The organism is Micromonospora musae, assembly GCF_003626545.1.
Lineage (GTDB): Bacteria > Actinomycetota > Actinomycetes > Mycobacteriales > Micromonosporaceae > Micromonospora > Micromonospora musae.
In genome coordinates this window covers 1-115343 of sequence record NZ_RAZS01000010.1, presented here as the reverse complement: position 1 = coordinate 115343, position 115343 = coordinate 1, and the positions used below count along the sequence as shown (strand labels likewise).

Genomic DNA, 115343 nt, shown 5'->3' with positions numbered 1-115343 from the left:
GCTCGGCGCCTGGCTGCTGCTCGCCCTGGTCGGCCCGGCCGCCGCCGGCGGCACCCGGGCGGAGCTGGAGGAGGTGCTCGGCGCCGACGCGGACCGCGCCGCCGCGACCGCCCGCGCGCTGCTGGACACGCCGCACCCGCTGGTCGCCTCGGCCAGCGCGCTTTGGGAGCGCGCGGCGATCGAGGCCCTGGCCCAGTGGCGGGCGGCGTTGCCGGAGAGCACCGAGACGGGTCCGCTGCCCGACCAGCCCGCGTTGGACGCGTGGGCGCGGGAACGCACCCTCGGCATGATCGAGAAGTTCCCGCTCACGGTCGGCCCGGAGACCCTCCTCGTCATGGCCACGGCCCTGGCCACCCGGGTCGCGTGGGCCACCCCGTTCCAGGTGTCGCCCGCCGACGCGCTCGGCCCGGCCAGCGCCTGGGCAAGCGAACTGCGGCAGGTGCTGCGGACGCCGTGGCACGGCCACACCTGTTGGATCGCCGGCACCGCCCGGGCCGGCGACGTCGCCGTGCACGCCGCTGAGGCGAGACCGGAGCGCGTCGACGGCCGGGAGTCCGGGCTCCTGGTCGTCTCGGTCGCCGCCACGCCGGACGTACCCGCACCGGACGTGCTCGCGGCCGCCCACGAGGTGGCGACGAACGCGACGACGTTCCCCGGGCGGGGGCGACGCTCCCTCTACGATCTGCCGCTGGGCGAGACGCCGCTCTGGACGATCCGTGAGGAGCACACCCGGTCCTTCGGGCGTGAGGAGCTGTTCAGCGCCCTGCTGCCGTGCTGGAAGGCGGAGAGCCGGCACGACCTGACGGCGAAGGGGCTCGGCTTCGACACGGCGGTGCGAGCCCTCGGCGAGCTGATGGGCGCTCCGGACCTCGCCTACGAGGCGACTCAGGCCGCGGTCGCCCGCTACGGCCGGTACGGCTTCGAGGCTGCCGCGGTGACCGCGCTCGCGGCGGTGGCCGGTCTGCCACCGGAGGCCGTCGTCCGCGCCGCCGAGCTGCGCTTCGGTCACCCGTACGCCGTCGTGGCCGTCGCCACCGACACCCGCGACGGCGTGCCCGCCGGCCCGTGGCACGGCCTGCCGGTCTACTCGGCGTGGGTGGCCCGGCCGGAGGAGCTGCCCGCTGCGGACCTGTCCGATCGGCCCGACCTGCCCTGACCTGCCGTCGCCGCCGCCCGTCGCCGACGATCGGCGGGGCTGCGGTGGGCCTCCGGCCACGGCCGGAGGCCCACCGCTCACGCGGCTACCGGAACCTTCTCCTCCTGCTCGGCGGCGCGGGCGGCGAGCCGCCGCTCCCGCTCCTGCGCGCCGATCAGGTCGTCCGGCAGCGAGTCCTCGACCTCGAGGTCGAACCGGCGCAGCAATCGGATGGCGAAGCCGCCGACGGTGATGAGCACCAGCATCGCGCCGAAGCAGACGTACGCGAAGGCGGTCCCCCGCCCCGGCCCGGTGCCGATCACCGCGCCCACCGAGTCGGCGAGCGCGCCACCGTCGGCGAACATCGGCTCGAAGAGGCCGGTGGCGGCCGGCGCGAGCAGCGCGAACCCGATCGGCAGGGTCGACCAGGAGATAGTCTGGTTCAGGCTGAACACCCGGCCGTGGAAGCGCTGCGGCACCTTGACCTGCACGATGGTGGCGTAGATGGACTGCGCCGTGGTCATCGCCATGGCCAGCCAGAACGCCCCCACGCAGATCATCGCGACCGAGGCGTCCAGACCGATCAGGATGCAGCCGATCGCGGTGCCGAGGTTGCCGACGAGCACACCGATCATCCGCCGACGCCGGGGCCCGCCCCAGAGCGACATCAGCACACCGCCGGCCACCGCGCCGAGCGCCTCGGCGAGCGCCACCTGCGCCACCTGGGTCGCGGTGCCGAACGACAGCACCAGCGGTGTGATGAGCACCAGCGCCGGGGCCAGGAAGATGTTCCCGAGCGCGAAGTAGCCGAGCATCAGCCGGAACCCGCGGTGCTGCCACGAATAGCGCAGCCCGTTGGCGATCGCCACCAGCAGCCGCTCCCGCGGCCGCCAGCCCAACGCGTTCGGGAAGCGGACCAGGGCCAGGGTGAGTACGGCCACGACGTAGCTGGCCACGTCGATCACCACGATGCCCTTCAGCTCGATGGCGGCGAGCAGACCGGCGGCGAAGACCGGCATGAGCAGCATGGCGAAGCCGTTGGAGAGCTGCGTGATGCCCATCGCGTGGCCGAGGTAGCGCTTCGGCACCAGCTGCGGCACGGCCGACTGGAACGCGATCCGCTGGAACGAGCCGGCCACCTGGCTCAACGCCACGAGACCGTAGATGTGCCACAACGCCAGGCTGTCCGTCCAGAGCAGGGCGGCGAGCACCACCTGCACGGAGCCGGCGCTGCTGCTGGCGATCATCATGATCTTCCGCCGGCTCACCCGGTCGGTGATCGCCCCGGCGATCGGCAGCATCAACACGCCGCAGATCAGGGCCAGCGCCCAGAGCATGCCCAGGTTCGCCACCGACCCGGTCTGGTTGAACAGCCAGATCGGCAGGGCGAAGGCGGTCAACGCCGACCCGGTGGTGGAGACGAGCTGCCCGGCGGTGACCGCGACGAAGCGGGCCATGCTCGGCTTGACTGTCTCCGCCCGCGGCTGCTCCTCCACGCCGACGCGCAACGTGTCGTGCACCGCCCAGCTGGCGTCCTCGCCCCGCGCCTCCCGGCTTAGTTCGGCGGTGGTCCCGTCACCGACGGCCCGGTGCGTACGGGTGACGATCTCCGCCAGCTCGTCCGCCCGGTACTTCAGGAAGAAGTGCCCGGCCTGGTCGAGCACGACCAGCGCCAGCGTGTCGCTGAGGAACCGCCACTCCGTGTACCGCTCGATGTAGTAGTCGGTGACCGGATCCTCGGAGCCGACCACCGAGACGATCGGGGCGCGCAGCTTCGTCGCCTGCCGGTCGAGCAGTCCGGTGAAGTACTCCTCCGAGGCGCGGGAGTCGGCCCGCATGTTGCTGATGATCCGGTCGGCCTGCTCCGGATCCAGCTCGTCGGTGTCGACCCCCATCGACTTCAGCCAGCTCGCGTAGTGCCGGTTGCTGCGCAGCGCCTCCAGCCGGGTGCGGATCGCCGCGAAGATCCCCTTCGGGCGGGCGAACGGGAACATCGCCCCGATGTAGAGCGCCTCCAGCTCACGGCCGGCGGCCTCCACCTTGCGCGCCACCTCGGTGACGATCGCGCTACCGACCCCGCAGTGGCCGTAGAGCACCAGCGGGCCCTCGACCCGTTCCAGGATCTCCTCGGCCACCCGGGTGGTCAGCTCGTCGAAGGGCAGCGCCTCCTCGGTGAGCCCGACGTCGTGCCCGGGAATGGCGAGCGACCAGAGCGCGTGCCCGGCCGGCAGGGCGTCGGCGAGGGGCTGGTAGACGATCGCGCTGCCGCCGCCGTACGGCACGCAGACGTACGAGACGACGCGCTGGTTCGTCGGAATCGGCTTGGTCAGCTCGTAGAGCAGCCGGCGGGGCCCCTCCTCACCGGTGGCGCCGGACATGAAGGCGGCCAGTTCCCGGATGGTGCGCTGCTGGAACAGGTCCATCACACCGACCGGCCGGCCGCCGTGCTCCGCCTTGCGGATCTTCGCGACCACCTGGGTGGCGAGCATCGAGTGCCCGCCGAGGTCGAAGAAGTCGTCGTCGATGCCGAGCGTCGGCACGCCGAGCACCTCCGACCAGATTCCGGCGAGCAGCCGCTCGGTGTCGTCGCGCGGCTCGACCAGCGCCACCGACGCCTCGCGGGTCACCACCGGCGCGGGCAGCGCCTTGCGGTCCAGCTTGCCGTTCGGGCTCAGCGGCAGCGCGTCGAGAGTCACGAACGCGGCCGGCACCATGTACTCCGGCAGCGTCTCCTTCAGCGCCGCCTTCACCTCGGTGTGCTCGGCCGCGCCCACCAGGTACGCGGTCAGCCGCTTGTCACCCGGGGTGTCCTCCCGGACGATCACGGCGGCCTCGGTCACCCCGGGCTGCTCCCGCAGCGCGCTCTCGATCTCGCCCAGCTCGATCCGCAGGCCGCGCAGCTTGACCTGGTGGTCGATGCGGCCGAGGAACTCGATCACGCCGCCGGTCGCGGTGGCGTCGCCCGCGGCGGGCGCGAGCCGCCAGCGGGCCAGGTCACCGGTGCGGTACAGCCGGGCGCCCGGCTCACCGGAGAACGGGTCGGGCACGAACCGTTCGGCGGTCAGCGCCGGCCGGCGATGATAGCCGCGGGCCAGCCCCACCCCACCGATGTGCAGTTCGCCGGCGACCCCGACCGGGCACTCGTTCCCGGCGGCGTCGAGCACGTGCAGCCGCAGGTTGGCGATCGGCGCGCCGATCGGCACGCTGCTCAGCCCGCCCAGCAGCGCCGGATCGCAGTGCCACGAGCTGACGTCGATGGCCGCCTCGGTGGGGCCGTACAGGTTGTGCAGCCCGCACCACGGCAGCCGGGCGGTGAAGTCGACGGCGGTCGCCACCGGCAGCTCCTCGCCGGAGCAGATCACCTGCCGCAACGCGGTCGCGGCCTCGACGCCGTCCTCACTCAGGAAGACCGTCAACATCGACGGGACGAAGTGGGTGGTGGTCACCGCCTCGGCGACCAGCAGGTCCCGCAGGTAGCCGGCGTCCTTGTGCCCACCCGGCTTCGCCAGCACCAGCCGGGCGCCCTCGCGCAACGGCCAGAAGAACTCCCACACCGACACGTCGAAGCTCGCCGGGGTCTTCTGGAGCACCGCGTCGGCGGAGCCGATCAGGTACCTCTTCTGCATCCAGTCGAGCCGGTTGACGATGCCCCGGTGGGTGTTCGGCACCCCCTTCGGGCGGCCGGTCGAGCCCGAGGTGTAGATGACGTACGCGAGGTGCTCGGGGCCCGCCACCGGGGCCGGATCGGTGGTCGGCTGATCCGCCCAGGCCCGCTCGTCGTCGAGCACCAGCACGGTCGCGCCGGTCTCCGGCAACACGTCGCGCAGGTGCTCCTGGACCAGCACCACGGGGGCGGCCGCGTCCGTGACCATGAACGCCAGCCGGTCGGCCGGGTACTCCGGGTCCAGCGGCAGGTACGCGCCGCCGGCCTTCAGCACCGCGAGCAGCGCCGCCACCAGCTCCACCGAGCGCTCCGCGCAGACCCCGACCAGGGTCTCCGGGCCGACACCGGCCGTACGCAGCCGGTGCGCGATCCGGTTCGCGGCGGCGTTCAGCTCGGCGTACGTCACCGAACGGCCCTCGAACCGCAGCGCGACCGCGTCCGGGGTGCGGGCGGCCCGCTCCTCGATCGGCGCGTGCAGCGTCTGCGTACGCGGGAAGTCGGCGGCGGTGTCGTTCCAGCCCGCCAGCAGCTCCCGTTCCGCCGGGGCGAGCAGCCCCAGCGCCGAGATCGGGGTGTCCGGGGCGGCCACCACGGCCCGCAGCAGCGCGCCGAGCCGGCCGGCCATCCGCGCGACGGTCTCCCGGGTGAACAGGTCGGTGTTGAAGACCAGCTTGCCCCAGAGCCCGTCGACGGTCTCCACCGCGTGCAGCTCGAAGTCGAACCGGGTGGCCCGCAGCTCCATCGGCGTCCAGTCGAACGCCACGTCGCTCTCCCCGGGCACCTCCGCGTACCGGCCCATGTCGTAGTTCTGCAGCACGAACATGGCCTGGAAGACCGGCGACCGGCTGACGTCGCGGGGCAGTCCCAGCTCGTGCACCACCTTCGCGAACGGCACCTCGCCGTGCTCCAACGCGTCCAGCACACTGCGCCGGGTGCGCTCGAGCAGCTCCGCGAAGGTCGGGTCGCCGGTCAGCTCGGCGCGCAGCGGCAGCATGTTGATGAACATGCCGACGACGTTCTCCAGCTCGGGCGCGGAGCGGCCGGCGACCGAGGCGCCGACCGCGAAGTCCTCCTGCCCGGCGTGCCGGGCGAGGAAGACCTGGTACGCCGCGAGCAGCGTCATGAACAGCGTCCCGCCGTAGCCGCGGGTGAGCGTGTTCAACCCGTCCGTGGTCGCCTTGTCGAGGGTGAACTCCACGAAGTCGCCGCGGTAGGTCTGGGTGGCCGGTCGCGGCAGGTCCAGCGGCAGCTCCAGCGGGGTGATCCCGGCGAGTCGCTGCTTCCACCACTCCAGGTGCCCCTGCGCGGCCGGACCGGCCAGCTCCTCGGCCTCCCAGACCGCGAAGTCGCCGTACTGGACCGGCAGCGCCGGTGGCTCGCCGCCGCGGTAGAGGGTGATCAGGTCACGCAGCAGCAGGTCCACCGACCAACCGTCACCGACGATGTGGTGCTTGCCGAGGAAGAGCACGTGCTCCTCCGGGGCCAGCCGGATCAGCAGGGCCCGCAGCAGCGGCCCGTGCGCCAGGTCGAACGGCTCGGCGGCGGCCGCCTCCACCAGCTCCTGCGCGGCCGTCTCGTCGGCGGCGTCCACGATGGTCAGCGGGACCTCGACGGTCTCGTCGACGACGACCGTCGGCCGGCCGTCGGCGTCGGCCGGGAAGCGGGTGCGCAGCGACTCGTGCCGCCGGGTCAGGCCGTCGAGCGCCGAGCGCAGCGTCGGCACGTCCAGCGGGCCGCGTACCCGCATCGGCACCGCGATGTGGTACGCCGCCTCCCCCGGGGCGAGCTGGTCCATGAACCAGACCCGTTCCTGGGCGTACGAGAGCGGCACCTCCGCGTCGGTGGGACGCACGGTGATCCGCGCCGCGGGAGCGGCGGCCTGCCGCCGCCGCAACCGCTGCGCGATGAGGGCCTGCCGGGCGGCATCCCGCGCGGGGTCCTTCAGGTCGGTCATGAGGGCTTGTCCTTCTCCGCCGCGAGCAGCGCGGCGACCTCGGTCTCGGAGAGCCCGTCGAGCTCGGCGGCGATCCGCTGCTCGATCTGGGCGGCCAGGTCGGCCACCACCGGGCTGGTGAACAGGGCCCGCATCGGGAGTTCCACCTCCACCTCGGCCCGGATACGGGCCATCGCCCGCATCCCGCGTAGCGAGTTGCCGCCGAGGGCGAAGAAGTCGTCGAGCGCGCCGACCTTGTCCACCTGCAGGATCTCGGCGTAGACCTCGGCGACCAGCGCCTCGGCCTCGGTGCGCGGGGCGACAAAACCGTCGGCGGTGGGGGTGCCGGCCTCCGCTGCGGGCAGCGCCGCGACGTCCAGCTTGCCGTTCGGGGTGAGCGGCAACGCGGGCACCGCCACGAAGGCGGCCGGCACCAGATGTGCGGGCAGCTCCCGGGCCAGGTCCGCGGCGAGCGTCGCCGGGTCGGCGGTGCCGACGAGGTAACCGACCAGCTCCGGCTCACCGGAGTCGGATCGGACCACCACCGCCGCCTCGCGCACGTCCGGCCGGGCCAGCAGCGCCGACTCGATCTCGCCGAGTTCGATGCGCATGCCCCGGATCTTCACCTGGTTGTCGCGCCGACCCAGGTACTCCAGCGTCCCGTCCGGCCGCCGGCGGGCCAGGTCCCCGGTGCGGTACATCCGCTGCCCCGGCGCCCCGTACGGGCAGGGCAGGAAGCGCTCCGCGGTGAGGCCGGGCCGGCGCAGGTAGCCGCGGGCCAGCTGGTCTCCGGCGATGTACAGCTCGCCGACGACACCCGGCGGAACCGGGTTGAGCCCGGCGTCGAGCAGGTACGCCTGCGTGTTCCAGGTGGGCCGGCCGATCGGCACCGGGCCGGCGGGCACCGGCTCCCCCGGCGCGATCCGGGCCGCGACGCAGCCGACGGTCGCCTCGGTCGGGCCATACTCGTTGATCACCGCGACGTCCTCGTGCCCGGCCCGCCAGCCGGCCAGATGCTCCCCGGTGAGCGCCTCGCCCCCGATCACCAGGTCGGTGGTGGGCGACAGCTCCGCCTCCAGCAGCGGCAGGTGGCTCGGGGTGACCTTGAGGAACGTCGGGCGGCCGCCGGTGCGGGCGGCGGGGTCGTCGAACGCGGCCAGCCGCACCGTGCCGCCGGCGGTGAGGGTGCCGAGCAGCCCGGTGACGGTCAGGTCGAACGAGACCGGCGAGTGCAGCAGCGCGGTGCCGGCCAGCCCTGGATAGGTGTGCCGGGCCCAGGCCAGGTACGCGGCCACCGCCCGGTGCTCGACCACCACACCCTTCGGTCGTCCGGTCGAGCCCGAGGTGTAGAGCACGTACGCCGGGTGCTCGGGACGCAGCGGGGCGCCCCGCTCGGCGTCGGTGAGGTCCCCGCCGGCCAACTCCGCACCGGTGCCGGCGTCGAGCACCAGCGCCCCGGACGGGACCAGACCGGCGGTGGCGGAGTTGGCCAGCACCAGCGCCGGTTCGGCGTCGTCGATCAGGTACGCGATCCGGCCGGCCGGATACCCGGTGTCCACCGGAACGTACGCGGCGCCGGACTTGAGCACCGCGACGATGGCCACCACCAGCTCCGCCGAGCGGGGCAGCGCGAGCGCCACCCGGGTCTCCGGTCCGGCGCCCCGCCCCACCAGGAGCCGCGCGAGCCGGTTGGCCCGAGCGTTCAGCTCGGCGTAGGAGAGCGCGACGCCGTCGTGGACCAGTGCGGTGGCGTCCGGCGTGGCCGCCGCCCGCCGCTGCAGCTCGTCCACCACAGTGGTCGCGGGCACCGCCTGCGCGGTGTCGTTCCAGGCGGTCAACGCCCGCTCCCGCTCGGCGTCGTCGAGCAGCGGCAACGCGGATACCGGCCGCCGCGGTTCGGTCACCGCGGCGTCGAGCAGCCGGACGTAGCGGGCGGTGAGCGACTCCGCGGTGCCCCGGTCGAAGAGCGCGGTGCGGTAGACGAGCCGGCTGGTCGTGGTGGTGATGTCGAAGGCCAGGTCGTCCTTCGTGGTGCCCAGCGCGACCGGGTCCAGGCCGGAGTCGGGGATGTAGTTCAGCGCCGTCTGGAAGATCGGCTGCACCGACGGGTCCCGCTGCGGGGCGACCGCCTCGACGAGCCGCTGGAAGGGTGTCTGCCCGTGCTCCATCGCGTCGACCAGCCCGTCGCGCACCCGGGTCACCAGCTCGGCGAAGGTGGGGTCGCCGGCCAGGTCGCAGCGGAGCGCCACCGGGTTGACGAACATGCCGATCAGCGGGGCCAGCTCCGGGTTGTCCCGACCGGCGGTGGAGACCCCGACGACCACGTCCTCGTCGCCGGAGATCCGGGACAGCAGCGCGGCGAACGCGGCCAGCAGCACCATGTACGGGGTGGCCGCCGCGCCCGTGGCGAGCGCGGTCACCCGGTCGAGGAGCCCCTCGGGAAGCTCGAAGTGGACCTCGTCGCCGGCGAAGCCGAGCTGGGCCGGGCGGGGTCGGTCCAGCGGCAGCCCGGTCGCGGCGGGCGCCCCGGCCAGCCGCTCCCGCCAGAAGGTGAGCTGCCGCTCCAGCTCCGCGCCGGTGAGCTGCTCGCGCTGCCAGACCGCGAAGTCGGCGTACTGGACGGGCAGCTCGGGCAGCTCGGCGGGCGCGCCGGTCAGCGCGGCGCGGCTGAACGCGGCCAGTTCGGCGGCGAGCAGCACCGCCGAGTGGCTGTCGAAGACCGCGTGGTGCACCACGAAGAGCAGCCCCACCTGCTCGTCGGTGAACCGGAGCAGCCGGGCCCGCCACAGCGGCGGGGCGTCCAGCGGGATCGGCGTGCGACCGAGCGCGGTCAGCTCGGCGTCGTAGCGCCGCGCCTGCTCGGCGCCGTCGAGGCCACGCAGGTCGACCTGCGGCAGCTCGAAGCGCTCCGCCGCGCGGACGACCTGCACCAGCGCGCCGTCGTCGACCCGCAGGTAGCTGCGGAGCGCCTCGTGCCGGGCCACCAGCCGGTTGACCACGTCCTCGGCCTGCTCCGGGGTGATGCCGACGGGGAACCGCCACGGGTTGGAGACGTTGTAGACCGGCGAGGCCGCGTCGAGCTGGTTCGCGATCCAGATCCGCTCCTGGGCGAACGACGCCGGGAAGGCCCACTCCTGGGTCATGACGCCGTCTCCCGTACGCTGCGCGGCCGCATGTCGGTCCAGACGGTGTCGACGTGTGCCAGGCACTCCTCGCGGCTGCCGGTGAACCCGGCGTCGTGCCAGCCCGCGGGCAGTTCCCGGTCGGTCGACCAGATCGAGTACTGCTCCTCGTCGTTGCGGACGACGAGGAATCGGGGTTCGGCCATCACTTCGCTCCGTTGCTCTCAGGGGTGTGCGGCTCGGCCATCGCGACGGCGATCTTGCGGGGGCCGGTGAACGGCTCACGGCCGTGGGCGGCGGTCATGTTGTCCACCACCAGCACGTCGTCGCGCTGGTAGTCGAAGCGGACGCTGGCGGCCCGGTACGCGGCCCGCAGGTGGTCCATCACGTCGGCGGGGATCTCCCCACCGTCGCCGTAGTAGGTGTTCGACGGCAGCTCCTCGGCGCCGAACATGGCGAGCAGCCCCTCCTGGTAGTCCTTCGGGAGGGTGCTGAGGTGGAAGAACGTCGCGTGGTTGAACCAGCGCGGGGTCTCCGAGCCGGGGCGCAGGTGCACGGCGTCGCGTACCGCCCGGGTGCGCAGCCCGTTCCTGCCGCGCCACTCCAGCTGGATCCGGTTCGCCGCCGCGTACGCCTCGACCTCGGCCCGGTCGTCGGTGTCGAAGACGTGCTGCCACGAGGTCCCGAAGTCCTCGTGGAAGTTGCGCACCAGCATCCAACCCCGCCGGACGAACTCCTCCCGCACCTGCGGGTCGATCTCCCGGTACACCTGCCGCACATCCGCCAGGGGCGTCGCGCCCTGCGTCTCGGGCGCGGTGACGCAGTAGAAGAACAACGTCAACGGCCAGCGGGCCTGGTACGAGTTCTCGTTGTGCAGGAAGATCTCCTCGTCCGGCGGGTAGTCGGTCGAGGTGTAGACCTTGCCCTTGATGGCGTGCCGGGGGGACGAGCGCTCGGTGTAGGTCAGCGGCTCCCCGGAGAGGGCGCGGACGACCTGGTCGAATCCGTCCACCCCACCCACGTCGAAGCCGCGGAACAGCAGCCCGCCGTGCTCGACCAGGGCGGCGCGCAGCTCCACCCGACGGTCGGCGATGAGTTCGGTGAGGGCGCGGCCGTCGTTCTCGACGACCACCGGCAGTGTGGCGATCGTGTCGCTCATGGGTTCTCCAACTCCTGTTCTCGTGGTCAGGCGCGCGGCAGTCGCGGGATGGCGGGGATGGCCGCGGGGGTCGGCGGCTCGTCGGTGGCGGGAGCGGCGGCGCGCAGCTCCTCGATCCGGGCGGCGAGGCCGCCCACGGTGGGCGTCTCGAAGAGGCTGCGCATCGGCAGCCGGACGCCCGTGGCCTTGCGCATCGCCGCGATCAGCTGCACCGCCACCAGCGAGTTGCCGCCGAGGGAGAAGAAGTCGTCGTCGACCCCCACCTCGGCCACCCCGAGGGCGTCGCGCCACACCTGGGCGATGGCGATCTCCAGCTCGCTGCTCGGGGCGGCGGAGCCCGCGCCGGACGCCACCGGCGCGGCGGCCGCCTCCGGCTCCACCTCGAGGCTCTCGGTGGTGACCCGGCCGGCCCGAGCGCGGATGTCGGCCACCGGCCGGGTGGCGATGACCACCTGCGCGCCGAGTCCGGCGGTGAGAGTTCGGCGGAACGCCTCCGCCCCGTCCACCGGACGGATGTCCTCGGCCGGGCCGGCCGGCGTCGCCTCGGCCGGTGTGGTCGCGGTCAGCCCACCGGTGACCGCGCCCCGGTCCACCCGCCGCAGCACGAAGTCGCTGATCGCGACCAGTTCGTGGCCGGTCTCGTCGCGCAGCGTCAGGTCAGCGGCGACCACCTCGTCGGTGGCGGCCGCCCGGTGCCGCAGGTGGCTGGTGAAGCGCGCCGGCAGCGGTCCGCGTACCACGATCCGGCCGTACGACAGCGGCAGGTAGGTGCCGGAGCCCTGGCCGCGGCCGAACGCCGTGGCCACGTCGAGCAGGGCCGGGTGCAGACCCCAGGCCGGCAGGTCGGCGGCCGCCTCTGCGGGTGCCTCGACGCGCGCCAACTCCTCCCCCGCACCCAGGTGGTGCTCCCGCAGCGACGTCCAGCGTGGACCGAACGTCAGCATGCTGGTGCGGCCCCGGCCGAACGACGCGTCGTCGTCTACCCGGCGGCCGTCGACGGTCACCTCCCGGGCGGGCGGGGCCGGTTCGGTGGTCCAGCCGGCGCTGCCGTGCACGTGGGTCCGTAGCTGCCCGCCGGCGAGGCTGCGCACCGTGAAGTCGACGCCGTCCTCCGTGGGGGTGAGCTCGACCCGGTACTGCGCCAGCGTGCCGTCCGGCACCGCGAACGGCTCGAGGAAGGCGACGTCGCGGAGCTCCACCACGGCGTCGGCGGCGGGGGCGGGCACGGCGGCGACCACCGCGGCGCGTACCGACTCCAGGTGCGCGGTGCCCGGCACCACCGGCACTCCGCCGATGCGGTGCTCGTCGAGCAGCCAGTGGGTGGCGGCGGAGACCAGCCCGTGCAGCACGGTGCCGTCCGGCCCGGTGACCCGGGTGGTGAGCACCGGGTGGTCGACGCTGCTGGTCACCGTCTCCCGACCGGCGGCCCGGAAGCCGGCCGGCACGTCGGTCTCGACGGCCATGCCGACCTCCGCCCAGCCGCCCCAGTTCTGGGAGAGCACCGGGGCCCGCCAGCCCTGGCCGGAGCGGGCGTGCGCGTCCAGGAAGGCGTTGGCGGCGCAGTAGTCGACCTGCCCGAACCCGCCGATCACCGAGGTGATCGACGAGCAGAGCACCACGAAGTCCAGCGGCAGGTCGCCGAAGACCTGCGCCAGCGCGAGCGTCCCGGCGATCTTCGGCGCGAGCACCCGCTCGGCCTCGGCCCGCTCCTTGACCTCGGCCATGCCACCGCCGGGCAGGCCGGCCGCGTGCACGATGCCGTCGATCCCGCCGTACGCCTCCTCCGCGGCGGCCCGCACCCGGCGCAGGTCGTCGGGGTCGGTGACGTCGGCCGCGAGCACCAGCACCTGGGCGCCGGCCGCCTCCATCCGGCGGATCGCCGCGATCGCCCGCCCGGACCGGTCGTCGCTGCCGTGCACCGCGAGGTGGTCGTCCCACTGCTCGCGCGGCGGCAGTCCGGAGCGGGCCAGCAGCACCAGCCGCGCCCGGGCCCGGCGGGCGAAGTCCTCGGCGAGGGTGATGCCGATGCCGCCCAGACCGCCGGTGATCACGTACCGGCCGCCGTCGCGCAGCGCGCCCGGCTCGCCCTCGGCATCCAACGTGACCTGCTCGTACTCGGCCACCCAGCGGCGACCGCCGCGCAGCGCCAGCTCGGCCCGCATCGGGTCGTGCGGGCGGCGCAGCTCGGCCACGAGGGCGCGTCCGCCGTCGTCGGTCGGGTCGGCGTCGAGCAGCCGGACGGCGAGCCCGGGGAGTTCGGCGGGGAGCACCCGGGCCAGCCCCGCGAGGGTGGCGTGCTCCGGCCGGACCAGGTCGTCGCCGCGTACGTCGCCGACACCGGCGGTGACCAGGTCCAGCGTGACGGTCTCCTCGGCGGCGGTGAGTCCGGCGCCGGCGAGCGCCTGCACCAGGTGCAGCGCGCTGAAGAAGCCCAGCTCCTGCGCGGCCCAGGTCGCCGTGAGGTCGGTGCCGGCCGGCTCACCGTCCAGGGTGAACGCGTGCACGATCCGGGTCGGTACGCCGTCGGCGGCCAGCGCGGTGACCAGCGCGTCGTGGTCCTCCCTCACTCCGGGGCGCAGCCGGTAGCCGGTCGGGGTCGCGGCGAACGCGTCGCCGGGGCGTACCTCCACCGGGTCGGCGCCGGCGGCCCGCAGCCCGGCCAGCAGCGCATCGCCGCGCGGACCGGCGACGAGGACCAGGCAGCGGCCCAGCGTCTCGGTACCCGGCTGCGGGGCGGCCTGCCGCCAGACCGGCACGGCGAACCACTCCGGCAGCGGCCGCGGCCCGGTCTCCACCGGCGTCGCCACCTGCTGCTCCGGGTCCGGGTCGATCCAGTAGCGGCGCCGCTCGAACGGGTAGGTGGGCAGCGGCACCCGACGCGCCTGCGGGTCGACGCCGAGCCGCACCGACGTGCCGGAGCACCAGAGCACGGCGGCGGCGCCGAGCAGGGTGGCCAGGTCGCCGGTGGTGTCGCCGGGGCCGGGGAGGCTGCCCAGCGGGGTGAGTCTGCGCTGCGCGGCCGACGCCTTGGCGACCTGCATGCGGGCCAGGTTGGCCAGCTGCTTGCCGGGGCCGCACTCGACGAGCTGCCAGGTTCCCTCGGCGAGCAGGGTGGCCACGCAATCACCGAAGCGCACCGGCCGGCGCAGGTGCGACGCCCAGTACGCCGGATCGGTGGCCTGCTCGTCGGTGATCCAGGTGCCGGTGACGTTGGAGAGGAACGGCACCACGGGCGGGCGCAGGGTCACCGACGCCATCAGCGCGGTGAACTCGTCCAGGATGGGCTCCATCATCGGCGAGTGGAAGGCGTGCGAGGTGCGCAGCAGCTTGCTCTTGCCCTTGAGCAGCTCGGCGAAGGCGGCGACGGCCTCGGTCTCGCCGGCCACCACGCAGGTGCCGGGGCCGTTGACCGTGGCGACGGCCAGCCCCTCGGGGAGCCGCTCGGCGATCGCCGACTCGTCCAGCGAGACGGCGAGCATCGAGCCGGCCGGGAGGGACTGCATGAGGCGGCCGCGGGCGGCCACCACCCGCAGCGCGTCGGGGAGGGTGAGCACACCGGCCACGGTCGCGGCGACGTACTCGCCGATGGAGTGCCCGATCATCGCCGCCGGCCGCGCCCCGGCCTCCTGCCAGAGCCGGGCCAGCGCGTACTCGATCGCGAAGAGCGCGGGCTGGGTGTAGCGGGTCTGCGTCAGCTTCTCGCCCGCCTCCGGCTCACGGCCCAGGATCAGGTCCCGGATGTCCAGCCCCAGCTCGGGGTGGAGCAGTTCGGCGCACTCGTCGACGGTCGCCGCGAAGCCGGGCTCCTCGGCGTAGAGCTGCGCGCCCATGCCGGCGTACTGGGAGCCCTGCCCGGAGAAGAGGAACGCCAGCCGGGGCGCGGACCCCTCGACCACTCCACGCTGCACGCGGCGCGGGTTGCCGAGCGCGGCCACCGCGTCGGTCAGGTCGGTGACGGCCACGGCCGCCCGGTGCGGGTACTCACGCCGGCCCACCCGCAGTGTGTGCGCGACGTCGGCGAGGTACTCCGGGCCGGCGTCGGCGGCCTCGCCGAGGCGTGCGGTGAGCCGCCGCACCAATTCGTCGAGCGCGTCGGCGGTCTGCGCCGAGACGTGCAGCAGCTGCGCCGGACGCACCCGCCGGGCGCTGCGGTACGCCGCCGGCGCCTGCTCCAGCACCACGTGGGCGTTCGTGCCGCCGATGCCGAACGAGCTGACCCCGGCCCGTCGCGGACCGTCCTCGGCGTCCCACTTGGTGAGCGTGTTCGCCACGTAGAACGGGGTGTCGTCGAAGTCGACGGCCGGGTTCGGCGTCTCGTAGTTGATCGTCGGCGGGATCAGGCCGTGCTCCATCGCGAGCACCGTCTTGATCACGCTGACGATGCCGGAGGGCTGGCTGAGGTGGCCGATGTTGGACTTCACCGAGCCGATGCCGCACCAGCCCCGGTCGTCGGTCTCCCTGCCGTACACCGCGGAGAGCGCGGTCACCTCGATCGGGTCGCCCATGGCGGTGCCGGTGCCGTGCGCCTCGACGTAGCTGATCGTGCGCGGGTCGATGCCGGCCATCGCGACGGCCTGGGCGATCGCCTCGGTCTGCCCGTCGATGCTCGGTGCGGTGAAGCCGACCTTGCCGGCGCCGTCGTTGTTGATCGCGTTGCCGAGCACGACCGCCCGGATCGGATCGCCGTCGGCGATGGCGTCGGAGAGGCGCTTGAGCAGGGTGACCCCGGCCCCGCTGCCCCACACGGTGCCGTTCGCGCCGGCGTCGAAGGGCCGGCACCGGCCGTCGGGCGAGGTGAAACCGTCCATGCCGAGGTAGCCGACGTGCGGCAGCTCGACGTTCACGCCGCCGGCGAGCGCCATGTCGCACTCGCCGTTGCGCAGCGCCTCGCAGGCCAGGTGGAACGCGACCAGCGAGGTCGAGCAGGCGGTGTGGACGGTGAGGCTCGGCCCGCGCAGGTCCAGCCGGTACGACACGTTGGTCGCCACGTAGTTCGGCGAGTTGCCGGTGGCGATGGAGACCGCGCTGTGCGGGCTGCCCCCGACCCGCTTGTTGCGCAGCACGTAGCGGTGCAGGTACGTGTTGCCGCCGGTGCCCGCGTACACGCCGACCGCGCCGTCGTAGCGGGACGGGTCGTAGCCGGCGTCCTCCAGCGCGGCGTGGCAGGACTCCAGGAAGAGGCGGTGCTGCGGGTCGGTCATCGCCGCTTCCCGCTCGGTCATCCCGAACAGCCCGGCGTCGAACTCGTCGTACCCGTCGATGAGCGGAGCCCGGTTGACCCAGCCGGGGTCGTCCACCTCCTCGACGGTGGCGCCTCGGGCCAGCTGCTCGTCGCGGGTGAGCTCGGTGACCGACTCCACCCCGTCGACCAGGTTGCGCCAGAACTCGTGCACGTCCGCCGCGCCGGGCAGGCGGGCGGCCAACCCGACGATCGCGATCGGCTCGATGCCGTCGCCGTCGCCGGACACTTCGGTTGCGGTCGAAACGTCCATCAGTTGTCCTTCAGTGCGTGGTGCCGCCGGGGCGGCGGGGTGGGTTACGACGGGTACGGCTGCGTCGGGCGGCGGCCCGCAGGGCGGCGCGGGCCAGCTCCGGCCGGTCGGCGGCGCCGTCAAGGCCGGCGGCGAGCGCCCGGATCGTGGGGTGGCGGAACAGGTCGAGCATCTTGATGGAGCGGCCGGTGGCGGCGGTCAGCCGGGCGTGCACCTCGGCCAGGGCGAGCGAGTGCCCGCCGATGTCGAAGAAGTTGTCGGTGACGGCAACCCGGTCGCGTTCCAGCACCTCCCGCCAGATGCCGGCGATGAGCTCCTCGGTCTCGGTGAGCCCCTCCGGGCCGGTCGGCAGCACGACCCGGGGCGACTCGGCGGCGGCCACGGTCATGGCGCCGAGCTGGGCCACCCGGACGGTGGGGCGGGGCAGCTCGGCGGCGACCTGGCGGGCCGGCGCGTCGGGGTTGGCGGCGAGCACGCCGACCAGGGCGGCGAGGTCGGCGAGGAGCGCGCCGATCCGCTCCCCGTCGAAGAGGTCCGGATTGTGCACCACCTCGACGCCGACCCGCCCGGCACGCTCGACCACGTAGACGGTTATGTCGAAGGGTGAGCCGGGCTTCGGCACCGGCGCCGGCTCGGCGGCGAGGCCGGTGAGCGCCAGCCGGGGCGGCGCGAAGTTGAGCACGTTGAAGAGCACCTGCACCAGCGGCGCACGGGAGGTGTCCCGGCCGACGCCGAGCGCCTCGACGATCCGCTCCAGCGGCGCGCCCGGGTGCGTGGTCACCTCGTGCAGCTCGGCGGCGCACCGGTCGACCAGCTCGGCGAAGCTCGCGCCGCCGGTGCGTACCCGGACCGGCACGGTGTCGATGAAGAAGCCGATCACGTCGTCGAAGGCGGCGAGCCGCCGGTCGGCGACGATCGCCCCGAGCACGTGGTCGTCCCCGCCGGTGAGCCGGGCGAGCAGCTCGCCGAAGCCGGCCAGCAGCACCGCGGCGACCGTGGTGCCCAACCGTTCGGCCAGGGTCCGCACCGCCCGATCAGTCGCCTCGGGCAACCGCACGGCGGCCTCAGCCCCGACATAGGTTTGCACGGCCGGGCGCGGGCGGTCCCGCGGCAGCTCCAGCACGGTCGGCGCGCCCTCGAGGTGACCCGTCCACCAGGCCAGATCCGCCTCTCCCCGGCGCCGGTCGCGCTCCGCCCGCCACACCGCGTAGTCCGCGTAGCCGGCGCCCAGCGCCGGCAGCCGCGGCGTGCGCCCCGCCACCGCCTGCTCGTACGCGGCCCCGAGGTCGTCGTAGAGGACCGCCTCGGACCAGCCGTCGAAGACCGCGTGGTGCAGGGTGATCGCCAGCACGTGCTCGGCCGGGCCGAGCCGGTAGACGGTGACCTGCCAGGGCGGCCCGGTGGCCAGGTCGAACGCGTGCCCGGCCCCGGCGGCGAGCATCTCCGCCAGCTCCCGCTCGCGGTCGGCGCCACCGGCCAGGTCGACCACCGGCACCGCCACGTCCGTCGGCTCCTCACGGACGGCGTACGGCACGCCACCGGTCTGCGGGATCCGCCAACGCAGCACGTCGTGCCGCTCCGCGACCGCGCGCAGCGCCACCCCGAGCGCGGTGACGTCGAGCGGGCCGTGCAGCCGGTGCGCCACCGCGATGTTGTACGGCGCGCTGGACGGGGCGAGCTGGTCGACGAACCAGAGCCGTCGTTGCGGCGGGGAGAGCGTCGGTGGGTTGCCGGTGGTGAGCCCGTCCCCGTCGGCCGCCGCGGCGGCGGCGACCAGTTCGAGCAGGCCGGCGAAGGTCCGACCGGTGAGGACGTCCCGGGTGTCGACGTGCCGGCCCAGCTCGGCCCGCAACGCGGCGACCAGCCGCATCGCCGCGATCGAGTTCCCACCGGCGGCGAGGAAGTCGGTCTCCGCAGTGGGGGCGGCACCGAGCAGCCGCGTCCAGATGCGCCGCACCGCCGCGTCGAGCGGTTCGTCCGGGTCGACCGGCGACCGCGCCGGATCGTCGGCCCGGTCGGCGGCGGCGCGCGCACGCAGCGCCGCGCGGTCCACCTTGCCGCTGATCGCGCTGATCGGCAGGTCGGCCAGGCGCAGCACCCGGGCCGGCAGCATCGCGGCGGTCAGCCGGGGCCCGGCGTGGCCCCGCAGCCGCTCGTCGTCGGGAGCGTCCGCCGGGGTGACGAACGCGACCAGCTCCGCGCCGGAAGGGCCCGGCACCGCCTCGACCACCACCCGGTCCACCCCGGGCAGCTCGGCCAGCACCGCCTCCACCTCGCCCAGCTCGATCCGCTGGCCACGGATCTTGACCTGCCGGTCGGCCCGCCCCAGGTAGACGATCCGGCCGTCCGCGGCCTGACGGACGAGGTCACCGGTGCGGTAGAGCCGCGCCCCCGGCTCGTCGGAGAACGGGTCCGGAACGAACCGCTCGGCGGTCAGCCCCGGGCGGTTGAGGTAGCCGTCGGCCAGGCCGGGGCCGCCGATCAGCAGCTCGCCGGTCTCCCCCGGCGGCACCGGACGCAGGTCGGCGTCGACCACGTAGGCGCGGTGGTTGGGCAGCGGCCGGCCGATCGGCACCGGATCGGTCACGTCCGCGGTCAGCGGTCCGCTCACCGCCAGCACCGTGGTCTCGGTCGGCCCGTATCCGTTGAGGAAGGTACGCCCCGGCGCCCAGCGGGCGGCCAGCTCGGCCGGCACCGCCTCGCCGCCGCAGAACACCACCTTCCAGTCGGGAAGCTCGGTCGGGTCCAGCATGGAGAGCACGGTGGGCGTGATGAAGCCCCAGTTGACCTGGTGCGCGGCGATGAACCGGGCGAGCCGGACCGGGTCGGCCCGGTCGTCCGCGCCGATCAGCTGCACCGAGCCGCCGAGCAGCAGCGGGACGAACAGGTCCATCGTGACCGAGTCGAAGCCCAGCGACGCGACGCCGAGGCTGCGCACCCCCGCGTCCGCACCGCTGATGGCGGCCACCCCGTGCACGAACTCGACCACGTTCCGGTGGGTGGTGAGCACCCCCTTCGGACGACCGGTCGAGCCCGAGGTGAAGAGCACGTACGCCGGGTCGCCGGGCCGCGCCGGGCAGGGTGCGAGGGGCGCCGGGCCGGGCAGCCCGAGCGCCGCGATCCCCGGCGCGTCGGCGAACTCGGTCTCGGCGGCGTCGCCGATCACCACGGTCACGCCCGCGTCCGCGGCGATCTCCCGCAGGCGGCGGCGCGGGCCACCCGGCTCCAACGGCACGTAACACGCCCCGGCGAGCAGCACGCCGAGCACGGTGGCGACCAGCTCCGGCCGGCGCTGTCCACAGACCCCGACGCGGCTCTGCCGGCCGACGCCGCGGGCCCGCAGCGCGGCCGCCACCCCGGCGGCCCGTTCCAGCAGCTCCCGGTAACTGAGCCGGTCGTCCCACTGGCGCACCGCCACCGCGTCGGGGGTACGGGCGGCCTGCGCGACGACCAGCTCGGCCAGCGTCGCGTCCGGCCAGGGCAGTGGTTCTCCCTGCACCGCGCTGATGGACAGGATGTCGGTCACCCGTTCTCTCCCCGGTAACTCATCGGATCGGTGATCTGCAGACGCAGCTCGCTCACGTGACCGCGCCCGTGCGCGTCGGTCACCCAGGTGTCGGCCGGCTCCGGGAGCAGTTCGCTCACCACCACGGAGACGTCCGGCCCGCTCTTCACCGCGGCGTCGACCATGGCGCAGAGCGACTGGGCGTACAGCGGGCCGGTGAAGTCGACGTAGCAGGGCTTGACCTCGGTGCCGATCTTCACGAAGACCCGATCCGGCAGGTCGAGCCGCTGCCGCCAGCGCCGTACGGCGAGGAACCGCTCGTCGTCGGCGGTGAGGCCGGCGAGCCCGCAATCCCCGACCGTCGAGCGCCAGGTGCGGCGCGCCACCACCAGCCGGTCGATGGTGATCCGGGGGGTGTGTGGGGCGGGCGCGACCAGCTTGAAGCTGTCCAGCAGCAACGCGCCGAGCAGGTGCCCGAAGATCTCCACCAGGGGCCAGCGGCCGCCGTCGGGCAGGACGGCGACCAGCTCCATCCCGTCGGGTTCGACCCGCACCTCGGTGGCGGCGACGAGCCGCTCGACGTCCGCGCCGCGCGCGGTGTCGATGCCGAGCTGCCGGTCGGCCGGCCCGACGGAGGCGTACGTGGTGCGGGTGGTGATCCGCGGAAAGCCCTCCGGGTAGAGCACCCGCACCCGGGCCGGCCCGAGGTCCGCGTCGAACCCGGCGCGCAGCGCCGCCGGATCGGGGTGGAACGGGGTGAAGACCGCGCTGTCGAACGGCGTGTACGCCGGGTGCAGCTCGCCGAGCACCAGCTGGAACTCACCCCGGTTGATCGCGTCCACGTCGGCGGCGGCGATCGTCACGTCGGGGCTGTGGATCCGGGCCGACGGCCAGCCGGGGCCGGACGCCGCGAAGATCCGCGCCGCCGGTCCGGCCAGGTCCGCGCTGCGCAACCGCACCTCCGCCCGGTCGGCGCTGAGCGCGTCGAGGCCGAACAGCTCCGCCCAGCGGGCGGTGAACTGGGTGCTGGCCTCGGCGAACGGGCCGTCCGGGGCGAGCAGCAGCCCCTGCGCCAACGACCAGACGTCGGCCAGCCGCACCGGTCCGTCGCCCCGCAGCTCGGCGTGCAGATCGTCGAGCAGCCGGCGCATCGCCACGCCGATCTCGGCGGTGAGCCAGCGCGCGGCCTGCAACACGATCGCCAACGGCTCGGCGAGCGCGTCCAGCACCGCCGCGCCGACGGTGAGTTCGAGATCCCGTTCGGTCTCCTCGTAGAGCACCGTGCGGCCCGCGTACATCTGCCCGCTCTGCCGGACGGCCGGCCGGCCGGTGACGGCGGTGAACTCGGCGTTCAGCGCGGTGAGCGCGGCGCGGAGCCGATCCGGGTCGCCGGCCGCGTCGGCCACCACGTCGCGCGCGGCGCAGAGCCGGTCGAATCCGGCGGTCACCTCGACGCGCACCGCCGGTTCACCGATGGCGGCCAGCCGGTCGCGCAGCACCCGCTCGGCCTGCGGACTGATCGGCAGTCCGGCGTCCCAGGTCAGCAGGGACCGTTCCACCAGCCGGTCCAGCAGCAGGAATCCGTCGGCCGCCGAGCGCAGCGGGCGCTCGGCGTCGTGCAGGGCCCGGTCGACCACCGTCGTCGCCGGGGTCCGCCCGTCGCAGTACGCCAGCAGCCGCGCCTCGGCGACGTTGAGCTCCACCGGCGGGTGCAGCGGCCGGCGCAGCTGCCGCCCGGAGACGCTCAGGTGCGGGGGGAGCGCCGGCGCCCACCACCGCCGCACCGCCAGGTCGTCGGCGAGCCGGTCGGCGTACGCGATCAGCGCCCACGCCTCGAAGTGCACCTCCCGCCGGGCGAGCGCGGCGGCGCCGGGGCGCACCCGGGTGGCCGGCTCCTCCGGGTCGAGGCGCCCCCAGCAGACCGGGCCGAAGAAGCCGATGGTCTCCGCCTTGCCGCAGTAGCGCTGCCAGTAGCGCAGCAGCGCCGACTCGCGCCTGCGCCGACGCCAGTTACGGGCCGCCGGGTCGGTGCGCAGCAGCCCGTCGAGCGCGATCAGCATCTCCGGGTTCTGCCAGGTCACCGCCTCGCGCAGCAGCGGATCCGCGGCGATCGCATCGGCCTGCGTGGACGCGTCGAGCTGGGCCCTCTGGAACTCCTTGTCGAACAGCTCGCGGGTGCCCGCTCCGGCCAGCAGCCCGTCGGCGGCGGCCGCGGCCTCGGGCGCGGCGAACGCGTCGAGCCCGGCGGCCGGGAAACCGGCGGTACGCAGCACGACGTCGCGCCACACCCACCAGCCGGTGTCACCGAGCGGGATCCGGTGGCTCACCTGGCCACCTCCACGGCGTCGTCCACGATGTGCAGCCGCAGCTCGCTGAAGTAGCGCCGGCCCTGCCCGTCGGGCACCCAGGCGTCGTCCGGGTTCGGCAGCATCTCGCTGACCACCAGGGACACGTCGTCACCGCCGTCGCCGCGGGCGGCCCGCACCATCGCGCAGAACATGTTGGCGAACGCCGGGCTGCTCAGGTCCACGAAGCAGGGCTTGGTCTCGGTGCCGAGCTTCACGTACACCTGCTCGGGCAGGCCGAGCCGCCGACGCCAGGCGCGGACGGCCAGGAACCGGCCCCGCTCGCCGGTGACCGCGCCCAGCCCGCTCTCGCCGACAGTGGTCCGCCAGGTCTGCCGGGCCACCACGAGCCGGTCCAGCGTGATCCGTGGCGTGTACGGCGCGGCGGCGACCAGCTTGAACCCGTCGACGGCGTGCGCGGCGAGCAGGCCGGAGAAGATCTCGGTCAGCGGCCAGCGCGCTCCGTCCGGCGCCGTCGCGACCAGCCGACCCGCCTCCTCGGCGACGGTCACCGCCACCGTGGGCAGCACCCGCTCGGGCTCGGCGCCGGGCGCCGGGAGGAACGCCAGTTGCCGGTCGGTCGGGCCGATCAGCGCCTCGGCGACCCGGCTGGTGCGCCGGGGCCAGTCGGTGGGGAAGAGCAGCCGGATCCGCTGCTCGCCCAGGTCCTCGGCGAGCGCCGCGCGCAGCCGCTCCACGTCCGGGTGGGCCGGGGTGAACACCTGGCAGTCGAACGACGGCCAGGCGGCGTGCAGCTCACCGAGGACCACCGTGAAGTCACCGCGGCCGAGCGCCTCCGCGTCGGCCGCGCAGATCTGCAGGTCGGGGCTGTGCAACCGGGCGTTGCTCCACTCCGGCCGGACGGTCGGGAACGCCTCGGCCACCCGCGCGGCGAGGTCCGCCACGCGCAGCCGGACCTCTGTCGTCCCCGGAGCGAGGGCGTCCAACCCGAACAGTCCCGCCCACCGGCCGGCGAACTCGGCGGCGACCTTGTCGACCGGACGCTCCCCCTCGCCCCAGAACATTCCCTGCGCGAGGAACCACAGGTCGGACAGGGCCACCGGCCCGCCGCCCGCCTCGGTGCGCAGCTCCTCGTGAAGCTCGCGGAACACCGCCCCGTACGCCTCTTCCAGCGCGGCGGCGAGCCACCGCGCGGCCGGGAGCAGCACCCCGAGCGGCCCGGCGATCAGGTCGAGCAGCGGTCCGCCGAAGACGACGTCGAGCTCGCGGCTGGTGTCCTCGTAGCAGAGCGTCCGCCCGGCGTACATCTGGCCGTCGCGTCGGTGCGCCGGCAGGCCGGTGAGCGCGGTGAACGTCTCGTCGAGCGTGTCCAGCGCGACGCGCAGCCGCTCCGGGTCGCCGGCCGTGGCGGCGACCTCGTCCCGAGCGGCGCAGAGCCGGTCGAAGCCGGCACGGGCCCGCTCCCGGGCCTCGACGTCACCGACGCGTTCGATCCGTTCCCGGAGCACGCTCTCGGCGGCGGGGCTGACCGGCAGCCCGGCGTCCCAGGTGATCAGTTCCCGCTCCACGAGGCGGTCGAGCAGCGCGTAACCGTCCTCGGGGCGGCGCAGCCCGATCGCCGGATCCGTGACCAGGTCCCGCGCCGGGCGGTGGCCGTCGGCGGCGGCGAGCAGCGCCGCCTCGACCGGGGTGACCGGCACCGGCGGGCGGCCGGGCCGCTGCACCGCGCGGTCGACCAGGCGCAGGTGCGGGGCGAGAATCGGCGGCCACCAGGCACGCACGGCGAGGTCCGCACCGATCCGATCGGCGTACGCGGCCAGCGCCCACGCCTCGAACAGCACCCAGCGGCGGCGGGTGAGCGTCGGGCCGGGGCGCACCTCGGCGGTCACCGGAAGGGTCGGGTCCAGGGTGGCCCAGCAACTCGGGCCGAAGAAGCCGACTGTCTCGTTCTTGCCGCAGTAGCGCTGCCAGTACTTGAGCAGGGCCCGTTCCCGGTCCCGCCGGCGTACGTTGCGGGGCGCGTCCGGGCCGGCCCGGTGCAGCCCGTCGAGGGCGAGCAGCACGTTGCGGTTCTGCCAGGTGACCGCCTCGCGCAGCAGCAGGTCGCCGGCCAGCTCGGTGATCTGCCGGGCGCCGGCCGTCACCGCCTCGGCGAACTCCTTGTCGAACCGGTCTTCCCCGGCGCCGGTGGACAGCAGCTCGTCGGCGGCGGCCGCGGCCTGCGGGGCGGAGAGCATGGTGAGCCCGTCAGCCGGGAAGCCGGTGGTCCGCAGGATGGCGTCCCGCCAGACCGACCAGCCGGTGTCACCGAGCGGCACCCGGTGCCCACCGGTCACCGGGGAGGTCACACCGGCGGTGGCGGTTGCGGCCGGCGCGCCGTGCGCCCGGTCCCGCGTGACCGGCTCCGTCGGCGCGCCCGGCACGGCAGCGATCGCGGCGAGCGCGGCGTCCAGGTCGGCGCGGATCACCGCGAGCAGTTCGTCGAGGGCGTCGTGCAGGAAGAAGTGCCCGCCGGAGATCTCGTGCAGCGTGCAGCCCGTCGCGCTGTGCCGGGCCCACGCCTCGCTCTGCTCCCGCGTCACCGCCCGGTCGTGCCGGCCGCTGAACACGACGATCGGCACCGGCAGCGGATCTTCCGCCACGTACCGGTAGCTGTCGACCCGGCCGAAGTCGGCGCGCAGCAGCGGCAGCAGCAGCTCCACCAGCTCGGGGTGGTCGAGGACCTCGGCGGGCAGGCCGCCGCCGCCGCCGAGGCGACGCAGCAACTCGTCGTCGTCCACGGTGGAGAGCCCGTCGAAGAGGCTGGGCGCGCTGACGTGCGGGGCGCGGGCGCCGCCGACGTAGAGCCGCAGCGGCAGCGGCAGCCCCTCGCGGCGCAGCTCGCGGAGCACCTCGAAGCCGAGCCGCCCGCCCATCGAGTGGCCGTAGAGGGCGTAGGGGCCGCTGACCCGCCCGGCGATGGCCCGCGCGACGTCCGCCACCTGGAACCGGGGATCCTCGGTGATCCGGTTCTCCCGGCCCGGCAGCTGCACCGGCAGCACCTCGACGCCGGGGCCGAGACCGGCCGACCAGTGCCGGAACGCGCTGGCCCCGGCGCCGGCGTAGGGCAGGCAGAAGAGCTGCACCGGGGCCACGCCACGGCCACCGGCGGAGACGAACCAGTTCACCGCATGCCTCTCTGAGGGGGATCGATCCAGTACCGCTGCCGCTGGAAGGGGTAGGTGGGCAGGCCGGTGCGGCGTACCGCGCCTTCGGGGTGCAGCGCCGCCCAGTCCGTCTCCTGCCCCGCCACCCAGGCGGCGGCCAGCTCACGCAGCTCTCCGGGCTCGCCCGCGACCCGGACGCCGCTCTCCAGCAGGTCGTCGAGGGCGGCGACCGCGCCCGCCAGGTCGGTGACCACGACCGCCGCCCGGTACGCGAACACCCGCCGGCCGAGCGCCAGCGTGGCGGCCACCTCGGCCAGCGCCGGTGCGGCGCCGGAGAGGTGCGCCCGCAGCCGGATGAGTGCGTCCCGCAGCGCGGCCGGTGTACGCGCGGAGACCGGCAGCAGGTGCGCCGTGGGGTACGGCTGCTCGTCGACGGGTTCGACAGGCGGCGGCTGCTCGACCACGACGTGCGCGTTGGTGCCGCCCAGCCCGAACGAGCTGACCCCGGCGACGCGGCGCGACGCCTCCGGCCAGTCCCGCACCTTCGTCGGTACGTAGAACGGGCCGGCGGCCAGGTCGATCTCCGGGTGCGGGCGCGTGTAGTGCAGGTTCGGCGGGATGGTCCCGTGCTGGACGGCGAGCACCGTCTTGATCAGGCCGGCTATCCCGGCACCCGCGTCGAGGTGCCCGATGTTGGTCTTCACCGAGCCCAGCGCGCAGCTCTCGGCCGGACCGCCCGCGTAGACCTCGTGCAGCGCGGCCACCTCGATGGCGTCGCCGAGCGGGGTGCCGCTGCCGTGCGCCTCGACGAACCGGACCTCGCCGGGCGCCACCTCGGCGGCGGCGAGCGCGTTCGCCACGGCGGCCGCCTGCCCGGCCGGGCCGGGCACCGCGTAGCCGGCGCGGTCCGGGCCGTCGTTGGTGACCGCCCAGCCGGGCAGGATCGCGTAGATCCGGTCGCCGTCGGCCTGGGCGTCGGCGAGCCGGCGCAGCGCGACCACCCCGACTCCCGAGCCGAATCCGGAGCCGCCGGCGGCCTCGTCGAAGGCGCGGCACCGTCCGTCGGGTGAGGCGAGCCCGCCGGGGGTGTGCCGGTAGCGGGGACCGGTGACGTTGACCCCACCGGCGAGCGCGATGTCGCACTGGTAGTCGGCGAGGCTCTGCGCGGCGAGGCAGACCGCGACCAGGGAGCTGGAGCAGGCGCTCTGCACGGCCACGGCCGGCCCGGTCAGCCCCAGCCGGTACGCCACCTGCCCGGGAAGGTGGTCGGTGAACTGCCGGCCGAGCAGCCGGGCCTCCCAGTCGTCCGGGTCGACGTCGCCGACCACCGCCGGGTTGTCCATGAGGTGGAACAGGAAGTAGCGGTTGGCGGAGGTGGCCGAGAAGACGCCGACCAGGCCGGGGAAGCGGGCCGCGTCGTGCCCGGCGTCCTCCAGCGCCTCCCAGGCGGTCTCGAGGAAGAGCCGGTGCTGCGGGTCGGTCCGGGCCGCCTCCTGCTCGCCGAAGGAGAAGAACTCCGCGTCGAAGTCGGCGACGCCGTCGAGCCGGCCGGCGGCCCGTACGTGCCGGGGGTCGGCTCGCAGCGTCGGTCCGATGCCGAGCGCGGCCAGCTCGGCGTCGCTGTGGTCGTGGATCGAGTCGACGCCGGCGCAGAGGTTCCACCAGAAGGTGGCCACGTCGGGCGCGCCGGGGAAGCGGCCGGCGAGGCCCACCACGGCGATCTCGTCGCCGGTGTACTCACGGGCGGCCACCGGAGGCGCGGGCGGTGTGGCCAGCGCGGGGGCCGGTGCCCGGTCGGCGGGCGGGTCGTCGAGAAGCCGGGCCTGCGCGGCCACGGTGGGGTGCTCGAAGAGCCGCAGCATGGGCAGCCGCACCCCGAACCGTTCGGCGATGCGCTGCTGCACCTGACCGAGGAGCAGCGACTGGCCGCCGACGTCGAAGAAGTTGTCGGTCCGGCCGACGGCCGCGCGCCCGAGCACCACCCGCCAGATGTCGTGCACGGCCTGCTCGGTGGGCGTGGTCGGGCCCGCGCCGGGCGCCACGGTGTGCTCCGGGTCCGGCAGCGCCCGCTCGTCGACCTTGCCGCTGACGGTGAGCGGGAACTCGTCGACCGGCACCACGGCGCGGGGCAGCGCGTACTCGGGCAGTTGACGGGCGAGCGCGGCGCGCAGGGCGGCCGGGTCGAGCGGGCCGGCGGCCGGCCGGACGTACGCCAGCAGCGCGCCGTCGCGGGCGACGGCCCGTACGCCCGCGACGCCCGGTTCGGCGGCGAGCAGCGCCTCGATCTCGGTCAGCTCGATCCGGAAGCCGCGCACCTTGACCTGCCGGTCCAGCCGGCCGAGGCAGCGCAGTTCGCCGGTGGGCAGCCGCTCACCGAGGTCCCCCGTCCGGTACGCCGGCACCCCGTCCGCGTCGGTGAAGAACCGGTCGCTGTCCTGGTCGAGGTAGCCGGGGGCGAGGTGGGCGCTGCGTACCACGATCTCGCCGTCCTCGGTGAGGCGCAGCTGGTAGCCGGGGAGCGCGGCGCCGATCGGCAGCGGCCCGGTGCCGCTCGGGTCCGCCTCGGCCAACGGCAGCGCGTACCGGGCGGCGAAGGTCAGCTCGGTGGCGCCGTAGCCGTTGACCAGCAGGCATCCGGGGGCGAACCGCCCCTGCCCGCGGGCGGCGTCGGCGTGGGTGGCCTGTTCCCCGCCGAGCAGCACCACCCGTACCCGGTCGAGCCGCTCGACGCCGGGGGTGTCGAGCAGGAACCGGTAGACCGTGGGCGTCGAGTGGTAGACGGTGACGTCGTGCCGGGCGAGCTGCTCGACGGCGTGCGCGAGCCCGTGGCGGCGCAGGTCGACCGGGATGACCGCGGCGCCGGTGAGCAGCGCCGGGTAGAGGTCGGGGATGGCCGCGTCGAAGCTGAACGAGGCGAGCAGGCTGAGTCGGTCGTCCGGCCCGATGTGGAGGGTGTCGATCTGGTTGCGCACCACGTGCAGCAGGTTGCGGTGGGTCTGCCCGACCGCCTTGGGCACGCCGGTCGAGCCGGAGGTGAAGAGCACGTAGGCCAGCGCGTCGGGGTCGACCCGCACCGGGCGCAGCGGGGCGGGGCGCGGGTCCGCCTGCACGAGGACGCGGGTGGCGGGCCGGTCGGCGACGAGCGCCCGCGCGAGCTCCTCGTGCTCGGGCGCGCAGAGGACGGTCGTCACCGCGGCGCCGCTGAGCATGTGGCGCAACCGGCGGTGCGGGAAGCCCGGGTCGAGCGGCACGTACGCGCAGCCGGCGGCGAGCGTGCCGAGGATGGCGGCGATGGTGGGTGTCCCGTGCGTGGTCAGCAGGGCGACGCGGTCGCCCGGCTCGGCCCCGGCCGCGAGCAGCGCCTCGGCGTACCCGCCGGCGAGGCCGGCGAGCTGGGCGTAGCTGAGCTGCCCGGTCTCGGCGAGGACGGCGGGGCGGTCGGGACAGGCGGTTGCGACCTCGCCGAAGCCAGCTATCAGCGTTTCGTTCGTCATCTCGGGATGTCGAGCTTCATCCACAATGGACGGACGCGCAGCAGTAATCGACAGTGATCATGATCCCCCCCAGGACTTCACATTGACAGCAGCATAAGTCTCAATACCTGGGAGAAAAGTTCATCGATGAGAGTCCGCCCGAAGAGCCGATCGGGGCCTCAGACGAGGGGTCGGGGAAACAGACCGATCATCCCTCTGGCACCTAGAGTAGTTGTCGCATAGAGCGCGACGGGCGGTCAATCTTCCGGCTAACCCGGCCGACCACCGGCAAATTTCCGGAACTTCGGCGAATGTCGGACCTTGGACAGGAGCGCGCGGCTGGTCCGGGCTCAGCCATCGTACGTCGGCGGGAGCGGCTGCACAGCGCCGTCGGCGCGCGTCGGCAGCCGGGCCACCATTTCCTGGAACTCGGCGACGGTGACCGCCTCCCGCAGGGTCGCGAAGACCGCTCCGGTGCCCCGCCGTGCCGTCGCCTCGTCCACCCCGGCCCGCTCCCCCACCCGGCGCAGGAACTCCGCGGGGCCGGCGGGCCCCGACGCCGCGTCCGTCCCCGCCCCCGCCCCCGACAGGTAGCCGTCCAGGTCGTCCGGCAGTCGCCCGGCCAGATCGTCCGTCGGACGACCCGTCACCCGCTCCGCCATCGTCTGCAGCACCGCACGGGCGACGTCGGCCGCCTGCTCCGGCGGAAGCCCGGAGCGCCGGGAGACCGCGTCGATGAAGCGGGGAAACCGCACGCGCGCCTCCTTCGTCGCCGGTCCGGCGCATACCCCGGCCCGACGCCGACAAACCGGCCCCGGATCAGCGCAGCAGCGCCTCGGCGCGCAGCTGGTCGACAAGCCGGTGAGACGCGCTCGCGGTCGGCGTATCCGAGCCAGGCGGCTTCGGCGACCTCACTGGCCGGATGGATCGAGGCGACCTCGTCGATCCCGGTGAGGTCGTCTCTCCGTCGAACGGATACCACCGGGGTCGTTCCTGGGAGCAGTCCCCCGGGCCGGGTCCACGATCGGTCGGCCGCCGCCGTTCACGGACGAGACCGTCCCCAACCAGCGGCCCGCTCGGCACTGTCACGAATGGACGTCCTGGCGGATGGCGGGAAAACCCTCCCCGTTCTCGACCGCGCGAGGGACAACACCCCGACCCGCTCTGGCGCAGAGTGACGGTACCCGTACGCAACGAGAAGGGGAGACGCATGGGGCGCGCAGACCGGATCCGGGGCAGGCTCATCCGTCTGGCGATCGCGGCAGCTCTCGTCGCCGGTCTCGGCACGTTCGGAGCCGGGACGGCGTCGGCCTCACCACCGGCCGACGAGCCACCGGCCGGCAAGCCACCGGCCGGCCCGCCGGCGACCGTAACCTGGCGGGATCTCGGCACCCTCGGCGGCAGTTGGAGCACCCCCACCGACGTGAACGACGCCGGCCAGGTGGTCGGCACCAGCGCGACCGCCGACGGCAGGTCCCGCGCCTTCCGCTGGCAGCGAGGCGTCCTCACCGACCTCGGCGCACTCGGCGAGAACAGCGCGGCGACGGCCGTCAACGAACGCGGCGAGGTCGTCGGCAGCAGCGACGGCCGGCCGGTGCGGTGGCGCAACGGCAGCCCGATCGACCTCGCCGCCGTACAGGGCCCGGCTCAGGCGCTCGACGTCAACGATCGTGGCGAGGTGATCGGCGTCCGGTACACCGAGACCAGCGGCATGTACGGCCAGGGATTCCTCTGGCGGGACGGACGCAGCGTCGACCTGCCGGGCCTGGGCGGTGACAGCTACCCGGTGACGATCAACAACCGGGGCGAGGCGGTCGGGTTCGTCACCACCGCGACGACGAGCGAGGCGGCGCTCTGGCGCAACGGCCGACTGATCCGGCTGGGCCCGCCCGACGCGCTGGCCAGCATGGCGCACGACATCAACGATCGCGGTCAGGTGCTCGGCAGCATGCGCCTCGACGGCGACCCGAACTGGCACAACTTCCTGTGGCACGACGGGGTCCGCACCGACCTCGGCGCCATCACGACCGTCGGGATCAACAGCCGGGGTGAGTTCGCCGGAAACCCCGACGGGCCGCTCGGCACCCGCCCGGTGCGCTGGCACCGGGGCACCAGCACCGAACTCGCTCCCCTCGGCGGCGACTTCGCCCAGGCCTCGGCCATCAACAGCGCCGGCAGCGTGGCCGGGCAGTCGAGCACCGCGGACCAGCAGACCCACGGGGTGGTCTGGACCCGCAACCGGGTCATCGACCTCGGTCCGCTCCAGCACGGTGCCTCCATCGGCGGAGTCCAGTCCATCAACGACCGGGGGCTCGTCGTCGGAGTCCTCAACCCGACCGGGGAGGGTTACCGGGCGGTGGTCTGGGACACCGCCCGCCGGTAGTCTCCCGCGACCGACCTCCCGGGGTCGACGCCGGCCGGCTCCGGGTGTCCTGTGTGCGCCATGACGCAGACCGGTCACCGTCGACCGCCCGACCCGAACGGTCACCTGCTCGATGCTCCGTTGCGTACCACCGCGACCGACCCCGGACCGTCGTCCGGGAACTCGCCAGCGGTGGCACCCACCGGGCGGGCACGGGCGCTGGGGGCTCGCGCCCGCCCGGTGTCCCGTCCGACCGTCAGCCGTCCGCCCTGATCACCTCGTAGAGAGCGGTCCAGTTCCTCGTGCCGTGCCCGGCGGCGATCGCCCGCTCGTAGTGGGACCTGACCGCCTCCGGCAACCGGACGTCGACGCCGGCCCTCGCACTGGTCCGCACGATGTGATCCGCCGTGGCGCCCATCATCAGGGTGGTGCTGAGGTCCCCGGGGTGCTCGCCGGCCTCCAGTTGCCGGGCCAGCTGCGACCCGTCGCCGATCATCTCCGGAATGTCGGTGAGGGTGGCGAGCGCGCCCGGCAGGAAGTCGGCCGCCGGCACGCCGGCCGCGGTGACGAGGGCCGTGGCGTGCAGGAGGCTCGACAGCGCGGTGAGGAAGACGTCGAGGTGGGCCTGGTAGAAGAGCTGAGCGAGCCCGGGATCCGCGCCGAGGTACTTCGGCTGCCCGACGACGCTCAGCGCCGGTTCGTGCACCTCGAAAACGTCCTCGGGCCCGCTGTAGAAGACGTACGACCCGGGGTGGCCGATCGCGGGAGCCGGCACCATCACCCCGCCGGTGAGGAAGCTCGCGCCACGGTCGGCGGCCCACGCGGCCGCCTCCCGGGACGCGTCGGGCGTGTCGGAGCTGAGGTTGGCGAGGGTCCGGCCGGCCAGCACGCCGGGCCGCCGCCGGTCGTCCGCCACCGGGCCGAGAATGTCGTACATCGCCTGGTAGTCGGTGAGGCTGAGGATGGTCAGACCGCTCGCGGCGACGGCGTCCGCGGGGCTGGGCGCCCGCCTGGCCCCGGCGGCGACGAGGTCGTCGGCGCGACCGGGCGTACGGTTCCACACGGTCACGGCGTGCCCGGCCCGCAACAGGGCACCGGCCATCGCCCGGCCCATCGGGCCGAGACCGATCACGGTGACGGCGGTCGGCGTGCCGGGGCGGCTCATCGGGTGCTCCTCAGTTCCTCGAAGATCCGGGCGGTGCCGTCTTCGCCGTGGCCGGCGGCGATCTGCCGTCGGACGACGTCGTGCACCGGCTCGAGCACCACCGGGTCGACACCCTGCTCGTCGGTGGCTCTCAGCAGCGTGGCCAGGGCGGTTTCGGTGAACCGCAGGCTCTGCTGGCCGTCGCCGGTGTAGTCCTTCGCGTCGATCGTCGCGGCGAGGCCGGCCAGCTGACCGACCATGGCGGCGAGGAACGGTGCCTGCCGCTGGGCGAACTCGGCCGCCGGGACACCCGCCGCGCCGACCATCGCCGCGCCGTGCAGGAAGCCGGCGAACATCGTGTACATGCCGGCGAGCATCGCCATGTCGTGGAGGGAGGCCATGCCGGCGTCCGTTCCGAGGAAGCTGCTGGTGCCCCAGAGGTCACGCAGCGCCCGGTGCTGCGCGAAGGCGGTGGGCGAGCCGCTGTAGAGGATCGCCGAGCCGGGACTGCCGATCATCTCTGGAACGGCCATGATCGCGCCGTCGAGGAGGGTGACGCCGCGCTCGGCGGCCCAGGTGGCGAAGTCGCGCGACTCGTTCGGCGTCGTGGTGGTCAGGTTGATCACGGTGCGTCCGGGAAGACCGGCGGCGACCGGGTCGAGTACGCCGTGCACCGACTCGTGGTCGAAGAGGCAGACGACGATGACGCCGTCGCCCGCGATCGCCTCCGCCACGGTCGCGGCCACGGTCGCGCCACGCCCGGCGAGCGCCTCTGCCCGGTGTGCGGTGCGGTTCCAGACGACGGTGGGTCGGCCGCCGGCGATCGCCGCCGTGGCCAGCGCGCTGCCCATCGCTCCCAGTCCCAGAAACGTTGTGCTGGTGGTCATTCGGAGATCCCTCTGCTCTGCTCGGTGAGTTGACGGGCGCGCCGATGACCATCGTTCGCGAGTACTCTCCGGTGGACAAGTACTCACTAAATTGTTCAATACTTACCTTCTGGTAAGTATTGGCGTGGCTCCTGGCCAGGGGAGGGTGCGGTGGCGTCGAGCAGCAGGCGCGGTCCCTACATCTGCGGCATCGACGCCGCGATGGACGTGGTCTCGGGAAAGTGGAAGTCGCTGATCCTCTGGGAGCTGGACACCTACGGCAGCCGCCGCTTCGGGGAACTCAGGCGAGGCCTCCCCGGTGTCAGCGAGAAGATGCTCATCCAGCACCTGCGCGAGATGGAGGAGGACGGGCTGATCCACCGCGAGGTCCACCGGGAGGTTCCGCCCAGAGTGGAGTACTCCCTCACCGAGCACGGCAGGTCCCTCAACCAGGCCCTCCGCCCGCTCGGCGAGTGGGGAACCCAGCGCGCCACCCGCCTCGCCGCGGAGAGCGCCGGTACGCCCGCGTGACGCCGGACCGCCCGCCGGCGGCTCAGATCACGGGGGCCGGCTCGCGCGTCTCGGCCAGCAGGTCGAGCAGGAGCGCCGCGGTCCAGCCGAAGGCCGGCGAGCCCAGCCCGGCCCCCGTGTCCGGATGGAAGTACTCGTGGCAGCCGGCGGTCGCCACCAGCCCCACCATCGAGCGCGCCAGCCCCTCGGCCAGGTCGGCGCGCGCGTGGCCGAGCAGTCCACAGCGGACCCACCAGTTGACGTTCATCCAGCTCGGGCCGCGCCAGTAACGCAGCGGCTCGAAGTCCGGCGCGGTGCGGTCGTGGCTGGGCAGCGGTCGGGCCATCCGGAGTGCCACGCCGAAGCGGGCCGAGCACGCCTCGGCGACGACCGTCCGGGCCTGCGGCGTCGGTAGGTCGGGCAGCATCAGCGGCGCCAGGCCGAGCACCGTCCGCGCCGGTATCAGCCGCCCGGTCCGCAGGTCCCGAGGCTGGAACGTCCCGGTGTTCGGGTCGTACAGCCGGCGCACGAGCGCCTCGGTGATGCGGGCCGCCCGGTCCCGGTGTGGAGCCGGGTCGGCGCCGACCAGCGGCGCGATCCGGGCCAGCGCGTGCTCCGCCGCGCCCGCCGCCGCGTTGAACAGCGGGCACTCCACCAGGAAGGGATGCCGGCCGGGCAGGTCCTCGTCCCGGTAGCCGCCTTCGCGGTAGGAGGCGACGATCGCCACGTACCGCGCGTAGTCCAGGTCGGTGGGGCGGTGCGCGGGGGCGGCGTGCGCGGTGTCGTGCCGGTGGTACGCCCGCATCACCGCCGCGTCGGCCGGCACCGCCGCCAGCGGCGCGTCCCAGGCGGGGCTGTTGTCCAGCCCCGACTCCCACGGGTGCACCACGCAGGCCAACCCGGCGCCGCCCACGTTCCGGCGGGTCGCCAGGTAGCGCTGCTGGGCCACGAGCCGGGGGTAGAGCCGGCGCATCGCCGCGCGGGCCGCGTCCGAGGGGGCCCGCCGGTACGCGAGCCAGGCCGCGAGGGCGTGCACCGGCGGCTGGACCAGCCCGGAGGTGGCGATGGTCGGCGCGCCCTCGACCCGCGCCGACGCCCAGAACTCGGGCCCGGGGAAGTACGCCCCGACCGGCAGCCGCGGATTGAACACGATGTGCGGCACTCGCCCGTCCGCCCACTGGGCGCGGAACAGGCTCTCCAGCTCCCGCCAGGCGCGCTCGGGACGGACGTGGGCCCACCCGATCGCGATGAACGCCGAGTCCCAGCTCCACTGGTGCGGGTAGAGCGTGCGCGAGGGCACCGTGTGGTCGTGTTCCCAGTTCGCCTCCAGGGTCGCCCCGGCGAGCCGGCGCAGCCGTTCGACGTCGTCGCCCGGCCCGCCGACGGCGCCGTCGTCACCCGGCCCGTTCGGCTCGTCGGTCGACTCGCCCCGATCGGGCCTGCCCGGCGCCGCGTCGAGCGCGCCCTCGGGCCGCAGGCCGCCGGTGTTCACGCCGCCGCCCGGCGCGGCTCGGCGTGCCGCAGCACCGTGGCAGCCTGCTGCAGCGCCCGCACCGGATCGCCGCGGAGCCGACACTCCAGCGCCAGCCAGCCCTGGTAGCCGAGTTCGAGCAGGGTGCGGACCAACGCCGGCCAGTCGAGGTGACCGGCGCCGGGCTGGTACCGGTTGGAGTCGCTGACCTGGACGTGCCCCAGGTACGGCGCGGCGGCGCGCAGCGCCCGGTGCACGTCGTCCTCCTCGATGTTCATGTGGAAGGTGTCGGCGACCACGCGCACCGAGGGCAGCCCGACCGCCGCGCAGAGCGTCATCGCCTCGTCGAGGCGGTTGACCATGTGGTCCTCGTACCGGTTCAGCGGCTCGAGGAAGAGCACGACCCCCTCGCGGCGGGCGTGCTCGCCGAGGAGGCCGAGCGCGTCCACGAGCACCTGCCGGTCGCCGGCCGGCGGCCGGGGCGGCTCGAACGGCGGCAGCCGCCGGGAGAACATCCCCCAGGCGGCGGGGGTCATCACGCCGACGCCGCCCAGCTCGGCGAGGACCGAGAGCTGCGAGCGCAGGTTGCGTACGGCGTCGGCGGAGCGCGCCGGGTCGAAGTCGCCGATGAAGTGGTCCATCTCGACGCAGACGGTGGGCATCACCACGCCGGCGGCGCGGGCCCGGCGCAGTTCGGGAAGCCGCTGGGCGAAGGCCAGGTCGCCGCGTCCGCGCAGCTCGATCCCGTCGTAGCCGAGGGAGACGGCGAGCGCGTACTTCTGGATCAGGTCGGTGCCGGGCAGGAGCTGCTCCTGGCAGGCGATCGGAATGGTCATGGGAACCTCAACACGACTTGGAGGACGTCACCGTCACCGCGGTCGAGCAACGCCAGCGCATCGGCCACCGCGCCGGCGTCGACGACGTGAGTCACCAGCGGCAGCGGGTCCACGTTCCCCTCGGTCACCAGCTCCATGAAGGTCTGGGCGACCCGGGTCCCGGTCCACCGGCCGGCCATGCCGGGCGCCGGGGTGGGCCCGGAGACCTGGGCCGCCACCAGCTGGATCCGGTTGTGGTGGAACTCCTCGCCGAGGCCGAGGCCGTCGGCCTGCCCCTGGTAGAAGCCGGCGGCCACGACGCGGCCGGCGTGGGTGGTGGCCCGGATCGCCTCGTGCAGCGCCGGGTACGCCCCGGCCAGCTCGAGGCAGACGTCGGCGCCCCGGCCACCGGTGGCGCCGCGCAGCACGGCCGCGGCCGATTCGACGCCCGCGTCGACGGTCGACCGGGCGCCGTAGCGGGCGGCGTGCACGAGCCGGCCGGCGACCCGGTCCACGGCCACGACGCGGGCGCCGGAGAGCACCGCGAGGCGGGTGGCGAGCAGACCGATCACGCCCTGGCCGAACACGCCGACCCAGTCCCCGAGGTGCAGGTCGCCGGCGAGTACGGCGGTGAGCGCGATGGCGCCGGGGCGGGCGAAGACGCCCGCCAGCGGGTCGAGCCCGGGGGCCAGTGGCGCGACGGCGTCGGCGGCGAGGACCGCCTCGGCCCGGTGGCCCCAGATGCCCCAGACGATCTGCCCCGGGTGCCGGTCGGTCACCTCGGGTGCCACCTCGACGATCTCGCCGACCTCTTCGTAGCCGAAGCCGACCAGCGGATAGGGCACCGGGGTCTGGCGCGGTACGAACATCCGGCTGATGTCGTCCCAGTCCTTGCTGAGCCGGGGGTTGCTGCCCCGGTAGAGGGTGAGCTCGGTGCCGGCGGAGATGCCGGAGTAGCAGGTGCGGACGCGGACCTGGCCCGGACCGAGTGGGTCCACGGGGCAGGGCTCCAGGCTGATCCGTCGGGGCCCGGCGAGAGAGACAACCCAATTGACCATGAGTCACATCCCGGTAGCGCCGGGCTCCATCGTAGAACAAAAAATCGGCATATGTCTTGTAATTGATCAATCGAAGGCGTTGAATCCCCGATGTACCCTTCGAGAGGAGTGCCGCCGATGTCATTCACTCCGATGCGGACGCTCGCCGCCACCCTGATCATGGCACTGGCCGGGACCACCCTGCTGGCCTGCGGCGCCGACGAGCCCGACAGCAACGACAAGAAGATCACCGTGTGGAGCCTGGAGGACGTCGCCGACCGGGTGACCGCCACCAGGGCGATCATCGCCGACTTCACCGCGTCGACCGGAATCCAGGTCGAGCTGGTCACCGTCAACGAGGACCAGTTCCCGGCCCTCATCGCGTCCAGCGCCGCCGCCGGGGAGCTACCCGACGTGGTCGGCTCCGTCTCGCTGGCCGGCGTCCGCACCCTCGCCGGCAACGAGCTGCTGCACCCCGACGCCAACGGCGAGATCGTCGAGAGGCTCGGCCGGCAGACGTTCTCCCCCCGAGCCCTGGAGTTGACCAGCGAGCAGGGCCGGCAACTCTCCGTCCCCAGCGACGGCTGGGGACAGCTGCTCGTCTACCGCAAGGACCTCTTCGACGCGGCCGGGCTCCCCGCGCCGGACACGTACGAGCGGATCGCCGCCGCGGCGGCCCGGCTGAACACCGGCGGGATCGCCGGCATCACGGCGTCGACCGCGCCCGGCGACGTCTTCACCCAGCAGACGTTCGAACACCTGGCACTCGCCAACGGCTGCCAACTCACCGACGACTCCGGCGCGGTGACGCTCGACTCGCCGCAGTGCGTCGAGGCGTTCCGGTTCTACGGCGACCTGATGCGTGACCACTCGGTCAAGGGCGCGCAGGACGTCGACACCACCCGCGCCACGTACTTCGCCGGCCGCGCCGCCATGGTGATCTGGTCGCCGTTCATCCTCGACGAGCTGGCCGGGCTGCGCAACGACGCCAAGCCGACCTGCCCGCAGTGCACGGCCGACAGCACCTTCCTGGCGAAGAACAGCGGGTTCGTCACCGCGATCAAGGGCCCGAACGGCGCCGCGCCCGCGCAGTACGGCGAGATCAGCTCCTGGGCGGTGCTCGACGGCGCGGCTGCCACCCCCGCGAAGACCTTCGTCGAGTACCTGCTCGACGACGCCTACCCACGCTGGTTCGGCATGTCCCCCGAGGGCCGGTTCCCCGCCCGCAAGGGCACCACCTCCGAGCCGGAGAAGTTCCTCACCGCCTGGAACAGCAGCCAGGCCGGCGTGGACACGAAGAAGCCGCTCACCGAGGTCTACGGCGACCAGGTCCTCGACGGCCTGCGGACCAGCCCGGACACCTTCCAGCGCTGGGGGCTGACCCAGGGGCAGGGCAAGCTCGTCGGCGCGATCCTCGGTGAGCTGCCGGTGCCGAAGGCGCTCAACGAGGTGATCACCGGCAAGTCAGACGCCGCGGCGGCCGCCGGCCGCGCGAAGAAGGACGTGGAGGCGATCAAGGCAGGCGTCAATTGACCACCACCGCGCCGGGCACCGGCCGCTCCCCCACCCGGGAGCGACCGGCCGGCCGGGCACGCCGCAGACCGTTGACCCTGCGCCGACGCGAGTCGCGGGCCGGGCTCGCCCTGGTCGCGCCCACCCTGCTCGTCGTGGTCGCCGTGATCGGCATCCCGATCGTCTGGACCGTGGTGCTCGCCTTCCAGCGGGTCCGGCTGGCGACGCTGCGCCGCACCGGGCTCTTCGGCGAGTTCACCCTGGACAACATCGACCGGGTGCTGCACACCCCCGGCTTCGCCGACACGCTGGTCACCACGCTGACCTACAGCGTCGGCAGCACCGCCGGGTCGATCGCGCTCGGCCTGGTGGCGGCGCTGGTCGTCCGCCGTCCGTTCCGGGGCCGCACCCTGGTACGGGCGTCGATGCTGCTGCCGTACGTGGCGCCGGTGGTCGCCATGACCTTCGTCTGGCAGGTGATGCTCGACCCACAGCTCGGCGTCGTCAACCACTGGGGTCAGCGGCTGCTCGGCTGGGACGCCCCCGTCCCGTTCCTGTCCCAGCAGTCCACCGCGCTCGCCACCGTGATCGCCTTCGAGACGTGGCGCTACTTCCCGTTCGCGTTCCTCTTCCTGCTGGCCCGCCTGCAGGCGGTGCCGGGTGAGCTGGAGGAGGCCGCCCGGGTCGACGGCGCCACCCCGACGCAGCGTTTCCGGCACATCCTGCTCCCGCAGCTGATGCCGGTGATCGCGCTGCTCGGCGTGCTGCGGTTCATCATGACGTTCAACAAGTTCGACGACGTCTACCTGCTGACCGGGGGCGCGGCCGGCACCGAGGTGGTCAGCGTCCGGGTCTACGAGTTCCTCACGGCGCGTACCGACATCGGCGCGGCCGCGGCGCAGGCTGTCGTGCTGGCCGTGGTGCTCGTCGTCTTCGTCCTGATCTACCTGCGCTTCTTCGGCCGGAGGGTGGAGTGATGGACCGCGACCGCGTCGAGACGGTGGGGCTGCGCTGGCTGCGGCGGCTGGTGATCGCCGCGTTCCTGCTGGTCACCGCCTTCCCCTTCTACTACATGCTTGTGCTCTCGGTGCGCCCCATCGAGCGGCTGCTGCTCGACCCCGGCGCGCTGGTGGTCGGCCTCGGCGAGCTGACCGTGAGCACGTACGCCGAGGTGCTCAAGGCCACCGAGGACGGCGGGCAGGGTTTCCTCGCCTTCATCGGCAACAGCGGCCTCGTCGCCGTCGCCGCCACAGTGCTCACGCTGATCGTGGCGATCCCCGGCGCGTACGCGGTGTCCCGGCTGCGCTTCTTCGGCCGCCGTCAGGTCGACTTCCTCTTCCTGGCCGTCTACCTCTTTCCGTCCATCGTGATCGCCATCCCGCTCTTCGTGGTCTTCACCCGGGCGGGGCTGCGCGGCTCGCTCTTCGGGCTGGTGCGGGTCTACATCTCGCAGACCCTGCCGGTCTCGGTCTACATGCTCAAGAACTACTTCGAGACCATCCCGGTCAGCCTGGAGGAGTCCGCCGCGATCGACGGCGCGGGTCGCATCGGCATCATCCGCCGGGTCAGCCTGCCCCTCGCCGCCCCGTCGATCATGGCGGTCGCCCTCTACGACTTCATGATCGCCTGGAACGAGTTCCTCTTCGCCCTGCTCTTCCTCGTCGACAAGCCACACCGGTGGACGGTGTCGCTGGGGCTCGCGCAGCTGGCCGACGGCGTGGAGGTGCCGAAGACGGTGCTGATGGCCGGCTCGGTGGTCCTCACCCTCCCGATCGTGCTGCTCTTCTTCGCCAGCGAACGCCTCCTCACCGAAGGCCTCACCGCCGGCGCCGAGAAGGGCTGACCCCGCTCCCGGCCCGCGCTTCCCCACTCCGCCCCGCACTTTCCCGGAAAGAGTGCCTATCCCGCGTGGAATGGCCACTCTTTCCGTGAAAGTGCGCCGAGAGCGCGTGCGGGGCCGGGCATGGGGCTGGTTACGGTGGGCGGATGCCAAACCCGACGCGCTGGGTGACCGACACCGGTCCCGAACACTCGCAGTGGTACATCGACCGGTTCCGCCGGCTCGCGGCGGAGGGGGCGGACCTCACCGGCGAAGCTCGGCTGGTCGACGCGCTGGTGACGCCCGGCTCCCGGATCCTCGACGCCGGCTCGGGCACCGGCCGGGTCGGCGCCGCACTGGCCGCGCGGGGGCACACCGTCGTCGGCGTCGACGCCGATCCGGCGCTGGTCGAGGCCGCCCAGGCCGATCATCCCGGCCCGCGCTGGCTCGTCGGTGACCTCGCCGAGCTGGACCTGCCCGCGCGCGGCGAGCCGGAGCCCTTCGACGCGGCGGTGCTGGTCGGGAACGTGCTGACCTTCGTCGCGCCGGGCACGGAGCGGGAAGTGCTGCGCCGCATCGCCGCGCACCTGCGCCCGGACGGCGTGCTGGCGGTCGGCTTCGGCACCGGCCGCGGCTACCCGCTGCCCGACTTCGACGGCGACGCGGTCGCCGCCGGCCTGCGACTGGAGCAGCGCTTTGCGACCTGGGACCTGCGTCCCTGGCGGGACGACGCGGACTTCGCCGTCACCCTGCTGCGCCGCCCCGCCGACTGAGCGGAGGTCAGCCCGACGCGGCGGCGGCCCGCGCCGCCGCCGGATCGAGCGTGGCGCCGGCCGGCACCAGGCTCACCACGCCGGCCGGCAGCCGGGCGGGCGGCATGTCCCGATAGCCGAGCATGGCCAGCACCCCACGGTCGGCCACCACGTGCCGCCGGCCGAGGTCGGTGACGACCGAGAGCGACCCGCCGGTGGCGCCGGGCGCCGCCACCGCCTCGACGACAGCGCCCCGGCCCGGTGCCACCACCACCTGGTCGGCGCGCGCTGCGCCACCCGCCCCGTCGGTTCGCGGCACGGCCGCCAGCTCCGGCAGGCGCGCCCCGACGCGTATCTCCGCCGCCCCCGCCTCGTCCCCCACCCGGGCGCAGAGCCCACCGCCGTCGACGCCGGCCAGCCGGGGCGGGGCCGCCGGCGGGGCGGCCGGGCCCGACGGGGTCAGGTCGGCCACCTCGGGCAGCGCGGCGAAGCGCCCCAGCGTCATCGGCTCGGGCGCGCCCTGACCGGTACGCGCCAGCAGCAGGCTCGCCTGCAGCTCGGTGATCCCGGCCAGCCCGTCGCGGACGGCGACCGCGAACTGCCTACCGCCACCGGAGTTGCGCACCAGGTAGACGTCGCCGATCTCCCCGCCCGGCACCCGGGTGGACCTCCGGCCCAGGTCGGGCAGCTCGGGCGGCGCGAGATCGACTCCGGCCGCAAGGGTGTTGAGCAGCGCCGGAGCGACCGGGACGGCCCGCGCCCGGGTGGTGGCCAGCGCGGCGAGCACCCGGGCGGGGTCGCGGATCAGGTAGCGCCGCTGATGCCACACCAGGTGCAGCCCGCCGTCGGGGTCGCGCAGCAGCAGCGCCTCGTCGCCGAGACGCCGCCCGCCGCCCGCGTCCTCGCCGATCAGCAGCACCGAGCGGGTGACGGCGCGGCCGGCCTCGACGGGGGTGACCGAGCAGACCGTCCAGGGGGTGGTGGCGAGCCGGGCCGGGGCTGGCAGCGAGTCCGGGGCGTCGGCGATGCCCAGCGGCAGACCGCGCGGCACGCCCTCGATGGAGCGGCGGGACACCAGCACCGTCCGGGGCCGCTCCGCCCCGACGATCAGCAGCGCCGAGGCGTAGTTGAGGACGGGGTGCAGCTTCTCCTCCCGGTAGACGTACCGGGCGCCGGACTCCTTCTCGACGATGACCGCGCCGCTGTCGCGCCAGTTGCTGCCCCCGCCGGCGAAGAGCCCGTACAGCGCGAAGCCCCCCAGGCCGATCGCGGCGACCAGGACGCCGGCCAGCGCCGCGCCGGCGAGCCGCCGCAACGGCGACTGCGCCGGGTCGGTGTCCCGCATGACCAGCGCGGCGACCGCCCGCTGGACGGTGAACTGGTACGAGTGCAGCTGGTCCTGCCGCGACGGCATGGGCGTCCTCTCCGGTGCTCGACCGGGCACAGGATATGCGCTGCGTCGATCCTCGGTGGACCCTCGGTAGTCGGGGGCCGCCGCAGCACCTCCCCGGCGTACCGTCACCGCCGTGCACCCCTCCGACGGCCGACGCCCATGGCAGCGACCCGACCGCGCCGATCCGGTGATCCCCGGGCCGGCGCCCGGCCCCGAGGCGCTGGCCCTGCTCTGCGCGGTCGTCGCCCCGCCGGGCTGGCTGGCGGTGGCCATCGGCGTCGCGGCGCTCCACGACCCGCAGCTGCCGCGGGCCGCGGGATACGTCTGGGTCGCCGCCCTGGCCGCGTTCGCCTCGGCGGTCACCGGCGTCCTGCTGGTCGTGCTGAAACGGCAGGCTCCGCTGCGTCGCCCGGTCGCCGTGGTCACGGTCACCGTGGCGGCCGTCGTGGTGACGTGCGCGCTCGCGTCGGGCTGACCCGGGCGCCGGGTAGCATCCGGCACGGAACCGACGAGATGAGGACCGGGTGGGCGCGCGCTTCGAGGAGTTGGCCTGGCGGCAGACGCCGATCGGCCTGATCAGCCTGCGCCGGCGACGCGACCCGGCACTTCACACCGAGGTGTACGAGGTCAAGCTCGACGACGAGTTCCTGATGTCCAGCCTCTTCCCGGTCGCGGAGATCGAGCTGGCCCGGCTCGGGCTGGCCGCGCTCGCCGACGCCGAACTGGACGTGGTCGTCGGTGGTCTCGGTCTCGGCTACACCGCGCGCACCGCGCTCGCCGACGACCGGGTGCGGTCGCTGCACGTCGTGGAGGCGATCGAGGACGTCATCGACTGGCACCGGCGCGGTCTGCTGCCGTTCGCGGCCGGCCTCGCCGACGACCCGCGGACCCGCCTCGTCGAGGCCGACTTCTTCGCGGCCGTCGACGGCGACGGGTTCGACCCCGACCGTCCCGGGCGCCGCTTCCACGCCGTGCTGCTCGACATCGACCACTCTCCGCGGCACGTGCTGCATCCGCGCAACGCGGCGTTCTACACGCCGGCCGGGCTGCGTCGGCTCGCCGGTCACCTGCACCCGGGCGGGGTCTTCGCGCTCTGGTCGGACGATCCGCCCGAGCCGGCGTTCGAGCAGACCCTCGCCGAGGTCTTCGCCACCGCGCGGGCGCACGTCGTGCCGTTCGCCAACCCGCTGACCGGCGGCGAGTCGGCGAACACGGTCTACGTGGCCCGCCACGCGGCCTGACCGGCGAGGGCCCGCCAGGGGGACCCGACCAGAACGAGGCCGGACCGACGAAGGCCCGGCAGGAGATCGGTCAGAACCAGGCGTCGTGCATCTCCAGCGTGCTCCGGTCCAGGCTCGCCAGCAGGTCGAACTGGGGGCCGGTACGGGGCAGCTCGTGCCGGAAGAACCAGCGCGCGGCGTGCCGCTTGCCGGCGTACAGGTCGGCGTCCGGGGCGGCGGCGCCGGCGGTCTCGACGACGAGCAGTTGCTCCAGCCACATCCAGGCGACCACCACGTGGCCGGCCGCCTCCAGGTAGACGGTGGCGTTGGCGAGCGCGAGCTGTGGGTCACCGGCGCTCCAGAGCCGGCGGGTGACGTCGGTGAGCCGCCGCACCGAGGCGGCGAGCCGCTCGGCCGGCTCGGTGCACTCCCCACCTGTCTTGCCGGCCCGCTCGACGGTCGCGCCGATCGCGTCGACCAGCGCGGCCAGTCCCGCCCCGTCGCGCATGGTGACCTTGCGGCCCAGCAGGTCCAGCGCCTGGATGCCGTGGGTGCCCTCGTGGATCGGGTTGAGCCGGTTGTCCCGCCAGTGCTGCTCGACGTCGTGGTCGCGGGTGTAGCCGGCGCCGCCGTGCACCTGGATGGCCAGGTCGTTCGCGGCGAGACACCACTGGGCGGGCCAGCTCTTCACGATCGGGGTGAGCACGTCGAGCAGCAGGTCGGCGCGGGCCCGGTCGGCCGGCTCCGGGGCGCTCCTCGCCTCGTCGAGCAGCCGCCCGCAGTAGAGCACCAGCGCCAGCGCGCCCTCCACGTAGCTCTTCTGCGCGAGGAGCATCCGCTTCACGTCGGGGTGGGCGACGATCGGCACCTGCGGCGTCGCCGGGTCCTTCGCGGCCAGCGGCCGCCCCTGCGGCCGCTGGCGGGCGTACTCCAGGGACTTCAGGTACCCGGTGTAGCCGAGGGCGGTCGCGGCGGCGCCCACCCCGATCCGCGCCTCGTTCATCATGTGGAACATCTGCGCCAACCCCTGGTGCGGCTCACCCACCAGGTAGCCGACCGCGCCGGCCCGGCCGCCCGGCCGGTGCGCACCCTCGCCGAAGCCGAGCAGGGTGTTGGTCGTCCCCCGGAAACCCATCTTGTGGTTCAGGCCGACCAGCACGACGTCGTTGCGGTCGCCGGGCGTGCCGTCCGGGCCGAGGAGCACCTTCGGCACGATGAAGAGCGAGATGCCCTTCACCCCGGGTGGGCCACCGGGCAGCCGGGCCAGCACCAGGTGGACGATGTTCTCGCCCAGCTCGTGCTCCCCGCCGGAGATCCACATCTTGGTTCCGTACAGCCGGTGGGTGCCGTCGGCCTGCGGCTCGGCACGGGTGGTGATGTCCGCCAGCGAGCTGCCGGCGTGCGGCTCGGAGAGGCACATGGTGCCGTGGAAGCGTCCCTCGATCATCGGGCGGGCCCAGGTGTCGATCTGCTCGGGGCTGCCGTGGGCGAGCAGCAGGTTGGTGTTGCCGAGGGTGAGCATCGGGTACGCCGAGGTGGCCACGTTCGCGGCCTGGCACCAGGCGAAGCAGGCGGCGGCCACGACGTGCGGCAGCTGCATGCCGCCGACCGACTCGTCCAGCGTGGACGCCAGCAGGCCGGTCTCGGCGAAGACGTCCAGCGCCGCCTTGACCTCGGGAATCATGCGTACCCGCCGGCCGTCGAAGGTGGGTTCGTCGAGGTCGGCGGCCCGGTTGTGCGGGGCGAAGTGCTCGGTGGCCACCCGCTCCGCCAGTTCGAGCACCGCGTCGAAGGTCTCCCGGGAGTGCTCCGCGTAGCGTGGCCGCTCGGTCAGCCGGGTCACGTCCAGCCAGTCGTGGAGCAGGAACCGCAGATCACGTCGGGACAGCAGGGTGGACGACACGGGTCTCCTCTCGCCGTCCGCCCCCGCGACGGCAGGGGGTCGGATGGTCGGTGGGGCGGCGCTTCGCCCTCCCGTCATCCTGTCCGATCGGCGCGCCGGGCGCAGCACCGCCTCCGGGCGAGGAGACGCCCACCGGCCGGATCCGCCGGACCCGGTACGGGGGTGGACGGCCGACGCCGGGCCCAACTGTTCGGGCCCGGCGCAGCCGCGGTGGCTCAGCGGCCGAACGTGCGGTCGAAGAGGTCGAACATGGCGGCCCAGTGCCGCTTCTCGGCCGCCTCGTCGTAGGCGGCCGTGTCGGACATGGTGAAGCCGTGGGTCGCGCCCTCGTACACCTCGGAGCGGTACCGGACCCCGGCGGCGTCCAGCGTCCGCTCCAGGGTGGCGATCTGCTCCGCGCTCATCGAGTGGTCCTGGTCGGCGTGGGCGAAGTAGAGCTCGCCGGTGACCGAGCCGACCCCGAGGTGCGGGCTGTCGGCGGCGTCGGTGACCACCCGTCCCGCGTGGAAGCTGCCGAGCGCGGCGATCCGGTCCGGGTACGCCTCGATGGCCCGCAGCGCGTTCATGCCGCCCATGCAGTAGCCGACGACGGCCACCGGCCCGTCCGCCACGTCGTCGGTCGCGGCCAGGAAGTCCAGGTACGCGCCGGTGTCGCGGGTGACGACCTCCGGGGTCAACGCGGCCATGTACGGCCCGATCTTCTCGAAGATGGCGCCCCGCTGCTCCGCGTCGGCGAGCATCGAGAGGTCGAACAGCGGCGACCGGCCGGCCCGGTAGAAGAGGTTCGGCATCAGCACCGCGTACCCCTGGCCGGCGATCCGCTCGGCCATCTCGACCATCCGGGGCCGCAGCCCGAACGCGTCCATGAAGACCAGTACGGCCGGGAAGGGGCCCTCCCCGTCCGGGCGTACGAGGTAGGCGTCCGCCACCCCGTCGCTGGTCTTGACGTCGACAGTCGTCGTCCGCACCGCAGCCTCCTCAGGCGCAACCGTGTCTTCGCCGCAGACGCTACCTCCCGGGTCGTTGCCTCTCGCAACGAATCCCGCTGTTGAGATGATCACCTGAACCGGCTGAACCGTGGCCCGGCGGCCGCCCCACGCCCCCACCGGCGGCGACCCGGTGCCGTACCCTGGCACGGGTACGCGTCCGGCCGCTCGCACCGCGGCCGGACGCGTACTTCTCACCTTCCGGGTTCGCCGGCGAGGTGCCGGTGGCGCCGCCGGACGACGAGCGAGCCGAGCACCGCCGCGACCTGGCCCGGATGGCGTGACGTGCGGCGGGACGGCGAGTCGCCAGCGACGCGGCGGAGAAGCCCGAGCAGACGCAGACTAGCCCCCGACTCGCCGCAGATGGCCCGATCAGGGCGCGAATAGTGACCCTGTTTACATCGATGAACCGACCCTTTTCGGGCTCTGCGACACCCACGTGACCCGAACCGGGGCCACTCCGGGGCGGCGGCGGACCGTTGACCGGACGCGCACGGGGGCGCAGTCGAAACGACTACGCCCCCGCCCGCCACGGCACCGACCGGTTCAGCGGTGCCACTTCTGGTTGGAGGTGCCACCGCAGGACCACAGCTGCAACCGCGTGCCGCTGCCGGTCTGCATGTCCGTGGCGTCGACGCACTTGTCCGCCCGCTTGTTCACCAGGTCGTGCGCGTTGTTCAAGGTGAACTTCTGCGAGGAGCTGCCGTTGCAGCCGCTCAACAGGATCCGCGCGCCGTTCGCGGTCGAGCCGCCCGCCACCGTCATGCACCGGCCGAACGCCCGGACGGTCCCGTCGCTGTAGATCGTCCACTGCTGGTTCGGGCCACCGTTGCACGTCCAGATCTGCAACTGCGGGTTGCTCTGGTACGCGCCGTCGGTCACGTCGATGCACCTGCCGCTGCCGTACCCGATGATCGCGCCGGCCCCGCCGACCGGCTTAGGCCCCGGATTCGCCGGCGGCGTGCTGGTCCGCGGCGGCGGGGGCACGGCCGACTTCGTCCCACCCGGCTGGGCCGGTGCGCCGCTGCTCGTACCGCCGCTGCTCGTGCCGCCGCCGTTCGTGCCACCGCCGTTCGTGTCGCCGCCGTTCGTGCCACCCTGGACCGGCCGGCTCGGCGTGGTGCCACCCGGCCCGGCGGGCGAACGCGACGGACCGCCCGCCGGCTTCGTCGGGCGCGGGCCCGGCAGCCGTGAGTCGCCCTGGTAGCGGGTGGTGTACGCCTCGGTCAGAGCGATCAGCCGGCGCACCGCCGGCGAGTCCGGAACGCCACCGGCACGCTGCACCGCCTCCGGTCCCCACTGGAACGCGGCGAGCGCCTTCTGGTACGCGTCGCCCTGCCCCGAACGGCCCACCTCGTCGACCAGCCGGCACATCACCGCACCGAGCGCCGCGATCGCCTGGTGCGGGTCCCACGGCGACGCGGCCGTGGCGTTCGGGGCGTACCGCGCCCACACCTCGGGGTTGAACTGGGCGATGCCCTGCGCGCCGGTCGAGCCGAGCAGGTTCGGGTTGAACGCCGAGGCCGCCATCAACTGGGCGGCGATCCGCGTCGACGGCACCGCCGAGCAGGCCTTCCCGGCGGCCACGATCGCCGGCAGGTACGCCTCCGGCACGGGCGTCACCGGCGTACCGCTGCTCGGCTCCACCCCGCCGACCGGCCCCGGGGAACGGCTCGGGCCGCTCTGGGTGAACTCCGGCTGACGCGCGTACCAGCTCGCGTAGCCGGTCACCACGCCGACGTACCCCTCGGCGTCGTCCGGCACCCGGCCGGCGTCGCGGACCGCGGGCAACCCGGAGTGGTACGCGGCCAACGCCAGCCGCCACCGGTCACCGTCCAGCTTCGTCTGCCGGACCTGCCCGGCCAGGTCGCACATGTAGTGCGCGAGCGCGACGATGTTCGCCTCCGCGTCCTCCCGCTGCGCGTCCGCGCCCGGCTTCCACTCGTCCCACACCGCGTCACGCAGACCGGCGACACCCGCGCCGCCGCCCTCCGTGCGGGCGGCGGGATCGAACCCCGACTCGGCCATCACCTGCCCGGCGAGGCGCGCCGGGGTGAGCGCCGGGCAGGCCAGCGCGGCGGCGGAGATGATCTGCACCTGGCTGGCCGGCACCGGAAGGCCCGTGTGCACATCCTCCGCGGTGGCGGCGCCGAACCCCGACACGGCCGCGACCCCGGCCGCCGCGGCCAGGGAGAAGACGGCGCCCGCCGCCACGCCCCGGCGCACCGGCGTGTCCAGCCGCGCCCACCCGCTGCGCAGCACCCGCGCGGCCGGGGGCGGCAGGCCGCGTCGGACCCGACGGGACACATCGGTGAGCAGGCCCCGAAGCTTCGACGAGCCACCGGTGCCGGGCGTGGGTCGCATCCTGTTGTTCCTCCCTGCGTACCGTCTCCGCAAGCACGACGGCGCGCCGGCCCGGCTGGTTCACCCGCCGCCCGATCTGTTTCGCCGCACGGAGGCGCCGCGACCCGGCCCGCCGCCTCCGCCGCGCCCGGGCGGCGGAGGGCGGACCGCGAGGGGGTCAGCCGTGCAGCTCGGCGGCGTCCACGGTCTGCGCCAACAGCGTCGCGATGGTCATCGGGCCCACCCCGCCCGGCACCGGCGTGATCAGGCCCGCCCGCTCGGCGGCGGCCGCGAACTCGACGTCGCCCACGTTGCCGGGGTTGTAGCCGGCGTCCACCACCACCGCCCCCGGCTTGATCCACTCTCCGCGTACCAGCTCCGGCACGCCCGCCGCGGCGACCACCACGTCGGCCTCCGCGACGTGCGCGGCCAGGTCGACGGTGCGGGAGTGGCAGTACGTCACCGTCGCGTCCCGCGCCAGCAGCAGCATCCCCACCGGCTTGCCGAGGATCGCGCTGCGCCCCACCACGACCGCGCGACGCCCGCGCAGCGGCACGTCGTACGCGTCCAGCAGGCGCATGATGCCGCCCGGCGTGCAGGACACGAACCCCCGCTCCCCGAACGCCGTCGCCGCGAACGACGCCCCGGTCACCCCGTCGACGTCCTTGTCCGCGGCGATCGCCTCGAACGCGGCGCGCTCGTCGATGTGCCCCGGCACCGGGTGCTGCAACAGGATGCCGTCGACCGTGCGGTCCGCCGACAGCTCCCGCAGCAGCGCCACGAGCTCGTCGGTGCTGGTCGAGGCCGGCAGGTCCACCCGCCGCGACTCGATCCCCACCGCCGCGGACCGGTTCACCTTCATCCGCACGTACGTGTGCGAGGCCGGATCGTCGCCGACGAGGACCGTCGCGAGGCAGGGCCGGCGCCCGTGCGTACGCGTGAACGCCGCGGCGCGCTCCGCGGTCTCGTCGAGCAGCGTCCGGGCCAGGGTCTGCCCGTCCATCAACGTCGCGGTCATGTGCGGCTCCTCACCTCGTGGTGAGGAGCACCCAGGCGGACGATGCTCCAGCAGACAGCGCTCCCCGGTGGTGGACCACCCTCGCCAGTCGCGCGTTCCCAGGCTACCCCGACCGTTTCGCCGCGTCCGGCCGCACCGCTGCGGCGACACGGCGGCGTCCCCGACGAGGCGCCGACCGCAGGCGTCGAGGTCGACCGGCTTGACCTTGACACTGGTGTCAGGCCCCTAGCGTTGCCGAGTTCCTGGCGATGATCTCGACAGTGGGAGAGGCGGAGATGCGGGTTTCACCGGAGTGGGACGGACGGGTCGTCGTGGTGACGGGCGGCAGCACCGGTATCGGTAGGGCGACGGCTCACCTCTTCGCCGCTCGCGGCGCGCAGGTCGTCGTCACGGGACGCCGGCCGGACCGGCTGGCCGAGGCGACCGAGGGACAACCGCGGTTGACGTCGATGGTGAGCGACGCCCGGGACCCCGAGGACGCCGAGCGGACCGTCGCGGCGATCACGTCGCGCTTCGGGCGGCTCGACGTACTGGTCAACAACGCCGGCATGTTCGCGGCGCTCCCGCTCGCCGAGGCCGACGCGACGACGGTGGCGGACCTCTTCGCGGTGAACGTGATCGGTCCCACGGTGCTGACCCGGTCCGCGTTGCCGCACCTGCGGGAGAGCCGCGGCTCGGTGGTGAACATCTCCAGCGCGTTCGGGACGCTGCCGGCGCCCGGCTTCGCCCACTACGGGGCGAGCAAGACCGCCATCGACGCGTTGACCCGCAGCTGGGCGCTGGAGTTGGCGACCGACGGGATCCGGGTGAACGCGGTCGCCCCCGGCCCGGTCTACAGCGACGCGCTGGCCGCCGCGGGACTCCCGGCCACCCTGATCGAGCAGATCCACCGCGACGAGGCGGCCCGCGTGCCGTTGGGGCGGCGCGGCCAGCCGGCGGAGATCGCCGATTGGGTCGTGGCCCTGGCCGACCCGCGGGCGGCCTGGGTGACAGGTCAGGTGATCGCGATCGACGGCGGGCTCACGCTGACGTAGTTCAGCTGCCCCAGTGGCGCAGCTGCGACGCCAGCCGCGTGTGCACCTGGTCGAGGTCGTCGCGGCGTCGCCGCACGGTCGCGAGCCGCCGCTGGTAGACCTCGACGGCGGGCGCGCAGACCGGCTCCCGTGCCAGTTCGCGGTCGAGGCAGGGCAGGAACGTCCGCACATCGTCGACGGTCAGTCCGTCGGCGAGGAGGCGGCGCACGTTGTCGACCCGGATGACCGCGTCCTCGCCGTAGTCGCGGTAGCCGGTGGCGGTGCGGCCCGCGTGCAGCAGCCCCCGCTGCTCGTAGTAGCGAAGTGAACGTTGGCTGGCACCCGTACGGGAGGACAGCTCGCCGATCCGCATCCGGGGCTCCTCGTTCGTCTCGCTCCCCCGCTGGTCGCCGCCCAGACTATCCGGAAATGCCGGAACCCTCCCACCAGCAGAGGTGACCGTCACTTCCGCCGGCGGGCCGGCCGAGCCCCCTACCGTCCGGGCGCCTCAGGCGTCAGGTCGGCGCGGGTGAGCAGCGCACGCAGCGCGATGCCCTCGACCGCCAGCGCCTCGGCGCCGCCCTCCTGGCGGTCGATCACGCAGACGGCGGCGTCGACGCGCGCGCCGAGCTGCCGCAGCTCCCTCGTCGAGGCCACCACCTGCCCGCCGGAGGTCACCACGTCCTCGACCACGAGCACCTGCCGACCGGTCACCTCCGCGCCCTCGGCCAGCCGCGCGGTGCCGTACGACTTCGCCGCCTTCCGGACGAACGCGCACGGCAGCCCGGTGTGCCGGCCGAGCGCCGTCACCACGGCGATCCCGCCCATCTCCAGGCCGGCGAGCACCTGCGTGCCGGCGGGCACCAGGGCGGCCAGCTGCTCGGCGAGGGCGTCCAGCAGCGCTGGGTCCGCCTCGAACTGGTACTTGTCGAAGTACTCGGTGGCCACCCGCCCGGAGCGCAGCACGAACTCACCGGTGAGCCGGGACCGGTCGTCGACCTGGCGGGCGAGATCATCGAGATTCACGGCAGGATCCTGGCACGGCACAGGCACGCCGACAAACCCGTGGCGGCCCCGGCCCCGCCGGGCCGATCGCACCGTCCACGCATCGACCCGGCGTCACCCCGGCAGGCGTACCGACGACCCGTCGGGGCGACGCCAGTCCGGTCAGGAGGAGCAGGTGCTCAGCATGCTCTGCAGCGCCGACTTCTCCGCGCTCTGCAGCTTCAGGTTCCAGGTGAACTTGGTGCGGATCCACATCTTCGCGTAGGTGCAGCGGTAGGCGGTCCGCGACGGCTTCCACGTCGACGGGTCCTGGTCGCCCTTGGCCTGGTTGACGTTGTCGGTGACCGCGATGAGCTGCGGACCGCTCAGGTCGTTGGCGAAGGACTGCCGGCGGGCCGTCGTCCACGAACTGGCTCCGGACCGCCACGCCTCCGCCAACGGCACCACGTGGTCGATGTCGACGTCCGCCGGGTTGCTCCACGTCGCACCGTCGTACGGGCTGTACCAGCTGCCCGACGTGGCCGCGCAGGCCCCGTCGACCTGCACGCCGCTACCGTCGCGCCGCAGTACCGTCTCGCGGGTGTTGCAGCTGCCCGAGATCGTGATCCAGTGCGGGAACGCCTCCCGGCTGTAGCCGCTCATACTGCCTTCGGCGGCGACGGTGAGGCTGTTCAGATTGCTCTGCGCGGTCGCCTTGCTCGGAATGCCGGGCGGGGCGGCGGCGGCCGGTCCGGCGATGAGGGTCGTCGTGGCCGCCGCAGCGGCGGCGGCGAGGGTTGCGGCGAGGAGCCGGGTACGGCGTCGCACAGGTGCCTCCCGAGGCGTTGGGTGCGGGACACTCAACGTCGTCGATCGGTGTGATCGCCCCGCAACGGGCAGGTGACCGGACCTCTACGCACACCCGAAGCTCCGGGGTCGGCGCCGGCACCTCGACCTCCCCCACCCGCGGCCGGTGCGGCGCTAGCCTGACGGGCATGGCCGTCGACCTGTTCGCCGGGATCCCCGTCACCGACTACCCCACGGCGCTGAGCTGGTACGAGACGCTGCTCGGCGCCCCGCCGGCGTTCATCCCGAACGACATCGAAGCCGTGTGGGAACTCGCCGAACACCGCTACGTCTACATCGAACTGCTCCCCGAGCACGCCGGCCATGCCCGGCACACCGTCTTCGTGGGCGACCTCGATGCCCGGGTGGCCGCGACCGCCGAGCGCGGACTGGAGCCGGCGAGACGGGAGACGTACGACAACGGCGTACGGAAGATCACCTACGTGGATCCCGACGGGAACGAGATCGGGTTCGGCGGCGAGCCGCTCTGACCGGGGGCCGGCTCGACACCGGCCACCACTCGCCGGTTCGACGGCCACCCGCCGGTCTCGACGGCCGCCCGCACCCACCCGGCTCGCCGCGGCCGCGGCTAGACTCGCCGCCGCCCCTGCGGGAAGGACCGGCGTGATGATCGAGATTCGACAGTTCGGCTGGCCGGACCACGAGGCGGTGGTCGGGCTCTGGGCGTCGGCCGGTCGCGACGTCGTACCCCGCGACGAGCTGGCCGCGAAGCTGCAGCGCGACCCGCAGCTCTTCCTCGTGGCCGTGGCCGACCAGACGGTCGTCGGAGTGGTGCTCGGCACCTACGACGGCCGGCGCGGCTGGATCCTGCGCCTGGCGGTCGACCCGACACGCCGCCGGCAGGGCATCGCCAGCGGCCTGATCGGCGAACTCGAGGCCCGGTTCGCGGCCCTCGACTGCCCGAGAGTGAACCTGCTGGTCCTGCCGGAGGACACCGGGGCGCTCCGGTTCTGGCAGGCGCTCGGCTACCTGCCCTGCCCGGACGTGCTCTGCTCCAAGCCGATGACCACCCCCGAGATCAGGATCACTTGACGGCGACCGGCCGAACCGGCGCCCGTCCTCCCCTCGTGGGTGCGGTGACAACGCCGCACACGTGACCGGAGGAGAGCCGACATGGCCAACCAGATCTTCAGGAGGGTGGCCGGGATCCTGACCGGCCGGGCGGCGCGCACCGCCGCCGGTGCGACGCTGGTCGCCGACGGGCTGGTCGGCATCGACGTTCCGGGCGGACGCAGACGCACCGGCATCGTCGGATCCCTCGTGGTGGTCGCCGTCGGTCTGCTCTTCGTCGGGCTCGGCTGGTGGTGGCACGGCCAGCACCAGCCCTACCCGGACGGCACCTCGGCGACCGCCACCGTCACCCGGATCACGACCTCCCGCGACAGCGACGGCCGGACCATGTACTCGCGGGTGCTCACCTTCACCGCCTCGAACAACCAGCCGGTGGAGTTCACCGAGCCGGAGAGCAGCACCAACCGCCCGACCATCGGCTCCACCGCCACCGTCTCCTACCGCCCGCAGGACCCCGGCTCGGCGCGGGTCATCCCGGAGACCGACTGGATCCCGTACGGCATGATCGCGCTCGGCGCGCTGGCCGCGCTCATCGGAGCGGTGACCTTCCTCGTCCGCCTCGTCACCCTCGTCGCCGGCATCTACCTGCTGGCCAGCGCGGCCCGCCGCCGCGTCGGCGGATGAGGCGAATCTGACCCCGGCCCCGGTCGGCGTCGCGCAGATCACTCGAACCCTCGCCCGCGATCCCTCGTGCTAGAGACGCGCCCGACCGTCTCGGGCCCCGACAGCACGCAGACGAAGGAGCTCCCATGGCCAAGGTGATAGTCGGCGCGACCCCCTTCCAGGGACACGTGAACCCCGTCCTCACCGTCGCGGCGGACCTGGTCAAGCGCGGACACGAGGTCGTCGTCTACACCGGGTCCCGGTTCGAGGAACGCGTGCGGGCGCTCGGCGCGCGGTTCCGGGCGCTGCCGCCGGAAGCCGACCTCGACGACCGGGAGTTCGACAAGGCGTACCCGGTGCGGGCCACGCTGGCACCGGGGCCCGATCAGCTGGCCTTCGACTTCGAGAACATCTTCGTCGGTCACCTGCCCGCGCAGGTGCGGGGACTGCGGGAGCTGCTGGCGGAGTTCCCCGCCGACGTGATCATCGGGGAGCTCGGATTCCTGTCGATCCCGCTGCTCAGCCTCTCCACGGCCGCCGAGGACCGCCCGACGCTCGTGACGCTGGGCAGCATTCCCCTGCTGCTGCCGCACGGCGAACCCGCCCCGCCCGGCGCTGGCCTCGAAATCCCGCAGGTCCTGGTCGAGCTGCAGAAGTTCAGCGAGGCGACGTTCGAGTCGCTGGGCGCCACCCTCGCCGAGCCGCTCTTCCACGCCCCGGTTCACCGTACGGACCACTATCTGCAGCTGACCGTGCCCGGCTTCGAGTACCCCCGCAACGACCTCCCGGCGAACCTCCGGTTCGTCGGCACGCTGCCCCCGGCCACCGGCGGCGACCACCTGGAGCCGGCCTGGTGGCCGGAGCTCTCCGCCGACCGGCCGGTGGTCGTCGTCACCCAGGGCACCGTCGCCAACGGCGACCTGCACGAACTGGTCATCCCCACGGTGCGTGCCCTGGCCGATCTCGACGTCCTCGTGGTGGCCGCCACCGTACGCGAGGACGGACCGGACCTGGTACGCGAGGCCCTGACCGAGGTGCCGGAGAACGTGCGGCTCGCCGGCTTCGTGCCGTTCGACCGGCTGCTTCCGCACGCCGACGTGCTGGTCACCAACGGCGGTTACGGCGGCGTGCAGACCGCCCTCTACCACGGCGTACCGCTGGTGGTCGCCGGCGCCAGCGAGGACAAGCCGGAGGTCGCCGCCCGCGTCGAGTGGAGCGGCACCGGCCTCAACCTGCGCACCGGCACCCCTGCGGTGGCCGACCTGCGCGCCGCCGTACGGACCGTGCTCGACCAGCCCGGATACCGGTCCCGGGCCAAGGTCCTCGCCGAGGAGATCGGCGGGTACGACCCGTTCCAGGCGATCGCCGAGATCGTCGAGACGGCCGCCCGCCGCTGAACGGCCGAAACGGCAGCTGAGCTCCGAACTCGCGCGGCCCGCCCGGGCCACAGCCGCACCACCGTGGCGACGGCCACCATCCTCGATCTCCACGCTCCGTCCGGGGAGCACCGGGCGGTGGCCGTCCGACCGCACGAACCGCGTGCGCGCGTCGCCCCCAGCACGCCACCCACGACCGCCTCTTGACCTGAACCAAACTTCAATTCCTAGCCTCGTGGCATGACAGGCTCCATGCTCGACGAGGCGTACGAACGCGTGCAGCACACCGGACCGGAGCGGAACGGCTGGCTCTCCAACCACGCCCCCATGGCGGTGGAGGCACTGACCCACCGCGGCCACGGAGAAACCGTCCACCGCTGGCTCGACTCCTACCTCACCCAACTCGAAGACCGCCCACGCGGCATCTCCGCCATCTCACCCGAACAGTGGCGGGACCCGCTCGGCGACCCGGTACGCACCGGCGACTGGCTGAACTACTTCGACCGCGAACTCGCCGACGAGCCCTGGCGCGACGTACTCGCCCGCTGGTGGCCACGCCTGCTCCCCGGCATCGCGGCCGGCGCCACCCACGGCGTCATCCGGGTCGGCCACGCCGCACGCGCGCTCCTCGACCAGGAGACCGGCCCGCGCATCACCGAACTCGGCCAGGGACTGGCCTACTGGGCCGCCCGCTGGCAACCGCTCGCCGCACCCGGCAGCGGACCGTACCCCAGCACCGATCCACGGTCGGCGCTCGACGCCGTCCCCCTCGTACCCGACCAGCGCGCCGGCATCCGCGCCCGCCTCGCCCAACTGGCCGAGCTGCCCGCGTGGCCGGCAACGGCCGGCGCGGTGCCCGGCGGCGACAACGACGACGTCCGCACGCGCCTCGCCGGGATCGTCGACGCCGCCGTGATCCGCCACGGCACCCACGGGTACGCCAACCCCGTCATGCTCGTACACGCCGCCACCGCACCCAACGCCGTCCTGCGCGCACTGCCCGCCCTGCCGGAGACCCTCTGGGCGCCGAGCCTCGCCGCCGCCTGGGCCGCGACAGCCGCCGTCACCGCCGCCTACGCCCCGCCCGTAGCGCGCCCCGCACCGGACGTCCACCCCGGCCTCACCGTCGACGAGGTCATGCAACAGGCGACGGCCAGCGCCGACGCCCACGCCATCAAATTCGCCGACACCGCAGCCGACACGTACGGCCGCAGTGGCGACCCCGCCGTCCTCGCCACCGCCGCCCGAACGACAACGCAGATCGCCGACGACTGACGACCCGGCAGTCCAACGCCAACGGCCCTGGCAGCCACCCGTGAGCACCCCCTAGCCTGAGCCGGTGCCCGATCACACCCCACGCCGGTCGCGCCTGAGCGGCCTGTGGGCCTGCTTCGTGGGTGGCGCGCTTCTCGCGTTGCTGTTGGCGATCCTCGACCCGATCACGCGCAGGGAGGACTGCCCGAACTACGGCGGAAACGGCAACGCGAGCTCCTACGCGAACCCCGCCTGGGACCTCTACCTGCCACTGCTGCTGCTCGTTTGGATGGTGCTCATCGTCGTCGAACAGGCTCTCCCCATCACCCGGCGCAACCGCGATCGGTTCGATGTCGCGACGCGGGCGGCCGCCGCGGTCGGGATCTCGCTGGTCAGCTCGTGCTGCTTCATCCTGCCGATCCAGATCGTCTGCCACTGACCGCGAACCACAACAACCAGGGCTCGTTGCAAGGCTCGCCCTATCGAGCCGAGGGCCGGGCAGCCGGTGTCGTCACCACGCGCAGAACCCGGTTGCCCGCTCCTCCTAGCCTGCGGCCATGGCATACGAACCGATCATGGTGCCGCCGAAGAACCCGCAGCGAAGACGGACCGTGCTCGTCGTCATCGGTGTGGTGCTCTCCCTCTGCTGCCTCGGCGGTGTCGTCGGCGGCTTCGTCCTTCGAGACGTGTTCCAGCAGGCCACCGGGCCGGCCCGGGACACTGTGGACACGTTCGCCGAAGCGATGATCGGGCGGGACTACCCGACGGCCTACGGGCAACTCTGCGGCCAGCTACGGAACCGGCAGAGCCAGGCCGACTTCGCCCGCGAACAGGCCGAAGCCTTCACCCCCACCGACTACGAGATCGTCGGCCTGAGCGTCGTCAACAACAACGGCCGGCTCAACGGGCGAGCAGATGTGCGCTGGACCCTGCCGAACGGCACCAGCGGAACCCAGGTGCTCACCCTGGTCAAGGAAGACGGCGACTGGCGCATCTGCGGCTGAGACCACGCCCTCCCGGCGCCCGATGGCGCACAACGGAAGTGGAGCCACCACCTACGGCAATGGCTCCACTTCCGTTGTCACAGTGCCTCGCAGTCCGGCGGCCGCTGACCTCGAGTCGAGGCGTCCTGCCGCCGCGCGTGCCCTCTCGTACGCGTGCTGAGCTTCCGGTTCACCCGCGTCAGACGATGCAGATCTTGCGCACCTGGGTGTTGCCCTTGGTTTCGACGTACACCTGGTAATCGCCGACGCGGTAAACGCCAGAAGCGTTGTTGTGGATGGTGAACGTGGCCGTCACCGGAGACTTGCTGCCGTTGACGTGGGTCTGCTGAACCGTGATGGTCAACTCGTTCTTGCTGCCCTTCAACTTCCTCACCACCGCCGACGGCTCGGCATCGACGACCGCGTTGGCGACCGTCACGTAGACCGCATCGGGCGAGGAGAACTCCGCGTTCTTCTGTCCGTCACCGAACACGAAGAAGCCCCGTTGTTCGATGGCTCCGCGCCCGGGGAACGGATCCGGGTTCGAGGCCAGGTACGTCGGATTGACCTTGTACAGGTCCGTCTTCGAATCAGCGAGAACGGGCTTCACCCCGGTGTACGGGGCATCGGTGATCCCGAGGTTGACCGACAGGTAGATCGCGTCGGGGTTGTTGGCCGAGATGCGCGAGGAGAAGTACTTCTCCGCACTCTGCCCCGCGGGAACGGCCAGCGGCACAACCCTGTCGCCGACGAGGATGTTGAACTGGAAGTCGCCGTAGCCGCCGGCGATGAACTTCGCCCAAGCCGCGTCCGACATGTGGTCGGGGCGCTCCACCTTGAACTCCAGGCGCATCGGCGCCACGTACGTGCTGTTCAGGTACTCGGTGTCGGTCAGGGGCAGGTAGACCCCGCCCGGGGCGTGCCCCAGTGCGTAAGCCGAGGCCGTCGGGGTCGAGTTGCCGCGCCCGTTCCACATCGGGATGTTGAACGAGGTGGCGCCGAGCAGCGCCTGGTTGCCCAACTGGCTCGTGCCGACGGCGGCCGACGCGTCCTTGTAGGTGCCGATCGTGACGTCGAGCAGGTCGAGGTCCGCCCGGTCGGCGTTCAGCCCCGGCATGTCCGCCCACATGAACTTGGCACCCGCAGGCCCGGAGTACCGGGCCATCTCCAGCATGCCGTCGGCCATCATCTTGGTCATCTGCACAGCCGAGTCGACCTTCATCCGCTCGTTGGCCGTGTGCCACCAGCGCTCGTTACCCGGGATCACCGCGCCGAAGGCGGTCATCTTGTTGCGGAAGCTGCTGGCCAGGGTTCCACCGGTCGTGCCCTGCGGATAGACCACGTCCCGCAGGGAGTACGGATCCGCGAACTCCTTCGGGTTGCGGTTGATCGAGGCCTGGTAGCTCCCGAACTGAAGAGCCGTCAGCGGGTTGTCGTGCGTGACGTACAACCCGGCGCCGACGGGCGAGCCGAGCTCGCCGATGGTGAACCCCTTCGCCTGGAAGGCGGCCGTGACCGCCGCCGTCGCCTGGCCGGAGTCAGCCGCGTTGACGTGCATGCTGCGCACGAACATCGGAATGCTGAGGCTGCCGGTGGCGTCCGTGTAGAAGCTCGTCGGGGTCTCCGAGTTGATGCCCCCCATGAGGGCGAACGTCAGGTTCGGCGTGCCGTTGCTCGGGTTGCGCAACAGGCTCGCCGGGATGCCCATGTACTTGCCGAGGTAGGCCTCGCCTTCGACACCGTCGCGGAAGAACAGGTCGGCGATGCCGTCGGCGGCCTTCTTCAGCTGCAGGTCAGCGGCCGTGATCTTCAGTGCGCCGAGCCCCTCGGCGAGGAGGAACATTCCCCACACGACGGCATTCTTGCCGTACTGCGGGGTCGGCATCTCCATCGCCACATCGGTGTTGATCTCCAGCGTGAGCGAGTCGCCGGTGATCGTGGTCCGCACCTTGGGCGTGGTGCGGGGAGCGGCCGGAAGCCAACCCTTCGAGGTTGCGGCAGCCTTGATCGCCGATACGAATCGGTTGCGCTCGGCGGGGCCGGCCTTCGCCAGGTCGAGGGTGAAGATGGCCCGCGAGGCGATCTGCGTGGTGCTGCCGTAGGCGATGTCCTTGAGCGTCGGATCGCCTTCACGCAGGGTGACGCCGGCTGTGGCACCCGTCAGCCGGAAGGCCTTGGTGCTGTCCGCGGACAAGCTCATCGACACCGACGGCGTCACCGACCCGGAGTTGCCGACGATGACCGGGAACCGCGAGTCGGAGGTGTACCCCGCGATCGGGATCTCTTCCCGGTTGAGGTTCTTGTAGGCCCAGTTGTCGTAGAAGCTCGGGTTCGAGTTGTACGGGATGGCCTGGAAGGTGGCGGTGTTCGTCGTCGAGGGGGTGCCGGGGCCGCCGTCCTCGTAGATTCCCATGACGATGCGGATACGTCGGTCGAGGGGCAACCCCGCCTCGAGCAGCGCCTTCGCGGCGAGCAGCGTCGCCAGCGTCGGGCCGCTGTCGTCCTGCAGGCCCGCCCCGTAGACCCAGCCGTCCTGGACATAGGGCGAGTGGTACGCACCAGGAGTGCCGAGGTTGCCATCGGCGTCCCGCCAGCGCGCCAGCTGAGCCGGCGAGACGGAGGCCGTCGGCGAGTCGAGGTGACTCAACGCCATGACCATCTCCGGGGCGTCCGGGTCACCGATCTCCGCGTAGACGTACTTGTCCGCCTGGCGTTGGACGACCACCGGGAAACCAAGGTCGGTGGCGAGCTTGACCACCCAGGCGAGCTTGGCGACCTTGCGGTCGTACTCGTACTGGTTGGCTTCGGTGTTGCTGACCGGGAAGGGGTACGCCGTCGCGGCGGTGCCGCCTCGCGAGATGGAGTCGTAGCTCGACCCGTCCAGCATCGCCCCGATCAGACTGAGCGAGTCGTAGGTGCCGTCCCCCGCCCGCGCGCTCTTGACGCGTCCGGCCAACGCCTCGACTTCCGCGTGGATCGCGTCGCGCTCGGCGTTGGTCACCGACAGGTCGTAGGTGACGCTCGGCTGGAAGCGTTCCTCGCCGGAGCCGGTCGCGGACGCGGACGCGGGCCCGCTAGCCGCTACACCTGTGGACAGGAGCAATGACATACCAAGTGTCAGTGCGAGAGGTTTCTTCCGCATCCCCGTGATCTCCCTGAATGGTCAGACCCAAAAAACGTCGGATGATCTTCGTACGCGAGACCCTTTCAGGCTCTTCCAAACTTGTCAATGAGCCTTTCTGAGCAACGGTTCGTGGCGCTGCGTGGTCCGGTGGGGCAGTGGTGTCCGACGTGGAGGACGACGAGCGCCGCCCGGGCTCTTCGTGCGGCCTGGCCGCCCGCGGGCTGTCACCGGTGCGCTGGCCGGCGATGGCCAGAGGCGCGGCGGCGGGCCGTCGGCCCGGCCCGGTTCGGAGGCGCGCGGCCTGCGACACGGGACCGCCTTTATAACTCCACAATGGACACGCAAATACCATCCGGGCCACCACAATGGGGTGAATGTCGATGGCCCACCAAGCGGCGCCATCTCAACAAGCGTCAGCCCATTCCTGCCAAGTGCCGATGGAGCCCACTCCCCGCGCCGAGGGACGTTACCGCGCCGGAGTCAGGCGATCGACAGGCCAACAGGCAGTAGTCGTTACACGTCCACGGTGAAGACCGCCCTAGGCCCATGTCCGACCGGCCCGAATGTCGAGGCGAACCGGGCCGGGGCCGTCCCGTGGAAGCGGCCCCGGCCCTGACGGTTCAGCCGAGTTGGTCGGTCCAGCCGGTGCGGAGGATCAGCTGGTACATGCTGATCCGCACCGGCGAGAGGCTCAACACCTCGTAGGCGAGCAGCTCCCCGGTCTCCGGGGCGAAGATCAGAAGAGACTGCTGGTCGTGCTCGCGGTCGTCGAAGGTGATGGCCACACCCTTGCGGCCGGCGCGATCGACCATTTGACCGCGCCACCGGAACCCGGGCACGTCGGCAAGGACCCGCAGAATCTCGGCACGGGTGCGGCGCGGAACGACGTACAGCCCGTACACCCCGCCGACCTGCTTGGTGACGGCGCCGCCGCCGTACTTGATGTGGAGCAGCCTGGTCAGCTGGACACTGCCCGATGGCAGCGGCGCGAAGTCCATCGGTGGCAGTGGGATGCTGGAGGCCGCGGGGGTTCCGGAGGCGGCAGACTCCGGCTCGCGGCGGCGCTGCCAGCAGTCCCGGGACTCCTGGTCCGGAGCAGCGTCGGTCATCGGCAGTAGGTCCGGCGCGGCTCTCCGAGCCCGCCATTCGTTCGCGAGCAGGCGACGAGCCACCCCGTACAGCCAGGGCAGGCAGCGGTCCGGGACGTCGCGGCGACGCCGCCAGGCGATGACGAACACCTCCTGGGCAAGCTCGACGGCCGCCTCCCCGTCGGCGAGCCGCCGCTGGCCGTACCGCACCACGTGTCCGTACTCGGCCGCGTAGACCCCGGTGAACCAATCCTCATCGCGTTCCCCCGGTGACCCATCCAAGACTCCCGCCTGGTCGACGAACTCCCACCCTGGCTTGTGTCACCTCCGGCCCGATGATTACCGCTGATCACCTGTGCGGAATTTGATGGTTGTATGCGCTTTTGTCGCGTTCGGCGGGTCTCGGCCGCAGCGGGGCTGCTGACCCCAGCCGCTTCCCCCTGCACCCCTCGCGGAATACCGGAGACCCATCTCCGTTATACAGTGTGACGGTGATCCGGAGACAGCTCTCCGGTACAGGCAAGGAGGTGGCCGCCACGGCGGCGTCCCAGATCACCGGCCTGCTCGGCGAGATCTGACCCACCGATCGGCACCTCTGCACCGATCAGAAGACCGCACACATCCCCCCGAAATTAGGAGAACCCTGATGACCGAGAACACCCAGCCACGCCCGACGGTCGTGGTGCTCGGCGGCGGCTACAGCGGGATCACCGTCGCGAAGGCTCTCGACGACATCGCCGACGTGACGCTCGTCGCCCCCTCGGACGCGTTCGTGCACAACAACGCGGCCTGGCGCGCCCTGGTCGAACCGGAATGGGTGGACCGGATCTTCCTGCCCTACGAGCGGCTGCTGAACCGCGGCCACTTCCTACGGGACCGCGCGGTGTCGGTCGACGGCCGGCGGGTGACGCTCGCCTCCGGCCGGCAGCTCGAGCCGGACTTCCTGATCCTGGCCACGGGCTCCAGCTACCCCTTCCCCGCCAAGGTCGACGAGCCGAACGCCGAGACCGGGCGGGCGAAGTTCCGCCAGGCGCACCAGGCGCTACTCGACGCCGGTCGGGTGCTCGTGGTCGGCGCCGGCCCTACCGGACTGGAGCTCGCCGGGGAGATCAAGGCCTTCTACCCCGACAAGCACGTGACCATCGTGGGCGTCGCCTCCGACATCCTCGTCGGACCGTTCGACCAGGAGTTGCGCGACGAGCTGCGGCGACAGCTCGACAAGATGGGCGTCGAACTCAAGCTCGGCAGCCCGTTGCTGAGCCTTCCGGCGGCGGCCCCGACCACGGCGGCCTCGATCGCCGTGACGACCGAGGCCGGCGATGAGCTGAGCGCTGACGTCTGGTACCAGTGCTTCGGCATCACACCGGAGACCGGGTACCTGCGCGGTCCGCTGGCCGCCGCTCGACGCGACGACGGGTACGTCCACGTCGACGAGTACCTGAGAGTCGGCGGCCAGGACGGCGTCTTCGCCGTCGGCGACATCACCGACGCCGACCGCAACGGCACCGGTACCGCCGCGGCGCAGGCCAACCTGATGGCCGCGAACCTTCGGGCGTTGATCACCGGCACCGGCGAACTCACCGCATACCGCCCCGGACCGCTGGCCATCGCGATCCCGCTGGGCCCCGAGGGTGGCGCCGGACAGCTCCCCGGACTCGACGGCGTCGCCGGAGCCGAGGTCATCGCCGACCTCAAGGGACGCAACATGCTGGTCGAGCCGTGGGCCGGGCTCTTCGACGCGTCGGCCGCGACCGACCACCACTGACCGCCGACCGGGCAGCCGGCGACGCGCCGGCCGCCCGGCACCGAAACACGACCATCATTTGGGAGAAGCTATGGGACGGGTCGACGGCCGGGTGGCCATCGTCACCGGCGGTGCACGCGGAATGGGCGCCGCCATCGTCAGAGCCTTCGCGGCCGAGGGCGCGAAGGTCGTAATCGCGGACATCCTGGACGCCGAGGGCCAGGCCCTGGAGGCCGAGCTGGGCGACCGGACACGGTACCGGCATCTGGACATCACCGACCACGCACGGTGGCAGGAGCTGGTACGCGAGACCGAGGAGCAGCTCGGCCCGCTGTCCATCCTGGTCAACAATGCCGCGGTTCAGCTCCCCGGCACCATCGTCGACCAGGACCCCGACACCTTCCGCAAGGTCCTCGACGTGAACCTGTACGGCACGTGGCTCGGCATGCACAACGCCGTGCCTGCCCTACGCCGCGCCGGCGGCGGGGTTGTCGTCAACATCTCCTCGCTGGCCGGTCTCGCCGGATTCGAGCGCCTGGGTGCGTACGTGGCCAGCAAGTGGGGCGTCCGTGGACTGACCAAGACGGCCGCCCTCGAACTGGCCCGGGACAACATCCGGGCCGTCTCCGTACACCCGGGTCCCATCCGGACCCCGATGCACCCGCCGGCGGCCGACCCGATGCTCGCCGCGCTGCCCATTCCCCGGATCGGCGAGCCCGAGGAGGTCGCCAGCATGGTGCTGTTCCTGGTCGCCGAGGCCACCTTCTCCACCGGCTCCGAGTTCGTCATCGACGGTGGCGCGGCCATCGGCGGCCCCGGGCAGAGCCCCGTCGGCAACGGTTGATCCAGGCCCGGGACGGTCACCGGACCGTCACCGGTCTCCGCTGATCAGGAAGGGCCGTCACCTGGGGGCTTGTCCCCCGGTGACGGCCCTTCCAGAGCGAGCCGTTCGGCGTCAGCCTGTCGACCTTTCGTGGCCCGATGTTCGGCGTCACGTCGATTCGGATCGATATCCTTCGCTCGCCGCCACCGACGGCGGTTCCGTGCGAAGGGGAATCGATGCGCAAGACGACAGCACACTTGTCGGCCCGTGCCGTGGGGGCTCTCGCGGGCGCGGTCGCGCTGGTGGCGGCCCTGCTGCCGGCCACACCGGCCGCCGCGGCGAACGTGCCCTTCAAGGCGGCGACGTTGAACATCTACAACGGGCTGAGCCAGGCCGACTTCGTTCACGACCTGAACCTGATCGCGGCCAAGGCGGACCTCGTCGGTCTCAACGAGGTCGGCAATCGCAAGGCTTTCCTGGAGAGCTGGGCCGCGCAGAACGGCTGGTGGTTGTACGCGCCGGGCGGAGTCAACCAGGCCGGCGAGGCACTGATCGCCAAGAAGAGCATGTTCGACGTACTCGACAGCGGTTCGATCTTCGTCTGTGACACCAACGGTCCGGGCGAGGTGCCGCCCGCGCGGTACAACAACTGGGTCAAGTACCGACACAAGGCCAGCGGCCGCAACGTGACCCACATCAACGCCCACGCGGTGGCCAGCATCGAGAACGCCGGACGGCCGGAGGACCTGCCGCGCACCAGGTGCGCCGAGGCGCAGTTCCAGGGCCTCAAGGACCTGGCGGTCGACAAGCAGGACGAGGGCCAGGTCATCGTCAGCGGTGACCTCAACGTCGACTTCAGCGCCGACCGCGGCTACGGGTACACGAAGTTTCCCTGGCAGGTCTTCGAGGCCAACCAACTGCCGAACCTGCGCTCCAACTACAACCTCTACGGCGAGATGGGCACCGGAACGCACGGCAACCGGCACATCGACTACGTCTACTTCTGGAAGCGGCTGCCCGAGTACCAGCTCATGTGGATGACCGGCTACGACATCGTCGGCGGCACCAAGTCCGACCACAACGGGGTCGTCGCGACCTTCTCCATCCAGAACTGACGTGCTCGCCTTTCCCGCCGGCTACGAGCCCTCTTCACGCTCCCGCTTCAGGCGGGTGGGGCCGGCCCTCGTCGCCGGCGGGATCGCGAGCAACACGACGCAGGTGGCGACGACAGCCACGCGTTAAGCCGGGAGTCGTAGATTCCCGAGATCATTCGCGCACCCGGTATCGCGGATCTCCTCGTCGGGCAGTCGCCAGACCGTCCGGCCTCCCCAACGGGGACCAGGTGGAGCGCCCTACCGGACGAACGACCTGGGCCCCGTCGGGGAAGGCTGGTAGACGTTGTGGTGCCCGCAGACACCTCGGAGGGCGCCTCAACGAGCACCAAGCCAGCCATGAAGCCCCAGCTCAACAGCGACCGAGCTTCGACCAGGACCGTCACTCATCCCGCCCCGCGAGGAGCCCATGGCCCGGCCCATGACAGTTGCAGGCATCGATGAGGGCGTCGCTCAAACCGCTTCTGGTGGATAGAAGTTGCCCTCTTGACGAGGCACTTCTGCCGCAGTCTAATTGGTGATCATGTAGGGAGGCCACGCGTGGGAGAGGTCCAGTTCGCCGTTCTGACGTGGCACGGTTCTCCTTATTTTTGTCTCGACCAGCGCGTGTGGATAATCGGGCTCGGACGCAACAGACCGCACCCGCTCATTAGAGATGTCACCCTTTTGGGAAGGAGCCGGGAATGAGCATGAGGTCCACGAATCGAAGGCAGTTCCTGCGACGACTGGGAGGCACCCTTGCTGCCGGAGCAGGCATCGCGTTGTTTCCGGCCGGGTTCGCCTCGGCATCGCCCAAAACTGGTCCGACATCGACCCCTGGGCATACTGGCGGCGGGCTGGCGTACCCGAAAGGCTGCGCGCAGTGTTCGTACCCGGGAGATCCCGGCTTTGTCGCCAGGAGTCCAGGCGAACTAGATGCGGCTAAAGCCAGTTGGGAAACTCCCGAGTATGGCTACTACACCGGCCACAATCCTTCCAATCCTGGCACAGCGGTCGATTCTCCATGGCAGCTCGTCGCGGTAAACGCGTCCACCGCCTACGCCCTGGGGTACTGCGGGCAGGGCGTCGCGCTGGGCATGATGGACTCGGGCTACAGGACTACGCACGAAGCATTTCAAACCAGGCTTATCGTTCCGGTGAGAGCCGCGGGCGTCTACGGCACGTCCGGCTTCGGGTATCGAAACGCAGCAACCCCGGCGAACCCGTTCACTGCGGGCGAGCCGTTCACTGTGGCCGGTGATCAGGCGAGAACAACTGACTACTCGCACGGGACCGGCATGCTCGGAGTCACCTCCGGCATCCGCGATGATAAAGACCAGCACGGCATCGCCTTCGGATCGGTGATGTATGTTGCCAAGACCGGCGGTTCCGATACCCAGTCCCACGGCCCCTTCCACGATTACGTGTACTGGCACACCGCGAACAAGGCCCTGGTCGACGCAGGCGCCCAGGTCATCAACAGCAGTTGGGGCTCTTATGTCCAAACTATCGACAGAAGTCGCTTCGACGGCCTAGGAAACGACCTCGGAGTCAACGGCAACCTCGCCAACGCCTACCAACTGCGTGGCAAAGACAGCGCCAGCGCCACGGCGATGGCGACCATCCTCCCCAACGAGTACCTGAAGGATCTGGAATACCAGTATTTCCTCTTCAAGAAGAGCTACTCGGAAGGCGGCATTCAATACAACCCGAACCACCCCGGGCGCTCCTTCATGGACGCCATCTGGGACGCCATCAAGGACAGCGGTACCGTCAACGTAAGGTCGGCCGGTAACAACGACTGGAGCAACCCGTTTTACCGCCCGGCGTACCCCTTCTTCAACCCCTTGGCGGAGAGGCAGTGGGTATGCGTCGGCGGAGTGCAACCGCCCACGGCAGCCAATCCTGAATACACGAAGCAGTCCGGGTACAACGAGGCGGGGCTCGCCAAATGGTGGACCGTGTCCACCCCTTCAAACAGCGTTCGGACCACGAACAGCGGTGGTGACACCAACTACTCAAACTCGAGCGGCACGTCACCGGCAACGCCCGTTGCGACAGCAGTGATGGGGGTTCTGCTCTCCCGCTATCCGAACATGGACGCCAAGCAGGTTCGTGAACTGATGTTCACCACGGCGAACAACAAGATGTCCGACGGCGTGAGATTCCTCGGCACCGGGCAAACCTCCCCCTCCGGGGCATCCATCGCCTGGACCGCTCCCGACGGCCTTCCGGACGACCGCTGGGGCTGGGGGATCCCGGATCTGGCCAAGGGCATGTACGGCCCCGGCCAGTTCCTGGGCCCCATGACCTACAACATGGACAAAGCGCCCCTGGACGTCTGGTCGAACGACATCAGCCAGATCGCGATCAAGGCGAGGGAGCGGGAAGATCTGGAGTGGCTGGCCGGCTACAAGAAGCAAGGCATCGCCTACGCCGGTGAATTCGGTCCCAACGTGCTGAACCCGGACGGCACGCTCAACGAACAGTCCTTCATGCTTCAGGGCATCTTGGCTGATCCTTACATCCAAGCCATCACCAACGGCCATCCCGAACTGTACGACAAGATCACCTATGGGGACGCGGTCAAGTGGCGCAAGGAATGGATGGACAAGCGCGCCGCCTACATTCGGAACAACATCGACAAGAACCTCTACACGGCATCTCTGACCAAGCAAGGCTCCGGGACGCTGGTCATGACGGGCGACAACACCTACAAGGGCGGCACGACGGTTGAAGGCGGCAAGCTTTCGATCACCGGCTCGCACGCAAGCTCGATCGACGTCAAGGGCGGCACGCTCGGTGGCACCGGTTTCGTGGCAGGCAGCATCGACGTCGACCGCGGCGTGCTGCAGCCCGGTCTGTCGTCCAAGGAAGCGGCGTCCGCGGCGTCCATCACCCTCACCGACGTCGCGCCCGGCAACGTTCTGAAGGTCGGCGGCGACGTGACCGTCAGCCGAGCGGGTCGCCTCGCCGTCACCATCTCCGGCGACCACGACTACACGAGCGTGCGCGCTGCGGGTGACCTGAAGCTGGACGGCAAACTCGCCCTGGACGTTCGCGCGCCCCTCACTCCGGGCACGGTACTGACGATCATGAGCGGAGACTCGATCAAGGGCAACTTCCATTCCCTTCCGGAACGGCGGGTCCTGAACACGGGCCATCACATGTTCCGGGTGTCCTACCGAAACGGCAAAGTGACGCTGACCGTCGTGCGGAGGCTGCCCGGGGCAGGCGCCGGCCGCTCCTAGGGTCTGTTTCATAAGGCTCACCCTAGCGAGCCGAGGCCCAGACGGCGGGCCGAACGGCGGTCCGGCAAGGCGGAGGTTCGTGCGGATACCGGTGTTGTATCCGGACGAACCTCCAACACCGTCGGTCGTCGCCTGGGGCCGGCGCAGCCGGGCACGGTCTTAGGAAACAGACCCTCGCCGCACGTGGCCTGGCCAGCCAGGCTCAGGGTCGCCTGAGCCTGGCTGACCAGGCCTTCGCCCAGGTTCAGCCGCTCTGACCGCCACGGTCGACAGACCTGCCGAATCTATCCAGAACCCGGTCGTAGGCCTGCGCCACGGCGTTGGCCCCGAGAACCCGGCGAGGAATTCTGCGAGCAGTGCCGTGACAACCACGGCATCAACAAGCAGCTCCAGCGGGTACGCGGCCAGCTCCTGCACCGGGCCACCAAGACCGAGGAGTCCGACGCTCGCCTACCGCTGCCGGCCATCTGCGTCACCGCGCTGCGACTCCGCGATCGGCAACAGGCGGCTGCCAAGGAGAAGGCTGGCGCGGCATGGCACGACACGACACGGGCATGATCTTCACGACCCGCTACGGACTGCCGGTCGAGCCGCGGAACTTCAACCGCTCCTACGACAGCCGCATCGCCAGCGGCGGCGTTCCTAAGATCACGGTCCACGATGCCCGGCCACCTGCGGTTCACTCCGGGTCGACCTGGACGTACATCCCCGGGTCGCCATGGCGATCCTGAGACACGCAGACTTCTCGATCACAATGGAGATCGACAGCCAGGTCTCATCCGAGGCGACCCGAGAGGCCCTGCGGAGGCTCGGCGAGAGCCTCGATCAATGAGCCGTTGCTGTACTTCGCTGCCGTACAAGATCAGAAAAAGCCACCTGGAAGAATCCAGATGGCTTCTGACCTGCGTCGGGACGGCCGGATTCGAACCGACGACCCCTTGACCCCCAGGACGATTTGCTACGCGTTCCTGCACGTCACACACGCTATCCCCAAGATCAAGCCATGCAGCCGACGACATACCCGGCCACCATCGCGCGCACCGTGTGGTCCCCGTCTGGTCCCCGGCATCGGTACGGGTGGCGACGACAGCCACACGGCTTGGGAGTGTGGTCACCGCCGGGAGTCGGACGGCAATGATTTGGCTTGACCTGCCTCATGACACCGGCAGTCACGTCCAGGAGCTGACCGAGGTTGACCCTGGATCCCGTCCCATCGGGCACGCAACGGGCACGCCGCACTCCCTTGATCCCGATCCGGCTGCGCTAGGTTGCCGGGATGAGCGGTGGAGAGGTCATCCTGAAGCTGAGCCACGACCAGGCGCTGGTGCTCTCGGATTGGCTTGACCGCATGGAATCCTCGCGGGCCTTCGCTCAAGTGGTCGACGACCGGGCCGTCTGGTCTGCACTGCACGCCATCAGCGGCACCCTCGACAAGTCTCTGGTCGGCACATTCAGCCCCGACTACGTGCAGCTCCTTGAGGCTGCTCGCCAACGGTTGCTAGAGACGCTGGGCGACTTCGATCCGATGACCGACGAGTTATGAGATCAAGATGGGCGACCCGGCGAGCTGTGCGGATGGGCTTCTAGCAGCGGAAACACCTCTCGACATCTCACACCACTTCCCCGTCGTCCGTCGACCTCTTGCGGACCAGATGCGGACCGCTCACCTGGGCCCGGGTCGGCCCTACGGATACCCTCGACAGAGTGGAACCAAATCCTCAGGACGCGCAGCCACCTGAGTCTCGCTCGAACGTTCATCGCCGATGCCCCGAATGCCGTGGGGCTGCGCGGCTTCCAGGCATGGTGAAGACCACCGGCATGGGTAAGGGGATGGGAAGCGTTTTCGGGCCCTGCCCCACCCGCGATGGTGTTGGCTACCTGGTCGAGGACGACCTAGCGGACTGACAGCTTGGGAATTGCCGATATCCGCCTGTCTACTGGGTCGGCGGCCTAGTCTCGGCGGTCCCTTGTGGCCGTGGCTTACCCCTGCTGTCCCGGCTCAATGGCACGCTAATGGCACGCGACTGCGCTCCTCGGCAGTGGCCGTCCGATCATGCCCGGCCACCTTCGTACGGAGGTTTTGTGAGTAGGACGTGCTTCGTCGAGTTCAATCGCTCGGGCTTCTGGGCGTTGAGCGACAGCCTTGCTGTCCTGCTCGGTCAGGCCGTCGTGGTGGCGGAGGAGATGGCGGCTGATCGGCACTCGGCGGCCCTTGAGGACGTGGTTGACCAACTTCGTGCGAGTGCGGTCGTGACGGACCTTGGCCTACTTGTCGCCGAGGACTGGCGCGGTGATCGACTTGATCTGCTCATCCAGCTGATCGAGGAGGCAAACCGGCGACTGGGTGAGCGTGGGCGCGTGACAGCATCCGAGGTGAGAGGCTGGACGGCGCTTGGCGACGACGTGATCGAGCTGCGGCGCGACACGGTCGATACGGCGCCGGTGGTCGAGCTTGGGCAGGCCGTGTTGCAGCTGCTCCGAGAGCATCTTCCGCCCGCCCCAGAGGGGACGTGGTGGTTCTACGGCGTGGAAGGTGGCCGTCAGACCATCGTCATGCGGAACGTGGAGAGCTGACCCGCCTTGCAGGTCGCCTCGCCCGTCGCCTGGCTACGCTCCTGTCCAGATGCCGGAACCTCAGTTTGGAAGAGCGTGATCAACCGACCGCGATGTCCGAAACGCCTGCGGCCGGCGGTTCACCCGATTGCTTCTCGTGCCCGCTCGTGACCGCTGCGCGCCCCGGTTACTGGCCCATGGATGGCCCGTGACGGCCTCAATCGAGAAGCTGAGAAGATGCGGGCGTGGTTGCTCCCGGATGTGCCATGGCGACGCTGGCGCGTCGCCACTTACCTGCTGCTGTCGCCGACGAGTGGATCGCGCTCATCCGTCCTGCCCTGCACCTGCGACCCGCTGAGTCTGGAGAGCCCGAGGTCGCTCGCTTAGGTGGCCTTCCCGCTCTGCCAGAACACGTTACGTGGCCGCTATGGGAGGGCCACGGGCCGTTGAGCTTTGTCGCGAGCATCGATTGCGAGCGGTTGCCCTCCCATGCGCTCGACATCGCTCTGCCAGCGGAGGGCATTCTCTTGTTCTTCTACCGTCACCCCAGGTGGGACGACGGAACGGTGATCGAGTCGTCCGCACCAGAGACACAGGCAGGCGCTCGCGTCGTCTACCTACCGCCAGGAACGCAGACCGCCGAGCGCGAGCCGCCTGAAGGCACCAACCCGTATCCCCTCGTTCGACTCGCCGCTGATGTCATCGCGAGCGGGCCGGACTGGGAACACCCAGCCCTTCGGGCGGCGCTCGACCGTGTCTCCGACGAAGACCGAGCGTTCATGGATGATCCGATGAACAGTGACCCGTTCCGGATGGCAATGGGCGAAGTCAACTTGGAGCTCGGCCCACAGCACCGGGTCGGAGGTTACGCAGACCCCATTCAGGGCTCGGTCGAGGTCGACGTCGCACGAGCGCAGCTCGGTGGCCGGGTGGCATACGACGATCCGGCCCTGCATGAGGAAGCGCAGCGGTGGACGCTGCTCGCCCAAATAGACAGCGACGACAACGCGGACATGGTGTGGGGTGACCGCGGAGCGTTGTACTGGCTCATCCGTCGCGAGGATCTGGCCGCCGAGCGATGGCAGGCGGCATCGTTTACATGGCAGTGCTACTGAGAGCGGATCTCCTCGTCAAAGAGTGGCCGGCCGGCCCGGCCGATGCCGGCCGGAGGTCGCCAGCAGGCCGGGGCCGGGCTGGCGCGGCCCGCTTGCGGGCCGCCTTGATACGGCAAGCGAAAAATTCGGCAACCAACGGCAGTGGCCGCTAACGCTTGACCGACGGTCAAGGAGCGCTACGTCCAGCCAACTTGACCGACCTTGGTCCCCAGAACGCCAATAAGGGCCGATCCGAGTACCGAATCAGCCCTTTGACCTGCGTCGGGACGGCCGGATTCGAACCGACGACCCCTTGACCCCAGAGATCGGCACTGCGGCCCCGTTCGGCTCCCATCGCTGGTCGACGGTCTGATGGCGATCGCGGTGGTTCCACTCGGTGTCGTCGGTTGCTGTACATCGCTGCTGTACCGCTGCCACGAGCTACCACCATCCGGTCCCCCAGCCCACTCCCCCGCCGTCGTTGCTCGGCTTCTCTTGGAGGCCAAGTGCCTTGCATCGCGTAGTTAGGGTGGGCAGCCGTGACCGAACCGACTGAAGAGAAAGACCCTCACGACGGAGACGAAGAGTCCTCTGACGGCCTTTCCAGCCGCACTCGCGTAGCTGCCATCGTCTTCGGGCTCGCTGGCACTGGCGTCGGCGGTTGGGCAGTTTTCTCTTCCGACAACCAAGCAGGGACAGCGATCCTGCTTCTCATCGGTGCAGTGTTCTTGCTGGTTGGAGTGCAGGGAACGCCGCTCCGCCGCTTGGGGCACGGCGACAGCAGCATCGAGCTTGACGCTCTCCGACGGCGAGCCGTACGCGTAGTCGAGAGGGCAGCCCAGGAGCAGCCTCCGGAGGTCGCCGCGGCAGTTGCCGAGGCCGTAGAGACAATCACCCCTCAGGTGAGCGCGCTTCCAGAGCTGGTCTACGAGGCTGCGGTCATCGACGCAATGCGGCGAACCGGAGCCTCGATCGATCCCACTCACCGGCCCGGCCCGGGGGACAGAGGCGTCGACGCCCGCGTCCAGGTAGGCGCCGGGAAGGTCAACGTCCAGGTCAAGCTACGTCGCCGGGGATCACTGGGAGCACGAGACATCGAGCATGCAGCCGCTAAAGCTCGGCGGTCCGGCTTCGATGGTGGCTTCCTACTGATCACGAATGCTCCTTTATCCGAGGACGCTCGGGCCTTCAACGCGGGATTGTCGCCCGCCGGAGGCGGCGTCGAGGCCATTACCTGGAATGACTCTCGGGACGATGACCTCTTGGCGCGGGCCCTCGCCCGCAACGCCCGCTAGCCATCCCGTCGGCCTTCGTCCGTACGCTGTGGAGTGGGTGGGGCCGGCCCGGTCAAGGTGGAGCACACCACCGTCTGAACGACCTTGACCGGGCCGGTCCCACCCACTCGGCTCTGCCCGGACGAAGGTTGTCGGGATGGCGCCAACCATCCCGGAGTGCCCGAGAACGCCGCCGGAGGCACTGTCCTTGTGCCGGCCAACATAAAGGCCCCGGATCTGCCAGTACCCATGGCGGCCCGGGGCTTCGTCGTATGTCGCGCCGCCGGCGGGCTATAACCGACGCGCTGGCGGCCGAAGGCCAGAGGCGCGGCGGCGGGCCATTGGCCCGGCCCAGGTTCGGCGGCGCGAGCGGCCCGCGACGCGGGCCGCCTTGATCCCGTACAGAAAGTCCTCACAAGCATCGGATTACATCGGGTCCTCCGTCGACTAATGTGCGACAATCGTCCGCCAAATGATCTACGACACCTCAGCGCGCCGATCGCCGCATGTCGGTTGTATCGGGACGGGTCAGGCCCCGCCCGTTTCTCAGGACGTCCCGATTTCATCAAGGCCAGTGCCCACTAGGTCGACCGGCCCGTTGTGGATGCTCGGGTTCCTAACGCCAGCGGAAAATGAGCAGAAGCCTCACGCTTGCCTGTAGCGATCATGACGCTCTCCTCAGGAGTCGGAGTTCGGGTGCCTGGAAAACAGACTAGGAACCACAGCGGCACACACGGCCGCTGCGACCCCGCAATCCCGCCCCCGCGCGCTCATCGGCTATGACAGGACCTTGCGTCGGCGGCCACCCTTTCGCCCCTGGATTGCTGGATCTGTTGCAAATTACTAGGGCGCGCGCCGGCAGCTGCGTCCTGCGTCAGCTGTTCTGCACGCGCCTCCAGCTGTCCGCTCCTCGCATTCACTCACCAAGGCGACGGTATCTAGTCACTAGCGCAGGTGGTCTTGCATATGCCTAGCTTCTTCGACAGTGTCATACACCCTGCGCGCAAGTATCATCAAACTATCGAGCAGACGGTCTACATCGAGATGCTTCGAACTCCGTCCCGAGACACCCTGAAGATCGTCGAGGCCGCGAGGACTTAAGAGCAAACGAAACTGCTGCGCGACTTGGTCGTGTTGTCGACAAAGTTCCACTAGAGGAGTGGCATCGATATCCGCGGCAAGCAAGTTCATCGCTGCTTCCCGAAACGACTCCACCGCTGCCCGCATGCCCTCCAACAGAAGAAGCGTTCGGAGTTGGTGATCGTCCAGCGTATGCCTGGCCAACTCCTGGAACCGTGGAAATGTGTCAAATTGCCGGATGACTTCTACAAAGAATCTGTCAACTTCGGGAAAGCGCGACGATGGTGCACGCCCGCCTGCTAGAGCCGAGAATACCGACGTCAGCCCGCGCTCGACAGCCAGCTGCAACGCGTCTTGCCCCAATAGCCGTTCGGCGAGATGGTCGACCCTATTGAGCAGCAGCCTGTTCTGGCGGACGCTCTGATCTAGCTTGGCCGAAAGCGTGTCGAAGGAGACCGCGCTGGCATCCTTTTCCAGCCTTGCGACGGCACCCTGAAGCGCGGCGTCAAGGTCATCGCCGAAAGTGCGCGGGCTGTGCGCAACGATAGTGTCGAACTGTCGTTCGAGGACTGGGCGGAACTCCTCACTGAGATATCCGTTGACAACCAAAAGGGTTTTGATTGGCGATGGAGCCTGACCCTTCTCAGACCCCAGCGATATCGCGGCAAGGTTCGTCGCATCAGCCTTCTGCAGAACCGACTGAGTCAACAGAATTGCGCAACCGCCATCCCCGACGGGAATCCAATAGTCGACCTTTCTCTTGCTCTTTCCAGTAGTCACCGTAATGTTAGTCTCGAATCGCCAGCCATTTCGGTTCAGGACGCGGACGATATCACCGCGAAGATCATCTTGACTGACGAGCTCAAACTGTTCACGTGCAACCTCCCGTACGATCGCGCGAGTGACCGTCTTGCCCGCTGCGTCCGCGTAGGCATAGAAGCAAAGCCGCACCAATCGTCGAGCGTTGCCGCCGGACAGATCCGCTAGATACGCGGCCACGTCGGTAGAGAACGGCTTGAGGGTACGCTCACCCGTGCTGAGTTCGTTGAAATCCTGGATGAACCGGACCGCATCCTCGGCCCTCAATCGATCGGGTTTGATGATTACGGAGATCCGCTGACGAGAGTCGTCTGGCAGGGCCTCCAGGAAGTCGGGCAGTCCGCAGAGGATTAGCAGCGCCCCGGTCTTGGAGAAGATTTCTAGCATACGCTTAAATGCCGCAAGTACCCCCTCCGCCTGCTCGGCAGGGGAGTTGTCACGGAGGATCTTCTCCATCTCGTCGAAGACCACAACGAAACGCCGCCGCTGGCCGCCGTAGAGCAGGGCAATCACGCCCATTGCTTGCAACGCGTTGGCGTCCGTGTCGAGTGTGCTCACCACGCCACGCTCGACCAAGGCCGAGTCAGCGGGATTCCCACAGAGCCACTCCCACACGGCCGCCTCGAATTCGGGCCGAAGGAACAGCGCTAACGCCACCCCAAACGACGGATCTTCGGTGATCTCTCGGAGTCGACCGGTGAGAAGTTCCTGATACTTGGTTTCCATCAAACCGACCCGACGCACTAACGCAAGCGGTTCCACCGCACGGGCCCTTAGTTCGTGGGCCAGCGGACGGGTCAAATCCGAGTCCTCGAGGTCTTCCGCTACAATGTCGGCGTAATAGTCCTCGATTGTCCGTCGCACTTCGCCGCGGCTGAGCCGTGGGATGAATCGCTCCCGGTACAGCGCCAGGAAACTGTCAGCCGGCACATCGAGATAAAGGCTCTTAACGTCTCCTGTTAGAGCCAGGCGATGCAGCATAGTCAAGGCAAGGTGCGTCTTCCCTGTGCCGTATTCGCCAACGATGGCGACGACGGCGCCTCTGCCAGTTTCGCCTTCAACCGCGCCTCGTACGAGGTATTCATCTAGTAGCGATGCCGCACGTCGTACCGCGTCCGTCGATACCGTGGGCAGTGGGTCGGCGTCGAGCGATGAGAATCGGGCGACCGCGGATGAGGGGAACGGATTAGTGGTACTCGGGCGATTCACAGTACACCGTTCCTCAGGTAGTAGGCTGAGAAGTCACTGAATTCGATGGCTGGGCGAGAGTTGCCTTGCGCATCGGCGAAAACCGCAGCGCAGATGAGGTTCAGCTCACGGATAGTCGTGGTGCCCCGGCCCTTTATCCGTTCTTCCATGTAGCGCCGTACCGTTGCCTCGTCGATCGTCGGGGCCGTCGCAGCCAGCGCCGCCGCTGCCAGCCGGCTTTGAACGAAGACCCATCCGTCCTCCACGCTGAGGACCCCAACTTCCAGTTCGACAACTGAGTCGAGACCGGGTGTACCTGGCATCCTGAGCGATCTCCGCAGATCCTCGCTCGTGCATTCGGTATAGAGGTTTAGGTAGGGCCGGGCCAAACTCGCAAGGACGGTGGCCTCGGCCAGGAACTCGATGCCAGGCAGGATTACGTGGAGCACCTTTGGGATGTTTTCGAGCAGGTCTCCAAGAAGCGGCAGAGCGCTCCGTGGGTCACTCTTGCGATCGGACAGCTCCTTCTGCAACGTCGACTTCAGCACGTTCTTGATCGCGATCCGGTCGACGAGCCGTTCGGTCCAGTGCACCAGCCTCGCGTCCGACGCGAGGCCGAGGCCGGTCTCATCGGTGAGGTCGACGATAACGCTGTCGATCTTGCAGCTCCGCAACTCGGCGTCGAGCCAGTGCGCACAGCGATGCAGCAAGGCCGTCTTGCCGCAGCCCTCACCGCCTACGGCCACGATCATCGTCGACCGATTGACCGACGTAGCGGGATCGCCGACCTTATTGCAGAAGTCACGGAACGCCTCCTCGGTGTGGTCGACCGGCACGTAGTAGGCGTTGTGTTCCGCGTGCTTCCACGGGCACAGCGGCCGCCGGTCGTCCCAACCTCGCTGCGGCACAACGAAGGGATTCGCTGTCAAGATCCGCTCCTCATCTCGGTCATCTGCCTTAAGCACCGAGCTGCCTGGCCCGCGCCATCGACTGCGGGCCGCGCCACGGCCACGGGCGCTGGACGACTGCCGCAACGCGCATCGCGTCGGCCACGACAGCGGTCAACCACTGCACCGCCTCCTGCTGTCTAGCCCTTCTGGCTGCGGCGTCATCGGGCCACCGGGCCACAACCGCAGTGGCTTTGATGCTGAGGATTTCCTCGAGCAGCGTCCTGCTCAGGGCAGAGCCGCGTACGGTGTCGGCCTCGTGCAGCTTGCTGGCGAGTTCGTCCCTCGCGGCGTAGTACGTGCTGTCATCTGCCTGTGCCATCGGCGCGGTCAAGGTCCGAACCATCGCGTTGCCTTCCCGGGCGAAGGCGGCGGCCGCACCCCGGAGCGCCTGCGCCGCTTGCGCCTGCCGGTCGCGGCGCGATTTCCACTCGCCGCCCAACAGCGTGAGGAACGCGCCGATGACTGCGGAAATTAGAACCGTCCACAGGTTCATGGTTGTGCTGGCCGGTTTTACGGGAGGGGTCCCGGAATCAAGGCGGTTTGCCGCGATTAGGGCATCGCAAGCACGGTCGAAGTCCTGCGGGTGCGTCCGGTGCCAGTCTTCGAACGACATCATCCCTGCGCCGGGCACGACGAAACTCGGCGTTGGACCCGGCGACGTCAGTGCAAGGGCCGCCGCAGCGTCGGCCAAGGCTTGCCGGTGGGCAAGGAAGGCACAGTAGGCCTTCCGGCCATCATTGGCGGTAGCTGTGGGTGCTGGGGCGGCGGGTCCGGCAAGCATGGTCAGAGACGCCGCGACGCCGGCAACAGTCGTGAACAAGGGTCCCTCTGGTTGGATCGGTACGGTGAGGCGTCCTGCTTATCCGGTGCTCACGATCCGCGTCAACCGTCGGACGGAAAGTAGATTGCCTGAACTGGATGGAATGCGGCAAACACCAAGGCCGGGGACACATCGGCGTACGGTCGGGCTGGAGTAATCGATTGGCACTCTCGCTGGAACCGTCCTAGTTGGGCCGTCCACCCACCGGTCACCGTTAGACCACCGCCGCGGCTCAAAAGCTCATCACATCGGGTTGCGATCTAGACACGGGCAGTCTTGATCGGGTTGGCTTGTGGTGTGGATGACCTGACGGTCCAGCGGGCGAGTCTTTGGCAGGATGCCCTCCGCCTGCCGCTCCTGCTCAACGCTGCGGCGAAACCTGTCGACGCCGACGCTGCTGCGCCGCCCGGAGCCGTTGGCGTCGAGGATGCAGGTCGTTCCCGGCCTCGGCGCCAAGCGGCTCGACGGTCGGCTGTCCGTACGGGACGTGCAGACCTGGCTGAACAAGGTAGCCAAGACGTGCCAGTGCTGCTCCCAGGGGAAGGACGAACGTCGGCCACCGGAGAACCGGAGATGCTGCGCGGTTGACCGGTGCTGCCAAGACCTTCCCTCAGCTCGGACCGTCAAGGGCATCCGCGCGGTGCTCCGCTCGGCGCTTACCCAAGCCGTCGTGGAGGAGCTGGTTGTCAAGAACGTGGCGGCGCTCGTGAAGCTTCCGCCGATCCGCGCCCGAAAGGGAAAATCGTGGAGCAGTGAAGAAGCCCGCGCCTTCCTGGAATCGTCGCGCGATGGCGACGACTACCTGTACGCCGCCTACGTCCTGGTCCTCGTGCTCGGCCTACGCAAGGGAGAAGTCCTCGGGCTCACCTGGGACCACATCCAGTGGGATGGCTGGAACAAGCCGTGCACCCCACACGGCGAGCATTTCTGCGAGCAGTGCCGTGACAACCACGGCATCAACCTCGTCATCGACAAGCAGCTCCAGCGGGTACGCGGCCAGCTCCTGCACCGGGCCACCAAGACCGAGGAGTCCGACGCTCGCCTACCGCTGCCGGCCATCTGCGTCACCGCGCTGCGACTCCGCGATCGGCAACAGGCGGCTGCCAAGGAGAAGGCTGGCGAGGCATGGCACGACACGACACGGGCATGATCTTCACGACCCGCTACGGACTGCCGGTCGAGCCGCGGAACTTCAACCGCTCCTACGACAGCCGCATCGCCAGCGGCGGCGTTCCTAAGATCACGGTCCACGATGCCCGGCCACCTGCGGTTCACTCCGGGTCGACCTGGACGTACATCCCCGGGTCGCCATGGCGATCCTGAGACACGCAGACTTCTCGATCACAATGGAGATCAACAGCCAGGTCTCATCCAAGGCGATCCGCGAGGCCCTGCGGAAGTGCGGCGAGAGCCTCGATCAATGAGCCGTTGCTGTACTTCGCTGCCGTACAAGATCAGAAAAAGCCACCTGGAAGAATCCAGATGGCTTCTAACCTGCGTCGGGACGGCCGGATTCGAACCGACGACCCCTTGACCCCCAGTCAAGTGCGCTACCAAGCTGCGCCACGTCCCGATGCTCCCGCGTGGTCTCCCCTGCGGCAGCCGGTACAGCTTAGCGCAGGTTCCTCACGCCGTCCGCACAGGCCCCACCGGCCCCGTAGGGTTCCTCGCCCCTGCGGGCGGCGTGACCGACCGCACCACCGCTAAGGCGTCCTAGGAAGATAGGTGGGCGGGTGTGACTGATCCACTCGGGGTCCATGAAGGCGGGGTGTCCACGCGGGTCGGTTGGGCCGACTTCAATGAAGTCGAGTGGATCAAGCAAGCAAGGCGGGTGGGGCGGGATGATTCCCAAAAGACGCGGGCCGGGTCGAGGAATCTCGACCCGGCCCGTTGACGGATCCGGTGGTCAGCCGTGCGCCTTGCCGCGGCCGCCGGGGCCGACCTTCTTGCGCGGGCGTACCGAGATCTCGATGGGGCTGCCCTCGAAGCCGAACTCCTCGCGCAGCTTGCGCTCGACGAACCGCTGGTAGCCGGCGTCCAGCGGCCCGGTGGTGAAGAGCACGAAGCGCGGCGGGGCCGCGCCGGCCTGGGTGGCGAAGAGGATGCGCGGTGCCCGACCGCCTCGCACCGGGTGCGGGGTGGCCTGCACGAGCGCCGTGAGCCACTGGTTGAGCCGCGACGTCGGGATCCGGGTCTCCCAGCTGTCGAGGGCCGTGTGCAGCGACGACGCCAGTTTGTCGACCGCGCGGCCGGTCAGCGCCGACAGGTTGAGCCGGATCGCCCAGGGAATCCGGCGCAGCTCCCGGTCGATCTCCTTGTCCAGGTAGTACCGGCGGTCGGCGTCGACCAGGTCCCACTTGTTGAAGGCGATCACCAGGGCCCGGCCGGCCTCGGTGACCATCGACAGGATCCGCTGGTCCTGCTCGCTGATCGGCTCGCTCGCGTCGAGCAGCACCACAGCGACCTCGGCCGCCTCGATGGCCGAGGCGGTACGCAGGCTCGCGTAATACTCGGTGCCGCTGGCCTTGCCGACCCGCTTGCGCAGCCCGGCCGTGTCGACCAGGTGCCAGGTCTCGCCGCCGATCTGCACCAGGCTGTCCACCGGGTCGACGGTGGTGCCGGCGACCGAGTCGACAACCGCCCGCTGCTCACCCGAGAAGCGGTTCAGCAGGCTGGACTTGCCCACGTTCGGTCGGCCGACCAGCGCCACCCGGCGTGGGCCGCGCGGGCCGTGCTCGACGATCGCCGGGGCCTCGGGCAACGCCTCCATGATCGCGTCGAGCAGGTCGCCGGAGCCTCGGCCGTGCAGGGCGGAGACCGGGATCGGCTCGCCCAGGCCGAGCGACCAGAGCGAGGTCGACTCCATCTCGATGGAGGTGTTGTCCGCCTTGTTCGCCACCAGGATGACCGGCTTGGCGCTGCGCCGCAGCATCTTCACCGCGGCCTCGTCCACATCGGTCGAACCGACCATCGCGTCGACCACGAAGAGCACCACGTCCGCGGTCGCCACGGCCGTCTCGGCCTGCGCGGCGATCGCCGCCGCCCGGTCCTTCGCGTCCGGTTCCCACCCGCCGGTGTCCACAACGGTGAACGCCCGGCCGGCCCACTGGGCGTCGTACGGAACCCGGTCCCGGGTCACCCCGGGGACGTCCTCGACGACCGCCTGCCGACGGCCGATGATCCGGTTGACCAGCGTCGACTTGCCCACGTTCGGTCGGCCGACGACCGCCACCACCGGCTGCGGACCGGTGGGCTCCTCAGTGGCGAGGTCCGGCTCCCGCAGCTCGACCCAACCGCCCGGCTCGCTCATGCCACGCCCCGCTCGGTGAGCAGGGTGTGCAACTGCTGGACTACCTCGTCGATGCCCAGCTCGGTGGTGTCCAGCACGACCGCGTCCGACGCCTGCTGCAGCGGCGAGGTCCGGCGGGTCGAGTCCAGGCGGTCCCGGCGGGCCAGATCGGCGGCGGTGACCGCCGCGTCGGTGGCGTCCTCGGCGCTGCGCCGGGCCGCCCGGGCCGCCTCGGACGCGGTCAGGTAGACCTTCAGGTCGGCGTCCGGCGCCACCACGGCGCCGATGTCCCGGCCCTCGACCACGATCCGGCCGGCGTTCACGATCATCTCCTGCTGACGGGCGACGAGCAGCGCGCGGACGGCCGGCACGGCCGCCACGGCGGAGACCGCCTGGGTCACCCCGGGGCCGCGGATCTCCGCGTCCACGCTGACACCGTCAGCGGTCACGCCGTACCCCTGCGGGTCGGTGCCGATGCGCAGGTCCACCTCCTGGGCGACCTTGGCCACGGCCTCCGCGTCGGAGAGGTCGACGCCGGAGCGCAGCACGGCCCAGGTGATCGCCCGGTACATCGCCCCGGTGTCCAGGTAGCGGGCACCGAGTCCGGCGGCCAGCCGCCGGGAGACGGTGGACTTTCCCGAACCGGACGGCCCGTCCACAGCGACCACGCACCGCCCGGTCCGCTCGTTTTCCTCCACCGTCGTCCTCCTCAGCCCGTACCTCACGGATCGCCGGCCTTCCGGCGCCGTGAGCGGATGTTCCTGGTCAATGATGCCCGCCGCTCCGAGCGGAGCGCGCGCGACGCCGCCGGGCGCGACCCGCGCCACCGCGCGACCGTCACCCGACCGCCACGGAGCCTACCGGCAGCCGTACCCCGTCCGGCGGGGTCAGTCACCCACCGCCTTGAACAGCGCTGCCACCTCGGCGTTGGTGAGTCGCCGGGTCCGCCCGGCGCGCAGGTCACCGAGGCGGATCGGCCCGATCGAGGTACGAATCAGCCGGGACACCGGGTGTCCGACCTCGCCCAGGATGCGCCGGACGATGTGCTTGCGCCCTTCGTGCAGGGTCAGCTCCACCTGGGCGCTACGCCCCAGCGTGTCCACCACCCGGAAGGAGTCGACCTTCGCGGGGCCGTCCTCCAGCTCCACCCCGGCCATCAGCCGCTTGCCGAGGTTGCGCGGAATCGGCCCGGCCACCTCACAGAGGTACGTCTTGGGCACCCCGTACGAGGGGTGCATGAGCCGGTGCGCCAGCGTCCCGTCGTTGGTGAGCAGCAGCAGGCCCTCGCTGTCGGCGTCGAGCCGCCCGACGTGGTAGACGCGCTGCTCGACCCGGTTGCCGAGGAAGTCGGCGAGCGCGGTGCGACCCTTCTCGTCCGCCATCGTGGAGACGACGCCGCGCGGCTTGTTCATGGCCAGGTAGACGAGGCGGGTGTCGGTGACCACCCGTTCCCCGTCGACGAAGATCACGGCGGTGGTCGGGTCGACCTTGTCGCCGAGCTGCGCGACCTGCCCGTTCACCGTGACCCGGCGGCGGAAGATCAGGTCCTCGCAGGCGCGCCGGGAACCCACGCCGGCGGCGGCGAGCACCTTCTGCAGGCGCTCGGCGTCCTCCGGGACGTCGGTGCGGGTGGTGCGGTCATCGCGTGGCATCGCTCAGCTCTTCCACATCATCGGGCAGGAACGGCGCGAGCGGCGGCAGCTCGTCGACCGTGTTCAAGCCCAGCTTCTCCAGGAACAGGGTGGTGGTGCGGTAGAGGAAGGCGCCGCTCTCAGGCTCGCTTCCGCACTCCTCCACCAGGCCGCGGGTGACCAGGGTACGGATCACCCCGTCACAGTTGACACCCCGGATGGCCGAGATCCGCGAGCGGGTGACGGGCTGCTTGTAGGCGACCACGGCGAGGGTCTCCAGCGCAGCCTGGGTCAGCCGTACCGACTGCCCCTCCAACACGAACCGTTCCACGTACCCGGCGTATTCCGGCCGGGTGTAGAGACGCCAGCCACCGGCCGCCCGGCGCAGCTCGAAGCCGTACCCGGAGGCCGTGTAGCCGGCGGCGATCTGGTCGAGCATCGCGCCGACGCGGGCCGGCGGCTGCTCCAGCACCTCGGCCAGGGTCGCCTCGGCGACCGGCTCGTCCACCACCAGCAGGATCGCCTCGAGCGCCCCACGCAGCTCGGCGTCGTCCAGCTCCGGTGCGGGCTCCGGGGCCACCACCACCCGCCGCCGAGCCCCCGGCTGCTTCTTGGGTACGCGACCAGCCGCCCCCTCCCCCGCCACGCCCCCGACACCGGCGTCGGTGTCGGTGTCGGTGTCGGTGTCCTGCGCGATCTTGGAAACTCGCGGCCCCTCCACGGGCACCGCGTTTCCAAGATCCACCGCCTCCGCCTCCGCTGCCGCGTCGGCGTCGGCGTCGGCGTCGGCATCGGCGTCGACTGCGGTGTCCTGCGCGATCTTGGAAACACTCGGCCCCTCTGGGGGCGTTTCGGTTCCAAGATCTTCCTGGCGGGGCTGTTCGTCGCCCGTTTGCCGGGGTGGGGTGGGGCGTTGCCAGGGCGGGACCCAGGCGGCGGCCTGGTCGGCCAGTGAGTTGCGGGACTCCTCGTTGCTCATCGCGTCAATCCTCGCTCGTGCCCACGTCGCGGCTGCCGGTCGGGCCGGCCTCGGGATCCCCGGCGGCGGCAGGTGCTGCGGCCGGAGCGCCGACTTCGGCAGGCGCTGTGGCCAGGGTGCCAGGTCCGGCAGGCGCGGTAGCCGGGGCGCCGACTTCGGCAGGCGCTGTGGCCAGGGTGCCAGGTCCGGCAGGCGCGGTAGCCGGGGCGCCAGGCCCGGCGAGTGCGGTAGCCGGGGCATCAGGGCCGGCCGGCACGGTGGCCGGGGCGCCAGGCCCGGCGGGTGCGGTAGCCGGAGCGGGTGCTGCGGCCGGGGTGCCGGGTTCGGCGGGGGTGCCGGCGTACTCGTCGATCTGCAGGTCCGGACCGCCGTCGGCGGGACCCGTCCAGCGGACGGTCAACTCGTCGAGCGCCTGCTCCTGGACGAAGGCCACCAGCCCCTCCCGGTAGAGCTCCAGCAGGGCCAGGAACCGGGCCACCACCTCCAGGGTGGCCTCGCAGTCGGCGCAGAGCGTCGAGAAGGTGGCGGTGCCCGCCCGGCGCAGCCGATCGCTGATGATCGCCGCGTGCTCGCGGACGCTGACCCGGACCATGTGCACGTGGGCGATGGAGACCTCGGGCGTCGGCTTCGGCGTCATCGCCCGGATGACGAGGGTACGCAGCCGCTCCGCGCCGATGCCGAGCACGAGCTCGGGCAGCGCCTCGGCGTACCGGGGTTCGAGGGAGACCGCTCGCGGATACCGCCGGCCGCCCACCGCCTCCAGGTCGGCGATGTGCGCGGCGGCCTCCTTGTACGCCTTGTACTGCAGCAGCCGGGCGAAGAGCAGGTCCCGCGCCTCCAGGAGGGCGAGATCCTCCTCGTCCTCCACGTCGGCGGCGGGCAGCAGCCGGGCCGCCTTCAGATCCAGCAGGGTCGCGGCGATGAGCAGGAACTCGCTCGCCTCGTCCAGGTCCCACTGGTCGCCCATGGCCCGGATGTAGGCGATGAACTCGTCGGTGACCTGGTGCAGGGCCACCTCGGTGACGTCCAGCTTGTGTTTGCCGATGAGCTGCAGCAGCAGGTCGAACGGCCCGGTGAAGTTCGCCAGCCGGACGGTGAAACCACCGCTCTCCCCCGACGACTCACCCTCCGACGCCACCTCCGGCGACGACGACTCACCCTCAGGGACCGACGACGACGCACCCTCCGGCGCCGACGACGACGCACCCTCCGGCTCGGAGGACCCGGCCGACGGGAGCGCGCCCCCCGACTCCGGCTCACCCTCCGACGACCCGGCCGACGGCCCCGGTACGGACTCCGGCGATTCCGCCTCCCCCGAGGGCCGATCTCGCGGCGCACCGGACGCGGCGGCGCCGGGGCGGGCGGCGGACCCGGACGGCGGCTGCTCGGGCGCGGCAGGCTGGTCGAGGGGCGGGGCGGTCACCCGACGACCGTAGTTGACGGGGCGCGAAAGAGCACCGGCACCTACCGCTCGGCCTGCGCGGCGATCACCTCGCGGGCCAACTGGCGGTAGTTGCGCGCGCCGGACGAGGCCGGGTCGAGCGTGGTGATCGGAGCACCCGCGACTGTCGACTCGGGGAACTTGACCGTCTTGGTGATCACCGTCTGGTAGACCTTGTCGCCGAACGCCTCCACGACCCGCTGGAGCACCTGACGGCAGTGGGTGGTGCGGCTGTCATACATGGTGGCGAGGATGCCCTCGAGCTCCAGGTCGAAGTTGAGCCGCTCGCGGACCTTGTCGATGGTGTCGAGCAGCAGCGCCACCCCGCGCAGGCTGAAGAACTCGCACTCCAGCGGGATGAGCACGCCGTGCGCGACGGTCAGCGCGTTGATGGCCAGCAGGCCCAGCGACGGCTGGCAGTCGATCAGGATGTAGTCGTACTCCTTGCGCACCGAGCGCAGCACCCGGGCCAGGGCCATCTCGCGGGCGACCTCGTTGACCAGCTGGATCTCGGCGGCGGAGAGGTCGATGTTGGCCGGCAGCAGGTGCAGCCCCGCCACGTCCGTCTTGATCAGGACATCCTCGGCCGTGACGTCGTCCTGCATGAGCAGGTTGTAGACCGACAGGTCGAGGTTGTGCGGGTTGACCCCGAGCCCGACCGAGAGCGCGCCCTGCGGGTCGAAGTCGACGAGCAGCACCTTGCGGCCGTACTCGGCGAGGGCGGCACCCAGGTTGATCGTCGTCGTGGTCTTGCCGACGCCGCCCTTCTGGTTCGCCATCGCGATGATCCGGGCCGGTCCGTGCCGGTCGGTGGGCATCGGCTCGGGGATCGGCTTGCGCATCGTGTAGGCGGCGGGATCTGCCGGTCCGAGGTCGTTGCCGAGCGCGGCCTGCTGCTCACGGAGTTCCGACGTCCACGTCTCGGCACGGTCCTCGTTGCCAGCCATGTCCTCGTTGCCCCCTCCCGACAGCCACCCGGCGTCGGAGCCCTCCGACGTCCTTCGCGGCGCCGCTGCGCGCCCCGGCCCGAGAACTCCAGGCGATCCGCGCCGATGCCGACTGTACGCCACCGGCCAGCAGGCGGTTCATTACCCGTTCGGCGTGTCGGGCGGGGCCCGGCCCGACCTGCGCGACGGTCAGCCGCGGGCCCGTGGATGGGCCGTGGCGTACACCTCGCGCAACCGTTCGACGGTGACGAGTGTGTACACCTGGGTGGTGGTCACCGAGGCGTGACCGAGCAGTTCCTGCACCACCCGCACGTCCGCGCCGCCGTCGAGCAGGTGGGTGGCGTACGAGTGGCGCAGCGTGTGCGGGGAGACGGCGGCCGGGCCGTCGACCGGCAGCCCGGCCCGTTCGGCGGCCCGGCGCAGGATCGTCCAGGCCCCCTGCCGGGAGAGCGGACCGCCGCGCGCGTTCAGGAAGACCCCGGAGCTTCCCCGCCCGGCCCTGGCCAGCGTCGGCCGGGCCCGCACCAGGTAGGCCCGGAGCGCCTCGACCGCGTACCCGCCGACGGGCACGAGCCGGGTTCGGCCGCCCTTGCCGCGCAGCAGCACCGTGCCCTCGTCCGGGTCCACATCGTCCACCGCGGCGCCGACCGCCTCGGAGATCCGCGCCCCGGTGCCGTACAGGAACTCCAGCAGCGCCCGGTCGCGCAGCACGAGCGGCGCCGCCGCGCCGGTCACGGCGGCGGGGCCGGCGGTCTCCAGCAACCGGAGCACGTCCTCGACCGACAGGGCGCGGGGCAGCCGACGCGGCGGCGTCGGCGGGCGGACGTCCCGGCTCGGGTCGGCGCCGGCCAGCCCTTCGCGCAGCGCGAAGCGGTGCAGTCCACGCACTGCGCTGGCGGCGCGGGCCGCCGAGGAGACGGCCAGTGGCGGATGGTCGTCGTCTCCGCCGCGCAGCCGGGCCAGGTGCGATTCGACGACGCCGGCGCCGACCGACGCGAGGTCGGTGACGCCGGCATCGGCGAGGGTCGCCAGGTAGCGCTCCAGATCGCGGCGATACGAGGCGAGCGTGTTCGCCGACAGTCCTCGTTCGACGGTGAGGTGGTCGAGGTAGCCGCGTACGGCACGACGCAGGGCCGGCGCGGGCTCCACGCCCGCGCCGGCCCGCTCCGCCGTTGCGCTCAGACCGTCGCCTCGTCAGGCGAGCACGTCGGCCAGCGGGAGGACGCCCATGCCGTGCGCCTCGGCCACCGGGCCGTACGTGACCTGACCGTCGTGGGTGTTCAGGCCCAGCGCCAGCGCCGGGTCGCGGCGCAGCGCCTCCCGCCAACCCTGGTTCGCCAGCTCCAGGGCGTACGGCAGGGTGACGTTGGTCAGCGCGTACGTGCTGGTGTGCGGCACCGCGCCGGGCATGTTCGCCACGCAGTAGAAGATCGAGTTGTGCACCCGGTACGTCGGCTCCGCGTGCGTGGTGGGCCGGGAGTCCTCGAAGCAACCGCCCTGGTCGATCGAGATGTCGACGAGCACGCTGCCCGGCTTCATCCGGGAGACCAGCTCGTTGGAGATCAGCGTCGGGGCCTTGGCGCCGGGCACCAGCACCGCGCCGATGACCAGGTCCGCGTCGAGCACGGCGCGCTCGACCTCGTACGCGTTGGAGGCGACCGTCTGCAGGTGGCCCCGGTAAATGGCGTCGGCCTGGCGCAGCCGCCCGACGTTCTTGTCCAGCAGCAGCACCTCGGCCTGCAGGCCGAGCGCGATGGCCGCGGCGTTCATGCCGGACACGCCGGCGCCGATGACCACGGTCTTGGCCGCGTACACGCCGGAGACGCCACCCATGAGGATGCCGCGCCCGCCGCCCTGCGCCTGCAGGTGGTACGCGCCGACCTGCGGGGCGAGCCGGCCGGCCACCTCGGACATCGGGGCGAGCAGGGGCAGCGACCGGTCCGGCAGCTCCACCGTCTCGTACGCGATGCCGGTCACCTTGCGGTCCAGCAGCGCGTCGGTGCACTCCTTGGACGCGGCCAGGTGCAGGTAGGTGAAGAGCACCTGCCCCTCGCGCATCCGGTGGTACTCCTCGGCGACCGGCTCCTTGACCTTGAGCACCAGCTCGGCGGTCTCCCACACCTCGTCGGCGGTGGCCAGGATCTTGGCGCCGGCCGCGGCGAAGTCGTCGTCGCTGATGCTGGAGCCGACGCCGGCACCGGCCTCGACGAAGACCTGGTGACCGCTGCGGACGAACTCGTTGACGCCCGCCGGCGTGATCGCCACGCGGTACTCGTGGTTCTTGACCTCGCGTGGGATTCCGACCTTCACGATGCAGACACCTCTCTTCGGGGCGGCGCGCTCCCCCGACTGCGCGGTGCGCGACGGCCCCATTGCCGCCGCGGTCCACCGGTCCCGCCGGCGGCAGTCTAGGCGCGCCGTGGCCCCGATCGGGCCAGCAGAGTGACATCCGGTGCCGCAGCCCGCTGACGGACTGTCAGGTGTCGACCCGGGTCGGCGGTGGATGTCGGCATCAGCCGTCAGGACAGTGTTCGGTCCTCATCGTCCCATCACCGGGGTGCCGCTGCGGACAGGACGGCTGTGGATCACTAGGGTGTCCGCTCATGACCACTCCTCCTTACCAGCCCGGGTACCCCCAGGGACCCGGATATCCCCAGGGCGTTTCCGACAAGAGCAAGGTTGTGGCCGGCATCCTCGGCATCCTGCTCGGCACGTTCGGTGCCGGTCGGTTCTACACCGGCCACACCAAGATCGCAGTCCTCCAGCTCGTCGTGAGCTTCGTGACCTGCGGTCTGGGCGCCCTCTGGGGCCTCATCGACGGCATCCTGATCCTGGTCAACGGCGGTACCGACGGGCAGGGTCGCCCGCTGCGCGACTGACACCCGGCGAAAGGAAAGGGGCCGTGCGGCGTACCGCACGGCCCCTTCTCATTGCGAAACTCCCGGGTCAGCGCACCAGCGGCGCATCCGCCCTCCGCAGCAGCGACCAGCCGGCGTCGCGGGCCCGAGCCGCGGCGAGCAGCCCGGCCACGCAGGACGCGTTGGTGATCTCACCGGCCAGCACCATGGCGACCGCCTCGTCCAGGTCGATCCGTACGACCTGCAGGTCGGCCTCCTCGTCGCGCCGCTCGTGCCGCTGCTCGGGCGGCACGTCGGCCAGGTCCCGGGCCAGGAAGACCCGGACCAGTTCGTTGGTGAACCCCGGCGAGCTGTGCAGGTCGACCAGCACGTCCATCCGCCCGGCGGTCAGGTCCGCCTCCTCGGCCAGTTCCCGCGCCGCCGCGGCGGGCAGGTCCTCACCGGAGACGTCCATCAGCCCGGCGGGCAGTTCCCACAGGTGCCGCCCGACCGGATGCCGGTACTGCCGGATCAGCACGACCTGGCCGGCGTCGTCGAGCGCCACCACGGCCACCGCGCCGACGTGCCGGACGATGTCGCGCAGCCCGGTTCCGCCGCCCGGCATGGTCACCTCCTCGGTGACCACGTCGAAGATCCGGCCGGACCAGCGCTGCTGGCGGGAACGGACCTCGTAGCGGTGCTCGACGGCGCTCACGACGACGACGCCGCCTTCGCCGCGGCCCCGTTGCGGGCCGCCTGCTCGGCGGCGGGCGCGTCCAGGTCGACCGGGAGCTGGTCGGCCTGGGAGTAGGTGATCGCGGCCTTGACGAACGAGGCGAAGAGCGGGTGCGGTCGGGTCGGCCGGCTCTTCAGCTCCGGGTGGGCCTGGGTGGCGACGAAGAACGGGTGGACCTTGCGGTCGAGTTCGATGAACTCGACGAGGCGGCCGTCCGGGGAGGTGCCGGAGATGCGCAGGCCGGCCTTGGTGAGCTTGTCGCGGTAGGCGTTGTTCACCTCGTAGCGGTGCCGGTGTCGCTCGCTGATCTCGGTGGAACCGTACGCTTCGGCGACGATGGAACCGTCGGTGAGCTTCGCCGGGTACGCGCCCAGGCGCATGGTGCCGCCCAGGTCGCCCTTGCCGGCGACGATGTCCTGCTGGTCGGCCATCGTGGCGATCACCGGGTGGCGGGCGTTCTCGTCGAACTCCAGGCTGTTCGCGGCGTCGAGGCCGGCCAGGTGCCGGGCCACGTCGATCGTCATGCACTGCAGGCCGAGGCAGAGCCCGAGCAGCGGGATGCGGTTGTCCCGGGCGTACCGGGAAGCGCCGATCTTGCCCTCGATGCCGCGGACCCCGAACCCACCCGGGATCACGATGCCGTCCACGCCCGCGAGGGCGGCAGCCGCCCCGGCCGGGGTCACGCACTCGTCGCTGGGCACCCACCGCAGCTGCACCCGCGCCCGGTGACCGAACCCGGCCGCCCGGATCGCCTCACTGACCGACAGGTACGCGTCCGGCAGGTCGACGTACTTGCCGACCAACGCGACGGTCACCGTGTGCCGCGGCTGGTGCACCCGCTCCAGCAGGTCGTCCCAGCTGGCCCAGTCCACGTCCCGGAACGACAACCCGAGCCGGCGCACCACGTACGCGTCCAGGCCCTCACGGTGCAGCACCTTCGGAATGTCGTAGATGCTCGGCGCGTCCGGAGCGGCGGTGACCGCCTCCCGGTCCACGTCGCAGTACAGCGACAGCTTCTCCTTCACCTTGTCCGGGATGTCCCGGTCGCAGCGCAGCACCAGCGCGTCGGGCTGGATACCGATGCTGCGCAGCTGCGCCACCGAGTGCTGCGTCGGCTTCGTCTTCAACTCCCCCGACGGCGCCAGGTACGGCACCAGCGACACGTGCAGGTAGAAGCAGTTGTCCCGGCCCAGGTCGTGGCGGACCTGCCGGATCGCCTCCAGGAACGGCAGCGACTCGATGTCACCGACCGTGCCACCCACCTCGGTGATCACCACGTCCGGCACCTGGCCGTCGGCGTCCGGGTCGGCCATCCCCAGGATCCGCGCCTTGATCTCGTTGGTGATGTGCGGGATCACCTGCACCGTGTCACCCAGATACTCGCCGCGCCGCTCCTTCGCGATCACCTCCGAGTAGACCTGCCCGGTGGTGACGTTCGCCTTGCCGGAGAGCGCCCGGTCGAGGAACCGCTCGTAGTGCCCCACGTCGAGGTCGGTCTCGGCGCCGTCCTCGGTGACGAAGACCTCACCGTGCTGGAACGGGTTCATCGTCCCCGGATCCACGTTCAGGTACGGGTCGAGCTTCTGCATCACCACGCGAAGCCCACGCGCGGTGAGCAGATTGCCGAGACTGGAGGCGGTCAACCCCTTACCCAGCGAGGAGGCGACGCCCCCGGTGACGAAAATGTGCCTGGTCGTCCGTGCTGAAGGGGCCAAGGCCTGCTCCCGTGTCGTCCGTAGCGGTCGTGCAGAACGCCGAGCCGATCAGCAAAGTGATCACGCGATCCACGGGATTCCACGGTAACACCTCGACGGCGGGGGGAAGCAGCCCGTACCGAGGTCACCGGCCGACGCCGGAGCGCCGGAGCACGGTCGGTCAGCGGGTGGTCACCTGGCGCGACGTACCCGGCGTCGGTCGTGGTCCCGGAACCGTCCCCGGCCGGTCGGCGCGGGCCTCTCCCGGCTCCGCGGCCTCGCCCACGTTCCCGGCCGAGGCGGCCGTAGCTTCCGGGGCGGCGCCACCGGCCGGCCCGTCCGACGTCGCCGTCCCGGACGGGGCGGATCCGGCGCCCCGGCTGCCGGTCGTACCACCCGCGCCGCTCGGTCCACCGTCGCCGAGCGGCCCGTCGCCGCCGGTGCCGCCGCCACCGTCGGCGCCCGGCCCGTCCTCGCCGGCCACCCCCGAGCCCACCGGGCGGGGACGGCCGGTGGCCGGCACGGTCCGGTCGGTCGAGTGATCCAGCACCCGCAGTGCGGCGAGCGCCGCCATCGGCACCACCAGCGCGGCCGCGGCGCCCGCCACGTCCAGCGCCACGCTGCCGAGCACACCGCCGATGACGGCCGCCACCGCCGTGCCGGCCATCGCCGCCCGCATCGCCGGGTAGATGCCGAAGAGCCGCATCAGCCCACCCCAGGGCTGCAGCAGGGCGAACCACACCAGCAGCGCGCCGGCCAGGGCCAGCACGGTCAGCGGACTGCTCACCAGCGTGTCGAAGTTGGCGGTGCTGAAGCGGTGCAGGGTGAGCCCGCCGGTGCCGTCGCCGAAGGCGGCCAGGAAACGGCCCAGGCTGCCCCGCTCCACCGCCGGACGGCGCAGGTCCAGCACCGCGAGACCGATGGTGACCCCGAGCGCCGCCATCACCGCCCAGGCCAGGCGGCTCACCGTCAGCCAGCCACCGGCGCTGATCACCGCCGCGACGCTCAGCCCGGCGGTCAACGCGATCGCCCCGATCGGGTCGGCGCCGAGGTACGGGCTGCCGATGATCACCACGGCGAGGCCGGTGACCCCCACCATCACCGCCGGCCGCCAGCCCCGGCGTACCTGCTGGGCGAGCCAGCCCGCGCTCAGCAACGCGGCGGCCAGGAAGACCCCCAGCCCGACGGTGCCGAGCCCCGCGTACCGGCCGCCCGCCTGCGCCGAGTAGCCGACCACCCCGTTGAGCTGCAGCCGCGCCCCGGTCAGCACGTCGACACCCACGACGAGCGCGGTGAGCCCGGCGACCACGCCCAACGGTCCGAGGGTGCTGTGGTAACCCCGCGCGAACCGGACCGTGGCGGTGCCGGCGACCACCAGCAGGGCGGTCACCCCGGCGAACGTCAGGCCGGGCCGCTCCGCCCGCCACCACGGCACCGCGTCGGCGAGCAGCGCGGCCGGCACCGCGAGCGCAGCGGCGACGAGGAGCAGCTCCACCACCGCCACCACCCGCTGCGGGACCGGCGCCGGACCGTGCGGGCCGGCGTGCCGGCGGGCCCTGCGCAGCAGCGGCAGCACCACCACGGCCAGCAGCATCAGGGCCGCGGCGAGCAGCGTGTAGAACCAGGCGGCGACGCCCCGCTGGTTCGCCGCCTCCCGCTCGGCGTCCAGCGGCTTGGCGATCGCGTCGGCCAGGTCGGGACGACCGTCGACCGCGAAGGCCGGGCGTCCCACGAAGAGCCGCTCCGGCATCGGGCGGCCCAGCGCGGCCAGCGCCGTCGGCGCCAGGTCGACGAGCTGCAGGTACCCGTCGCGACCGGTGGTCGCCGAGGTCAGCCAGCCCCGCTCCCAGCCCGGGCCGTCGGCCACCGCCACGTGCAGCCGGGCCGACCGGTCGGTGTCCGACACCCCGGCGACCACCACCAGCGAGTGCGGCGGACGGGCGGCGAGCACCCGGGCCAGCTGCGCGTCGGCGGTACGGGCCGCCGCCGCCCGCTGCTCCTTGGTGTTGCCCGTTACGGTGCCGAGGTCGACGATGCTGAGCACGCACGAGCCGAGCAGTGCGGTCGGGTCGTCCGGCAGCGCCGGCGCGTACCGGTCCACCCGGCCGAACGGACGGGCGGCGGCCACGGCCGCGCCGGGACCGACCGCCACCGAACAGCGCACCGACTCGGCGAGCGATCCGGGCACGGCGCCCCAGGGCAGCTGTTCCTGGTTGTAATGGACCACGCTCTCCTGCTCGGGCAGGTTCGCCCCGGTGCCATCGGGCCGCTCCACCGCCACCGTCCGTGGCGGGCAACTGCCGGCGGGCCGGTTGCCGTTCCACGAGGCGAAGCTGCCCGCACCGAGGGTCAACCAGCCGTCCTCCGGGCAGGTGGGGCGGTGCGCCGAGCGGACCGAGAGGGAGCCGATCGAGCCCCGCTCGGCCATCCGCCACAGCGTGGGGGTGGTCCGCGGGTCCACGTCCTCCCAGCGCAGGCCGGCGACCCCGGCGACGACCACGAAGTCGGCGGTGCGGGGCGGGGCGCTGCGCTGCGGCCGCGCCGCGAGCGCCGTGACGCCGAGCACCACCACCAGCAGGCTCAGCACGACGGGGGCGAGTCGGCGCAGCATCAGCGCGATCCCGTCCCGGGTGCGTCGACGTCCGCGCCGGCGGGGCCGGGGCGGGCGGTCAGCTCGGCGTAGAGCGCCGCCAGGGTGGCGACGGTGTCCGCCTCGGTGGGCCAGGTGGCCGCGTGCTCCGCACCGCGGCGACCCAGTTCGGCCCGGCGGTCCGGGTCGTCGAGGAGGTCCCGCACCGCGGCGTCGATCGCGTCAACGTCGCCGGGAGGCACCAGCGACGCCGCGTCGCCGACGAGGTCCGGCAGGCCGCCGACCGCGGTCGCCACCAGAGGTATGCCGGCGCGCAGCGCCTCCTGCGCGAAGAGCTGGCGGGCCTCCCAGTCGCTGGAGACCACGGCGAGGTCGGCGCCGGCGAGCAGGTCCGACACGTCGGTGCGGTGACCGAGCAGGGTCACCGGCGCCCGCTGCGCGGAGATCCGCGCGGCCAGCGGCAGGTACGCCGGACCGCTACCGGCGATCACCACGACCGGCGCCGGGTCGCGGGACCGCCAGCGCGCCGCCGCGTCGATCAACACGTCGTACCGCTTCTGCGGGTGCAGCCGGCCGACCGAGAGGATGAGGGGCTGCTCGGCCCGGACGCCGAACTCGGCGCGGACCGCGGCCCGGCGGCGGCGCGGGGCCGGCAACGTGGGGGCCGCGACCGGGGCCAGCCGGGCGTCGGCGGCGCCGAGCGCGGCGGCACGGTCGACCAGGTCGGCGGAGGCGCCGAGCGCGACCCGGGCACCACGAGCGACGATCCGCTCGACGAGCCGGGAGAGGGCGCCGCGCACACCGCCGGCGAGGACCGCGTTGTGCCAGGTGACCACGACGGGCGCCGCCGGCCGGGCGAGCACCGCGACCAGCCCCGCGCGCAGGCCGTGCGCGTGCACCACGTCCACCGGCGTGCCGGCCAGGGCGCGGCGCAGGGCGGCGACCGCCCGGGCGTCGCCCGGGGTGGGCTTGGCGGGGATCTCGACCGGCTGGAAACGTGCGCCGACGCCGGTGAAGTCGAACTGCTCCTGGGTGGCGGCCGGCCCGCAGACCAGCACCGTGGCGCCCCCGGCGGCGAGCCCGCGGGCCACCGACCGGACGTGCTGACCCACGCCACCGGTGCTGGAGGCGAGCAGCAGCGCCACGCTGCCCGGCCAGCCGGGTGTCGGTTCCGTCGCCGCGCTCACCCGGACACCGTCTCCTTCCCGTCACCCCGCTCCGGAGGGCTGCCGTCCTGTTCCCGTGCCGTGCCCGCGCTCTCCCGCCCACCGCCGCGCCGCAGGCGTCGCAGCACCCCGGCGAGCAGCGGTCGGACGGCCTGCCGGTCGACGAGCCAGACCACGGTGAGGAACACGACGCCGACCAGAACTCCGGACAGCATGCCCTGACCGAGTGCCGCCCCGACCGTCGGGGTGCCGTCGCCCGGCGTGTCGAGCCAGCGGAGCACGCCCACGCCGGCCAAGGCCCCGGCGAGCCCGCCGAGCAGCCCGGCCACCGCCGCCCGGGGCGTCCCGGCCAGCGCCGCGGAGCCCGCCGTGCGCCGCACCGCGACGACCAGCAGGCCGCCGAGCAGCAGCATCCCGACCGAGTTGGCCAACGCCACCGCCAACACCCGGTCCCCGGTGGGCAGGAGCGCGGCCAGCGGAAGTGCCGTGACCGGTACGGCCAGCCAGCCCACGGTGATCGCCGCGGTGGCCGGCCGGGTCGCCCCGCGGGCGTAGAGGGCGCGCGAAAGCACCGCGAAGAGGCCGTACCCGATCAGCCCCGGCGCGAATCCGGTGATGGCCGCCGCCGTCGAACCGGGATCCGCGCGATAGAAGAAGGCACCGATCGGCCCGGCGGTGCCGGCCAGCGCCGCCGCGCCGAGACAGCTGAACAGCAGCACACCCCGGACGGTCGATGACAACGTCTCCCGGAACCGCTGCTCGTCCCCGCCGGCCGACGCGGCGGCGAGCGTCGGGTACGCGGCGACGGCCAACGGCACCGCGAGCACCGCCCACGGCAGCAGGTACATCGTCTGAGCCAGGTTGAACACCTGCGGCGAGCCGGTCGGGCCGCCGGAGACCCGTTTGAGCACCACCACGAGGGCCAGCTGCTGGGCGGTGACGGTGACCGCCCCGGCCACCGCGAGCGCCCGGATCCGCGCCCGTGCGTCCGGCGCGAAGGCGTAACCCGGGCGTATGCGCAGGCGTAGCCCCCGCAGCGGGATGAGCAGTGACAGCGACAGCACCACCACTCCCAGCGTGGTGCCGCCCGACAGGATCAGCTCGCCCCCGCGACTCGCCTCTCCGATGCTCGCTCCGCGCCCCTGTGTGCCGACGAAACCGAGGTAGACCACGATCACCGTCAGGCTGGACAGCAGCGGCGCGATCACCGGCCACGCGAACCGGCGGTGCGCCTGGAGCACACCGGTGAGCACGATCCCGATGCCGTAGAGCGGCAACTGCGGGGCGAAGACCTGCAGCATTCGGGCGCCGGTGGCGAGTTCGGCGTCGGTGCGTCCCTCGCTGACCAGTCCCACGATCGGGCCGGCGAAGACCGCGACCAGCACGGCCAGCGGCACCAGCAGGGTGACCGTCCAGGTGAGCAGGGCGCCCGTGGTGGCGGCCACCGCCCGCCGGTCACCGGCGGCGATCGGCCCGGCGAGCATCGGTACGACCAGGCTCGCCAGGGCCCCACCGGCGACGATCTCGAAGATGATGTTCGGGACCGTGTTGGCGATCACGTACATGTCGCCCAGGTCGCTCTTGTCCATTACCCAGGTGAAGACGGCCGTGCGGCCGAAGCCCGCCAGGCGGCTGACCACGGTGAGGACGGCGATGAGCGCGGCTGCTCCGGCCACCCGGCCGGCGCCGGCGAGGGGGGCCGGTCTGGTCACGTCAGTCGGCGCGTCGGCCCAGCGCGTCGAGCTCACGCAACCCCGGCGTCCGCTGGATCACCTGCGTGAAGCTGACCTTCTCACTGGCGGCGGTGAGGCCGGCCAGCACGGCGAGCAGTCCGGCCCGGCCCAGCGGGCCGGTGCGGGCGGCGAGCGCGACGCCGAGCACCGCGCCGAGGGCGTTCGCACCGCTGTCCCCGAGCATCACCTCCTCGCCGAGGTCGTCGGGGAGCAGCCCGGCGGCCGCCCCGGCCGCCCCGGCGGCTATCCCGCCGTGCGGGCCGCCGGCCAGCGGGGCGCCGAGCAGCAGGCCGGACTTGAGCGCCCGCCCGGGGCGCAGGTCGAGCAGGTTGAGCAGGTTGGCGGTGCCGGCTACCACCCCGGCGCCGAGCAGCACGTCCGCGCCGCGGCCGAGCGCGCCCAGCCGTTGCCGGCGGCGGTGCCCGGCGACCCGGGGGTCGGCGGCGAGCAGCGCGGCCGCGCCGAGCCCGGCGGCGCCCACCCCGACGATCTTGACGAGGCCGGCGGTGACCCGCCCCTCCCGCAGCGCGGCGAGGTGACCGGCGAAGCCCTTGGCGGTCTTCTGCTCCGGACGGGCGCCGACCACGTCGTCGTAGAGCCCCACCGCGCCCGCGCCGAGGCCCGCCACGATCGTCGCGGCGCCGGAGGCCGCGCTGGTGGCGCCGAGCGCCGCGCCGCCGGACGCGCCGACGGCGAGCGCCGGCCCGGCCGCGAGGCTCACCGACCGGCCTCGGAAGTTGGTACGTGCCAGCGCCGGCCCGGCCGGCGAGGTACGCACCTCACGCAGCGCGTACCGGGCAGCGACCGCCCCCGCGCCGGCGGCCAACAGCCGGCCCAGCATGCTCACGCGGTCACTCCGATCGGCTCGTCGACGTCACATCCGGTCCGTGATTCGGTCACTGGGGCAGTTTAGGCAGCTGCGATTCGGCGTTGTCGCCCATGCCGTACTGACCGGCCTTCTTCTCGGTGAGCTGCTGCACCAGCGCGAGGGTGGTGACCAGCTGCCCCTGGATGGTGTTCGCGTTGTCGACCGTGGAGATCGACTGGGAGAGCACGGCGTCGCCCCGGACGATCGCCACCAGGTTGCCGCCGTCCGACCCGTTCCCGCCGACCACGATCGCGCCGGTCCGGTCGAACTGCTCGGCGACCTTCACCACCGACTCGTCCTTCTTCGCCGAGTCCTTGTCCACGTACGGCTGGCCGCTGACCACCACGACCGCCTCCGCCGGACCGCTGATCCGGTCCTCGGTGGTGAGGTAGCCCTCGTTGGTGTACGCGGCCAGCACCGCCCGGCGGTCGGCGTCGCTGACCGCCGGGACGCCCGCGCCCCGGTCGAGCAGCACGCTGGCCAGCAACGCGCTGGAGGTCTCCACGCCCTGCCCGTTGCCGGGCAGGGTGCTGGTCTGCGCGCTGGTCGGCCGGACCGCGGTCACCGCCAGCTCCAGCAGGTTGTTGTTGTTGTCCGGGTTGATGAACTTGTCCTGCAGGTCCACCCGGCCGGTGAGGTTCGCGCCGGCCATCTGGAGCATCTTCAGCACGCCCTCGGTGTGGTCCCGCCCGGTGGGTAGGCTGAGCACCAGGACCCGGCGGCCGGTGAGCTTGCCCGGGAGGACGACCTGCGACATCTCCGCCGCGAAGCCCTCCTCCGACTCCAGCTCCTTCTCCATGTTGTTGTACGCCTGGCGCATCTGCTGGTTGTCCTTGCGCAGGGCGGTGACCTGCTCCTTGAGCGAGTCGGCCACCGGCCCGTTGAGGGCGGCGGTGCCGACCACCAGGCCGATGGCGAGCGCCAGGAACACCGCGGTCAGCGACACCACGTGGTAGCGGAAATTGATCACGCTTGCAGCCTCTTGATCGTCGGAGCTAGAAGAGCTGGCCGAGCTGGAAGACGAAATTGTCCCACCACTCGGAGACCACGCCCAGGTACGCCTTTCCGACCGTGGAGACGGCCACCGCGGAGGCCATCGCGGCGACCGCCGAGAGCACCAGCAGCAGCAGCGACGAGCCGGAGATGCTCTGTCGGTAGAGCCGGCTCACGCCCTTGGCGTCGACCAGCTTGCCGCCGACCTTCAGCCGGGTGAGGAAGGTCGAGGCCATTCCGCCGCGGCCCTTGTCGAGGAACTCCACCAGGGTGGCGTGCGTGCCGACGGCCACCAGCAACGAGGCGCCCTTCTCGTCGGCGAGCAGCATCGCGAGGTCCTCGCTCGTCGCGGCGGCCGGGAAGGTCAACGCCGGGACGCCGAGCGCGGTCACCCGGGGCAGGCCGGGCGCCCGCCCGTCCGGGTAGGCGTGCACGATCACCTCGGCGCCGCAGCGCAGCACGTCGTCGGTGACCGAATCCATGTCACCGATGATCATGTCGGGGGTGTAGCCCGCCTCGACCAGCGCGTCGGCCCCGCCGTCGACGCCGATCAGCACCGGCTTGAACTCCCGGATGTACGGGCGCAGCACGTCGAGGTCGGCCTTGTAGTCGTAGCCGCGGACCACGATCAGGCAGTGCCGGCCCTGGATCTGGGTCTGGATCTCGGGTACGCCCACACCGTCGAGCAGCAGGTCCCGCTCCTGCTTGAGGTAGTCCATGGTGTTGGCGGCGAACGCCTCCAGCTGCACCGACAGCCCCTCGCGGGCGTCGGCCATCGCCTTGGCGACCGTCTCGGCGTCCTGCAGGGCGCCGTGCGCCACCGGCTCCTCGCCGACGTAGACGGTGTTGCCCTCGATCCGCACGGTGTCGCCCTCGCGGATCTGCTCGAAGATGCTCTCGCCGAGGTCGTCGAGGAGCGGGATGCCCGCGCCGATGAGCACCTCGGGACCGAGGTTCGGGTAACGCCCGGAGACCGACGGCTTGGCGTTGAGCACTGCCGCGACGCCGACGGCGACCAGCGAGTCGGCGGCCACCCGGTCCAGGTCGACGTGGTCGATCACCGCGATGTCGCCGGGGCGGAGCCGGCCGACCAGCCGCTTCGTACGGCGGTCCAGGCGCGCGGTGCCGAGGACACTGCCCGGTTCCGCGTTCCGGGTCCGGCGCAACGTGGGTAGACGCATCGTGACCATCCTGGCATGTGAGGCAGGGTTTTCTGTCGCGACATGCCTGAGCAGGGCCGCCTACCCAGGGAAGCACACCGGAGCGCAGGCTGGTGTGCTTGCGCTCACAATACCGGCGGTCACGCCCGCCTTTCCTTGGCCGCCACGGCCAGGAGCTCCTCGGCGTGAGCGATACCCAGATCCGAGTCGGGCAAACCTGCCAGCATGCGGGCGAGTTCCCGCGCCCGCTCTGTGTCCTCCACCACACGCACCCCGCTGGTGGTCACCGCACCGCCGGTGTCCTTGGCCACCACCAGATGCCGGTCGGCGAACGCGGCGACCTGCGGCAGGTGGGTGACGACCAGCACCTGGTGACTGCGGGCCAGCCGGGCCAGCCGGCGGCCGATCTCCACCGCCGCGCGACCGCCGACCCCCGCGTCGACCTCGTCGAAGACCAGGGTGGGCGGGCCGCCGGAGCCGGCGAAGACCACCTCGATGGCGAGCATGACCCGGGACAGCTCGCCGCCGGAGGCGCCCCGCTGCAACGGCAGCGACGGCGCGCCCGGATGGGCCAGCAGCCGCAGTTCGACCTCGTCGCCGCCGTCCGGGCCGACCCCGACCTCGGCCCCGTTGACCGTCAGCGTGGGCTCGGCGCGACCGGCCGGCCGGGGCAGCACCGCCACCTCGATCCGGGCGTGCGGCATGGCCAGCCCGGCCAGCTCGACGGTGACCTGCTCGGCGAAGCGCTGGGCCGCCTCCTGCCGGGACGACGACACCCGACCGGCCAGCTCCGCCACCTCGGTGGCGAGCCGCTGCCCCTCCCGCTCCAACTCGTCGAGGAACTCGTCGGAGGTGTCCAGCTCGGACAGTCGGGTGCGGGCCCGCTCCGCCCAGGCGATCACCCCGTCGACGTCGTCGGCGTACTTGCGGGTCAGCGCGCGCAGCGCCGCCCGCCGCTCGTAGAGCGTCTGCAACCGGGCCGGGTCGGCGTCGAGCGAGGCGAGATAGGTCGACAGCTCAGCGGAGACATCGGTGACCAGGGTGGCCGCCTCCTCCAGCCGCGCCGCCAGGTCACCCAGGGACGCGTCGGTGCCGGCCTGCGCCTCCAGCGCCCGCCGGGCGGCGCCGAGCAGCGCCGTGGCGTCCGGGCTGTCGTCGGCCGCCTCCGCGCCGCCGGCCACGCACTGCTGCGCGAGCTGCGCCGCGGTGCGCAGCCCCTCGGCGTGCTCCAGGCGCTGCGCCTCGGCCTTGAGCTCGTCGTCCTCGCCGGGCTGCGGATCCACTCGGGTGATCTCGTCGAGCCCCAGCCGCAGCAGATCGGCCTCCTGGTGCCGCTCGCGGGCGTTGCGCCGCCGGTCGGCCAGGTCGTCGACGACCCGCCGCCACCCGGTGTACGCCTCGCGCAGCGTCTCGAGCAGCTTCTCGTGCTCCGGGCCGGCGAACCGGTCGAGCGCGGAGCGCTGCTCGGCCGGACGCAACAGCCGCAGCTGATCCGACTGGCCGTGCACGGCCACCACCTGCTCGCCGACCTCGGCCAGCATCGACACCGGCATGCTGCGGCCCGCCACGTGCGCACGGGAGCGGCCCTCGACCGTCACCGTGCGGCTCAGCAGCACCGCGCCGTCCTCGTCCGGTTCGCCGCCGGCGTCGGTGACCCGGGCGTGCACCGTCTCGGCGACCCGGCCGGCCAGCCGCAGCCGCCCCTCCACCACGGCGCGGCCCGGCTCGGCCCGCACCCGCCCGGCGTCGGCCCGACCCCCGAAGAGCAGGCCGAGGCCGGTCACCACCATGGTCTTGCCCGCACCGGTCTCGCCGGTGATGACGTTCATCCCGCCGGTCAACGGCAGCGTGGTGTCCTCGATGACGCCCAGTCCGGTGATGCGCAGCTCGTCCAGCACAGCACCCGACAGTAGCCGCGTGGTCCGACAGTTGACCAGCCGACGACCCCACGTCGTAGTGTTCAGCCCCGTGTTTGAGGTGATCGGCCTGACCCCGGACGAGGAGCGGCTCTACCGCGCGCTCATCCAGCTCACCGCCGCGCGGGTCGACCAGCTGGTCGAACGGCTGGGCCGGCCGCGTACGGAGGTGTTGGCGCTGCTGGAGGCGCTGCGCGGCAAGGGGCTGGTACCGCCGGCCGGCCCGGACCCGGACGCCCCGCTGCGTCCGCTCGCACCCGACGCGCCGCTCGGCGCGGCGCTGCTGCGCCGGCAGGAGGCGCTGGAGTCCGCCCGCGCGGCGGTCAACCAGCTGACCGAGGAGTACCGGGCCGGGATGCGCCGCCACGACGCCGCGCACCTGGTGGAGGTCGTCCACGGCGCCGCGGCGCTCCGGGAACGCCTGCGTGACCTGCAGAACGGCGCCCGCCACGAGGTGTTGTGGTTCTGCCGGGCCAACCCGCTGGCCATGCCCGGGCAGGACAACCTCGAGGAGTTCGACGCACTGGCCCGCGGGGTGCGCTACCGGGCCGTCTACGAACGGGAGATGCTCCTCGAACCCGGCGCGCTGGAGGACCTCGAGCGGGGCGTACGCGCCGGTGAGCAGGCCCGCCTGCTGGACCGGCTGCCCGTGCGGCTGGCCATCGTGGACGGCCGGACGGCGATCTGCCCGCTGGTGCCCGACCGGGCCAGCGGCGAGACGAGCGCCGCGGTCATCGGCCGCAGCCAGCTGCTCGACGCGCTGCTCGCCCTCTTCGAGAGCCACTGGCGCATCGCCACGCCGCTGCGCTCGACCGGCACACCACCGCACGAACCGGGCGGCGACGACTACCGGCCGGACACCGACGAGATCCGGCTGCTCGCGCTCTTCGTGGCCGGCGTACCGGACAAGTCCATCGCCTCCCAGCTGGGGGTGAGCCGCCGTACCGTCCAGCGGCGGCTGGCCGACCTCATGACGGCCGCCGGGGTGGACACCCGGCCGGGGCTGGCCTTCCAGGCCGCCCGCCGCCGCTGGCTCTGAAGACCGGTCCGGGGGCGGGACGGTGACCGTCCCGCCCCCGGTCGCGTCAGCGCAGGCCGTACGCGTCGATCACGGTCTGCTCGACCGTGCTGCCGGCGCGGTCGCCGGCGTGCACCCGCAGCGACACCGTGCCGTGCCCGGCCGGCACCGTCGCCGTGAACCGGGTGCCCGAGCCCTTCACCGGCACCGACCGCCAGCGGTGGCCGCCGTCGAAGGAGACCTCCACCCGCAGGCTGGTGCCGGTCGGCCCGGCCACACCCGCCGGCTGGCGCAGGGTCAGCCCGAGCTTGTGCGCCTTACGGCCCGACACCTCACCGTGCAGGTCGGCCGGGACGTCGTAATCCACCTGCAGCAGCGGCAGCGGCTTCGCCGCGTCCCCGCTCGGCCGGGCCGACGTGAACTGCCACGCCGTCTCGGTACGCGTCGCGTACCGCCACTCCTCCGAGGAGCGCCCGGTGGTGACGTCCAGCCGGTAGCGCGCCGGGCCCGGGGTGGTCTGCACGGGCGCCCAACCAGCGGAGAGGTCGGCGATCTGCTCGCCGTCGCGGCTGAGCCGGGCCTGCCTCGTGTCCTGCTCCTCGCCGGCGCCCGCCGGGCTGAAGTGCCCGTCGGCGTCGACGAACTCGAACACCCGCAGGTCGAGGTTGTCGCCGGTCCGCGTCGGCGCCGGCCCGGTGGCCGGCACGGCCGGACGCACCACCGGGGCGTACCAGCTCGTGTCGATCCGGTCGTCCGCCTCGTACCGGCGCGGCTGCTCGATCAGACCGCCGAGCAGCGGCCCCCAGGAGTACTGCGTCTTGTGCAGCACCCGCTGCTGCCACCACGAGTCACCGGAGCTCACGAACTCCTGCCGGGTGGTGCCGGTACGCACGATCCGCTGGTCGTCGTTCCAGGAGTACTCCTGCCACGGCCGCCAGCCGAAGCGCTGCTCGGTCGCCCAGTCGAACCCGCCGGTGTCGCCGTAACGGGCGGTGACCTCGGCGGTGTTCGCCGCGGTGACCTTGTGCACGATCTTCTCCGGCACCCGCCCCTTCGACACCTGCCACACGTCGTACAGGTAGGGGCTGTCCACCGTCAACGTCAGCGCCACCGTCGCCCGGCCGCCCCGCGCCGCCGCGATCAGCTTCTGCCCGTCGTCGTACGCCACCGCCATCGCGGGGATCGGCAGGCGCTCCCCCTGCGGGTTCCAGACCGTCCAGGCGCTGAAGTCGACCGGCCGGATGATGAAGACCGCGGCCGCGCCGGCCGCCGCCGCAGCGGCGATCTGGTCGTCCTCGGCGCGGTCCGGGCTGCCCTCGACGAGGACGGCCGCGCCGCGGGCCCGGGTCAACTCGGCGGGAGTTCCGCCGCCGCCCCAGACGACCGGCAGCTTCCGCCGGCCGGCCGGCGCCGGTGAGGTGTGCATCAGGTTGATGTCCAACGGCCCGGAGACCTTGCTGAACTCGGCGTCCACCATGGGCGCGACGAGCTGCCAGCGGGAGGAGAACTCGAACTCGCCCTGCCGCACCGGCCGGGTCGGCGTGACGTTCACCTGCTGAACCGTGCTGAACGCCATCGTGCCGTGGTCGATCTGCCGGCCGTTGCCGAAGACCCGGTGCTCGTAGAAGCTGATGATCGCGCGCTGCTCGGTCGGCTTCGGCGTCTCGATCCGTACCGGGGTGCCCTTGCGCGGGTCGAGCACCACCGTGAGGTCCCGGTCGACCGTCAACTCCGGGTCGGTGACCAGTGTGAGCTGCTCGTCCAGCGGCGCGCCGTGCTCGATGAGGCCCTGCAGCAGGTACGGGCCCTCCTCGACCTGTACCTGCGACTCGCCGGGAACCCAGCCGAGGTAGTCGGACTCGGGGTGCTCGCCGAACAGGGTGAGCACCGTCGCCACGCCGGGCTGCCCCGCCATGTCCAGCGAACGCAGGGTGACGGTGTGCACCGGGCCGCTGATGGTCAGGCCGACGGCGGTGCGCACGGCGACGCCGTCCGCGCCCGTGGCCACCAGCCAGCCGCCGTGCGGGCCGCGGTCCAGCTTCGCCGGGTCGGCGCGCAGCACGACGGGCACGCTGCCGCCGGCCGGCACGGTCACCTCGGCGGCGCCGACCGACACGCCGTCGCTCTCCACCGCGCCGCTGTCCAGGTTGCGCAGCTCCAGCGCCAGGCGCAGGGTCTGCGCCGCGCCGGTGCCGTTGGTGTACGTGACGGTCCGCTCGGCCGCCGCGCCACCGGTCGCCACCCGGCCGAAGTCGGCGGTGGCCGACCCGTACACCCGCTGGCCCAGCGCCCGGGCCACGTCCACCCGGCCGCCTCCCTGCTCGAAGACGGTCAGCTCGGGGTTGCCCTTCGCGGTGCTGACCAGCGCGTCCTTGAGCTTGCCGGCGGTCCAGTCGGGGTGCTCCTGGGCGAGGATGGCGGCGGCGCCCGCGACGTGCGGGGTGGCCATCGAGGTCCCGGACGCGGTCGTGTACGCGTCGCCCACCGGCGTACCCATGGTGGTGCCGGCGGCGCGGGCCGCCACGATGTCGACCCCCGGGGCGGTGATCTCCGGCTTCAGGCCGTTGTCGCCGAGCCGCGGCCCACGGCTGGAGAAGTCGGCCAGGTCGTCGTTACGGTCGACCGCGCCGACGGTGAGCGCCGAGGTGGCCGCGCCGGGGCTGCCGACGGTCCGCGCGGCGCCCTCGTTGCCGGCGGCGATCACGAAGAGCGTGCCGGTCTCGGCGGTGAGATCGTCGACCGCCTGGCTCATCGGGTCGGTGCCGTCGGTCGGCGCGCCGCCGAGGCTCATGCTGACCACCTTCGCGCCGGAGTGGGCGGCCCACTCCATGCCCGCGATGATCCCCGAGTCGTAGCCGGAGCCCGAGTCGTCGAGCACCTTGCCGATCAGCAGCTTCGCGCCGGGCGCGACGCCCTTGCGCAGCCCGTCGGAGGCCGCGCCGCTGCCGGCGATGGTGGACGCCACGTGGGTGCCGTGCCCGTGGCCGTCCCGGGCGCTGCCGGTGCCGGTGAAGTCCTGCGCCTCGGCGATCCGCCCCGCGAGGTCGGGGTGCGTGGCGTCCACACCGGTGTCGAGCACCGCGACCTGCACGCCCTCGCCGTTCCGGCCGGCCGCCCAGGCCGTCGGCGCGCCGATCTGCGGCACGCTGTGCTCCAGCGCCGGGTGGACCCGTCCGTCCAGCCAGACCCGCTCGATGCCGGCGCCGAGCTTGGCGGTCGCGCCGGCGGTCGTACGCCCACCCGGCGTGCTCCGCAGCGCGCCCCACAACTCGTCCAGGTCGTCCTTGCCGACCCGCAGGGCGGCGCCGTTGATGCTCTCCAGCGGCCGGGCGGTGGTGGCCCCGGCGAGCGGCCGGACGCGGCCGGCGGCCGGCTGCTGGTAGCGGACGATCAGCGGCAGGACGCCCTGCGCGCTGTCGCCGTACCCCTGCGCGGCGAGCTCCTCCACGTCGAACAGGTCCGCGTCGAGCACGCCCGCGGAGACGTACGGCACGACGTCGCTGGGCAGCACCCGCAGCCCACCGTCGGCCGACACCGTCTGGAACGTGATCCGCTCGCGGCCGGGGCCGGGGCGAACGGTGGCGGCGACCCGGCCGGGGGCGGCCGGGGCGAACTCGACCTGGTCACCGGTGATCAGGGTGACGCGGGTGGGCGCGGCGCCCGGGGCGAACGGGGCGGGGTTCCCGCCGGCCGGCCGGGCGGGGTCGGCGGACGCCGGTGCGGCGAACCCGACCACCAACGCCCCGACCGCGCCGGCGGCGAGCCAGCGTGAGGGCCAGTGCATGCGATGCGCTCCTCTACTCCAGAATCGGCGCCCTCGGAGGGCGACCGATCGGAGTCTGCGACGGAGATCACCAGGCGGTCACTAGCTGACGCACGCCGCACCGGCGACATGTCGCCAGGTGGACATCTTGGCCACCCTGGAACAACCACCACGTGTCCGGCGGGTTACCGACGGCACCTGTCGCGTCGTTCAGCTACGCGAGCCCCGCCAGCCCTGCACCGGCAACCCGAACTTGGCCACCATCCGGTCGGTGAACGGACGGTCCCGCAGCCGGACGATCCGCACCGGCAGGGCACCCCGACGCACCGTCACCCGGGCGCCCGGCGGCAGGTCGTACACCCGGCGCCCGTCGCAGCTCATCACGGCGAGGGTGGTGAACGGGTCCACGGTGATCGCGAACGTCGAGGTGGGCGCGGTGACCAGCGGCCGGCTGAACAGCGCGTGCGCGCTGATCGGCACCAGCAGCAGCGCCTCCACCTCCGGCCACACCACCGGCCCGCCCCCGGAGAAGGCGTACGCCGTGGAGCCGGTGGGGGTCGCGCAGACCACCCCGTCGCAGCCGTAGCGGGACAGCGGCCGGCCGTCCACGTCGACGAGGAGTTCGAGCATCTGCGCCCGCTCCCCCTTCTCGACGCTGATCTCGTTGAGCGCCCAGGACTCGATCGTCGGTCCGCCGTCGAACTCGGCCGTGACGTCGAGGGTGAGCCGCTCGTCCACCGAGTAGTTACGCGCGACCACGTCGCGAACCGCGCTGTCCAGGTCGCCGATCTCCGCCTCGGCGAGAAAGCCGACCTTGCCGAGGTTGATGCCGAGCAGCGGAACCTTGGCGGGCCGCGCGAGCTCCGCCGCGCGCAGGAACGTGCCGTCCCCGCCGAGCGCGAAGACGATCTCGGCGCCCTCGGCGGCCTCCAGGCCGGTGACCGGCACGACACCGGGCAGATCGAGGTCGTCGGCCTCCTCGGCGACGACGCGTACCTCGAAACCAGCGGCGATCAGGTCGGCGGCGACCGCCCGGGCGTGCTCGGTGCTGCGTCGCCGACCGGTGTGGGTGACCAGCAGCGCGGTCCGGGTCATCGGGGCCGCCTCGTCGTTGCGCGACGCGAAGGGGCACCCGCGCACGCCCTGAGGCGGGCCGGCCGGCCCGCCGCGCGCCCTGCACTGCTCATGCTCACCCTGCGACCTCCTCCGCCGCCGTTCCCGGCACGTCACCGGGCGTCGCCGGGCCGAGCGGCCCGGCCGCCACCACCGCCCGCACCCGCTCCGGGTCGGCCACTGCGGCGTCCCGGCGTAACCATACGAAGAACTCCACGTTGCCACTCGGCCCCGGCAGCGGACTCGCGGCGACGTCCGCCAGGCCCAGGCCGAGCTGCGCGGCGGCCGCCGCCACGTCGAGCACCGCCTCGGCGCGCAACTCCGGGTCGCGCACCACCCCGCCGGCCCCCACCCGCTCCTTGCCGACCTCGAACTGCGGCTTGACCATCAACGCCAGGTCACCGTCGGGCCGGGTGCAGCCGGCCAGCGCCGGCAGCACCAGCCGCAGCGAGATGAACGACAGGTCGGCCACCGTCAGGTCGACCGGACCGCCGATCGTCTCCGGGGTGAGGGTGCGCACGTTGGTCCGCTCCAGGACCCGCACCCGTTCGTCGGTGCGCAGCGGCCAGGCGAGCTGGCCGTAGCCGACGTCCACGGCCACCACCTCGGCGGCGCCCGCGCGCAGCAGCACGTCGGTGAAGCCACCTGTCGACGCGCCGGCGTCCAGGCAACGCCGGCCGCTGACGGCCAGCCCGCCGAACGCTTCGAGCGCGCCGGCCAGCTTGTGGCCGCCCCGGGAGACGTACTCCGAGGTCGGGTCCGCTCCGGTGACCAGCAGCGGATCGGCGGGGTCGACCATGGCGGCGGGCTTGCGCGCCGGTACCCCGCGCAGCTGGACCCGGCCGGCCGCCACCAGTTCGGCGGCCTGCTCCCGGGAGCGGGCCAGACCACGGCGGACGAGTTCGGCGTCCAGCCGGTTGCGACGTGCCATTCGTTCTCCGGTCTCAGGCCTGGTCGATGCTGGCCAGGGTCTCGCGCAGCGTCTCGTACGCCGCCTCGTACTGGGCGATCTGGTCCGCCGGGGCGAGCGACGAGGCGTTGATCATCGCCTGCACGGCCGCGTCGACCGCCGGGTGCCCCGGCCCGTCGAGCTCCTCGACGGACGGCTGCGCCGGGCGTACGCCGGGCGGTGGGCCGGGCCGCGCGGCCGGGAGACCGCCGGGGGGCGGACCGGGCCGCGGTACCGGCGAACCGCCGGGCGGTGGACCCGGGCGGTACGGGCCGCTCACGACCGGCTCCCCGCAGCGGTCGGCCGGTTCACTCGGCCCCACCCGGCTGCTGCTTGCGAACGGCCTTCTTCGGCGGGCGCGCCGGCTCGGCGTCCCCGCCGGTCGGGCTGACGGTGCCCGGCGAACGACGCATGACGGTCTTGCCGGGCTCGGCCTTCTTGGCCACCGCCTTCTTCGCGACCGCCTTCTTCGCGACGACCGCCTTCTTCGCCGGCGGCGTGGCGACCGGGGCGGAGAGCGACCCGCTGGACGGCACCGGACCGGCCGTGGGCGGCGCCGCCGGCCCACCGGCCGCCCCGGAGTCCTGGCTTGCGGTCACCGGTGCCGGCGGCTGCGGCGGGCCGCCAGGAGCCGCCGCCGGCCGGCTCGTGCCGGCGGCGGCCGACCGCGCCTCGCGCAGCTGCCGCTCCAGCTCCTGCACCCGCCGGGTCAGCTCGGCGACCTCCTCGGCGGTGGCGAGCCCGACCCGGCCGAGCGCCCGGTCGACCTCGAAGCGGACGAGCTTGGTCAGCGCGTCGCGGTTCGCCATGCCCGTGGAGATGAGCTCCTCGCCGAGCGCCTGCAGCTGGGCGGCGCTCGTGCCACCCGAGCCGGCAAGCCGGCGCACCACGTCCTGGGCCTTCTTCCGGGGCGCCTCCGTCAGGCCCATGGCCAGCTCGAGGTAGGCGCGCCACGCGTCCTGCATGCCTGAGTCCTTCCGCGGGGCGGGGTGTGCAGGTGTCACGCTACCGGGCACCGGTGACCGGCCCGTGCGGTACGGTGCCGAGGACGGTGTGGCGCACGGTGAGGAGGCGGCGGGTGGCCAGCGTGGACGAGTGTCGACAGGCGTTGCAGGAGCTCGCCGGCCGGCTGGACCGCAACGCCGAGACGGTGCGCGAGCGCGTCGACCTGGACCGGACGCTCGCCTGCCGGATCACCGACCTGGACACCGCCTTCCACGGTCGCCTCACCGGCGGCCGCCTGATCGACCTGACCGACGGCGACGACCCGAAAGCCAAGATCGTGCTGAGCACCAGCAGCGACGACCTCGTGGCGCTCGTCGACGGCGGACTCGACATCGCCCGGGCGGTCGCCTCCCGCCGCGTGTCGATCAAGGCCAACCCGTTCGACCTGATGAAGCTCCGCAAACTGCTCTGACTCGCGCCGAGGCGTCGCTCAGGCCGAGAGGCCGAACGTCGCCAGCACCCGGGTCGCCTCCGGCGACATCGCGCGGATGGGCGGCACCGTCGACGCCGACCAGGCCGCGGCGCAGAGCGCGGCGACCGCGTCCAGCGGGGACCCGGCACCGCCGAGCTCCAGCCCGCCGTCGCGCGCCGTCACCGTCCAGCCGCCGGCCTCCGTCGGGCCGGGCACGCGTACCACCGCCGCCGGGTCGAAGAGCCCGGCCAGGTCCCGCGCGAGGTACGTGGGCCGGCGCGCCGGCTCAGCGGCGAGCAGCTCGGCCACGTCGCTGACGCCGGTGAGCACCAGCAGGCTCTCCAGCCCGGCCCGGCGGGCGCCCTCGATGTCGGTGTCCAGCCGGTCGCCGACGACCAGCGTCCGGCCCCCCTCGACGCGCCGGGCGGCGGTGGCGAAGAGCTCCGGCTCGGGTTTGCCCACCACGACGTCCGGGTCCCGGCCGAGCGCGGTCCGTACGACGGAGACCAGTGCGCCGTTGCCGGGCAGCGGACCTCGGCCGCTGGGCAAGGTGCGGTCGGTGTTCGTGGCGACCCAGATCGCACCGGCACGGATCGCCACGGTCGCCTCGGCCAGCTCGACCCAGCCGACCTGCTTTCCGTACCCCTGCACCACCGCCTGCGGCGAGTCCTCGGCCCGGTCGACCGGCACGAGCCCGACCGCGGCGATCTCGGCGCGCAGCGCCTCGGCGCCGACCACGAGCACCGGGGCGCCGGAAGGCAACCGGTCCCGCAGCAGCTCCGCAGCCGCCGCCGCGCTGGTGAGCACCTCCGCCGCCGAGGCCGGCACACCCATGCCGGTGAGCAGCTCGGCGACCTCACTCGACCGGCGGGAGGCGTTGTTCGTGGCGTACGCGACCGCCCGCCTCTCGGCGTGCAGCCGACCGACGGCCTCGACGGCGCCGGGGATCGGCCGGTCGATCAGGTAGATCACACCGTCCAGGTCGAAGACGACCTGGGCGTACCCGTCGACCAGCCGCGCCCCGACGTCTCCCGTCACCGGCTGACCGGGCCCGTCTCGTCATCGCCCACCGGGGCCTCCGCCCCGGCGCGTGCGCGGAGATCGGGGTCGTCCGGACCGCCCCGGCCGACGACGTCTTCCCGGCTCACCGGCTCGACCCCGGCCTGTCCGGTCCCGTCCTCGTCGTCCTCGTCCGAGTCGTCGTCGTCTTCGTCCGAGTCCTCGTCGTCCTCGTCGTCCTCGTCCGAGTCGTCGTCGTCCGAGTCCTCGTCGTCGTCCGAGTCCTCGTCGTCCGAGTCGTCGTCCTCGTCGTCCGAGTCGTCGTCCTCGTCGTCCGAGTCGACGTCCTCGTCGTCCGAGTCGTCGTCGTCCTCGTCGTCCTCGTCCGAGTCGTCGTCGTCCGAGTCCTCGTCCTCGTCCGAGTCGTCGTCATCCTCGTCGGCGTCTTCGTCGTCCGAGTCGGCGTCAACGTCGGCGGCGTCCTCCTCGTCGGCGTCGCCCTCGATGACCACGCCGTCGAGCTCCAGCAGCCGCTCGGCCGCGTCGGTCTCGCCGTCGGCGTCCAGCTCCGAGGCGCGGGAGAACCACTCCCGTGCCTCCTCACGGCGGTCGACCGCGAGGAGCGCGTCGGCGTACGCGTAGCGCAGCCGCGCCGCCCACGGCTCGGTGGCGTCGCCGGTCAGCTCGCGCACCTGGAGCATCGCGACAGCGGCGTCCTTCTGCCCGAGGTCGCCGCGCGCCCCGGCGGCGACGATCAGCAGCTCGATGGCGGTGGCCGGGTCGAGAGCGTCCCGGTCCGCGCCGCGGAACAGGTCGATGGCCCGCTCAGGGCGGCCGAGCGCGCGCTCACAGTCGGCCAGCACGGCGATGTGGCTCTGCACTCCGGTCATCCGGTGGTACGTCCGCAGCTCGGCGATCGCGGTCTGCCACTCACCGGCGTGGTAGGCGGCCAACCCGACCGCCTCCCGTACGGCGGCGATGCGGGACGCCAGCCGGCGGGCCGCCAGCGCGTGCGCCAGGGCCTCGGCCGGGTCCTCGTCGATCAGCACACCGGTCGCGACCAGGTGCCGGGCGACCGTCTCGGCGACCGGCTTCGCCAGCGACAGCAGCTCCGCCCGGACGTCCTTGTCGAGATCGGTCGCGACGATGTCGTCCGGCAACGCGGGAGCGGCACCGCGTTCACCCGCGGCCCGCTCCGGCCCGCCCTCAATGCGCCGATCTCCCTCGTCGCGCCGGCCACCGAAGCCGCCCTCACGCCGCCGGTCGTCGAACCGACGCTCATCCCGCTGCGACCGCTCGCCACGGAAGCCGCCGTCCCGGTCCCCACCGCGGAAACCGCCCTCGCGGCGGTCACCGCCACGGCCCTCACGGTCACCGCCACGGAAACCACCCTCACGGCGGTCACCGCCACGGAAACCACCTTCACGGCGGTCGCCGCCACGGCCCTCACGGTCACCACTACGGAAGCCACCTTCGCGGCGGTCCCCGCCACGGCCCTCACGGTCACCGCCACGGAAACCACCCTCGCGGCGCTCACCGCCCCGGAAACCACCCTCACGACGGTCACCACCGCGGAAACCGCCATCGCGATCGCCGCCCCGGAAACCACCCTCGCGACGGTCGCCGCGCGGACCCTGGTCCCGGTCACCACCGCGGAAACCGCCCTCACGGCGATCCCCGCCGCGGAAGCCCTCACGGTCGCCGCCCCGGAAACCACCCTCGCGACGGTCGCCGCGCGGACCCTGGTCCCGGTCGCCGCCGCGGAAGCCGCCCTCACGACGGTCACCGCCGCGGAAGCCCTCACGGTCGCCGCCCCGGAAACCACCCTCGCGACGGTCGCCGCGCGGACCCTGGTCCCGGTCACCACCGCGGAAACCGCCCTCACGGCGATCCCCGCCGCGGAAGCCCTCACGGTCGCCACCGCGGAAGCCACCCTCACGGCGCTCGCCGCCACGGAAACCGCCCTCGCGGTCGCCGCCGCGGAAGCCACCTTCGCGACGGTCGCCGCGGGGACCCTGGTCCCGGTCGCCGCCACGGAAGCCACCCTCGCGACGGTCCCCGCCACGGAAGCCCTCGCGGTCACCGCCACGGAAACCGCCCTCACGGCGCTCGCCACCGCGGAAGCCCGAACGGTCGCCGCCGCGGAATTCGGCGTCCCGGTCGGCAGGTCGGAAGCCGCCGGGCCGATCCCCGGAGCGGAACCCGCCGGCGCGGTCACCGCCGCGGTAGCCGCGCTCGCGGTCACCGCCCCGGAAGCCACCTTCGCGACGGTCGCCGCGGGGACCCTGGTCCCGGTCGCCGCCACGGAAACCACCTTCGCGACGGTCCCCGCCACGGAAGCCCTCACGGTCACCGCCGCGGAAGCCACCTTCCCGGCGCTCGCCGCGGGAGTCGTCCGGCCGGCCACCGCGGTAGCCCTGGTCGCGGTCGCCTCGGAAGCCACCGGAACGGTCCGTACCACGGAACCCGCCCTCACGGCGCTCCCCGCCACGGAAACCGCCCTCGCGGTCGCCACCACGGGAGCCGCCGCGGGGACCCTGGTCCCGGTCGCCGCCACGGAAACCGCCCTCGCGGCGGTCGCGGAAGCCACCCTCACGATCGCCGGCGTACCCGCGTGAGCCGCTCCGGTTGTCGCGGTCGCCGCGGTACGGCGGCCGATCGCGGTCGTCACGCCGCGGCGACCGATCACGCCCGTCCGACCGATCCGTACGGTCGTCCTGACGACGGGGGCGGTCGCCGCCCTGCGGTCCTGAACTCACGGGGTACATCCTTCCTGATTGCGCCACCTGCGGCGCCACGCAGTCGAGGGCCGACCCGGATGGGGCGGCCCTCGACTGGAAAAATGTCCGGCGGTGTCCTACTCTCCCACACCCTCCCGAGTGCAGTACCATCGGCGCTGGAGGGCTTAGCTTCCGGGTTCGGAATGTGACCGGGCGTTTCCCCTCCGCCATGACCGCCGTAACTCTAT

The 115343-nt window shown here is 72.3% G+C and carries 81 protein-coding genes, 1 tRNA gene, 1 rRNA gene, 2 pseudogenes and 1 riboswitch (1 of these 86 running past the window's edge); of the genes and pseudogenes, 31 read left to right on the top strand and 54 right to left on the bottom strand.

What is annotated here, in order from left to right; translation table 11 throughout:
- A protein-coding gene (locus tag D7147_RS24900) for a serpin family protein (protein WP_233563407.1) crosses the window boundary here: on the top strand, positions 1 to 1156 show its 3' portion. It extends 41 nt beyond the left edge of the window; 1156 of the gene's 1197 nt are visible here — the last part of the coding sequence; its start codon lies off the left edge, out of view; the stop codon is at positions 1154 to 1156.
- A 77-nt stretch (positions 1157 to 1233) separates the two neighbouring features.
- On the opposite strand, the gene D7147_RS24895 is transcribed toward D7147_RS24900, so the two are convergent.
- The 10 genes from D7147_RS24895 to D7147_RS24850 all read right to left on the bottom strand — a co-directional run bounded on the left by D7147_RS24895 (position 1234) and on the right by D7147_RS24850 (position 29690).
- Positions 1234 to 6753 carry a non-ribosomal peptide synthetase/MFS transporter gene (locus D7147_RS24895; protein WP_120681796.1) on the bottom strand — a complete coding sequence of 1840 codons (5520 nt, stop codon included), beginning with the start codon at positions 6751 to 6753 and terminating at the stop codon, positions 1234 to 1236.
- Positions 6750 to 9875, bottom strand: a complete 3126-nt coding sequence (locus D7147_RS24890) for a non-ribosomal peptide synthetase (protein WP_120681794.1) — start codon at positions 9873 to 9875, stop codon at positions 6750 to 6752. The genes D7147_RS24895 and D7147_RS24890 overlap by 4 nt, the downstream gene beginning before the upstream one ends.
- Positions 9872 to 10060: an MbtH family protein gene (locus D7147_RS24885; RefSeq protein WP_120681792.1), complete on the bottom strand. Its 189-nt coding sequence runs from the start codon at positions 10058 to 10060 to the stop codon at positions 9872 to 9874. Before D7147_RS24885 ends, D7147_RS24890 begins: the two co-directional genes overlap by 4 nt.
- Complete coding sequence (locus D7147_RS24880; RefSeq protein ID WP_120681790.1) at positions 10060 to 11013, bottom strand: TauD/TfdA family dioxygenase; 954 nt, start codon at positions 11011 to 11013, stop codon at positions 10060 to 10062. Before D7147_RS24880 ends, D7147_RS24885 begins: the two co-directional genes overlap by 1 nt.
- 26 nt (positions 11014 to 11039) lie before the next feature.
- Positions 11040 to 16505: a type I polyketide synthase gene (locus D7147_RS24875; protein ID WP_120682000.1), complete on the bottom strand. Its 5466-nt coding sequence runs from the start codon at positions 16503 to 16505 to the stop codon at positions 11040 to 11042.
- Between the two features lie 10 nt (positions 16506 to 16515).
- Positions 16516 to 20031 carry a non-ribosomal peptide synthetase gene (locus tag D7147_RS24870; RefSeq protein WP_120681788.1) on the bottom strand — a complete coding sequence of 1172 codons (3516 nt, stop codon included), beginning with the start codon at positions 20029 to 20031 and terminating at the stop codon, positions 16516 to 16518.
- Positions 20028 to 22337 (bottom strand): lantibiotic dehydratase, encoded by a 2310-nt coding sequence (locus D7147_RS24865; protein WP_120681786.1) that lies wholly within the window; start codon positions 22335 to 22337, stop codon positions 20028 to 20030. Before D7147_RS24865 ends, D7147_RS24870 begins: the two co-directional genes overlap by 4 nt.
- A complete protein-coding gene (locus D7147_RS24860) occupies positions 22334 to 25483 on the bottom strand; it encodes a thioesterase domain-containing protein (RefSeq protein ID WP_120681784.1) in 3150 nt (1049 codons plus the stop codon). Before D7147_RS24860 ends, D7147_RS24865 begins: the two co-directional genes overlap by 4 nt.
- Positions 25480 to 28956: an AMP-binding protein gene (locus tag D7147_RS24855; protein ID WP_120681782.1), complete on the bottom strand. Its 3477-nt coding sequence runs from the start codon at positions 28954 to 28956 to the stop codon at positions 25480 to 25482. Before D7147_RS24855 ends, D7147_RS24860 begins: the two co-directional genes overlap by 4 nt.
- Positions 28957 to 29285: 329 nt before the next feature.
- Positions 29286 to 29690: a DUF2267 domain-containing protein gene (locus D7147_RS24850; protein WP_120681780.1), complete on the bottom strand. Its 405-nt coding sequence runs from the start codon at positions 29688 to 29690 to the stop codon at positions 29286 to 29288.
- Positions 29691 to 30145: 455 nt separating this feature from the next.
- On the opposite strand from D7147_RS24850, the gene D7147_RS24845 reads away from it, so the two are divergent.
- Positions 30146 to 31318: a hypothetical protein gene (locus D7147_RS24845; protein ID WP_158609391.1), complete on the top strand. Its 1173-nt coding sequence runs from the start codon at positions 30146 to 30148 to the stop codon at positions 31316 to 31318.
- 235 nt (positions 31319 to 31553) lie between these two features.
- Here D7147_RS24845 and D7147_RS24840 read toward each other — a convergent pair whose 3' ends face one another.
- Together D7147_RS24840 and D7147_RS24835 are read right to left on the bottom strand one after the other, a co-directional pair.
- Positions 31554 to 32462 (bottom strand): NAD(P)-dependent oxidoreductase, encoded by a 909-nt coding sequence (locus D7147_RS24840; protein WP_120681776.1) that lies wholly within the window; start codon positions 32460 to 32462, stop codon positions 31554 to 31556.
- On the bottom strand, positions 32459 to 33328 hold the full coding sequence (locus tag D7147_RS24835) for an NAD(P)-dependent oxidoreductase (protein WP_120681774.1): 870 nt from the start codon (positions 33326 to 33328) through the stop codon (positions 32459 to 32461). Before D7147_RS24835 ends, D7147_RS24840 begins: the two co-directional genes overlap by 4 nt.
- 150 nt (positions 33329 to 33478) lie before the next feature.
- Here D7147_RS24835 and D7147_RS24830 point away from each other — a divergent pair, with 150 nt between their 5' ends.
- Positions 33479 to 33838 (top strand): winged helix-turn-helix transcriptional regulator, encoded by a 360-nt coding sequence (locus tag D7147_RS24830; protein ID WP_120681772.1) that lies wholly within the window; start codon positions 33479 to 33481, stop codon positions 33836 to 33838.
- 22 nt (positions 33839 to 33860) lie between these two features.
- Here the strand turns inward: D7147_RS24830 and D7147_RS24825 are convergent, their stop codons facing one another.
- From D7147_RS24825 to D7147_RS24815, 3 genes are all read right to left on the bottom strand, one after another.
- Entirely contained in the window at positions 33861 to 35171 is a 1311-nt protein-coding gene (locus tag D7147_RS24825) for an MGH1-like glycoside hydrolase domain-containing protein (RefSeq protein ID WP_120681998.1), read from the bottom strand.
- Between the two features lie 134 nt (positions 35172 to 35305).
- Entirely contained in the window at positions 35306 to 36124 is an 819-nt protein-coding gene (locus D7147_RS24820; protein ID WP_120681770.1) for a sugar phosphate isomerase/epimerase family protein, read from the bottom strand.
- Positions 36121 to 37161, bottom strand: a complete 1041-nt coding sequence (locus D7147_RS24815) for a zinc-dependent alcohol dehydrogenase (RefSeq protein WP_120681768.1) — start codon at positions 37159 to 37161, stop codon at positions 36121 to 36123. Before D7147_RS24815 ends, D7147_RS24820 begins: the two co-directional genes overlap by 4 nt.
- Positions 37162 to 37278: 117 nt before the next feature.
- On the opposite strand from D7147_RS24815, the gene D7147_RS24810 reads away from it, so the two are divergent.
- The 4 genes from D7147_RS24810 (at position 37279) to D7147_RS24795 (ending at position 41244) form a co-directional block, all read left to right on the top strand.
- Positions 37279 to 38673, top strand: a complete 1395-nt coding sequence (locus tag D7147_RS24810; protein ID WP_120681766.1) for an ABC transporter substrate-binding protein — start codon at positions 37279 to 37281, stop codon at positions 38671 to 38673.
- Positions 38670 to 39629 (top strand): carbohydrate ABC transporter permease, encoded by a 960-nt coding sequence (locus tag D7147_RS24805; RefSeq protein WP_120681764.1) that lies wholly within the window; start codon positions 38670 to 38672, stop codon positions 39627 to 39629. Before D7147_RS24810 ends, D7147_RS24805 begins: the two co-directional genes overlap by 4 nt.
- The gene (locus D7147_RS24800; RefSeq protein ID WP_120681762.1) at positions 39629 to 40495 is read left to right on the top strand and encodes a carbohydrate ABC transporter permease; all 867 of its coding nucleotides are present in this window, start codon (positions 39629 to 39631) and stop codon (positions 40493 to 40495) included. Before D7147_RS24805 ends, D7147_RS24800 begins: the two co-directional genes overlap by 1 nt.
- Before the next feature lie 143 nt (positions 40496 to 40638).
- Positions 40639 to 41244, top strand: coding sequence for a class I SAM-dependent methyltransferase (locus D7147_RS24795; RefSeq protein ID WP_120681760.1), 606 nt, complete (start codon positions 40639 to 40641; stop codon positions 41242 to 41244).
- A 7-nt stretch (positions 41245 to 41251) separates the two neighbouring features.
- Here D7147_RS24795 and eccB read toward each other — a convergent pair whose 3' ends face one another.
- Positions 41252 to 42637 carry a type VII secretion protein EccB gene (gene eccB / locus D7147_RS24790; protein WP_120681758.1) on the bottom strand — a complete coding sequence of 462 codons (1386 nt, stop codon included), beginning with the start codon at positions 42635 to 42637 and terminating at the stop codon, positions 41252 to 41254.
- A gap of 112 nt (positions 42638 to 42749) precedes the next feature.
- Between eccB and D7147_RS24785 the strand changes: the two genes are divergently transcribed.
- Both D7147_RS24785 and D7147_RS24780 read left to right on the top strand, forming a co-directional pair.
- The gene (locus tag D7147_RS24785; protein ID WP_147437443.1) at positions 42750 to 43091 is read left to right on the top strand and encodes a hypothetical protein; all 342 of its coding nucleotides are present in this window, start codon (positions 42750 to 42752) and stop codon (positions 43089 to 43091) included.
- Between the two features lie 49 nt (positions 43092 to 43140).
- Entirely contained in the window at positions 43141 to 43857 is a 717-nt protein-coding gene (locus D7147_RS24780) for a polyamine aminopropyltransferase (RefSeq protein ID WP_120681754.1), read from the top strand.
- A 70-nt stretch (positions 43858 to 43927) separates the two neighbouring features.
- On the opposite strand, the gene D7147_RS24775 is transcribed toward D7147_RS24780, so the two are convergent.
- The 4 genes from D7147_RS24775 to D7147_RS24760 all read right to left on the bottom strand — a co-directional run bounded on the left by D7147_RS24775 (position 43928) and on the right by D7147_RS24760 (position 50086).
- The gene (locus D7147_RS24775; protein ID WP_233563405.1) at positions 43928 to 45739 is read right to left on the bottom strand and encodes an acyl-CoA dehydrogenase; all 1812 of its coding nucleotides are present in this window, start codon (positions 45737 to 45739) and stop codon (positions 43928 to 43930) included.
- 215 nt (positions 45740 to 45954) lie between these two features.
- Positions 45955 to 46707 (bottom strand): dienelactone hydrolase family protein, encoded by a 753-nt coding sequence (locus D7147_RS24770; RefSeq protein ID WP_120681750.1) that lies wholly within the window; start codon positions 46705 to 46707, stop codon positions 45955 to 45957.
- Between the two features lie 564 nt (positions 46708 to 47271).
- A complete protein-coding gene (locus D7147_RS24765; RefSeq protein WP_120681748.1) occupies positions 47272 to 49089 on the bottom strand; it encodes a ricin-type beta-trefoil lectin domain protein in 1818 nt (605 codons plus the stop codon).
- 157 nt (positions 49090 to 49246) lie between these two features.
- A complete protein-coding gene (locus tag D7147_RS24760; RefSeq protein WP_120681746.1) occupies positions 49247 to 50086 on the bottom strand; it encodes a bifunctional 5,10-methylenetetrahydrofolate dehydrogenase/5,10-methenyltetrahydrofolate cyclohydrolase in 840 nt (279 codons plus the stop codon).
- Positions 50087 to 50108: 22 nt separating this feature from the next.
- Positions 50109 to 50188: riboswitch (ZMP/ZTP riboswitch) on the bottom strand.
- A gap of 173 nt (positions 50189 to 50361) precedes the next feature.
- Between D7147_RS24760 and D7147_RS24755 the strand changes: the two genes are divergently transcribed.
- Entirely contained in the window at positions 50362 to 51120 is a 759-nt protein-coding gene (locus tag D7147_RS24755) for an SDR family NAD(P)-dependent oxidoreductase (RefSeq protein ID WP_120681996.1), read from the top strand.
- A gap of 1 nt (position 51121) precedes the next feature.
- On the opposite strand, the gene D7147_RS24750 is transcribed toward D7147_RS24755, so the two are convergent.
- From D7147_RS24750 to D7147_RS24740, 3 genes are all read right to left on the bottom strand, one after another.
- Positions 51122 to 51472: a MerR family transcriptional regulator gene (locus tag D7147_RS24750; RefSeq protein WP_120681744.1), complete on the bottom strand. Its 351-nt coding sequence runs from the start codon at positions 51470 to 51472 to the stop codon at positions 51122 to 51124.
- Between the two features lie 119 nt (positions 51473 to 51591).
- The gene (locus D7147_RS24745; RefSeq protein ID WP_120681742.1) at positions 51592 to 52125 is read right to left on the bottom strand and encodes an orotate phosphoribosyltransferase; all 534 of its coding nucleotides are present in this window, start codon (positions 52123 to 52125) and stop codon (positions 51592 to 51594) included.
- Between the two features lie 141 nt (positions 52126 to 52266).
- Positions 52267 to 52911, bottom strand: a complete 645-nt coding sequence (locus D7147_RS24740) for an HNH endonuclease family protein (protein ID WP_233563403.1) — start codon at positions 52909 to 52911, stop codon at positions 52267 to 52269.
- Positions 52912 to 53078: 167 nt separating this feature from the next.
- Here D7147_RS24740 and D7147_RS24735 point away from each other — a divergent pair, with 167 nt between their 5' ends.
- The 7 genes from D7147_RS24735 (at position 53079) to D7147_RS24705 (ending at position 58258) form a co-directional block, all read left to right on the top strand.
- Complete coding sequence (locus tag D7147_RS24735; RefSeq protein ID WP_120681740.1) at positions 53079 to 53420, top strand: VOC family protein; 342 nt, start codon at positions 53079 to 53081, stop codon at positions 53418 to 53420.
- A 136-nt stretch (positions 53421 to 53556) separates the two neighbouring features.
- The gene (locus tag D7147_RS24730; RefSeq protein WP_120681738.1) at positions 53557 to 53982 is read left to right on the top strand and encodes a GNAT family N-acetyltransferase; all 426 of its coding nucleotides are present in this window, start codon (positions 53557 to 53559) and stop codon (positions 53980 to 53982) included.
- Positions 53983 to 54063: 81 nt separating this feature from the next.
- A complete protein-coding gene (locus D7147_RS24725) occupies positions 54064 to 54645 on the top strand; it encodes a DUF3592 domain-containing protein (RefSeq protein ID WP_120681736.1) in 582 nt (193 codons plus the stop codon).
- A gap of 125 nt (positions 54646 to 54770) precedes the next feature.
- Positions 54771 to 56021 (top strand): glycosyltransferase, encoded by a 1251-nt coding sequence (locus tag D7147_RS24720; RefSeq protein ID WP_120681734.1) that lies wholly within the window; start codon positions 54771 to 54773, stop codon positions 56019 to 56021.
- Between the two features lie 219 nt (positions 56022 to 56240).
- A complete protein-coding gene (locus D7147_RS24715) occupies positions 56241 to 57275 on the top strand; it encodes a questin oxidase family protein (protein ID WP_120681732.1) in 1035 nt (344 codons plus the stop codon).
- A 64-nt stretch (positions 57276 to 57339) separates the two neighbouring features.
- Positions 57340 to 57693: a hypothetical protein gene (locus D7147_RS24710; protein ID WP_120681729.1), complete on the top strand. Its 354-nt coding sequence runs from the start codon at positions 57340 to 57342 to the stop codon at positions 57691 to 57693.
- Between the two features lie 118 nt (positions 57694 to 57811).
- On the top strand, positions 57812 to 58258 hold the full coding sequence (locus D7147_RS24705) for an Rv0361 family membrane protein (RefSeq protein WP_120681727.1): 447 nt from the start codon (positions 57812 to 57814) through the stop codon (positions 58256 to 58258).
- A gap of 178 nt (positions 58259 to 58436) precedes the next feature.
- Here the strand turns inward: D7147_RS24705 and D7147_RS24700 are convergent, their stop codons facing one another.
- The gene (locus tag D7147_RS24700; protein WP_158609390.1) at positions 58437 to 61238 is read right to left on the bottom strand and encodes a M20/M25/M40 family metallo-hydrolase; all 2802 of its coding nucleotides are present in this window, start codon (positions 61236 to 61238) and stop codon (positions 58437 to 58439) included.
- Positions 61239 to 61981: 743 nt separating this feature from the next.
- Positions 61982 to 62731: a sigma factor gene (locus D7147_RS24695; protein ID WP_120681723.1), complete on the bottom strand. Its 750-nt coding sequence runs from the start codon at positions 62729 to 62731 to the stop codon at positions 61982 to 61984.
- Positions 62732 to 63095: 364 nt separating this feature from the next.
- Between D7147_RS24695 and D7147_RS24690 the strand changes: the two genes are divergently transcribed.
- From D7147_RS24690 to D7147_RS24650, 9 genes and pseudogenes are all read left to right on the top strand, one after another.
- The gene (locus tag D7147_RS24690) at positions 63096 to 64214 is read left to right on the top strand and encodes an NAD(P)/FAD-dependent oxidoreductase (protein WP_120681721.1); all 1119 of its coding nucleotides are present in this window, start codon (positions 63096 to 63098) and stop codon (positions 64212 to 64214) included.
- A 70-nt stretch (positions 64215 to 64284) separates the two neighbouring features.
- Positions 64285 to 65037, top strand: coding sequence for an SDR family oxidoreductase (locus tag D7147_RS24685; protein ID WP_120681719.1), 753 nt, complete (start codon positions 64285 to 64287; stop codon positions 65035 to 65037).
- Positions 65038 to 65288: 251 nt separating this feature from the next.
- Positions 65289 to 66131: an endonuclease/exonuclease/phosphatase family protein gene (locus D7147_RS24680; RefSeq protein ID WP_120681717.1), complete on the top strand. Its 843-nt coding sequence runs from the start codon at positions 65289 to 65291 to the stop codon at positions 66129 to 66131.
- Between the two features lie 680 nt (positions 66132 to 66811).
- On the top strand, positions 66812 to 69358 hold the full coding sequence (locus D7147_RS24675) for a S8 family serine peptidase (RefSeq protein WP_120681715.1): 2547 nt from the start codon (positions 66812 to 66814) through the stop codon (positions 69356 to 69358).
- A gap of 336 nt (positions 69359 to 69694) precedes the next feature.
- Positions 69695 to 70190: pseudogene (locus D7147_RS33580) on the top strand (site-specific integrase); the annotation flags it as partial.
- 444 nt (positions 70191 to 70634) lie between these two features.
- Complete coding sequence (locus tag D7147_RS24665; RefSeq protein WP_120681713.1) at positions 70635 to 70901, top strand: hypothetical protein; 267 nt, start codon at positions 70635 to 70637, stop codon at positions 70899 to 70901.
- Between the two features lie 539 nt (positions 70902 to 71440).
- On the top strand, positions 71441 to 71932 hold the full coding sequence (locus D7147_RS24660; RefSeq protein ID WP_120681711.1) for a hypothetical protein: 492 nt from the start codon (positions 71441 to 71443) through the stop codon (positions 71930 to 71932).
- 245 nt (positions 71933 to 72177) lie between these two features.
- Positions 72178 to 73026 carry a YwqG family protein gene (locus D7147_RS24655; protein WP_120681709.1) on the top strand — a complete coding sequence of 283 codons (849 nt, stop codon included), beginning with the start codon at positions 72178 to 72180 and terminating at the stop codon, positions 73024 to 73026.
- A 518-nt stretch (positions 73027 to 73544) separates the two neighbouring features.
- Positions 73545 to 74300 (top strand): restriction endonuclease, encoded by a 756-nt coding sequence (locus tag D7147_RS24650; RefSeq protein WP_147437442.1) that lies wholly within the window; start codon positions 73545 to 73547, stop codon positions 74298 to 74300.
- 924 nt (positions 74301 to 75224) lie between these two features.
- On the opposite strand, the gene D7147_RS24645 is transcribed toward D7147_RS24650, so the two are convergent.
- From D7147_RS24645 to D7147_RS24635, 3 genes are all read right to left on the bottom strand, one after another.
- Positions 75225 to 77159, bottom strand: a complete 1935-nt coding sequence (locus D7147_RS24645) for a hypothetical protein (RefSeq protein ID WP_147437441.1) — start codon at positions 77157 to 77159, stop codon at positions 75225 to 75227.
- Positions 77160 to 77383: 224 nt separating this feature from the next.
- Positions 77384 to 78295 carry a hypothetical protein gene (locus D7147_RS24640; protein WP_147437440.1) on the bottom strand — a complete coding sequence of 304 codons (912 nt, stop codon included), beginning with the start codon at positions 78293 to 78295 and terminating at the stop codon, positions 77384 to 77386.
- Positions 78296 to 78323: 28 nt separating this feature from the next.
- Positions 78324 to 78929 carry a hypothetical protein gene (locus D7147_RS24635; protein WP_147437439.1) on the bottom strand — a complete coding sequence of 202 codons (606 nt, stop codon included), beginning with the start codon at positions 78927 to 78929 and terminating at the stop codon, positions 78324 to 78326.
- 628 nt (positions 78930 to 79557) lie between these two features.
- Here D7147_RS24635 and D7147_RS33575 point away from each other — a divergent pair.
- Positions 79558 to 80560, top strand: a pseudogene (locus D7147_RS33575) (tyrosine-type recombinase/integrase); the annotation flags it as partial.
- Positions 80561 to 80635: 75 nt separating this feature from the next.
- Here the strand turns inward: D7147_RS33575 and D7147_RS24620 are convergent.
- From D7147_RS24620 to ald, 9 genes are all read right to left on the bottom strand, one after another.
- Positions 80636 to 80709 (bottom strand) — tRNA-Pro (locus tag D7147_RS24620).
- Positions 80710 to 81042: 333 nt separating this feature from the next.
- Entirely contained in the window at positions 81043 to 82446 is a 1404-nt protein-coding gene (gene der / locus D7147_RS24615) for a ribosome biogenesis GTPase Der (protein ID WP_120681697.1), read from the bottom strand.
- Complete coding sequence (gene cmk, locus D7147_RS24610) at positions 82443 to 83123, bottom strand: (d)CMP kinase (RefSeq protein ID WP_120681695.1); 681 nt, start codon at positions 83121 to 83123, stop codon at positions 82443 to 82445. Before cmk ends, der begins: the two co-directional genes overlap by 4 nt.
- 189 nt (positions 83124 to 83312) lie before the next feature.
- Positions 83313 to 84077, bottom strand: coding sequence for a pseudouridine synthase (locus D7147_RS24605; RefSeq protein WP_120681693.1), 765 nt, complete (start codon positions 84075 to 84077; stop codon positions 83313 to 83315).
- Positions 84064 to 85035, bottom strand: coding sequence for an SMC-Scp complex subunit ScpB (scpB, locus tag D7147_RS24600; protein ID WP_120681692.1), 972 nt, complete (start codon positions 85033 to 85035; stop codon positions 84064 to 84066). The genes D7147_RS24605 and scpB overlap by 14 nt, the downstream gene beginning before the upstream one ends.
- Positions 85036 to 85039: 4 nt before the next feature.
- Entirely contained in the window at positions 85040 to 86173 is a 1134-nt protein-coding gene (locus D7147_RS24595; protein ID WP_120681690.1) for a segregation and condensation protein A, read from the bottom strand.
- A gap of 326 nt (positions 86174 to 86499) precedes the next feature.
- A complete protein-coding gene (locus D7147_RS24585) occupies positions 86500 to 87423 on the bottom strand; it encodes a ParA family protein (protein ID WP_120681686.1) in 924 nt (307 codons plus the stop codon).
- A 189-nt stretch (positions 87424 to 87612) separates the two neighbouring features.
- Entirely contained in the window at positions 87613 to 88605 is a 993-nt protein-coding gene (locus D7147_RS24580; RefSeq protein ID WP_120681684.1) for a site-specific tyrosine recombinase XerD, read from the bottom strand.
- A 12-nt stretch (positions 88606 to 88617) separates the two neighbouring features.
- Positions 88618 to 89733 (bottom strand): alanine dehydrogenase, encoded by a 1116-nt coding sequence (gene ald, locus D7147_RS24575; RefSeq protein WP_120681992.1) that lies wholly within the window; start codon positions 89731 to 89733, stop codon positions 88618 to 88620.
- 230 nt (positions 89734 to 89963) lie between these two features.
- Here ald and D7147_RS24570 point away from each other — a divergent pair, with 230 nt between their 5' ends.
- The gene (locus D7147_RS24570; protein ID WP_325050690.1) at positions 89964 to 90302 is read left to right on the top strand and encodes a TM2 domain-containing protein; all 339 of its coding nucleotides are present in this window, start codon (positions 89964 to 89966) and stop codon (positions 90300 to 90302) included.
- Positions 90303 to 90369: 67 nt separating this feature from the next.
- On the opposite strand, the gene D7147_RS24565 is transcribed toward D7147_RS24570, so the two are convergent.
- The 9 genes from D7147_RS24565 to recN form a co-directional block, all read right to left on the bottom strand.
- Positions 90370 to 90975: an NUDIX domain-containing protein gene (locus tag D7147_RS24565; protein ID WP_120681680.1), complete on the bottom strand. Its 606-nt coding sequence runs from the start codon at positions 90973 to 90975 to the stop codon at positions 90370 to 90372.
- On the bottom strand, positions 90972 to 92711 hold the full coding sequence (locus D7147_RS24560) for a CTP synthase (RefSeq protein WP_120681678.1): 1740 nt from the start codon (positions 92709 to 92711) through the stop codon (positions 90972 to 90974). Before D7147_RS24560 ends, D7147_RS24565 begins: the two co-directional genes overlap by 4 nt.
- Before the next feature lie 160 nt (positions 92712 to 92871).
- Positions 92872 to 95301 (bottom strand): hypothetical protein, encoded by a 2430-nt coding sequence (locus tag D7147_RS24555; protein ID WP_233563401.1) that lies wholly within the window; start codon positions 95299 to 95301, stop codon positions 92872 to 92874.
- The gene (locus D7147_RS24550) at positions 95301 to 96467 is read right to left on the bottom strand and encodes a glycosyltransferase family 4 protein (RefSeq protein ID WP_120681676.1); all 1167 of its coding nucleotides are present in this window, start codon (positions 96465 to 96467) and stop codon (positions 95301 to 95303) included. The genes D7147_RS24555 and D7147_RS24550 overlap by 1 nt, the downstream gene beginning before the upstream one ends.
- Entirely contained in the window at positions 96464 to 98158 is a 1695-nt protein-coding gene (murJ, locus tag D7147_RS24545; protein WP_120681990.1) for a murein biosynthesis integral membrane protein MurJ, read from the bottom strand. Before murJ ends, D7147_RS24550 begins: the two co-directional genes overlap by 4 nt.
- Position 98159: 1 nt before the next feature.
- Positions 98160 to 99026, bottom strand: a complete 867-nt coding sequence (locus D7147_RS24540; protein WP_120681674.1) for a hypothetical protein — start codon at positions 99024 to 99026, stop codon at positions 98160 to 98162.
- Between the two features lie 49 nt (positions 99027 to 99075).
- On the bottom strand, positions 99076 to 100017 hold the full coding sequence (locus D7147_RS24535) for a copper transporter (RefSeq protein WP_120681672.1): 942 nt from the start codon (positions 100015 to 100017) through the stop codon (positions 99076 to 99078).
- Positions 100018 to 100042: 25 nt separating this feature from the next.
- Positions 100043 to 101221, bottom strand: a complete 1179-nt coding sequence (gene steA / locus D7147_RS24530) for a putative cytokinetic ring protein SteA (RefSeq protein ID WP_120681670.1) — start codon at positions 101219 to 101221, stop codon at positions 100043 to 100045.
- 119 nt (positions 101222 to 101340) lie between these two features.
- The gene (gene recN / locus D7147_RS24525) at positions 101341 to 103098 is read right to left on the bottom strand and encodes a DNA repair protein RecN (protein WP_120681668.1); all 1758 of its coding nucleotides are present in this window, start codon (positions 103096 to 103098) and stop codon (positions 101341 to 101343) included.
- Between the two features lie 70 nt (positions 103099 to 103168).
- Between recN and D7147_RS24520 the strand changes: the two genes are divergently transcribed.
- Positions 103169 to 104155, top strand: coding sequence for a helix-turn-helix domain-containing protein (locus D7147_RS24520; RefSeq protein WP_120681988.1), 987 nt, complete (start codon positions 103169 to 103171; stop codon positions 104153 to 104155).
- 46 nt (positions 104156 to 104201) lie between these two features.
- Here D7147_RS24520 and D7147_RS24515 read toward each other — a convergent pair whose 3' ends face one another.
- From D7147_RS24515 to D7147_RS24495, 5 genes are all read right to left on the bottom strand, one after another.
- A complete protein-coding gene (locus D7147_RS24515) occupies positions 104202 to 107918 on the bottom strand; it encodes a S8 family peptidase (protein WP_120681666.1) in 3717 nt (1238 codons plus the stop codon).
- A 189-nt stretch (positions 107919 to 108107) separates the two neighbouring features.
- The gene (locus tag D7147_RS24510) at positions 108108 to 108992 is read right to left on the bottom strand and encodes an NAD kinase (protein ID WP_120681664.1); all 885 of its coding nucleotides are present in this window, start codon (positions 108990 to 108992) and stop codon (positions 108108 to 108110) included.
- Positions 108993 to 109086: 94 nt separating this feature from the next.
- The gene (locus D7147_RS24505; RefSeq protein WP_120681662.1) at positions 109087 to 109941 is read right to left on the bottom strand and encodes a TlyA family RNA methyltransferase; all 855 of its coding nucleotides are present in this window, start codon (positions 109939 to 109941) and stop codon (positions 109087 to 109089) included.
- 13 nt (positions 109942 to 109954) lie between these two features.
- Positions 109955 to 110239 (bottom strand): hypothetical protein, encoded by a 285-nt coding sequence (locus D7147_RS24500; protein ID WP_120681986.1) that lies wholly within the window; start codon positions 110237 to 110239, stop codon positions 109955 to 109957.
- 28 nt (positions 110240 to 110267) lie between these two features.
- Positions 110268 to 110924: a phasin family protein gene (locus D7147_RS24495; RefSeq protein WP_120681660.1), complete on the bottom strand. Its 657-nt coding sequence runs from the start codon at positions 110922 to 110924 to the stop codon at positions 110268 to 110270.
- Between the two features lie 113 nt (positions 110925 to 111037).
- On the opposite strand from D7147_RS24495, the gene D7147_RS24490 reads away from it, so the two are divergent.
- The gene (locus tag D7147_RS24490) at positions 111038 to 111376 is read left to right on the top strand and encodes an SCP2 sterol-binding domain-containing protein (RefSeq protein ID WP_120681658.1); all 339 of its coding nucleotides are present in this window, start codon (positions 111038 to 111040) and stop codon (positions 111374 to 111376) included.
- 18 nt (positions 111377 to 111394) lie between these two features.
- Here the strand turns inward: D7147_RS24490 and D7147_RS24485 are convergent, their stop codons facing one another.
- Both D7147_RS24485 and D7147_RS24480 read right to left on the bottom strand, forming a co-directional pair.
- The gene (locus D7147_RS24485) at positions 111395 to 112414 is read right to left on the bottom strand and encodes an HAD-IIA family hydrolase (RefSeq protein ID WP_120681656.1); all 1020 of its coding nucleotides are present in this window, start codon (positions 112412 to 112414) and stop codon (positions 111395 to 111397) included.
- Complete coding sequence (locus D7147_RS24480) at positions 112411 to 113481, bottom strand: tetratricopeptide repeat protein (RefSeq protein ID WP_407663388.1); 1071 nt, start codon at positions 113479 to 113481, stop codon at positions 112411 to 112413. The genes D7147_RS24485 and D7147_RS24480 overlap by 4 nt, the downstream gene beginning before the upstream one ends.
- On the opposite strand from D7147_RS24480, the gene D7147_RS32190 reads away from it, so the two are divergent.
- Entirely contained in the window at positions 113440 to 114993 is a 1554-nt protein-coding gene (locus tag D7147_RS32190) for a hypothetical protein (protein WP_147437437.1), read from the top strand. The genes D7147_RS24480 and D7147_RS32190 overlap by 42 nt on opposite strands.
- A gap of 226 nt (positions 114994 to 115219) precedes the next feature.
- On the opposite strand, the gene rrf is transcribed toward D7147_RS32190, so the two are convergent.
- Positions 115220 to 115336, bottom strand: a 5S ribosomal RNA gene (rrf, locus tag D7147_RS24470).
- Positions 115337 to 115343 lie beyond the last annotated feature (7 nt).

Excerpts from the sequence above, each read along its gene's own strand:
- D7147_RS24895 (WP_120681796.1), bottom strand. The coding sequence starts at position 6,753 with ATGACCGACCTGAAGGACCCCGCGCGGGATGCCGCCCGGCAGGCCCTC.
- D7147_RS24890 (WP_120681794.1), bottom strand. The coding sequence starts at position 9,875 with ATGACCCAGGAGTGGGCCTTCCCGGCGTCGTTCGCCCAGGAGCGGATC.
- D7147_RS24885 (WP_120681792.1), bottom strand. The coding sequence starts at position 10,060 with ATGGCCGAACCCCGATTCCTCGTCGTCCGCAACGACGAGGAGCAGTAC.
- D7147_RS24880 (WP_120681790.1), bottom strand. The coding sequence starts at position 11,013 with ATGAGCGACACGATCGCCACACTGCCGGTGGTCGTCGAGAACGACGGC.
- D7147_RS24875 (WP_120682000.1), bottom strand. The coding sequence starts at position 16,505 with ATGGACGTTTCGACCGCAACCGAAGTGTCCGGCGACGGCGACGGCATC.
- D7147_RS24855 (WP_120681782.1), bottom strand. The coding sequence starts at position 28,956 with ATGACGAACGAAACGCTGATAGCTGGCTTCGGCGAGGTCGCAACCGCC.
- D7147_RS24845 (WP_158609391.1), top strand. The coding sequence starts at position 30,146 with ATGGGGCGCGCAGACCGGATCCGGGGCAGGCTCATCCGTCTGGCGATC.
- D7147_RS24840 (WP_120681776.1), bottom strand. The coding sequence starts at position 32,462 with ATGAGCCGCCCCGGCACGCCGACCGCCGTCACCGTGATCGGTCTCGGC.
- D7147_RS24835 (WP_120681774.1), bottom strand. The coding sequence starts at position 33,328 with ATGACCACCAGCACAACGTTTCTGGGACTGGGAGCGATGGGCAGCGCG.
- D7147_RS24820 (WP_120681770.1), bottom strand. The coding sequence starts at position 36,124 with ATGACCATTCCGATCGCCTGCCAGGAGCAGCTCCTGCCCGGCACCGAC.
- D7147_RS24815 (WP_120681768.1), bottom strand. The coding sequence starts at position 37,161 with ATGGTCAATTGGGTTGTCTCTCTCGCCGGGCCCCGACGGATCAGCCTG.
- D7147_RS24810 (WP_120681766.1), top strand. The coding sequence starts at position 37,279 with ATGTCATTCACTCCGATGCGGACGCTCGCCGCCACCCTGATCATGGCA.
- D7147_RS24800 (WP_120681762.1), top strand. The coding sequence starts at position 39,629 with ATGGACCGCGACCGCGTCGAGACGGTGGGGCTGCGCTGGCTGCGGCGG.
- D7147_RS24795 (WP_120681760.1), top strand. The coding sequence starts at position 40,639 with ATGCCAAACCCGACGCGCTGGGTGACCGACACCGGTCCCGAACACTCG.
- eccB (WP_120681758.1), bottom strand. The coding sequence starts at position 42,637 with ATGCCGTCGCGGCAGGACCAGCTGCACTCGTACCAGTTCACCGTCCAG.
- D7147_RS24765 (WP_120681748.1), bottom strand. The coding sequence starts at position 49,089 with ATGCGACCCACGCCCGGCACCGGTGGCTCGTCGAAGCTTCGGGGCCTG.
- D7147_RS24760 (WP_120681746.1), bottom strand. The coding sequence starts at position 50,086 with ATGACCGCGACGTTGATGGACGGGCAGACCCTGGCCCGGACGCTGCTC.
- D7147_RS24755 (WP_120681996.1), top strand. The coding sequence starts at position 50,362 with ATGCGGGTTTCACCGGAGTGGGACGGACGGGTCGTCGTGGTGACGGGC.
- D7147_RS24750 (WP_120681744.1), bottom strand. The coding sequence starts at position 51,472 with ATGCGGATCGGCGAGCTGTCCTCCCGTACGGGTGCCAGCCAACGTTCA.
- D7147_RS24735 (WP_120681740.1), top strand. The coding sequence starts at position 53,079 with ATGGCCGTCGACCTGTTCGCCGGGATCCCCGTCACCGACTACCCCACG.
- D7147_RS24730 (WP_120681738.1), top strand. The coding sequence starts at position 53,557 with ATGATCGAGATTCGACAGTTCGGCTGGCCGGACCACGAGGCGGTGGTC.
- D7147_RS24725 (WP_120681736.1), top strand. The coding sequence starts at position 54,064 with ATGGCCAACCAGATCTTCAGGAGGGTGGCCGGGATCCTGACCGGCCGG.
- D7147_RS24720 (WP_120681734.1), top strand. The coding sequence starts at position 54,771 with ATGGCCAAGGTGATAGTCGGCGCGACCCCCTTCCAGGGACACGTGAAC.
- D7147_RS24715 (WP_120681732.1), top strand. The coding sequence starts at position 56,241 with ATGACAGGCTCCATGCTCGACGAGGCGTACGAACGCGTGCAGCACACC.
- D7147_RS24705 (WP_120681727.1), top strand. The coding sequence starts at position 57,812 with ATGGCATACGAACCGATCATGGTGCCGCCGAAGAACCCGCAGCGAAGA.
- D7147_RS24690 (WP_120681721.1), top strand. The coding sequence starts at position 63,096 with ATGACCGAGAACACCCAGCCACGCCCGACGGTCGTGGTGCTCGGCGGC.
- D7147_RS24685 (WP_120681719.1), top strand. The coding sequence starts at position 64,285 with ATGGGACGGGTCGACGGCCGGGTGGCCATCGTCACCGGCGGTGCACGC.
- D7147_RS24675 (WP_120681715.1), top strand. The coding sequence starts at position 66,812 with ATGAGCATGAGGTCCACGAATCGAAGGCAGTTCCTGCGACGACTGGGA.
- D7147_RS24665 (WP_120681713.1), top strand. The coding sequence starts at position 70,635 with ATGAGCGGTGGAGAGGTCATCCTGAAGCTGAGCCACGACCAGGCGCTG.
- D7147_RS24655 (WP_120681709.1), top strand. The coding sequence starts at position 72,178 with ATGGCGACGCTGGCGCGTCGCCACTTACCTGCTGCTGTCGCCGACGAG.
- D7147_RS24645 (WP_147437441.1), bottom strand. The coding sequence starts at position 77,159 with ATGCTGCATCGCCTGGCTCTAACAGGAGACGTTAAGAGCCTTTATCTC.
- D7147_RS24635 (WP_147437439.1), bottom strand. The coding sequence starts at position 78,929 with ATGTCGTTCGAAGACTGGCACCGGACGCACCCGCAGGACTTCGACCGT.
- der (WP_120681697.1), bottom strand. The coding sequence starts at position 82,446 with ATGAGCGAGCCGGGCGGTTGGGTCGAGCTGCGGGAGCCGGACCTCGCC.
- D7147_RS24605 (WP_120681693.1), bottom strand. The coding sequence starts at position 84,077 with ATGCCACGCGATGACCGCACCACCCGCACCGACGTCCCGGAGGACGCC.
- scpB (WP_120681692.1), bottom strand. The coding sequence starts at position 85,035 with ATGAGCAACGAGGAGTCCCGCAACTCACTGGCCGACCAGGCCGCCGCC.
- D7147_RS24585 (WP_120681686.1), bottom strand. The coding sequence starts at position 87,423 with ATGGCTGGCAACGAGGACCGTGCCGAGACGTGGACGTCGGAACTCCGT.
- D7147_RS24555 (WP_233563401.1), bottom strand. The coding sequence starts at position 95,301 with ATGCTGCGCCGACTCGCCCCCGTCGTGCTGAGCCTGCTGGTGGTGGTG.
- steA (WP_120681670.1), bottom strand. The coding sequence starts at position 101,221 with ATGCGTCTACCCACGTTGCGCCGGACCCGGAACGCGGAACCGGGCAGT.
- D7147_RS24515 (WP_120681666.1), bottom strand. The coding sequence starts at position 107,918 with ATGCACTGGCCCTCACGCTGGCTCGCCGCCGGCGCGGTCGGGGCGTTG.
- D7147_RS24510 (WP_120681664.1), bottom strand. The coding sequence starts at position 108,992 with ATGACCCGGACCGCGCTGCTGGTCACCCACACCGGTCGGCGACGCAGC.
- D7147_RS24505 (WP_120681662.1), bottom strand. The coding sequence starts at position 109,941 with ATGGCACGTCGCAACCGGCTGGACGCCGAACTCGTCCGCCGTGGTCTG.
- D7147_RS24495 (WP_120681660.1), bottom strand. The coding sequence starts at position 110,924 with ATGCAGGACGCGTGGCGCGCCTACCTCGAGCTGGCCATGGGCCTGACG.